At 57.5% G+C, this 115,343-nt stretch carries 104 protein-coding genes and 4 tRNA genes (2 of these 108 cut by a window edge); 36 read left to right on the forward strand and 72 right to left on the reverse strand.

Annotation, left to right across the window (positions count from 1 at the left end):
- The 8 genes from panC to ACM1ZW_RS04340 form a co-directional block, all read left to right on the forward strand.
- Positions 1-389 carry the final stretch of a pantoate--beta-alanine ligase gene (gene panC, locus ACM1ZW_RS04305; protein ID WP_416740211.1) on the forward strand. It extends 472 nt beyond the left edge of the window, so 389 of the gene's 861 nt are visible here — the last part of the coding sequence; its start codon lies off the left edge, out of view; it ends in the stop codon at positions 387-389.
- A 129-nt stretch (positions 390-518) separates the two neighbouring features.
- A complete protein-coding gene (panD, locus tag ACM1ZW_RS04310) occupies positions 519-899 on the forward strand; it encodes an aspartate 1-decarboxylase (protein WP_003228271.1) in 381 nt (126 codons plus the stop codon).
- Between the two features lie 218 nt (positions 900-1,117).
- A complete protein-coding gene (gene pgi, locus ACM1ZW_RS04315; RefSeq protein ID WP_017340809.1) occupies positions 1,118-2,782 on the forward strand; it encodes a glucose-6-phosphate isomerase in 1,665 nt (554 codons plus the stop codon).
- A 134-nt stretch (positions 2,783-2,916) separates the two neighbouring features.
- Positions 2,917-4,854, forward strand: a complete 1,938-nt coding sequence (gene acs / locus ACM1ZW_RS04320; RefSeq protein ID WP_416740212.1) for an acetate--CoA ligase — start codon at positions 2,917-2,919, stop codon at positions 4,852-4,854.
- A gap of 50 nt (positions 4,855-4,904) precedes the next feature.
- Complete coding sequence (locus ACM1ZW_RS04325) at positions 4,905-5,777, forward strand: oxygenase MpaB family protein (RefSeq protein ID WP_017340811.1); 873 nt, start codon at positions 4,905-4,907, stop codon at positions 5,775-5,777.
- Positions 5,778-5,967: 190 nt separating this feature from the next.
- Positions 5,968-6,984 (forward strand): class I SAM-dependent rRNA methyltransferase, encoded by a 1,017-nt coding sequence (locus ACM1ZW_RS04330; protein ID WP_017340812.1) that lies wholly within the window; start codon positions 5,968-5,970, stop codon positions 6,982-6,984.
- Between the two features lie 93 nt (positions 6,985-7,077).
- On the forward strand, positions 7,078-10,029 hold the full coding sequence (locus tag ACM1ZW_RS04335) for a DUF748 domain-containing protein (RefSeq protein ID WP_416740213.1): 2,952 nt from the start codon (positions 7,078-7,080) through the stop codon (positions 10,027-10,029).
- Positions 10,029-10,325 (forward strand): DUF2845 domain-containing protein, encoded by a 297-nt coding sequence (locus ACM1ZW_RS04340; RefSeq protein WP_416740214.1) that lies wholly within the window; start codon positions 10,029-10,031, stop codon positions 10,323-10,325. The genes ACM1ZW_RS04335 and ACM1ZW_RS04340 overlap by 1 nt, the downstream gene beginning before the upstream one ends.
- Before the next feature lie 236 nt (positions 10,326-10,561).
- Here the strand turns inward: ACM1ZW_RS04340 and ACM1ZW_RS04345 are convergent, their stop codons facing one another.
- Both ACM1ZW_RS04345 and ACM1ZW_RS04350 read right to left on the reverse strand, forming a co-directional pair.
- Positions 10,562-10,918, reverse strand: a complete 357-nt coding sequence (locus ACM1ZW_RS04345) for a BON domain-containing protein (protein WP_017340815.1) — start codon at positions 10,916-10,918, stop codon at positions 10,562-10,564.
- A gap of 305 nt (positions 10,919-11,223) precedes the next feature.
- Positions 11,224-11,634: a pilin gene (locus tag ACM1ZW_RS04350; protein WP_017340816.1), complete on the reverse strand. Its 411-nt coding sequence runs from the start codon at positions 11,632-11,634 to the stop codon at positions 11,224-11,226.
- Positions 11,635-11,859: 225 nt separating this feature from the next.
- On the opposite strand from ACM1ZW_RS04350, the gene pilB reads away from it, so the two are divergent.
- Genes pilB through yacG form a run of 5 tightly spaced genes read left to right on the forward strand, consistent with a single transcriptional unit; the run spans position 11,860 to position 16,471 of the window.
- On the forward strand, positions 11,860-13,560 hold the full coding sequence (pilB, locus tag ACM1ZW_RS04355) for a type IV-A pilus assembly ATPase PilB (RefSeq protein ID WP_017340817.1): 1,701 nt from the start codon (positions 11,860-11,862) through the stop codon (positions 13,558-13,560).
- A gap of 2 nt (positions 13,561-13,562) precedes the next feature.
- On the forward strand, positions 13,563-14,780 hold the full coding sequence (locus ACM1ZW_RS04360) for a type II secretion system F family protein (RefSeq protein WP_017340818.1): 1,218 nt from the start codon (positions 13,563-13,565) through the stop codon (positions 14,778-14,780).
- A gap of 1 nt (position 14,781) precedes the next feature.
- Positions 14,782-15,654: a prepilin peptidase gene (locus ACM1ZW_RS04365; RefSeq protein ID WP_416740215.1), complete on the forward strand. Its 873-nt coding sequence runs from the start codon at positions 14,782-14,784 to the stop codon at positions 15,652-15,654.
- The gene (gene coaE, locus ACM1ZW_RS04370) at positions 15,651-16,274 is read left to right on the forward strand and encodes a dephospho-CoA kinase (RefSeq protein WP_017340820.1); all 624 of its coding nucleotides are present in this window, start codon (positions 15,651-15,653) and stop codon (positions 16,272-16,274) included. The genes ACM1ZW_RS04365 and coaE overlap by 4 nt, the downstream gene beginning before the upstream one ends.
- Complete coding sequence (yacG, locus tag ACM1ZW_RS04375; protein ID WP_017340821.1) at positions 16,271-16,471, forward strand: DNA gyrase inhibitor YacG; 201 nt, start codon at positions 16,271-16,273, stop codon at positions 16,469-16,471. Before coaE ends, yacG begins: the two co-directional genes overlap by 4 nt.
- A gap of 9 nt (positions 16,472-16,480) precedes the next feature.
- Here the strand turns inward: yacG and ACM1ZW_RS04380 are convergent, their stop codons facing one another.
- Positions 16,481-16,696, reverse strand: a complete 216-nt coding sequence (locus ACM1ZW_RS04380; RefSeq protein WP_414878306.1) for a hypothetical protein — start codon at positions 16,694-16,696, stop codon at positions 16,481-16,483.
- A gap of 63 nt (positions 16,697-16,759) precedes the next feature.
- Complete coding sequence (locus ACM1ZW_RS04385; RefSeq protein WP_017340823.1) at positions 16,760-17,449, reverse strand: energy-coupling factor ABC transporter permease; 690 nt, start codon at positions 17,447-17,449, stop codon at positions 16,760-16,762.
- A gap of 187 nt (positions 17,450-17,636) precedes the next feature.
- Between ACM1ZW_RS04385 and ACM1ZW_RS04390 the strand changes: the two genes are divergently transcribed.
- A complete protein-coding gene (locus ACM1ZW_RS04390; RefSeq protein ID WP_414884100.1) occupies positions 17,637-17,879 on the forward strand; it encodes a DUF2790 domain-containing protein in 243 nt (80 codons plus the stop codon).
- A gap of 18 nt (positions 17,880-17,897) precedes the next feature.
- Here ACM1ZW_RS04390 and ACM1ZW_RS04395 read toward each other — a convergent pair whose 3' ends face one another.
- From ACM1ZW_RS04395 to ACM1ZW_RS04415, 5 genes are all read right to left on the reverse strand, one after another.
- Complete coding sequence (locus ACM1ZW_RS04395; protein WP_416740216.1) at positions 17,898-18,545, reverse strand: methyl-accepting chemotaxis protein; 648 nt, start codon at positions 18,543-18,545, stop codon at positions 17,898-17,900.
- On the reverse strand, positions 18,542-19,810 hold the full coding sequence (locus ACM1ZW_RS04400; protein WP_017340826.1) for an OprD family porin: 1,269 nt from the start codon (positions 19,808-19,810) through the stop codon (positions 18,542-18,544). Before ACM1ZW_RS04400 ends, ACM1ZW_RS04395 begins: the two co-directional genes overlap by 4 nt.
- A 17-nt stretch (positions 19,811-19,827) precedes the next feature.
- Positions 19,828-21,033, reverse strand: coding sequence for a benzoate/H(+) symporter BenE family transporter (locus ACM1ZW_RS04405; protein ID WP_416740217.1), 1,206 nt, complete (start codon positions 21,031-21,033; stop codon positions 19,828-19,830).
- Positions 21,030-22,397 carry an aromatic acid/H+ symport family MFS transporter gene (locus ACM1ZW_RS04410; RefSeq protein ID WP_416740218.1) on the reverse strand — a complete coding sequence of 456 codons (1,368 nt, stop codon included), beginning with the start codon at positions 22,395-22,397 and terminating at the stop codon, positions 21,030-21,032. The genes ACM1ZW_RS04405 and ACM1ZW_RS04410 overlap by 4 nt, the downstream gene beginning before the upstream one ends.
- A gap of 296 nt (positions 22,398-22,693) precedes the next feature.
- Positions 22,694-23,161, reverse strand: a complete 468-nt coding sequence (locus tag ACM1ZW_RS04415) for a hypothetical protein (protein ID WP_017340829.1) — start codon at positions 23,159-23,161, stop codon at positions 22,694-22,696.
- Between the two features lie 198 nt (positions 23,162-23,359).
- Between ACM1ZW_RS04415 and ACM1ZW_RS04420 the strand changes: the two genes are divergently transcribed.
- Genes ACM1ZW_RS04420 through ACM1ZW_RS04435 form a run of 4 tightly spaced genes read left to right on the forward strand, consistent with a single transcriptional unit; the run spans position 23,360 to position 26,098 of the window.
- Entirely contained in the window at positions 23,360-23,986 is a 627-nt protein-coding gene (locus tag ACM1ZW_RS04420; RefSeq protein ID WP_017340830.1) for a DUF1780 domain-containing protein, read from the forward strand.
- Complete coding sequence (locus ACM1ZW_RS04425; protein ID WP_017340831.1) at positions 23,983-24,510, forward strand: MOSC domain-containing protein; 528 nt, start codon at positions 23,983-23,985, stop codon at positions 24,508-24,510. The genes ACM1ZW_RS04420 and ACM1ZW_RS04425 overlap by 4 nt, the downstream gene beginning before the upstream one ends.
- A gap of 55 nt (positions 24,511-24,565) precedes the next feature.
- Complete coding sequence (locus ACM1ZW_RS04430) at positions 24,566-24,739, forward strand: DUF3094 domain-containing protein (protein ID WP_008028730.1); 174 nt, start codon at positions 24,566-24,568, stop codon at positions 24,737-24,739.
- A gap of 60 nt (positions 24,740-24,799) precedes the next feature.
- Complete coding sequence (locus ACM1ZW_RS04435; RefSeq protein ID WP_017340832.1) at positions 24,800-26,098, forward strand: NAD(P)/FAD-dependent oxidoreductase; 1,299 nt, start codon at positions 24,800-24,802, stop codon at positions 26,096-26,098.
- A gap of 315 nt (positions 26,099-26,413) precedes the next feature.
- Here the strand turns inward: ACM1ZW_RS04435 and ACM1ZW_RS04440 are convergent, their stop codons facing one another.
- The 4 genes from ACM1ZW_RS04440 to ACM1ZW_RS04455 are packed head-to-tail and all read right to left on the reverse strand — an operon-like array spanning position 26,414 to position 31,035.
- A complete protein-coding gene (locus ACM1ZW_RS04440) occupies positions 26,414-27,715 on the reverse strand; it encodes a TolC family outer membrane protein (RefSeq protein WP_416740219.1) in 1,302 nt (433 codons plus the stop codon).
- Between the two features lie 31 nt (positions 27,716-27,746).
- A complete protein-coding gene (locus ACM1ZW_RS04445; RefSeq protein WP_416740220.1) occupies positions 27,747-29,066 on the reverse strand; it encodes an HlyD family type I secretion periplasmic adaptor subunit in 1,320 nt (439 codons plus the stop codon).
- A gap of 19 nt (positions 29,067-29,085) precedes the next feature.
- Positions 29,086-30,807 carry a type I secretion system permease/ATPase gene (locus tag ACM1ZW_RS04450; protein WP_416740221.1) on the reverse strand — a complete coding sequence of 574 codons (1,722 nt, stop codon included), beginning with the start codon at positions 30,805-30,807 and terminating at the stop codon, positions 29,086-29,088.
- A gap of 42 nt (positions 30,808-30,849) precedes the next feature.
- Positions 30,850-31,035: a hypothetical protein gene (locus ACM1ZW_RS04455; RefSeq protein WP_416740222.1), complete on the reverse strand. Its 186-nt coding sequence runs from the start codon at positions 31,033-31,035 to the stop codon at positions 30,850-30,852.
- Between the two features lie 65 nt (positions 31,036-31,100).
- Here ACM1ZW_RS04455 and ACM1ZW_RS04460 point away from each other — a divergent pair, with 65 nt between their 5' ends.
- The 3 genes from ACM1ZW_RS04460 to ACM1ZW_RS04470 all read left to right on the forward strand — a co-directional run bounded on the left by ACM1ZW_RS04460 (position 31,101) and on the right by ACM1ZW_RS04470 (position 38,550).
- The gene (locus tag ACM1ZW_RS04460; protein ID WP_416740223.1) at positions 31,101-31,319 is read left to right on the forward strand and encodes a hypothetical protein; all 219 of its coding nucleotides are present in this window, start codon (positions 31,101-31,103) and stop codon (positions 31,317-31,319) included.
- Between the two features lie 186 nt (positions 31,320-31,505).
- On the forward strand, positions 31,506-37,652 hold the full coding sequence (locus ACM1ZW_RS04465) for a hypothetical protein (protein WP_416740224.1): 6,147 nt from the start codon (positions 31,506-31,508) through the stop codon (positions 37,650-37,652).
- A 499-nt stretch (positions 37,653-38,151) separates the two neighbouring features.
- The gene (locus ACM1ZW_RS04470) at positions 38,152-38,550 is read left to right on the forward strand and encodes an EF-hand domain-containing protein (protein WP_416740225.1); all 399 of its coding nucleotides are present in this window, start codon (positions 38,152-38,154) and stop codon (positions 38,548-38,550) included.
- A gap of 36 nt (positions 38,551-38,586) precedes the next feature.
- On the opposite strand, the gene ACM1ZW_RS04475 is transcribed toward ACM1ZW_RS04470, so the two are convergent.
- The 33 genes from ACM1ZW_RS04475 to rluD form a co-directional block, all read right to left on the reverse strand.
- Positions 38,587-39,809, reverse strand: a protein-coding gene (locus ACM1ZW_RS04475; protein ID WP_416739011.1) for an IS3 family transposase whose coding sequence is annotated in 2 segments (ribosomal slippage) — positions 38,587-39,458 and positions 39,458-39,809 — 1,224 coding nt in all. Because the reading frame shifts where the segments join, the coding sequence is not laid out codon by codon here.
- Between the two features lie 132 nt (positions 39,810-39,941).
- On the reverse strand, positions 39,942-41,939 hold the full coding sequence (locus ACM1ZW_RS04480; protein WP_416740226.1) for a polysaccharide biosynthesis protein: 1,998 nt from the start codon (positions 41,937-41,939) through the stop codon (positions 39,942-39,944).
- A gap of 51 nt (positions 41,940-41,990) precedes the next feature.
- Positions 41,991-42,953, reverse strand: a complete 963-nt coding sequence (locus ACM1ZW_RS04485; protein ID WP_416740227.1) for a UDP-glucose 4-epimerase family protein — start codon at positions 42,951-42,953, stop codon at positions 41,991-41,993.
- 7 nt (positions 42,954-42,960) lie between these two features.
- Positions 42,961-44,088 carry a non-hydrolyzing UDP-N-acetylglucosamine 2-epimerase gene (wecB, locus tag ACM1ZW_RS04490; protein WP_416740228.1) on the reverse strand — a complete coding sequence of 376 codons (1,128 nt, stop codon included), beginning with the start codon at positions 44,086-44,088 and terminating at the stop codon, positions 42,961-42,963.
- Positions 44,081-45,091 carry a polysaccharide biosynthesis protein gene (locus ACM1ZW_RS04495; protein WP_084319415.1) on the reverse strand — a complete coding sequence of 337 codons (1,011 nt, stop codon included), beginning with the start codon at positions 45,089-45,091 and terminating at the stop codon, positions 44,081-44,083. Before ACM1ZW_RS04495 ends, wecB begins: the two co-directional genes overlap by 8 nt.
- Positions 45,092-45,109: 18 nt before the next feature.
- Positions 45,110-45,967: a dTDP-4-dehydrorhamnose reductase family protein gene (locus tag ACM1ZW_RS04500; RefSeq protein ID WP_416740229.1), complete on the reverse strand. Its 858-nt coding sequence runs from the start codon at positions 45,965-45,967 to the stop codon at positions 45,110-45,112.
- An 86-nt stretch (positions 45,968-46,053) separates the two neighbouring features.
- Entirely contained in the window at positions 46,054-48,528 is a 2,475-nt protein-coding gene (locus ACM1ZW_RS04505; protein ID WP_416740230.1) for a hypothetical protein, read from the reverse strand.
- A gap of 51 nt (positions 48,529-48,579) precedes the next feature.
- Positions 48,580-49,791, reverse strand: a complete 1,212-nt coding sequence (locus ACM1ZW_RS04510; protein WP_416740231.1) for a glycosyltransferase family 4 protein — start codon at positions 49,789-49,791, stop codon at positions 48,580-48,582.
- 315 nt (positions 49,792-50,106) lie between these two features.
- On the reverse strand, positions 50,107-51,231 hold the full coding sequence (locus ACM1ZW_RS04515) for a glycosyltransferase family 4 protein (RefSeq protein ID WP_416740232.1): 1,125 nt from the start codon (positions 51,229-51,231) through the stop codon (positions 50,107-50,109).
- 24 nt (positions 51,232-51,255) lie between these two features.
- Positions 51,256-52,359 carry a glycosyltransferase gene (locus ACM1ZW_RS04520; RefSeq protein ID WP_416740233.1) on the reverse strand — a complete coding sequence of 368 codons (1,104 nt, stop codon included), beginning with the start codon at positions 52,357-52,359 and terminating at the stop codon, positions 51,256-51,258.
- Between the two features lie 45 nt (positions 52,360-52,404).
- Complete coding sequence (locus tag ACM1ZW_RS04525) at positions 52,405-53,484, reverse strand: N-acetyl sugar amidotransferase (protein ID WP_416740234.1); 1,080 nt, start codon at positions 53,482-53,484, stop codon at positions 52,405-52,407.
- A 39-nt stretch (positions 53,485-53,523) separates the two neighbouring features.
- Positions 53,524-54,282, reverse strand: a complete 759-nt coding sequence (locus ACM1ZW_RS04530) for an AglZ/HisF2 family acetamidino modification protein (protein WP_416740235.1) — start codon at positions 54,280-54,282, stop codon at positions 53,524-53,526.
- 1 nt (position 54,283) lies between these two features.
- The gene (hisH, locus tag ACM1ZW_RS04535) at positions 54,284-54,904 is read right to left on the reverse strand and encodes an imidazole glycerol phosphate synthase subunit HisH (protein WP_416740236.1); all 621 of its coding nucleotides are present in this window, start codon (positions 54,902-54,904) and stop codon (positions 54,284-54,286) included.
- A gap of 307 nt (positions 54,905-55,211) precedes the next feature.
- Complete coding sequence (locus tag ACM1ZW_RS04540) at positions 55,212-56,651, reverse strand: hypothetical protein (protein WP_416740237.1); 1,440 nt, start codon at positions 56,649-56,651, stop codon at positions 55,212-55,214.
- Entirely contained in the window at positions 56,636-57,688 is a 1,053-nt protein-coding gene (gene pseI, locus ACM1ZW_RS04545; RefSeq protein ID WP_416740238.1) for a pseudaminic acid synthase, read from the reverse strand. Before pseI ends, ACM1ZW_RS04540 begins: the two co-directional genes overlap by 16 nt.
- On the reverse strand, positions 57,685-59,202 hold the full coding sequence (gene pseG, locus ACM1ZW_RS04550) for a UDP-2,4-diacetamido-2,4,6-trideoxy-beta-L-altropyranose hydrolase (protein WP_416740239.1): 1,518 nt from the start codon (positions 59,200-59,202) through the stop codon (positions 57,685-57,687). The genes pseI and pseG overlap by 4 nt, the downstream gene beginning before the upstream one ends.
- 255 nt (positions 59,203-59,457) lie before the next feature.
- Complete coding sequence (locus ACM1ZW_RS04555) at positions 59,458-60,090, reverse strand: pseudaminic acid biosynthesis-associated methylase (protein ID WP_416740240.1); 633 nt, start codon at positions 60,088-60,090, stop codon at positions 59,458-59,460.
- Entirely contained in the window at positions 60,087-60,785 is a 699-nt protein-coding gene (pseF, locus tag ACM1ZW_RS04560) for a pseudaminic acid cytidylyltransferase (protein WP_416740241.1), read from the reverse strand. The genes ACM1ZW_RS04555 and pseF overlap by 4 nt, the downstream gene beginning before the upstream one ends.
- Entirely contained in the window at positions 60,782-61,921 is a 1,140-nt protein-coding gene (pseC, locus tag ACM1ZW_RS04565) for a UDP-4-amino-4,6-dideoxy-N-acetyl-beta-L-altrosamine transaminase (RefSeq protein ID WP_416740242.1), read from the reverse strand. The genes pseF and pseC overlap by 4 nt, the downstream gene beginning before the upstream one ends.
- Positions 61,922-61,972: 51 nt before the next feature.
- Positions 61,973-62,485, reverse strand: a complete 513-nt coding sequence (locus tag ACM1ZW_RS04570; protein WP_416740243.1) for an acyltransferase — start codon at positions 62,483-62,485, stop codon at positions 61,973-61,975.
- 3 nt (positions 62,486-62,488) lie between these two features.
- Positions 62,489-63,757, reverse strand: coding sequence for a lipopolysaccharide biosynthesis protein (locus ACM1ZW_RS04575; protein ID WP_416740244.1), 1,269 nt, complete (start codon positions 63,755-63,757; stop codon positions 62,489-62,491).
- The gene (locus ACM1ZW_RS04580) at positions 63,754-64,863 is read right to left on the reverse strand and encodes a DegT/DnrJ/EryC1/StrS family aminotransferase (RefSeq protein WP_416740245.1); all 1,110 of its coding nucleotides are present in this window, start codon (positions 64,861-64,863) and stop codon (positions 63,754-63,756) included. The genes ACM1ZW_RS04575 and ACM1ZW_RS04580 overlap by 4 nt, the downstream gene beginning before the upstream one ends.
- Before the next feature lie 375 nt (positions 64,864-65,238).
- Positions 65,239-65,823 carry a UDP-2-acetamido-3-amino-2,3-dideoxy-D-glucuronate N-acetyltransferase gene (gene wbpD / locus ACM1ZW_RS04585; protein ID WP_416740246.1) on the reverse strand — a complete coding sequence of 195 codons (585 nt, stop codon included), beginning with the start codon at positions 65,821-65,823 and terminating at the stop codon, positions 65,239-65,241.
- Between the two features lie 7 nt (positions 65,824-65,830).
- The gene (gene wbpB / locus ACM1ZW_RS04590) at positions 65,831-66,781 is read right to left on the reverse strand and encodes a UDP-N-acetyl-2-amino-2-deoxy-D-glucuronate oxidase (protein WP_416740247.1); all 951 of its coding nucleotides are present in this window, start codon (positions 66,779-66,781) and stop codon (positions 65,831-65,833) included.
- Positions 66,782-66,798: 17 nt separating this feature from the next.
- The gene (gene wbpA / locus ACM1ZW_RS04595) at positions 66,799-68,112 is read right to left on the reverse strand and encodes a UDP-N-acetyl-D-glucosamine 6-dehydrogenase (RefSeq protein WP_416740248.1); all 1,314 of its coding nucleotides are present in this window, start codon (positions 68,110-68,112) and stop codon (positions 66,799-66,801) included.
- Between the two features lie 521 nt (positions 68,113-68,633).
- Entirely contained in the window at positions 68,634-70,259 is a 1,626-nt protein-coding gene (locus ACM1ZW_RS04600; protein ID WP_017340834.1) for a methyl-accepting chemotaxis protein, read from the reverse strand.
- A 152-nt stretch (positions 70,260-70,411) separates the two neighbouring features.
- Positions 70,412-70,488, reverse strand: a tRNA-Pro gene (locus ACM1ZW_RS04605).
- 95 nt (positions 70,489-70,583) lie between these two features.
- A tRNA-Lys gene (locus ACM1ZW_RS04610) sits at positions 70,584-70,659 on the reverse strand.
- A gap of 5 nt (positions 70,660-70,664) precedes the next feature.
- Positions 70,665-70,741 (reverse strand) — tRNA-Pro (locus ACM1ZW_RS04615).
- Positions 70,742-70,750: 9 nt separating this feature from the next.
- Positions 70,751-70,826, reverse strand: a tRNA-Asn gene (locus tag ACM1ZW_RS04620).
- Positions 70,827-71,126: 300 nt separating this feature from the next.
- Positions 71,127-73,691, reverse strand: coding sequence for an ATP-dependent chaperone ClpB (gene clpB / locus ACM1ZW_RS04625; protein WP_414878311.1), 2,565 nt, complete (start codon positions 73,689-73,691; stop codon positions 71,127-71,129).
- 130 nt (positions 73,692-73,821) lie between these two features.
- Positions 73,822-74,547 carry a peptidoglycan editing factor PgeF gene (pgeF, locus tag ACM1ZW_RS04630; protein WP_416740249.1) on the reverse strand — a complete coding sequence of 242 codons (726 nt, stop codon included), beginning with the start codon at positions 74,545-74,547 and terminating at the stop codon, positions 73,822-73,824.
- The gene (rluD, locus tag ACM1ZW_RS04635; protein ID WP_017340837.1) at positions 74,544-75,506 is read right to left on the reverse strand and encodes a 23S rRNA pseudouridine(1911/1915/1917) synthase RluD; all 963 of its coding nucleotides are present in this window, start codon (positions 75,504-75,506) and stop codon (positions 74,544-74,546) included. Before rluD ends, pgeF begins: the two co-directional genes overlap by 4 nt.
- A gap of 151 nt (positions 75,507-75,657) precedes the next feature.
- On the opposite strand from rluD, the gene ACM1ZW_RS04640 reads away from it, so the two are divergent.
- Positions 75,658-76,680, forward strand: a complete 1,023-nt coding sequence (locus ACM1ZW_RS04640) for an outer membrane protein assembly factor BamD (RefSeq protein ID WP_017340838.1) — start codon at positions 75,658-75,660, stop codon at positions 76,678-76,680.
- A 173-nt stretch (positions 76,681-76,853) separates the two neighbouring features.
- Here ACM1ZW_RS04640 and ACM1ZW_RS04645 read toward each other — a convergent pair whose 3' ends face one another.
- A complete protein-coding gene (locus ACM1ZW_RS04645) occupies positions 76,854-77,672 on the reverse strand; it encodes a 2OG-Fe(II) oxygenase (RefSeq protein WP_416740250.1) in 819 nt (272 codons plus the stop codon).
- A gap of 303 nt (positions 77,673-77,975) precedes the next feature.
- On the opposite strand from ACM1ZW_RS04645, the gene ACM1ZW_RS04650 reads away from it, so the two are divergent.
- Genes ACM1ZW_RS04650 through ACM1ZW_RS04660 form a run of 3 tightly spaced genes read left to right on the forward strand, consistent with a single transcriptional unit; the run spans position 77,976 to position 81,122 of the window.
- Complete coding sequence (locus ACM1ZW_RS04650) at positions 77,976-78,209, forward strand: PP0621 family protein (protein WP_414882969.1); 234 nt, start codon at positions 77,976-77,978, stop codon at positions 78,207-78,209.
- A complete protein-coding gene (locus ACM1ZW_RS04655) occupies positions 78,199-79,788 on the forward strand; it encodes a sensor histidine kinase (RefSeq protein ID WP_414878314.1) in 1,590 nt (529 codons plus the stop codon). The genes ACM1ZW_RS04650 and ACM1ZW_RS04655 overlap by 11 nt, the downstream gene beginning before the upstream one ends.
- Positions 79,785-81,122: a sigma-54-dependent transcriptional regulator gene (locus ACM1ZW_RS04660; protein ID WP_416740251.1), complete on the forward strand. Its 1,338-nt coding sequence runs from the start codon at positions 79,785-79,787 to the stop codon at positions 81,120-81,122. Before ACM1ZW_RS04655 ends, ACM1ZW_RS04660 begins: the two co-directional genes overlap by 4 nt.
- Positions 81,123-81,141: 19 nt before the next feature.
- On the opposite strand, the gene thiO is transcribed toward ACM1ZW_RS04660, so the two are convergent.
- From thiO to ACM1ZW_RS04695, 7 genes are read right to left on the reverse strand one after another with little or no spacing between them, the layout of a single operon-like run.
- On the reverse strand, positions 81,142-82,242 hold the full coding sequence (gene thiO, locus ACM1ZW_RS04665) for a glycine oxidase ThiO (RefSeq protein WP_017340842.1): 1,101 nt from the start codon (positions 82,240-82,242) through the stop codon (positions 81,142-81,144).
- 56 nt (positions 82,243-82,298) lie between these two features.
- Complete coding sequence (locus tag ACM1ZW_RS04670) at positions 82,299-82,697, reverse strand: type IV pilin protein (RefSeq protein WP_017340843.1); 399 nt, start codon at positions 82,695-82,697, stop codon at positions 82,299-82,301.
- Positions 82,698-82,711: 14 nt separating this feature from the next.
- Positions 82,712-85,801, reverse strand: coding sequence for a pilus assembly protein (locus tag ACM1ZW_RS04675; protein WP_416740252.1), 3,090 nt, complete (start codon positions 85,799-85,801; stop codon positions 82,712-82,714).
- On the reverse strand, positions 85,788-86,267 hold the full coding sequence (locus ACM1ZW_RS04680; RefSeq protein ID WP_017340845.1) for a pilus assembly PilX family protein: 480 nt from the start codon (positions 86,265-86,267) through the stop codon (positions 85,788-85,790). The genes ACM1ZW_RS04675 and ACM1ZW_RS04680 overlap by 14 nt, the downstream gene beginning before the upstream one ends.
- 11 nt (positions 86,268-86,278) lie before the next feature.
- A complete protein-coding gene (locus tag ACM1ZW_RS04685; RefSeq protein ID WP_416740253.1) occupies positions 86,279-86,992 on the reverse strand; it encodes a PilW family protein in 714 nt (237 codons plus the stop codon).
- Positions 86,989-87,438 carry a type IV pilus modification protein PilV gene (gene pilV / locus ACM1ZW_RS04690; protein WP_017340847.1) on the reverse strand — a complete coding sequence of 150 codons (450 nt, stop codon included), beginning with the start codon at positions 87,436-87,438 and terminating at the stop codon, positions 86,989-86,991. Before pilV ends, ACM1ZW_RS04685 begins: the two co-directional genes overlap by 4 nt.
- Entirely contained in the window at positions 87,435-87,908 is a 474-nt protein-coding gene (locus ACM1ZW_RS04695; protein ID WP_017340848.1) for a GspH/FimT family pseudopilin, read from the reverse strand. The genes pilV and ACM1ZW_RS04695 overlap by 4 nt, the downstream gene beginning before the upstream one ends.
- Before the next feature lie 131 nt (positions 87,909-88,039).
- Here ACM1ZW_RS04695 and ACM1ZW_RS04700 point away from each other — a divergent pair, with 131 nt between their 5' ends.
- On the forward strand, positions 88,040-88,588 hold the full coding sequence (locus tag ACM1ZW_RS04700; RefSeq protein WP_017340849.1) for a GspH/FimT family pseudopilin: 549 nt from the start codon (positions 88,040-88,042) through the stop codon (positions 88,586-88,588).
- Here the strand turns inward: ACM1ZW_RS04700 and ispH are convergent.
- The 5 genes from ispH to ribF all read right to left on the reverse strand — a co-directional run bounded on the left by ispH (position 88,565) and on the right by ribF (position 94,321).
- On the reverse strand, positions 88,565-89,512 hold the full coding sequence (ispH, locus tag ACM1ZW_RS04705; RefSeq protein ID WP_214378885.1) for a 4-hydroxy-3-methylbut-2-enyl diphosphate reductase: 948 nt from the start codon (positions 89,510-89,512) through the stop codon (positions 88,565-88,567). The two genes, ACM1ZW_RS04700 and ispH, sit on opposite strands and share 24 nt — an antisense overlap.
- Positions 89,513-89,588: 76 nt before the next feature.
- Positions 89,589-90,026, reverse strand: a complete 438-nt coding sequence (gene fkpB / locus ACM1ZW_RS04710) for an FKBP-type peptidyl-prolyl cis-trans isomerase (protein WP_193393009.1) — start codon at positions 90,024-90,026, stop codon at positions 89,589-89,591.
- Between the two features lie 7 nt (positions 90,027-90,033).
- The gene (gene lspA / locus ACM1ZW_RS04715) at positions 90,034-90,546 is read right to left on the reverse strand and encodes a signal peptidase II (protein ID WP_017340852.1); all 513 of its coding nucleotides are present in this window, start codon (positions 90,544-90,546) and stop codon (positions 90,034-90,036) included.
- A complete protein-coding gene (gene ileS / locus ACM1ZW_RS04720; protein ID WP_017340853.1) occupies positions 90,539-93,370 on the reverse strand; it encodes an isoleucine--tRNA ligase in 2,832 nt (943 codons plus the stop codon). The genes lspA and ileS overlap by 8 nt, the downstream gene beginning before the upstream one ends.
- Positions 93,371-94,321: a bifunctional riboflavin kinase/FAD synthetase gene (ribF, locus tag ACM1ZW_RS04725; RefSeq protein ID WP_414878319.1), complete on the reverse strand. Its 951-nt coding sequence runs from the start codon at positions 94,319-94,321 to the stop codon at positions 93,371-93,373.
- On the opposite strand from ribF, the gene ACM1ZW_RS04730 reads away from it, so the two are divergent.
- Complete coding sequence (locus tag ACM1ZW_RS04730; RefSeq protein ID WP_414878338.1) at positions 94,238-94,501, forward strand: hypothetical protein; 264 nt, start codon at positions 94,238-94,240, stop codon at positions 94,499-94,501. The genes ribF and ACM1ZW_RS04730 overlap by 84 nt on opposite strands.
- On the opposite strand, the gene murJ is transcribed toward ACM1ZW_RS04730, so the two are convergent.
- On the reverse strand, positions 94,451-95,989 hold the full coding sequence (gene murJ / locus ACM1ZW_RS04735; RefSeq protein ID WP_017340855.1) for a murein biosynthesis integral membrane protein MurJ: 1,539 nt from the start codon (positions 95,987-95,989) through the stop codon (positions 94,451-94,453). The two genes, ACM1ZW_RS04730 and murJ, sit on opposite strands and share 51 nt — an antisense overlap.
- 252 nt (positions 95,990-96,241) lie before the next feature.
- Between murJ and rpsT the strand changes: the two genes are divergently transcribed.
- Complete coding sequence (gene rpsT / locus ACM1ZW_RS04740) at positions 96,242-96,520, forward strand: 30S ribosomal protein S20 (protein WP_008154937.1); 279 nt, start codon at positions 96,242-96,244, stop codon at positions 96,518-96,520.
- Between the two features lie 185 nt (positions 96,521-96,705).
- Here rpsT and ACM1ZW_RS04745 read toward each other — a convergent pair whose 3' ends face one another.
- The 5 genes from ACM1ZW_RS04745 to rplU all read right to left on the reverse strand — a co-directional run bounded on the left by ACM1ZW_RS04745 (position 96,706) and on the right by rplU (position 100,467).
- Positions 96,706-97,170, reverse strand: coding sequence for a CreA family protein (locus ACM1ZW_RS04745; RefSeq protein WP_017340856.1), 465 nt, complete (start codon positions 97,168-97,170; stop codon positions 96,706-96,708).
- A gap of 12 nt (positions 97,171-97,182) precedes the next feature.
- Positions 97,183-98,301, reverse strand: coding sequence for a glutamate 5-kinase (gene proB / locus ACM1ZW_RS04750; protein WP_017340857.1), 1,119 nt, complete (start codon positions 98,299-98,301; stop codon positions 97,183-97,185).
- A gap of 123 nt (positions 98,302-98,424) precedes the next feature.
- Positions 98,425-99,648 carry an Obg family GTPase CgtA gene (cgtA, locus tag ACM1ZW_RS04755; protein WP_416740254.1) on the reverse strand — a complete coding sequence of 408 codons (1,224 nt, stop codon included), beginning with the start codon at positions 99,646-99,648 and terminating at the stop codon, positions 98,425-98,427.
- Positions 99,649-99,841: 193 nt separating this feature from the next.
- Complete coding sequence (gene rpmA, locus ACM1ZW_RS04760; RefSeq protein ID WP_017340859.1) at positions 99,842-100,117, reverse strand: 50S ribosomal protein L27; 276 nt, start codon at positions 100,115-100,117, stop codon at positions 99,842-99,844.
- 35 nt (positions 100,118-100,152) lie between these two features.
- Positions 100,153-100,467: a 50S ribosomal protein L21 gene (rplU, locus tag ACM1ZW_RS04765; RefSeq protein WP_003176051.1), complete on the reverse strand. Its 315-nt coding sequence runs from the start codon at positions 100,465-100,467 to the stop codon at positions 100,153-100,155.
- Positions 100,468-100,707: 240 nt separating this feature from the next.
- On the opposite strand from rplU, the gene ACM1ZW_RS04770 reads away from it, so the two are divergent.
- The 3 genes from ACM1ZW_RS04770 to ACM1ZW_RS04780 all read left to right on the forward strand — a co-directional run bounded on the left by ACM1ZW_RS04770 (position 100,708) and on the right by ACM1ZW_RS04780 (position 102,642).
- Positions 100,708-101,676, forward strand: coding sequence for a polyprenyl synthetase family protein (locus ACM1ZW_RS04770; protein WP_017340860.1), 969 nt, complete (start codon positions 100,708-100,710; stop codon positions 101,674-101,676).
- A gap of 160 nt (positions 101,677-101,836) precedes the next feature.
- A complete protein-coding gene (locus tag ACM1ZW_RS04775; RefSeq protein ID WP_010467527.1) occupies positions 101,837-102,178 on the forward strand; it encodes a zinc ribbon domain-containing protein YjdM in 342 nt (113 codons plus the stop codon).
- 206 nt (positions 102,179-102,384) lie between these two features.
- Positions 102,385-102,642, forward strand: coding sequence for a hypothetical protein (locus tag ACM1ZW_RS04780; protein WP_017340862.1), 258 nt, complete (start codon positions 102,385-102,387; stop codon positions 102,640-102,642).
- Between the two features lie 128 nt (positions 102,643-102,770).
- Here ACM1ZW_RS04780 and ACM1ZW_RS04785 read toward each other — a convergent pair whose 3' ends face one another.
- The 3 genes from ACM1ZW_RS04785 to ACM1ZW_RS04795 all read right to left on the reverse strand — a co-directional run bounded on the left by ACM1ZW_RS04785 (position 102,771) and on the right by ACM1ZW_RS04795 (position 104,445).
- The gene (locus ACM1ZW_RS04785) at positions 102,771-103,388 is read right to left on the reverse strand and encodes an FKBP-type peptidyl-prolyl cis-trans isomerase (RefSeq protein WP_017340863.1); all 618 of its coding nucleotides are present in this window, start codon (positions 103,386-103,388) and stop codon (positions 102,771-102,773) included.
- A gap of 121 nt (positions 103,389-103,509) precedes the next feature.
- Positions 103,510-103,821 (reverse strand): DUF6482 family protein, encoded by a 312-nt coding sequence (locus ACM1ZW_RS04790; protein ID WP_017340864.1) that lies wholly within the window; start codon positions 103,819-103,821, stop codon positions 103,510-103,512.
- Between the two features lie 135 nt (positions 103,822-103,956).
- A complete protein-coding gene (locus ACM1ZW_RS04795) occupies positions 103,957-104,445 on the reverse strand; it encodes a TIGR00645 family protein (protein WP_007943976.1) in 489 nt (162 codons plus the stop codon).
- Positions 104,446-104,604: 159 nt separating this feature from the next.
- On the opposite strand from ACM1ZW_RS04795, the gene ACM1ZW_RS04800 reads away from it, so the two are divergent.
- Positions 104,605-106,434, forward strand: a complete 1,830-nt coding sequence (locus tag ACM1ZW_RS04800) for a hypothetical protein (protein ID WP_416740255.1) — start codon at positions 104,605-104,607, stop codon at positions 106,432-106,434.
- Between the two features lie 5 nt (positions 106,435-106,439).
- Here ACM1ZW_RS04800 and ACM1ZW_RS04805 read toward each other — a convergent pair whose 3' ends face one another.
- Both ACM1ZW_RS04805 and ACM1ZW_RS04810 read right to left on the reverse strand, forming a co-directional pair.
- Positions 106,440-106,781 (reverse strand): hypothetical protein, encoded by a 342-nt coding sequence (locus ACM1ZW_RS04805; protein WP_017340866.1) that lies wholly within the window; start codon positions 106,779-106,781, stop codon positions 106,440-106,442.
- A gap of 304 nt (positions 106,782-107,085) precedes the next feature.
- The gene (locus ACM1ZW_RS04810) at positions 107,086-109,524 is read right to left on the reverse strand and encodes a Lon protease family protein (RefSeq protein WP_017340867.1); all 2,439 of its coding nucleotides are present in this window, start codon (positions 109,522-109,524) and stop codon (positions 107,086-107,088) included.
- Between the two features lie 276 nt (positions 109,525-109,800).
- On the opposite strand from ACM1ZW_RS04810, the gene ACM1ZW_RS04815 reads away from it, so the two are divergent.
- The 4 genes from ACM1ZW_RS04815 to ACM1ZW_RS04830 all read left to right on the forward strand — a co-directional run bounded on the left by ACM1ZW_RS04815 (position 109,801) and on the right by ACM1ZW_RS04830 (position 113,278).
- Positions 109,801-110,289, forward strand: coding sequence for a DUF3015 domain-containing protein (locus tag ACM1ZW_RS04815; protein WP_017340868.1), 489 nt, complete (start codon positions 109,801-109,803; stop codon positions 110,287-110,289).
- Between the two features lie 95 nt (positions 110,290-110,384).
- The gene (locus tag ACM1ZW_RS04820) at positions 110,385-112,238 is read left to right on the forward strand and encodes a DUF4105 domain-containing protein (protein ID WP_416740256.1); all 1,854 of its coding nucleotides are present in this window, start codon (positions 110,385-110,387) and stop codon (positions 112,236-112,238) included.
- A gap of 118 nt (positions 112,239-112,356) precedes the next feature.
- Positions 112,357-112,713 (forward strand): hypothetical protein, encoded by a 357-nt coding sequence (locus ACM1ZW_RS04825; RefSeq protein ID WP_017340870.1) that lies wholly within the window; start codon positions 112,357-112,359, stop codon positions 112,711-112,713.
- A gap of 70 nt (positions 112,714-112,783) precedes the next feature.
- A complete protein-coding gene (locus ACM1ZW_RS04830) occupies positions 112,784-113,278 on the forward strand; it encodes a GreA/GreB family elongation factor (RefSeq protein WP_017340871.1) in 495 nt (164 codons plus the stop codon).
- Here the strand turns inward: ACM1ZW_RS04830 and gdhA are convergent.
- Together gdhA and ettA are read right to left on the reverse strand one after the other, a co-directional pair.
- Complete coding sequence (gene gdhA / locus ACM1ZW_RS04835; RefSeq protein ID WP_416740257.1) at positions 113,275-114,612, reverse strand: NADP-specific glutamate dehydrogenase; 1,338 nt, start codon at positions 114,610-114,612, stop codon at positions 113,275-113,277. The two genes, ACM1ZW_RS04830 and gdhA, sit on opposite strands and share 4 nt — an antisense overlap.
- Positions 114,613-114,903: 291 nt before the next feature.
- Positions 114,904-115,343, reverse strand: partial view of an energy-dependent translational throttle protein EttA gene (gene ettA, locus ACM1ZW_RS04840; protein WP_017340873.1) — the final stretch only. It continues 1,225 nt past the right edge of the window; only the last 440 of its 1,665 coding nucleotides appear in the window; its start codon lies beyond the right edge, outside the window; its stop codon occupies positions 114,904-114,906.

The following is a 115,343-nucleotide window of genomic DNA, read 5'->3' on the forward strand; positions in this document are numbered from 1 at the left end:
TGATTCGCGCGCTGGTGCATGACCTGAACATGCCGATCCAGATCATCGGCGAGCCGACGGTCCGTGCGGCCGACGGCCTGGCACTGTCATCACGCAATGGGTTCCTCAGCGAAGAACAGCGGGCGGTTGCGCCGGTGGTGTATCGCACGCTGGCCTCGATTACCGAAGCCATCAAACAAGGTGACCGCGATTATCCGGCGCTGATCGCGGCACAACAACAGCAACTCGAAGCCGCGGGCCTGCGTACCGATTACCTGGAAATCCGTCATGCGCTGACCTTGCGTCCGGCGACGACGGAAGATCGGGATCTGGTGATTCTGGTGGCGGCGTTCCTCGGCACCACACGGTTGATCGACAACCTGCACCTGAACCTCGACGCCACCGCATAAAACACCAAAAATCCTTAGGAGCCGGCTTGCTGGCTCCTGCAGAGGGCTGCTCCCTTGCGCCCTGTATTGCTGCCCACAATGCCTTCGGGCAAACTGCCCGCCGTTCGATTCCGACCTGGGGAAACACTCATGCACGCCATCATGCTCAAGGCCAAGCTGCATCGCGCCGAAGTCACCCACGCAGTTCTTGATTACGAAGGTTCCTGCGCCATCGACGGCGAATGGCTGGACTTATCCGGCATCCGTGAATACGAACAGATCCAGATCTACAACGTCGACAACGGCGAACGCTTCACCACTTATGCGATTCGTGGCGAAGAAGGCTCGCGCATGATTTCAGTTAACGGTGCCGCGGCGCACAAGGCCAAGGTCGGCGACCGTGTGATCATCTGCGCTTACGCTCACTACAGCGAAGCCGAACTGCTCAACTTCAAGCCGCGCATGCTTTACATGGCGCCGGGTAACGAGTTGAGCCACACCAGCAATGCCATTCCGGTTCAGGTTGCCTGACCGAACCTTCTCTTCCGTTTGTCGGACCGTTCCCCACTTTATGTATAAAAAAGTACCGGGAACGGGTCAGACAAAGTCAAGACAGATCGCAGCGCGAGGTTTACTGTATTCGCCCTGCGCCATGAAATCGTGTCGACGCAGTTGACCGGACGCCCCCACAGCGCTCCGGGATTTTTAGTGTTCAAAAGGCCGTTCAAGTAAAAAGGAAACCCGCAGCGATGGCGTACTACCGCACTCCTCACGACGTGACCGCTCTGCCCGCCTGGCAAGCGCTGAATGACCACCGCCAAGCCATGCAGGATTTCAGCATGCGCGAAGCCTTTAATGCCGACCCGCAGCGCTTTACTCAATTCACCCTCAGCAGCTGCGGCCTGTTTCTCGACTACTCGAAGAACCTGATCAACGCCGAAACCCGCGATCTGCTGGTGGGTCTGGCCAACGAAGTCGACCTCAAGGGCGCGATCAAAGCGCTGTTCGACGGCGAGATCGTCAACTCCTCCGAAGGCCGTCCGGCCCTGCACACCGCGCTGCGTCGTCCAGTGGGTGAAAAGCTGTCGGTCAATGGCGTCAACGTGATGCCCGAAGTACACAAGGTGTTGAACAAGATTACCGACCTCGTGGGCCGCATCCACGACGGTCTGTGGCGCGGTTACACCGAGAAGCCGATCACCGACGTGGTGAACATCGGCATCGGTGGCTCGTTCCTCGGCCCCGAGCTGGTCTCCGAAGCGCTGCTGTCCTACGCCCAGAAAGGCGTGCGCTGTCATTACCTGGCGAACATCGACGGCAGTGAACTCCATGAGCTGACCATGAAGCTGCGTGCCGAGACCACGCTGTTTATCGTTTCGTCGAAATCCTTCAACACCCTCGAAACCCTGAAGAATGCCCAGGCCGCTCGCGCCTGGTACCTGGCTCAGGGCGGTTCGGAAGCCGAGCTGTATCGTCACTTCATCGCCGTTTCCAGCAACAACGCGGCGGCTGTGGCGTTCGGTATCCGCGAAGAAAACATCTTCCCGATGTGGGACTGGGTCGGCGGTCGCTACTCGCTGTGGTCGGCCATCGGATTGCCGATTGCCCTGGCCATCGGCATGTCGAACTTCAAGGAACTGCTGTCCGGTGCCTACACCATGGACCAGCATTTCCAGAGCGCGCCGTTCGAACAGAACATGCCGGTGCTGCTGGCCTTGCTCGGCGTCTGGTACGGCAACTTCTGGGGCGCGCAAAGTCACGCGATCCTGCCGTACGACCACTACCTGCGTAACATCACCAAACACTTGCAACAGCTGGACATGGAATCCAACGGCAAGAGCGTGCGTCAGGACGGCACGCCGGTGTCCACCGACACTGGCCCCGTGATCTGGGGCGGCGTGGGTTGCAACGGCCAACACGCGTATCACCAGTTGCTGCACCAGGGCACCCAACTGATTCCGGCCGACTTCATCGTGCCGATCGTCAGCTTCAACCCGGTCTCCGATCATCACCAGTGGCTGTACGCCAACTGCCTGTCGCAAAGCCAGGCACTGATGCTCGGCAAGACCCGCGCCGAAGCAGAAGCCGAGTTGCGGGACAAGGGCATGGCCGAAGCGGACGTGCAGAAACTCGCGCCGCACAAGGTGATCCCGGGCAACCGTCCGAGCAACACGCTGGTGGTCGAACGCATCAGCCCGCGTCGTCTTGGCGCACTGGTGGCGATGTACGAACACAAGGTTTTCGTGCAAAGCGTGGTCTGGGGCATCAACGCCTTCGACCAGTGGGGCGTGGAATTGGGCAAAGAGCTGGGCAAAGGCGTCTACAACCGCCTGGTCGGCAGCGAAGAAACCCCGGCTGACGATGCGTCCACCCAAGGGCTGATCAACTACTTCCGCGGTCGTCACCGCGGGTGATTTGACAGTTCACTGCATTACCCTGTGGGAGCGAGCAGGCTCGCTCCCACAGTTGTTTAGCACACGGCTTGAACCCTTCGGTCACTCGGCGCATCTTTATTACTTGTTTACCAAAACAAGAATAAGGAACCGTCATGTTCGATATCAGCACGTTCCCCAAAGCCGATGCCGTCCGCCGGGCCGCACAACTCAGTCAAGACGACTACAAGCGCCTGTACCGCCAATCCATCGAACACCCCAGCGAATTCTGGGCCGAGCAGGCTTCACGCTTTCTCGACTGGAGCAAACCCTGGGATACCGTCCAGCGCTATAACCTGAAAACCGGTGAAGCCAGCTGGTTTGCCGGCGCAAAGTTGAATGTCAGTTACAACTGCATTGACCGGCACCTGGAAAAACGCGGCGATCAGGTCGCAATCATCTGGGAAGGCGACGACCCCGCCGAGTCCGCCCAGATCACCTACAAAAAACTGCACCACAACGTCTGCCGCCTGGCCAACGTGCTCAAAAGCCGTGGCGTGAAGAAAGGCGACCGCGTGTGCATCTACATGCCGATGATCCCCGAAGCCGCCTACGCCATGCTCGCCTGCACGCGGATCGGTGCGGTGCATTCGGTGGTGTTTGGCGGGTTCTCCCCCGATTCTGTGCGTGACCGGATTCTCGATGCCGACTGCCGCACCGTGATCACCGCCGATGAAGGCGTGCGCGGCGGCAAATTCGTACCGCTCAAAGACAAGGTCGACAAGGCGCTGCAGAGTTGTCCGAATGTCAGCACCGTGATCGTGGTCGAGCGTACTCAGGGTGAAGTGAACTGGGTCGAAGGCCGCGACCTCTGGTATCACCAGGCCCTGCGCGATGTCAGCGACGATTGCCCGCCAGAACCGATGGACGCCGAGGACCCGCTGTTCATTCTTTACACCTCCGGCAGCACGGGCAAACCCAAAGGTGTGCTGCACACTACCGGCGGCTATCTGCTGCAAGCGGCGATGACCTTCAAATACGTGCTCGACTACCGCGACGACGAAGTCTTCTGGTGCACCGCCGATGTCGGCTGGGTCACCGGCCACAGTTACATCGTCTACGGGCCGCTGGCCAACGGCGCGACCACGCTGATCTTCGAAGGCGTACCCAGTTATCCAAGCAGTTCGCGTTTCTGGCAGGTGATCGATAAACACCACGTGAACATCTTCTACACCGCTCCCACCGCCCTGCGCTCGCTGATGCGCGAAGGCCCCGAACCGTTGAAGGAAACGTCTCGCGCCAGCCTCAGATTACTCGGCAGCGTCGGTGAGCCGATCAACCCGGAAGCGTGGGACTGGTATTTCAATGTCGTCGGCGAACAGCGTTGCCCGATCGTCGATACCTGGTGGCAGACCGAGACCGGCGGCATCATGCTCAGCCCGCTGGTCAGCGCGCAGCGGATCAAACCCGGCTGCGCCACGCAACCGATGTTCGGCGTGCAACCGGTGCTGCTCGATGAAGTGGGCAAGGAAATCAAAGGCTCCGGCAGCGGTGTGCTGGCGATCAAATCCAGCTGGCCGGCGCAGATCCGCAGCGTCTACGGCGACCCGCAACGGATGGTCGATACCTACTTCAAACCCTATCCCGGTTACTACTTCACCGGCGACGGCGCTCGCCGCGACGAGGACGGCGATTACTGGATTACCGGGCGTATCGACGACGTGATCAACGTTTCCGGTCACCGCATCGGCACTGCCGAAGTCGAAAGTGCCCTGGTGCTGCACGACAGCATCGCCGAGGCTGCCGTGGTCGGTTACCCTCACGACATTAAAGGCCAGGGCATCTATGCGTTTGTCACGCCCATGAACGGCACCGACCCCACCGACGAACTGAAGAAAGAACTGCTGGCCCACGTCAGCAAGGAGATCGGCAGCTTCGCCAAACCGGACCTGATCCAGTGGGCACCGGCCTTGCCGAAAACCCGTTCGGGCAAGATCATGCGGCGGATTCTGCGCAAGATCGCCTGCAACGAGCTCGACAGTCTGGGAGACACGTCGACCCTGGCCGATCCAAGTGTGGTTCAGGACCTGGTCGATAAACGCCTGAACCAATAAGCCCAGCGCGGCCAGCAATGGCCGCGTTTCATTTTCGCCACTGAGTCGCCATGGAATTCATCCGCAGCCGCATCGAAACCCAGGTCATGAGCCTCACCGGTCTGTCCCTCGGCAAGCTCGACCTGGAAAATCCCAAGGGCGACCCCGGCCTGTTCGGTCCCGATTCGGTGAGTTGGCAGGTTCACGGCGACTTCAGCAGCATGCTCATCGGCGGTATCAGCGCGCTGATGCTGCAAGCCCTGCACCCATTGGCGCTGGCCGGGGTCTGGGACCATTCGAATTTTCGCGAGGACATGCTCGGTCGCTTGCGCCGTACAGGGCAGTTTATTTCCGGCACCACGTTCGGTTCCCGCCGGGATGCGGACTGGCTGATCGAGAAAGTGCGCACCATCCACCTTCAAGTGACCGGCACCGCGCCGGATGGTCGGCCATACGCCGCGAGTGATCCCGATCTGCTGACGTGGGTGCATGTGGCCGAGGTCAGCAACTTCCTCGCGGCGCATTTGCGTTACCGCAATCCGCACCTGTCTGCGGCCGATCAGGACCGCTACTACGACGAAATCGCTCTGGTCGCCGAACGGCTCGGTGCTCGTGACGTGCCCCGTTCGCGACAGGAAATAGCCGATTACCTTGAGCGCATTCGCCCGCAACTGCTGTGCGACGATCGCAGTCGCGAGGTGTTGCGACGGTTGTTGAACGCCCCGGCCCCCAGCCGTCTGGCCAAGCCGTTCGGCGGATTGATGATGCAGGCCGGTATCGACCTGCTGCCGGATTGGGCCAGTGACATGCTGGGCGTCCGCCAGAGTCCGCTGCAACGCACGCTGATCCGCGCCAGCGTCAACCGCAGCGCGCCGATGCTGCGCTGGGCAGTGCGTAATGGCTCGGTGCATCGGGCGAAGCGGCGGATGGGGTTGCCGACCTGAACTCCGGCCCTTGTGGCGAGGGGGCTTGCCCCCGTTCCAGTGCACAGCACTGGCAAGATTTCGGAAACGCTCGAGATTTTGGGGCCGCTTCGCAGCCCAGCGGGCGCAAGCTCCCGCGCCACAGGCAATCCCCCTTGCCACAGTGTTAAACTCCCGCGCCAAATTCCCTCCCTCCTGCAAGGCGCTCAGCATGTCTTCCTTGAATCAGGCGCTGCGCGCCGCCCTCGATCATCGCCAGGACCTGCTTGCCGAACTGCATCAGCAAGGCACCGATTGCTATCGCCTGTTCCATGGCAGCCAGGAAGGCGCCGGCGGCCTGACCATCGACCGCTACGGCCCGCAACTGTTGGTGCAGAGCTTTCACCAGGCCCTGGAGCGCGATGACCTGCTGCAACTGCACGAGGCGATCAATCAACACCTGGGCTTCGAAACCCTGCTGGTCTACAACGACCGTTCCCGGGGCAACTCGCGCATCGACCGCGAAGACACCGTTTACCGCGCCGACGAAGCCGCCCTGCAAGACCTGGTCGGCCACGAATGGGGCCTGAACTACCGGGTCCGCGGCCGTCACGCCGGTCAGGACCCGCTGCTGTTCCTCGACCTGCGCAACACCCGCGGCTGGGTCAAGGAACACAGCAAGCACAAAAGCGTGCTCAACCTGTTTGCCTACACCTGCGGCGTCGGCCTGAGCGCTGCGGCCGGTGGCGCGAGCGAAGTGTGCAACCTGGATTTCGCCGAAGGCAATCTGGCAGTTGGCCGCGAAAACGGTCTGCTCAATCCGCAGTTGCCGACCATGCAGTTCATCCAGTCCGATTACTTCCCGGCCATTCGCCAGCTCGCCGGCCTGCCCATCAGCCAGCGCCGCGGGCAAAAATTGCCGAGCTATCAACGCCTGGAACAACGTCAATACGACCTGGTGTTGCTGGACCCACCGGCCTGGGCCAAGAGCGCTTTCGGCACCGTCGACCTGCTGCGCGACTACCAGAGCCTGCTCAAACCGGCGCTGCTGACCACCGCCGACAATGGCGTGCTGATCTGCTGCAACAACCTGGCAAAAGTCAGCATGGACGACTGGCGCGAACAGGTTTTGCGTTGCGCCGAGAAAGCCGGGAGGCCGGTGCGCGAGTGGACGGTGATGAAACCGGGCGGCGATTTCCCGTCCATGGATCAACAGCCACCGCTGAAAACCCTGATCCTGCAACTCTGAATCCCAAAGAAAATTTCAGATAAATCCTATAACGCAGGGTGGCTTCGGAACCGGATTCGCGTGCCATACTCCAACGCACTCCGATTCAGACAGATGAAGCCACACATGCCCAAAGGATTGATCCGCGCTATCGGCGCCCTGTTGACTGCTCTGGCCCTCTACAGCCTGCTGGGGTTTCTGATTTTGCCGGGCATCGCATTGCGGGTTGCCAACCAGCAACTGGCCAACTACGCCACGACGCCCGCCACGATTCAGCGAATCGAACTCAACCCCTTCAGCCTTGAAGTCACCCTATGGGGCCTGATCATCGGCGAGCCGGGCAAGGAACAGGTCGGCTTCGAACGCCTGTACGCCAACCTGCAGATCGACAGCCTCTGGACCAAAGCACTGCATCTGTCGGATATCGAGCTGGACAAACCCAAGACCGAAATCCTCTTTGGCAAGGACGGCAAGCTCAATCTGCTCGGTCTGTTCAACATCCCCGCCAGCGAACCGACCCCGGCCGACCCGGACGCCAAACCTTTTCCGCTGCGCATAGAGCGGATCAAACTGGCGGACGGTGTCGTGCACTTCAAGGACGATCGCCCCAGCGAAGCCATCGAGTTCCTCTACGACAAACTCGATTTCGAGCTGAACAACCTCAGCACCCTGCCCGAAGACAGCGCCGACATGACCCTTGTGGCCATCGGCCCGAACGGTGGGCAACTCGACTGGACCGGCAATTTCAGCCTGATCCCGATCGCCTCCGAAGGTAAGCTGAAAATCACCGACGGCCAGATGAAAGCCTTTTGGCCTTATGTGCGCGACGCGCTGCCGCTGGTGCTGGAAAACGGCGTGCTGAACCTGAGCACCGACTACAAGCTCAACTTGTCCAAGGAAACCGAACTGCTGCTGAGCAACGTAGCGGTCAGCGTCGCGCCTTTCGCCATCAATGCCCCGGACGGTCGACCGCTGGCGAAACTCGCGCGACTGGACATCACCGACACCACCGTGGACCTGGCCAAACAGCAAGTCGTGGTCGGCAAGATTCGCAGCAATAAACTGGAAACCTGGGCGGCGCTCGAAGCGGACGGCCAACTCGACTGGCAGAAACTGTTCGCCAGCCAACCGTCCAAGGAAGCTACGAAAGCCAAAGCCGAGCCCGTCAGCACGCCGGCAGCCGCCGACTCGCCGAAAGCGCCTGCCGCGCCGAGCAAGCCTTGGCAGGTAGTGCTCAAGGACGTGCAACTGCGCGATTACCAGGTGCACCTGGCTGATCGAAAAGCGCAACCCGCCGTGACGCTGGACCTGACCCCGCTGAACCTGGACCTGCAGAATTTCGACAGCCTCAATGGCTCGCCCTTTACCCTCAAGCTCGACACCGGCGTGGGCAAGCAAGGCAAGATCACCGCCGATGGCGAGGTCAATCTGGCCCCGGTCAGCGCCAGGCTCAACGTGCAGACCAAGGACATCGACCTGCGGGTTGCCCAGTCCTACATCAACCCGTTCATTCGCCTCGAACTGCGCAGCGGCATGCTCGGCAGCGACCTCGCAGTCAACCTGAAAAGCACCGAGCCGTTGGCGCTGAGCGTGACAGGACGCGCGCAAATCGATCAGCTGCACACCCTCGACACCCTGAAAACCCGCGACTTTCTCAAGTGGCAGCAGGTGGTGGTCGAAGGCTTGAATTATCAGCACGGCGACAGCCTGTCGATCGACCGGATCAACCTGTTCCAGCCCTATGTGCGCTTCATGATCAACGATGACCGCACCACCAACGTCGATGACCTGCTGATCCCGCAGCCGCCCGACTCCGGGGCCAAAACGGCCGCCGCCAAACCCGCCGCCAGCAAGGACAAACCGCTGGGCATCCACATTGGCGGGGTTGCCATCAATGACGGCTCGGCCAACTTTGCCGACTTCAGTCTGACCCCGAACTTCGCCACCGCCGTGCAACAGCTCAACGGCCAGATCGGCACCATCGACAGCCGTCAGGCGAAACCGGCGACCGTGGACATCAAAGGCAAGGTCGATCGCTACGCACCGGTGACCATCAAGGGCTCGGTCAATCCGTTCGACCCAATGGCCAGCCTCGACATCGCCACCAGTTTCAAACGCGTCGAGCTGACCACGCTGACGCCCTACTCCGGCAAGTTCGCCGGCTACCGTATCCGCAAGGGTCGGCTCAATCTCGACCTGCATTACCTGATCACCAAAGGTCAGCTCAAGGCTGAAAACAAAGTGGTGGTCGAGCAGTTGCAGCTCGGTGAAAAGGTCGACAGCCCGGACGCCGTCAGCCTGCCGTTGAAACTGGCGATTGCCCTGCTCAAGGACGTCGACGGCAAGATTTCCATCGAACTGCCGGTCACCGGCGACCTCAACAATCCACAATTCAGCGTCATGCCGATTGTCTGGCAGACCCTGCGCAACCTGATCGTCAAGGCCGCCGCCGCGCCGTTCAAAATGATCGGCGGACTGGTCAGTGGCGGTGGCTCGGAAGACCTGGGCACGGTGTCGTTCGCACCAGGTTCCAGCGACCTGAGCAAGGAGGCCGAGGGCTCGTTGGTCAAACTGTCCCAGGCCCTCAAGGAACGTCCGGCGTTGCGCCTGGAAATCGAAGGCACCGCTGCCGCCAGCAGTGATGGTCCGCCGATCGCCGAGCAACGCCTGGAGCGGGAATACCAGTACAACTACTACAAAATGCTCCAGCGTCGCGGCGACAAGGTGCCGGCGCAGGCTTCGCTGCTGCAAGTACCGGACAGCGAGAAAGGCCCGCTGCTGGAAGGCATCTACCGCACTCGCCTGAAAACCCAGCCACCCGCCGAATGGAAGGATCTGGGCAAGGAAGAACGCACCGCGAAAATGCGCGCGGACGTGATCAAGTTCTGGAGTACCAGCGACGTGCTGTTGCGCCAACTGGGCCAGGACCGTGCCAGCAGCATCAAGGATTATCTGGTCGACAAGGGACAGTTGGCCGACGACCGCGTGTATTTCATCGACGCCAGCCTCGGCGAAGCGGAAAGTGACGGCAAGGTGGTGACACCACTGCATCTGGACGCCGAGTGATGATCAAACAATTGCTGGTCGGCCTGACCCTGGCACTCGCGGCCAGTCAGGCTTCGGCCGCCGATACCCTGCGTTGCGGCAGTCAGTTGGTCAGCGTCGGGGACAGGTCCAGCGAGGTGCTGCAGAAGTGCGGTGAGCCGGTCAGCCGCGACCTGTTGGGCTACAAGCGCAGTGCCAATCGCCGGGAAGAATTCCAGGTCGAGGAATGGACCTACGGACCCAGCGGCGGGATGTACCAGTATCTGCGGTTTGAAGGGAATCGGTTGAAGCAGATCACCAGCAAGCGCGGTAACTGAAGAGCAAAAGATCGCAGCCTTCGGCAGCGCCTACAGGGAATGTGGATATCTGTAGGCGCTGTCGAAGGCAGCGATCTTTTTTTGTGCGCCCACAATAGAACAGGCCCCGAACACGAATGTCCGGGGCCTGTAATGGCCACATCCTTGTGGCCGTCGCATGAACTCTCAAGTCGCGGCGGACGTATGACTCGGCCCGTCTACCGCGTCTTCTCCCGGTCCAGGCGAGAAGTCTTGCCTTACTCGGCTTTCAGGCCGTCAGCGGAGACCGCTTTGACGCCTTTGATTTTCTTGGTGATGGCCACAGCAGTGGCTTTCTGAGCGTCAGTCACCGCGACGGTAGACGACAGGGAAACAACACCTTTGTTGGTTTCAACCTTGATGTCGGTACCAGGAATGCCTTTTTCGGTCACCAGGTCAGCTTTGACTTTGGTGGTGATCCAGGTGTCAGAGGTTGCTTCTTTGGCTTCTGTCACTTCACCAGCAGCCAGCACCATTGGGGACTGGGTAGCCTGGGTGGTTTGAGCAAATGCAGCGTTGGCCATGGTCAGGGTCAGCGCGGTAGCAGTAGCGGCAGCGATAGCGAACTTCTTCATACGAGTAACTCCTGTTTTTTCATAAAGTCTGCTGCATGTCTTGTCAGCAGGGTTACTGGGTATATTGCGAACGCTGTGCCAAGTTTGAGACAGATAAAAAATCGTTATAAATCAATGATATATATAAAAGTGAAATTTTCGGAATCATGCAAATTGCATGACTTTGAAAATATGTACATGCAAGTTGCGGGTTTTGGCGTGGGCCTAAGGCCATGAATTCTCGGGGTTTTCTTTTTTTCCTTTGGGCTATCAAAAAAAATGCCCCGTTTTAACGGGGCATATTTCAAGCGAGGCAGAACAGGCTCTTAGTTAGCAACACATCCGCCTGGGGCATAGTCGGCATCGACCTTGGTCGTACACGCCCAGCCGGTTGTCGGGTCGCGGGTCAGCGTAATGGTCTTGCTAAGAACTGGCGCTGGCGCATTAAGAATCGTGCAACCGATAGTACCTTTGCCGTCAGAGGCTGTACCCGAAGCAGTGATCGTGCAATTGGTGGTAGGCGACGTGCCACCCACTTTGGCCAAATCCGGATTGACCCCCTGATTCAGCACATCTTCAAAATTCACTTTTAAAGCAGAAATCTCAGCAAGCCCGGCCGTAACTTTGGCCCGGGCCTGATATTTCGAATAAGCCGGCAACGCAAATGTCGCCAGAATCCCGATGATCGCCACCACGATCAGCAGTTCGATCAGCGTAAAACCTTTTTGAGTATTCATAGACAAGCTCCATGCATGAGTCGACATCTCATGATCTGAATTAGCCGCAGCACAGCCCGTGCCAATCCGTTAATCCCCTGTTAACGGGGCGCGAGAACAACGCGACGCTTTTGTCTGCACCCAAGGTCCGCACTAACTGACACTTTTTGTCACCAGAGCAGCGCTGGTTTGGCTCCTTGGGTTGACTAGGCTATAAGTCATGAACTGTCTGCGTCCGGTATCCCAATGAATGACATCGCCCTTAGCGGTCTGGCCAAGCAATTGGTCATGGCCGAACTGCTCACTGACAAAAGCGCGCAACAGGCGTATCAGCAAGCCCAACGCCAGAAACTCTCCCTGGTCAGTTATCTGGTGCAGAACAAACTGGTGAAAAGCCGTCAGATCGCCGAGATCGCCTCCGAGCATTTCGGCATGGCGCTGCTGGACCTCCACTGCCTGGACAAAGAGTCCCAACCCAAAGGGCTGGTCAGCGAAAAACTGCTTCGCCAGCACAACGCCCTGCCCCTCTGGCGGCGCGGCAACAAGTTGTTCGTCGGCGTTTCCGACCCGACCAATTACCAGGCCATCAACGATATCCAGTTCAGCACCGGGCTGAACACCGAAGCCATCCTGGTGGAGGACGACAAGCTCAGCGACGCCATCGAGAAATTTTTCGACAGCCACAATTCCGGCCTCGAAGACATGGCTGACGTCGACCTCGATGGCGTCGACATCGAGTCGATCGACGACCGCAACCAGGACGCCATCGCCGGGCAAGACGCCGACGACGCGCCGGTGGTGCGCTTTGTCCACAAGATGTTGCTCGACGCAATCAAGAGCGGCTCATCCGACCTGCACTTCGAACCCTACGAGAAAACCTACCGCGTGCGGATGCGCACCGACGGCATGTTGCGTGAAGTCGCCAAGCCACCGATTCAACTGGCCAACCGCATCGCCGCGCGCCTGAAAGTTATGGCCAGCCTCGACATCTCCGAGCGACGCAAACCCCAGGACGGGCGGATCAAGATGCGCCTGTCCAAGAGCAAGTCCATCGACTTCCGGGTCAATACCCTGCCGACCCTGTGGGGCGAGAAAGTGGTGATCCGGATCCTCGACCCGTCCAGCGCCCAAATGGGCATCGACGCCCTCGGGTACGAGCCGGACCAGAAAGACCTGTACATGGCCGCACTGAAGCAGCCACAAGGGATGATCCTGGTGACCGGGCCTACCGGTTCGGGCAAGACCGTGTCGCTCTATACCGGGCTGAATATCCTCAACACCGTGGACATCAATATCTCCACCGCCGAAGATCCGGTGGAGATCAACATGGAAGGCATCAACCAGGTCAACGTCAACCCCAAGCAGGGGCTGGGCTTTGCCCAGGCGCTGCGTTCGTTTTTGCGCCAGGACCCGGATGTGATCATGGTCGGCGAGATCCGTGACCTGGAAACCGCGGAGATCGCCATCAAGGCCGCCCAGACCGGTCACCTGGTGCTGTCGACCCTGCACACCAACAGCGCCGCGGAAACCCTGACCCGCCTGCACAACATGGGCATTCAGGGGTTCAACATCGCCACCTCGGTCAGTCTGATCATCGCCCAGCGCCTTGCGCGCAAACTGTGCAGCCATTGCAAGAGACCCATCGATATTCCCCGCGAGGCGTTGATCAAGGAAGGCTTCCCCGAGGAACGCATTGGCTCGTTCACGATCTATGAACCGGTCGGTTGCGACCAGTGCAACGTTGGCTACAAGGGGCGCGTGGGAATTTATGAAGTGGTGAAGAACACACCGGACCTGCAACGGCTGATCATGGCCGAAGGCAATTCGCTGGAAATCGATATCCAGATGCGCAAGGACGGCTTCAACGACCTGCGTACTTCCGGGCTGATCAAGGCCATGCAAGGCATCACCAGCCTTGAAGAAATCAACCGGGTCACCAAGGACTGAACATGGCAGTCAAAGCAGCGAAAATCAGCGTTTACGCCTGGGAAGGCACGGATAAAAAAGGCACGAAAATGACCGGCGAACTCAGCGGTCAGAACCCGGCGCTGATCAAGGCGCAATTGCGCAAGCAAGGCATCAATCCCGGCAAGGTGCGCAAGAAGTCCGCCGCGATTTTCAGCCTCGGCCAACGCATCAAGGCGCATGACATTGCCCTGTTCACCCGGCAGATGGCGACCATGATGAAAGCCGGGGTGCCGCTGTTGCAGTCGTTCGACATCATCGGCGAAGGCTTCGATAACCCGGCCATGCGCAAACTGGTGGACGACGTGAAACAGGAGGTCGCGGCGGGCAACAGTTTCGCCGCTGCCCTGCGTAAAAAACCGCAGTATTTCGATGAGCTCTACTGCAACCTGGTGGATGCCGGCGAACAGGCCGGCGCGCTGGACACCCTGTTGGAGCGCGTCGCGACCTACAAGGAAAAGAGCGAAAGCCTCAAGGCCAAGATCAAGAAAGCCATGACGTATCCCCTGGCCGTGGTGTTCGTCGCGATCATCGTCACCGGCATTCTGCTGGTCAAGGTGGTGCCGCAATTCGAGTCGGTGTTCAAAGGATTAGGTGCGCAATTGCCGGCGTTCACGGTGATGGTCATCGGTCTGTCGCAGTTCATGCAGGATTGGTGGTGGGTGATGCTGGGGGCTTTGATTGCTGCGATATTCGGTGCGCGCCACGCCTTCAGGACATCACAAGGCTTTCGCGACCGGACCGACACCTGGCTGTTGAAACTGCCGCTGATTGGCACGCTGATGTACAAGTCCGCCGTGGCCCGTTACGCCCGCACACTGTCGACCACCTTTGCCGCTGGCGTGCCGCTGGTCGAGGCGCTGGAATCGGTGGCGGGCGCGACCGGCAACATCGTGTTCAAGCGTGCGGTGCTGCGCATCAAGCAGGATGTGTCGACAGGGATGCAGCTGAATTTCTCCATGCGCACCTCCGGCATCTTTCCGAACATGGCGATCCAGATGACCGCCATTGGCGAAGAGTCCGGCGCACTGGACGACATGCTCGACAAGGTCGCGAGTTTCTATGAGGCCGAAGTCGACAACATGGTCGATAACCTCACCAGTCTGATGGAGCCGTTCATCATGGTGGTGCTGGGGGTTATCGTCGGCGGCCTGGTGATTGCAATGTACCTGCCCATTTTCCAACTCGGCAATGCGATCTGACATGCCCCTGAACGAAATCCTGACCCTGTACCCGCTGGCGTTTGTCGGCATTGCACTGATAGTCGGCTTGCTGGTCGGCAGCTTCCTCAACGTAGTGATCTGGCGCCTGCCGAAAATGCTCGCGCGCGAATGGCGACTGCAGGCCTATGAAATTCTCGGCTTGCCTGGCGAAACACCGCTCCCGACCTACAACCTGATGCTGCCCCATTCCCAATGCCCGCACTGTGGGCACCGGATCCGCGCCTGGGAAAACATTCCGCTGCTCAGTTATGTGTTTTTACGTGGGCGATGCGCCAGCTGCGCAACCCCCATCAGCAAACGCTATCCATTGACCGAACTGGCGTGCGGCCTGCTGTCAGCGTTCATCGCCTGGCATTTCGGTTTCGGTGGGCAGGCCGTGATGGTGCTGGTGTTGACCTGGGGTTTGTTGGCCATGAGCCTGATCGACGCCGAGCATCAGTTGTTGCCGGATGTACTGGTGCTGCCGCTGCTGTGGCTGGGATTGATCGTCAACAGCTTCGAGTTGTTCGTGCCATTGACCGAGGCACTGTGGGGCGCAATTGCTGGCTACATGGCGCTGTGGTCGGTGTTCTGGCTGTTCAAGCTGATCACCGGCAAGGATGGCATCGGCCACGGCGATTTCAAGCTCCTGGCCATGCTGGGCGCCTGGGGTGGCTGGCAGATTTTGCCGCTCACCATTCTGCTGTCGTCTCTGGTCGGTGCCGTTATCGGCGTTATTTTGCTGAGCCTGCGCAACGCTAAAGCCTCGACGCCGATCCCCTTCGGTCCCTATCTGGCGATTGCCGGCTGGATTGCGTTGCTCTGGGGTGGTCAAATAACCGACTTCTATTGGCAGTTTGTCGGTTTGAAATGAATACCCCTGTGGAAAAACCCTGGATTCTCGGCCTGACCGGTGGCATCGGCAGCGGCAAAAGCGCGGCTGCCCAGCACTTCATCGACCTGGGCGTGCATGTGGTCGATGCTGATCATGCGGCGCGCTGGGTGGTGGAGCCGGGTCGCCCGGCGCTGGCACAGATTGCCGAACATTTCGGCCCCGGCGTGTTGCAGGCCGACGGTCAACTGGATCGTGCGGCATTGCGCAAACTGATCTTCGAAGTGCCTGAGCAACGCCTCTGGCTCGAGGCGCTTTTGCATCCGCTGATCGCCAGGGAAATTGCCGATCACCTAGGCAAGGCACAATCGCCTTACGCGATTCTGGTTTCGCCGTTGCTGATCGAGTCCGGTCAATTCGCTATGACCCAGCGCGTGCTGGTGATCGATGCGCCCGAACAACTGCAGATCGAACGCACCCTGCAGCGCGACCAGACCAGCGAACAACAGGTCCAGGCGATTCTCAAGGCGCAATCCAGCCGCCAGGATCGCCTGAGCCATGCCGACGATGTGGTGGTCAATGACCGCGACCTCGCCTGGCTGCACAGCGAGGTCGAGCGCCTGCATCACTTTTACCTTACTTTGCGTGGAGGCCAGTCATGAGCCAGATCCCAACCGTCGATTGCCCAACCTGCGGCGCCCCTGTCGAATGGACCCCGGAAAGCAAATTCCGGCCGTTCTGTTCGGACCGCTGCAAACTGATCGACCTGGGCGCGTGGGCGTCGGAAGAACACAAGATCCCGGTGAGCCCGGATGCCGAAGACGAACTGTTCAGCGAAGACTTCGAACCACGTCACTGAGGCCGGGATTCAGGGCCGCATAAAGCCGTAGTCCTGACCGTCATCGAGGTTCTCGGCAAGAAACTGCAACTCATCCGCCAGATCCTCGATACTGCGTACCGCCTTGCTCTGCTGCACCACTGCACTGAGCAAGGCGCGCAAGCTCAACCCCGGATCAAACCCGACTTCCTGCGCTGCATCCAGACTGTGGCGCAACTCCAGCCTTGCCCATTCGTAGACACTCATTTCGATGCTCCTGAAGGTTTTGCGGAGCATGGATTCGTCGACGTTTTTTGGATTTGATGTGGATCAAGATTTCGGGTCGTCGTCCTTCCAGGGCGCCGAAAGGTAGCGTGTGCGGTTGAAGGTCTCCAGCCATTCCGGGCTGAACACCACCAGTGCGCTGACGACCATGCCGTTGATGAACGCTTCGGGAAAGATGATCAGCCACAGGTAACCGACAAAATCCTCCAGCCAATAGGGCATGACGAAAAGCTCGTTGAACCACAACAACCACAGGGCCAGCAACAGGCACAGCAAGGCCGATAGCGCCGCTGCGAAGAAGCCGGAAACGAAGATGTAAACGAAGGGGTTTCGCGGTTGCGCTCGCTCGACCAGGATGGCACAGCACTCGGTGACCAGCACGGGCAGCAGAATGAACAACGCGCCGTTGACCCCGACGGCGGCGAGGTCCTGGCGTCCGAGCAGGACCAGGCCTGTTTGTGCGACCAGTCCGCCGACGATTGCCATCGGCCAGTCCAGGAGCAGGGTCACTGCGGTCATGCCGATGAAGTGATAGGACACGCCGGTGTCGAAATCCCGTCGTACCAGCCAGAGCATGAACAGGGCGAATACGGTGCCGAACAGCAGGTGCTGGCGGCGGCTGTCGCTGAACAGTTCGACCCACGGGGCACGTGCGACGGCCCAGATCAGGGCTGGGACGTAGATCAGCCATCCGACGGCGAGGGTTTCCGGGGTCAGCAGTTCGGCGCCGATCATGGCTGGGCTTGCTCCTTTTTCTTTGCCGGGAGAGGACAGGTTTTCAGTCTACACCGCCGTTTGTGCCCCCAATCAACCCGAGCGATTATTACGCTTCCTGCAAAACTGAATCAGCCCCAGCCACCTTTATCACCCCCAGCGAAGGACTAGACTTCAAAGCATCAGAACCAACCCCGAGCCGACAAAAATGAAAACCCTGACCACCCTGCTTCTGAGCCTCATTGCCACGTCAGCCATGGCCGCCACCCACGAGCCAGCCGCCACCCCATACAACCCGGCGCAACCGCTGGACATCGCCAAGGTGGTTTCAGTGACCGACACCGCAACCGCGTGCGATGTCGTACCGGCAACCATGGTCTACATCGACCATCAAGGCCAGACCCACAGCGTGACCTACCCAGTCATGGGCAACTGCACCAGCAGCCTGTAAAGCCGGGTAACCCACGGCTCACACGATCAGCCGTTTCGCCTGCAACGCCAAATCATGCAGACCGGCCAGACGCGCCATGATCCGTTCGACCACCTCGACCCTGGCCACCGCACCGCTTTGCAGTTCACCCATCGAGTGCAACGCCACGCCGGCCTTCTCCAGACCCAGACGGGTTGAACCGGATAGCTGCTGAAGCCCTTGACGCGCCTGCTCCGCGGACTGCTCCAGCCCCGTGGCGATTTGCCGGATCTGCGCACTGGAGTCCGCCGCCTGACGGGAGAGATTGCGCACCTCATCGGCGACCACCGCAAACCCTCGGCCATGGCTGCCCGCCCTCGCCGCCTCGATCGCCGCGTTCAGCGCCAACAGGTTGGTCTGACGGGCGATGTCCTGAATGCTGCCGACAATCGCGCCGATGCGCATCGACTGACTGCCGAGCTCATCGAACACTTGATCCAGACGCTGCATGTAGAGGTTCAGATCCTCCAGCACACTGGCCGACGACTGCATGCTCTGCGCACTCGCCTTGACCCGATCACCGGCCGTGCGCGCCAGTTGATTGGCAAAGCGCATGTCCTCCTCGGTTTGCAGCACCGACTCGGTCAATTGCTCCAGCTTGACCTGCAAACCGATGTTGTACGACGGTTGTTCTTTTTCAATGTTCATAGCAGCGTCCAGGTGTAGCTGAGGATCAGGCGGTTTTCGTCGATATCACTGCGGTAGTTGGAGCGGGCCATCACGTTACGCACCCGAATTCCGAGGCCCTTGAGGCTGCCGCTTTGCAGCACGTAGCCGAGGTCGAGATCACGCTCGCGATCCTTGCCCTCGAAGCCTTGCCCGGTATCGACATTGTTGCCGGAGATGTAGCGCACAGTGCTGGTCAGCCCCGGCACGCCGAGGGCGGCGAAATCGTAGTCGTAGCGCGCTTGCCAGGAGCGTTCATCGGTGTAGGCGAACTCGTAGGTCGGCACCTCGTTGCCCAGCGGCGAGATGTTGGCAAAGACCCGTGGGAAAGCACTGTCACCGAACATTCCCTGATAACCGACATAAAACGTGTGGCCACCGCGCTTGGCGGACAACAGCGAGAAGAACGCCTGGTTATCGATGTTGCCCAGCAGCTTCTTGCCGTCTTCGCGCGAATCGTAGTAACCCAGGTTCGCGCCCAGAATCCAGTCCCCCATCGGTTCGCTGTGCTTGAGACCGAGAAAGCGCTGGTTGTAGATATCTTCCAGTTGCCCGAACCAGGCACTGACCGAACTGCGTTTATCGTTGAAGGCGTAATCGGCACCGGCGAAATTAAAGCCGTCACTGCTGACCTGACGTTGCGGCACGTGGCCGAGCATGGCCTGCATCTTTTCGTCGCCGGCCTCGTTGCGCAGGCTGGTCGTGTTCAAGTGGCCACCCTGCAAGGTCAGGCCATTGATCTCGTTGGAACTGATGCTTGCGCCCTGATAGCTGGGCGGCAGCAGACGGATATCGCTGAACGCCAGCACCGGCAGATTGGGCTGCAACTCGCCCACTTTCAGCTCGGTTTTGGAGAAACGCACCTTCAGCGCCGCTTCGAGACGGCTGTAATCATTCGCCGCGCGCCCGTCATCTTTAACGGGCAGTAAACCGGTATTGACCCGATCCGGACTGCTGTCGAGCTTGAGCCCGAGCAAGCCGATCACATCCACGCCGAACCCCACGGGGCCTTGGGTGTAACCGGATTTGACGTTGAGGATGAAACCCTGCGCCCACTCTTCAGCCTTCGACTGTTTGTTCGCCCCGACGATGTCGGAGAAGTCCCGACTGAAGTAGTAATTGCGTGCTTGCAAGGTGGCTGTGGTGTCTTCGATAAAGCCGCTCTCGGCCGCCATCGCCCCCGCGGAGAAACCCGAGACGAGCGCCATGGACAACACTGGACCGGTTGCTGGAAAAATCTGTTTCATCGTTTGTTCTCTTATTTTTATTGATCGACAGTTGGAAGTGCTTCAGCCGCCGCGCTTTCGCGACGGGCGTTTAACAACACATGGGTGACCATGCCGAAAATCAGGCCCCAGAAAGCTGCGGACAAACCCAACAGCGACATGCCCGACGCGGTGGTCAGGAAGGTCACCAGCGCGGCTTCCCGATCACTCGGCACCGCCATGGCGCCGGCCAACGCCCCGGCAATCGCGGCGAACAGCGCCAGCCCGGCGAGTGCCGCAATCAGTTCTTTGGGGAACGCCGAAAACAGTGAAACCAGAGTGGCGCCGAAGATCCCCAGCACCAGGTAACAGAGCCCGCCGACCACCCCGGCGACGTAGCGCTTGCCAGGGTTTTCATGGGCCTCGCGGCCGGTACAAATGGCCGCGGTGATCGCTGCCAGATTCAGTCCGTGACAGCCGAACGGGGCCAACAACCCCGTGCCCAAGGCACTGCTGGCGATGATCGGACCGGCCGGCGTGGCGTAACCGCTGGCGCGCAGCACCGCCATGCCGGGCACGAACTGTCCGGTCAGCGCCACCATGACCAGCGGTAACGCAATGTTCAGGGTGGCGCTCAGGCTGAACTCGGGCGTGATCCACACCGGCGTGGCCAAGCCGATCACCAACGCTTCGCTGTGCAAATCGCCGGCGAGAAAGGCCATCGAGCAGCCCACCAGCAGCACCATCAACACCGCATAACGCGGCATCAACCGTTTGCAGACCAGGTACGTGGCAAACATCGCCAGCACCAGCAACGGCTTGCCCTGCAACGAAACGAACAATCCGGTGCCGAAGCTGAACAGAATCCCCGCCAGCATCGCCGCCGCAATCGCCGCCGGCAGTTTGCCTATGATCCGGTCGAACGCGCCCGACACGCCGACCAGGAAAATGATCAGGCTGCTGACCAGATAAGCCCCCACCGCTTCCGGCATGGAGATCCCCGGCAACAGCGCCACCAACAGCGCCGAGCCCGGCGCCGACCACGCGATGATCACCGGCACGCGGTAACGCAGGCTCAACCCGATACCGAGCACCGCGCTGCCGATGGAGATCGCCCAGACCCACGACGACAGCACTTCCCGCGACAACTGTGCGGTCTCGGCCGCCTGGAAAATAATCACCAACGGGCCGGCGTAGGAAATCACCGTGGCGATAAATCCAGCGACCGCCGCCGACAGGGAAAAATCCCGGACGAACGCCCTCATGAAGCTTCGCCGACAGACCCGCCCGCCGTACCATGACGTAGATTCGCCAACGACTGTCGGGTGCTGCGCTGACTGCTGATGGCGAACACGGTCATGGCGATCGCGGCCACCGCACCGGGCAAGGCGAACGCCATGAAGTTGAGTTGCAGCGGCAGGCTGATCCCGAGCAAGGCCCCGCCCAGCAGCGGTCCGACAATCGCGCCGTTGCGCCCGATGCCCGAGGCCCAACCCAAACCGGTGGAGCGAATGGTCATGGAGTAGAACTGCGCGGCGCAGGCGTACAGCAGAATCTGCGAACCGATGGTGGTGGCACCGGCAATAGCGATCAGCAAGTACAACACTGGCATCGGGCTGTTGAAGCCCAGCAAAGTGATCGACACGGCTGCCACGGCGAAGAACACCGCCAACACCCGCGGCAGGTTCAGCTTGTCACCCAGAACGCCGCCGCCCACCGCGCCGAAAATCGCGCCGAAGTTGAGCACCAGCAGGAACGACAGGCTCGAGCCCAGGCTGTATCCGGCGTTGGCCATCAGTTTCGGCAGCCACGAACTCAAGGCGTAGACCATCAGCAGGCAGCAGAAAAATGCCAGCCACAGCATCAGCGTGCGCAGCGCCCGGCCCTCGCGAAACAGTTGCAGAACGGGGGTGCCGGTGCCCTTCACTTCGCTCATGTGCAGCTGATCGCTGGTCTGCGCGATGTACGCCGGATCCACCCGCTGAAGAATGGCGCGCGCCTCTTCATTGCGTCCCTGTCGCAGCATGAAACCCACCGACTCGGGCAGGAAGTACATGATCAGCGGCAACAACACCAACGGCAGCACCGCGACGTAAAACACCGACTGCCAGCCGAAGCTCGGGATCAGCACGATGCCCAGCCCCGCCGAGAGCATGCCGCCCACGGAGTAACCGCTGAACATGATCGCCACCAGCGTGCTGCGGATTTTCTTCGGCGCGTACTCGTTCATAAGTGCCACGACGTTGGGCATCACCCCGCCGATGCCCAGCCCGGCGATGAACCGGCAAATCCCGAACTCGGTGGGGTTACGCGCAAAACCGTTGAGCACGGTGAAACCGCTGAAGAGCATCACGCAGATCGTGATGGCTTTCTTGCGGCCGATCCGGTCCGAGAGCGGGCCGAAAAACAGCGCGCCAAACATCATGCCGAACAGCGCGTAACTGCCCAGAGCGCCAGCCTGCAAAGGACTGAGCCCCCATTCTTTCATCAGCATCGGCAGCACGACCCCGTAAATCACCAGGTCGTAACCGTCGAAGATGATGATCAGCGCACACCAGAACAGCACCATCCAGTGGAAGCGGTTGAATCGTGCGTTGTCGATAACCTCATGTACGTCAATCTTGCGCATGGCATTTATCTCTTGTTGTTGTTTTTTTCAGAGCGTCGGTAAAGCGGCTAACGTCCCGTAAAGCCGAGGGTAAAGTTGCCAGGCGCGGGGCAATATCCGCTTTGCGCAGATCGCTATCCGTTTTGTGCAGGGCCCTGAATCGGGCGCGAGAAGGAGGGATGTCGCGGCAGGCTTTGCTCCTGCGCGACAAACAGTTTTCCTGGCGATTACTTTGGAGAGTCGGGGTCTATGGATGACCCCGACGACTTACACCTGCTGACCCTTGCGGCCGAACAAGTCAACGCACTGAAGCCCGATCACGGCCGGGCCTTCTCCAGTGCCTCACGCAGTTGCGCTGCCGTGGCGTATTCGTGCTCACCGACCACTTGACCGTCCTTGAGCTCCAGCCACAACACTTTATCCACGGCCCCGGGGTAGCGCGGCGCCACGCGTCCGTCACGGTCGAGCATCACGCGATAGGAATAATCGCGCATGGCCGGCACGGCGAACATCTTCGCGATCAGTCGGGGCATGCGCTGGATATCCGCGACAAATACTGCGTGCCGGGCCTCCAGATAGCCCTTGGGCTGGCCCTGCAGTGCCGCGTCGACCAGCTTCGCGGCGTCCATGCTGCGCGCCACCAGCAGCGTCTGAGTCTGATTGTCGAGCGTGAAGGCCTGATCGAACTGATCAAGCAAGGTCCACGGCGCCAGCCGCTCCCCCACCTCCAGCGCCTGAGCCCAAAGAGGCACAAGACTGAGCAATAACACGGGCCATAATTTCACGACATTCCCCTTCGTTGAGGCGCTTGAGCGCAATGAATCCAGTCTACACCGCCTGTATTGCACACCCCATCGCCGCGACAACGATCAAAGAAGCACCGCAGCTACCACCCGATCAGCGATGACGCCTGCCGTGGCATTACGTCCTCGTTTCAACGCAAAGCTTTCAGCTTGTCGCATTTGAACGCTAAGCTTGGGCCTATGGATGACTCAGATTATCTACGCCTGCTGACCATTGCGGCCGAGCAAGCCAACGCGTTCCTTTCCAATGCCCGCAAATGGGAGCGTGAGCGTTGGGTGTGCCAGCGCCTGCTGCAAGGCCTGAACATTCCTTACCGCGTCGACGAATTCGCTCCCGCCGGCGAACCGCCGGACGTGCTGTTTCGCGATGCGAATTTCGAAGTGTTTTTCGTGCTTGACGAGGGCCGGCGTCTCAATGATGAGTGGCGCGATGAGCTGCAGCGGCGACGCAGTGCGTTTTCCTTGAGTTCGCTGGTGCGCCGAGAAGCCAAGCCCAGGCGCATTCCGGCCAATGAATTCCTGCTGAGACTGGCGCCGACCTTGCGCAAAAAAGCGCACAACTACAAGGAACGCGGCATGGACCTGGGCGAACTGGACATCATCGCCTTTGCCAGCCTCAAGCGCGAAGTGCTCGACCTCAACAGCCATTTCCCGCCACCCACCGAATACTTGCGTCAGGGCTGGCGCTCGTTGTCACTGGTCGGTCCGACATTCGCCCGGGTTTTGTTTGCGCATCCCGACGCACCGGATTTCCTGCGCAGCAACCTCGGTCGCAGCATCGTCTTCGATGTCGGGATCAGCCTGTGAGTCCGCTGCAGGAGCTGATCGCGGAAGTCCCGCAAACCGGCCGTGTACGCTGGATCGGCGTGCGCCCACAACCGCATGTGCCGATGATCGAGCTGGAGGCCGTGGAAGCGCGTCTCGAGGCCGGCCTGACCGGCGATCGGGCCCGTCCCGGCGTACGCAATGCGCGACAGGTGACACTGATTCAATGGGAGCATCTGCCTGTGATCAGTTCGCTGATGGGCCGACCGGACGACAATCCGGTCCTGCCTGGTGATTTGCGGCGCAACCTCGTTGTCAGCGGGATAAACCTGTTCAGCCTCAAGGGTCGCCGCTTCAAAATCGGCCAGGCGATTTTCGAAACCACCGGTTGGTGCCAGCCTTGCGCACGCCTGCAAAACAACCTCGGCCCCGGCACTTTCCAGGCCGTTCGCGGACATGGCGGAATCACCGCCCGAGTGTTACAAAGTGGAATCATTCGGCTGGACGATACAGTCAGTGTCGAGCCGATTCCCGCCAGCGGCTATGCTCCGTTCAATGTGGGGTAAAAACCCCTGTAGCTTCTATCAATTCAGCAACGTCTACCCGATGACGAGGCCCGATATGACCAGCCGCCTGAACCCCGACGACCAGAAACATGTCGAAGAGTACCTGCACCTGTCCCAGCACCGAGTCGAGCGCCGGCCATTCCGGCCGTGGATGCTCCTGGTGGTGGTGTTGGCAGTGACCATTGGCCTGGGCTTGTTGAGCCGATTTATCAGTTACCTGACGCTATGAGCTGCATCGCGCTCGCTCGGGTAATTGCACCGATTTCTTTTAGCCTTGCGAGATATCCCCATGACTCATCGTATTGTCATCGTTGGCGGCGGCGCCGGCGGTCTGGAGTTGGCTACCCGTCTGGGTAAGACTCTGGGCAAGCGCGGCACGGCCAGTGTGATGCTGGTCGACGCGAACCTGACCCACATCTGGAAACCGCTGTTGCACGAAGTCGCGGCCGGTTCCCTTAACTCTTCCGAAGACGAACTCAACTATGTCGCCCAGGCAAAATGGAACCACTTCGAGTTCCAGCTGGGGCGCATGAGCGGGCTTGATCGCGCACAGAAGAAAATCCAGCTGGCGGCCACTTACGATGAGGCCGGCCTGGAATTGGTGCCGGCGCGTGAAGTGCCTTACGACTCGCTGGTGATCGCCGTCGGCAGCACCACCAACGATTTCGGCACCCAGGGCGCGGCGCAGCATTGCCTGTTCCTCGACACCCGCAAACAGGCCGAGCGCTTCCACCAGCAACTGTTGAACCATTATTTGCGCGCCCACGCCGGGCAGACGGATGTGGTGCAGCAGATCAGCGTGGCAATCGTCGGCGCCGGCGCCACGGGCGTCGAACTGGCGGCCGAACTGCACAACGCCGCACATGAACTGGCGGCGTACGGCCTGGACCGGATCAAACCGGAGAACATGCACATCACCCTGATCGAGGCCGGTCCACGGGTACTGCCAGCATTGCCGGAACGGATCGGCGGCCCTGTGCATAAAACCCTGGAGAAACTCGGGGTCAACGTCATGACCAATGCGGCCGTCAGTGAAGTGACCGCCGATAGCCTGATCACCGCCGATGGCAAAGTGATCAACGCCAGCCTCAAGGTCTGGGCCGCGGGCATTCGTGCGCCAGGTTTCCTCAAGGACATCGACGGTCTGGAAACCAATCGGATCAACCAGCTGCAAGTGCTGCCGACCCTGCAAACCACCCGAGACGAAAACATCTTCGCCTTCGGCGACTGCGCCGCCTGCCCGCAGCCGGGCACCGATCGCAACGTGCCGCCGCGTGCCCAGGCAGCGCATCAACAGGCGTCGCTGCTGGCCAAATCGCTGAAGCTGCGGATCGAAGGCAAGCCGTTGCCTGTGTACAAGTACACCGACTACGGCTCGTTGATTTCGCTGTCGCGTTTTTCGGCTGTGGGTAACTTGATGGGCAACCTGACGGGTAGCGTGATGCTTGAGGGCTGGCTGGCGCGGATGTTTTATGTGTCGCTGTACCGCATGCACCAGATGGCGTTGTATGGCGCATTCCGCACGGCAATGTTGATGCTGGGCAGCAAAATCGGGCGCGGGACTGAGCCGCGGCTGAAGCTGCACTGACACACATCCCTTGTGGGAGCGAGCCTGCTCGCGAAAAGGTCATCACATTCAGCATCTATGTTGATTGTTACGCCGCCTTCGCGAGCAGGCTCACTCCCACATTGTTATGCATCAATCCGCAGATCTGTGTCTCACGGTATCCCCCTTGCGCGACACAGAAGCGATACCGGCTCCGTTTCCGCATCGCGCATAAGCAAGGCCAGCATGAGAAGGATAAATGCAGCGATTGCGGGGAATGAACCACGCCAGAATGTGATGCGTCGGCGGCGCCGGGTTGTCTGGCCATGATTACCAATCCCTTGAACCGCCGTGCGGTTATAACGGAGCCACCAGCCAGTCGTTCGCCTGGCGTATATCGATGTCACTCAGCCGGCCACTCCAGCGGTGCAGCACCAGCAGGCTGGTAACAAACTTGTATTGCGACTGGTAGAGATCACGTCGTGCGCTAAATTCGTTCTTGATGCTATCCAGCACATCGGTGGCGTTCTTAACGCCATACTGAAACGCGCTCTCGGTGGCGAGACGTGATCTCTCGGCAGATTCGAGCGCACGGCGGGTTGCCTTGATCCGGCTGAGGCCGGCCGTGATGCCGATGTAAGCGCTTCGCGTTTCCTTGACCACCTGTCGACGCAGGGCTTCCAGGTCTTGCTGGGCGGCTTCCTTGTCGCCTTCGGAGGCCACCACCTTGGCGCTGGCAGAACCACCGCTGTACAGCGGAACCTGCAGATCCAGGGACGCCACGAAGTTATCGGAACGCGGCGTCAGTGAGCCTTCGTAGCCGATGTCGCTGCGTTGCGCGGTCAGGTTCAAACCCAGACGGGGCAGATGCCCGGCCTTGGCCTCGCGGATGGTGGCCTCAGCGGCGTTGACGCTGTGTTCGCGGGCTTTCAGGGCAGGATTGCTCTCCAGCGCAGTCTGCACCCAGTACGCTTCAGCTTGCGCCGGCAAGCTGAAGGCCGGGTTCTCGCCGATGCGCTTGAGGGGTTCTTGGACATCGCGACCGACCAGCTCCGAGATGGCTTCGCGGCTGATCGCCACCTTGTTGGCAGCCTCGATTTCATCGGCCTCCAGGGTGTCCACCCGGGCCTGGATCTCCAGCGGGTCGGTGACCGTCACCATCTGTCTTTGAAACAGACTCTCGACCCGCTTCAGGTTGTGCCGGGTCGCGTCCAGCTCGCGACGCACCAGGGACAGTTCATCCTCTGCCGCGAGTACGGTGAAGTAGCGATCCGACAGGTCGATACTGCTCAGCACCTGGGCATCCGCCGATTCGAACTGGCTCTGTTGCGCCAGCTCGGAAAACTTCTGATAGCTGCGCCAGCTTTGCGGGTCGTAGATGACTTGATTGAGCGCCAGCGAAGCGCGCTTGCCGTTGTACTCGGTCCGGCTCAAGTCATCATCACGGCGGCTGCGGTTAACACTCCCGTTGGCATTGAGTTGCGGCAGCATCCGGCCCAGGGCTTCGCGCTGGCGGCCTTCGCCGCTGCGGACCTGCGCCTGTGCCTTGAGAATGCGCGGGTCGGCACCCCGTGCTTCCTGTTGCAGTTGCCAAAGATCAACATAATTCGAATAGGCCTCGGCGGCCATCAGGCCAGCGGGAAGAAGCCCAAGTGGCAAGGATAGCCACCATGCAATACAACGCCTCATATCAGTCCTCGATCAACGAACGGGCGAACGCATTGGTCGCCGGTTGCATCAGGTACTGCAAGAGCGTGCGTGCGCCGGTATTGATCAGCACCTCGGCCGGCATCCCCGGTACCAGAGCCAGATCGCCCAAGGCCTTGCGGCCTTCATCGGTGACGGCCACACGCGCCAGGTAATAAGCCGTGCCGGTGTCCTTGTTGGTCAAGCGGTCAGCCGAAATCTGGATCAGCCGCCCGCTGATCACGGGCGTGGTACTGCTTTTAAAGGCACTGAAGCGTATGTCCACCGGACGCCCCACGGAAATCCGGTCGATGTCGATCGGTGAGACCTGGGCCTCGACGATCAGCTCTTCGCTGGCGGGGACGATATCCAATAACGGTGTTCCGGGGCTGATCACACCGCCGAGGGTGTGTACGGTCATGCCCATGATCATCCCCGATTCCGGGGCGAGAATCTCGGTGCGCTGGTCGCGGTCCTGCACGGAGGAGAGTCGTTCGCGCAGGTCATAGACTTTGGTACGCGCCTCACCCAGTTGCCCGGCCACCTCGGAAGCGAAGGTCTTCTTCAGTTGCAGAATCTTCAGTTTGGCCTCGCCTATCTGCACTGACGCCCGGGCACTTTCCGACTGTTGCTCGGCCACTTCAGCCTGCAGGCGCGAGAGACTGCGTTCCTGTTCGCGCAGGCGTTGCTTGTCGACGTAGCCATCGGCCAACAGCGCGCGCAGATCGACTATTTCTTCCTCGTAGGAGCGCGCCAGTGTCTGCTTGCTGGCGATGATCGCCTTGAAGCCGCGGATCTGCTGCTCAATCTGTCCGATGGCCTGTTCCTGCAGACCTATTTCACCCTGCAGCGAAGTGCGTCGGGTCTGGAAAATCCGGGCCTCGCTGTCATGGGCTTCACGCACTCGCGGGTCATCAGCGTTGAGGCCCAGGACCGCTTTCGGTTCGGATAACCCATCTCGTTCTGCTACCAAGCGCGCTTCCAGTTCAAGTGCGGCGACCAGTTGGCTACGCATCATTTCCATCTCGGAGCGGGCCTGGGTGTTGTCCAGCACCAGAAGGATATCGCCGGTTTTCACCTGGTCGCCGTCATGGACGCGCAATTCACGAACGATACCACCCTCCAGATGTTGCACGGTCTTGCGGTAGCTCTTGACCGTGACTACCCCGGGCGCCAACGCAGCGCTACCGAGGGGCGCGAGTGTCGCCCAGCCACCGAACAGGCCAAAGGTCAGCAGCAGAATAAGGTAGCCGACGCGGCGGGTCGGCCGGTCATCGACAGGCAGGTCGGATGAATCAGTAGATAAGGGTGTGGGGTTTTGCATAGCGTGGTATTTCTACACTTTATTGTTGCGCGGAGGTGGGTTCCGCGTTTGCGGCGGCCTGTTGCGTATTTTGCAGCTTGGCCCAGACCTGTTTCAGCGGTCCGTACATGGCCAGATCGCCGTTGTTCAAGACCAGCAGCTTGTCGACATGGGCCAAGACATTGGGGCGGTGCGTAATCACAAACACCGTGGCACCACTTTGCTTGAGCTTGTGCAGCGCTTGGGCAAGCATTTTTTCGCCGATGTCGTCCAGGTTTGAGTTGGGCTCGTCTAGCACCACCAGCCGTGGCTGGCGGTAAAGCGCCCGGGCCAGCCCGATTCGCTGGCGTTGACCGCCGGACAGCCCGCCACCATTGGCGCCTATCACGGTGTCGTAGCCCTCGGGCAGTTGCAGTACCAGTTCATGCACGCCGGCCATGCGTGCCGCCGCCACTACGGCTTGCGCATCCAGCGAGGCAAAACGCGAGATGTTCTCGCTGATGGTGCCTTCGAATAGCTCGATGTCCTGAGGCAAGTAACCGATGTGCGGGCCCAGCTCGTCACGCCGCCATTGTGTGATATCCGCTCCGTCCAGGCGTACGCTGCCGGCTATGGGCGGCCAGATACCCAGCAGAGCCCTGGCCAGGGTGGACTTGCCCGAGCCACTTGGACCGATGATGCCCACCGATTCGCCCGCCGCCACATCAAAGGTCAGGCCACGGATGATCGCTTTGCGGCTTTCTGGTGGTGCCACCGACAGATTCTGCACGCTCACCGCCCCTTGTGGGGCCGGAAGAGACATGCGCTGAGGTTCGGCGGAAATTTTTTCCAGTAGCTCATGCAGGCGATCGTATTGCGAACGCGCGCCGATAAAACCCTTCCAGGCGCCGATCAACTGATCGATCGGCGCAAGGGCCCGGCCTAGCAGGATCGAGCCGGCGATCATCAAACCTGAGGAAATCTCGTGCTGGATGGCCAGATAGGCGCCAAGGCCCAGCACCAGTGACTGGACGATCTGACGGAAAGTCTTGGAAATCGCCGAGATCGCGCCCGCTCGATCACTGGCCGTACTTTGCAAGGACAGCACCTTGTGAACCCGGACACTCCAGCGCTGGCGCAACTGCCCAAGCATGCCCATGGATTCGACAATTTCAGCATTGCGCAGGCTTTTGTTGGTAAAGGTGGTGGCGGCCATATGCTCACGGTTGGCGGCATGCAGCGGACTATTGGTGAGCTTGTCGTTGATGTACGCAAGCCCCACAAGCAGCAGAGCGCTGATCACACCCAACCAGCCATACCAAGGGTGGAAAATGAACATTACCGCCAGGTAGATGGGAATCCATGGTGTATCGAAGAAGGCGAACAGGCCGTTGCCGGTGAGGAACTGACGCAGGTTGCTCAGATCGCTCAGCGGCTGTGCCGAAGCGTTCATGCCTCCGGTGTTGAGTGCCTGCTTGAAACTGGCATCAAACAGGCGCTGGCCCAGCAGTGTTTCAAGGCGTGTGCTGATGCGCACCATGATCCGTGAGCGCACCCATTCCAGCCCGCCGAGCGTGATCATCAACAACAGCATGATCAGGGTCAGCATCAGCAAGGTCGACAAGCTGCCGCTGCCTACCGCGCGGTCATAGACCTGAAGCATGTAGAAGGAGGGAACCAGCATCAGCAGATTGACGAAGAAGCTGAAGAAACCAACGGAAAGAAAGCTGCCTTTGCAAACCGCTAGGGCATTTTCCAGTTCGGTCCTGGGAGGGGCTGACATAGTCCATTACCTGAGACCCGCGTAGCGAGCCGGAAAAATTCGTTATCCGCGAAGGGCAGACGGGCCTTCGTGGTGGGAAAAATGTGCAATTTTCACTGCTTTCAGGGCATGCACCGAGTCGCTGTAAAGATCCAAAACCATGTTGTCTGCGTTCACGCTTGAATCGGTGGCGATGTAGATCATTTTGTTATCGGCATCGGTGATGCAATCTTCAGCTTCAGAGCTCAAAACATCACTGCCAGTTGTATGACCACTCTTTATGGTCCATTTTTCGCTTTTTTAATAGAGGACGCATGAACCGTGGTGAGTTAAAACAGCATTTCAATGCACAGTCAGGCATTAAGGAAATACTGAAAACAAGCTTTCTGGTGTTATACAACGCTATTTTTATCGAGTGGTTTTATTGTCAAAACAATAATTCCAACAAGAAAAAAATTTACCGATGCTGGCAGCCTGGCATCCCGCGCGGCGAGCATATCTGCTTGTCGAGAAAAAAAATACCTGCCCGGTGAAAAGCGCGCAGCCTAGTAAAATGGCTAATTGCCACTAGATTGCCGCCTTGCTATAACGTTGTAATTTTAGCAGTCGCCATAAACTGTCATTCGCGCTCGCGCGAACATGCGAACATGACAGTGGTCATCCCCCCCAACAACGCCACGGCCAAAAACGCCGCATCTCGCTATGAAAAGGAAAGGATTATGAGCACTCCGACCCAAGTCCCGGGAAATCAAACGGATTATAGCTTCAGTGATGACGGTGAAAACATAGTAGTAACGGACAACGAAGGAACTGTTATCCATAGTGTCGGCGGCGACAACGGTGAGCGGGTTCTGGAATTTACCGATGGCAGCACGCTGACGGCTACGCGTGAAATCGAAACGAAAACGGCTGGCAACGGTGCCGAAAGCCCAAATGTGATAGCGCTCAGCGACGGTGGATATGTCATTTCCTGGGCATTGAGCAACGTCGACTTTGAAGGCATCGTGGTCAAGCGTTACTCTGCCAATGGCGAGATGTTGCAACGCACTAATATTTCAACACCAGACGCGGATGATCCTTCTGTCACTGCGTTGGCCAATGGTCAGTTCATTGTGTCTTGGACTTCGGAAAACGACGCCACTCACGTCTCTACCGTGTACACCCAGTCGTTCGGCACTAATGGCGTCGCCAGTGGCAGCGCTGTGAAAGTTGCGAGCGCCGCTTTCGAACTGGAGGACGCACAAGTCACGGTACTGGCCGACAACAAGTACATCGTGACCTGGGGTGAAACCCATGAACATGCATCGGGTGACGAACGGCTCGACCTTTCCGATATCAAGGCCGTCGTTTACACCAACGGCAAGCCGGGCGCGGTGCAAACCCTGACCAAGGGCAACGAAGCCCTGGGCGAAGCCGACGATATCACCGTGCTGCCGACGGGCGATGGCGGGTACTGGCTGACCTATACCACCCAGCATTTTTCTGCGGATAACGGGACATTCGACTCCAAGTTCCAGATCAGCCGGATTGACGCCAACGGCAAGGTCGTCGCGAATTCGGCTCAGACTCTGGACAGTCTGGTCAGCAACTTCGGATACGCTTCCTACTTCGACATCACTCCCGTCACCGACGGTTATGTACTCAGCCGTGTCGACCAAGGCACGGGCGGTATGGATCGGGTGATCATCACCCAGCTCTACGACAAGAATTTCTCCCCTGTGGGAGACCCGGTTGAAGTCGGCAGCAACCTCTCGATCAACGGCGCGGCAATCACTTCGCTGCCGGACGGTGGTTATGTCCTGGCCTGGAACGAATTCGCCCAGGGTAGCGCCGGTGTTTACATTCAGCGCTTCGGTGCCGACGGCACCAAGACCGATCTCTCGCCGGTGCTGGTGGCCACCGCCGATGCTGACGAACAATTGATGGACACCCCGGTCGTCACAGTGCGTACCTCAGGTACCGTCGTGGTCAGTTGGGAAAGCGTCAAAAGCGGAAGCGGTTTTGAAGTCCACGTGCAAAAGGTCACGGCCGATAACCTGCTGGTGGGCTCCAGCACCACGGTGATCAGCGGAGACGCACACGACAACACCTTGAACTGGAGTGGCACCGACGACGTCACCCTCGACGGTGGCGACGGTGTAGATACCGCAGGTTTGTCGGGCCAGTCCGGCTACAGTTTTACTCAGGACAGCCAAGGCAATGTAGTGGTGCATGGCAACCAGGACACAACACTGGTTGGCATTGAAAAAGTAGTCTTCGGCGACGGCACGACCATCGGCGTCAACGATGGGAAGTTCGACAACGAAGCCGGGAGTGTGGTCTCCATGGAACCGGCTTCCACGCTGTTGAGCGATGGCAGCTATGCGGTGGTTTGGGAGGAAGCCGGGCAGCTTCATCTGCAGCAGTTTGGCCAGAACCATGAGCTGCTCAACGACCGTTTACTGGAAGGCATCAGTGGCCGTAATCCGGTGATCGCTGCGACCAACGACGGCGGTTACGTGATCGGTTGGACGACTGTCGGTAACAAGCTCGAGGTCCAGGCGTTCAACGCTGATGGTGCCGCCACCGGTTCCCTGATCAGCCTGTCGCCGCAAGACAGCGACGAACCCAATGTTCACTTCGAGGACATCGCGGTTACCGTTCTGACCAATGGCAACTATGTGGTGACCTGGGCAGAGGAGATGAATGGCTCCAGCGGCTCAAGCTCTTCGCCGTTTTACGCCTCCGAGCTGTACATGCAGATGTTCAACGGCGACACCCACGCGCCAATCGGCGGAATGGTCAAGGTCGATACCAAAGTCAAGGACGCCGCGATCTTCGCCGAAGAACCCAGCATCACCAGCCTGAAAGATGGCGGCTTCGTCATCGTCTGGGGACGCGAAACCAAATCCGCGGGTGACGTAGACATCTACATGCAGCGCTTCAACGCCAACGGTCAAAAGGTCGGCGATGGCAGTGCAGCACCCATCAATACCAGCAAGGCCGGCGATCAGGATGGGGTGGAAGTTACCACGCTTGAAGACGGTGGCCTGGTGGTGACCTGGGTTAGCGTCACATTGAAAAACGGCGAGCCGGTTACCGGTAACGTCTACATGCAGCGTTACAACGACAAAGGGGTAAAACTGGGCGGCGAAACGCTGGTCAATACGCCCACTTTGGAAATTCAGGGCGAGCCGGCGATCACGGCACTGAAAGGTGGCGGCTACGTCATCAGTTGGGCAACTTCCGACGAAGCCGCGCACTCGGCAGACGCCAACCTGTATGCGCAGGTCTATGACAAGAATGGCGTCAAAGTCGGCAATCAGCTGCTGATCACCAGCAATGAAAACGACATGTTCCCGGTGGTCAACGCCACCCAGGACGGCGGCTTCGTGATCACGTGGGAAGTGTTGTCGTCGGATAACCTGATAGGCGATATCCATAGCCAGCGCTTCGATGAGAACGGCAACTCCACGACGCTCACTGGCGATGCCAATGACAACACCTTGATCTGGAGCGGTTCGGGTTCGGCCATTCTCAAAGGTGAAGGCGGCAACGACACCCTGACTGGTGGTGCCGGTAACGACACCCTCGACGGTGGAAACGGCAACGACATCCTCAATGGCGGCGCCGGGGCCGACACCTTGAAGGGCGGGGCGGGTGATGACACCTACGTGGTCGATAACCTCAAGGACGTGATCACCGAGAATGCCGACCAAGGCATCGATACGGTGCAGTCCTCGATCACCTTGACCCTGGGTAACAACCTGGAAAACCTGACCCTGACCGGCACCTCCGCGATCAACGGCAACGGTAACGGGCTGGACAACGTCATCACAGGCAATAGCGGCAAGAACATCCTCAGTGGCGGTGCCGGCAATGACACCCTCGATGGTGGCGCGGGTGTGGATTCGCTGATTGGCGGTACTGGCGACGACACCTACGTCGTTGACCTGGTCACCAGCGGTGTCGGCGCCAAAGCCATCGCCATACTGCAAGACACCGTCACCGAGAAGGCCGGTGAAGGCGATCACGACATCCTGAAACTGCGCGGCGATGCGCTGATCAACTTCAGCGGTACTGCGGCCGTGACCCTGGGTCTCAACCTTGAAGACCTCGATGCTTCCGCAACCGGCTCGCTGGCAATCAACCTGACCGGTAACGCCGCCGCCAACATCATCACCGGCAACGACGGCAACAACGTTCTCAATGGCGGTGCAGGCATCGATACCCTGATCGGCGGCAAAGGCAACGACACCTACGTCCTCGACAAGGTGGAAGAGCTGGAGCTGGTGACGGAAGCGGCGGATGAAGGCAACGACACCCTGCAAATTGCTTACAACAATGCGTCCAAGACCCTTGCCCAGAGCATCGATCTGAACAGCAGCAACCTGCAGAACTTCGAAAACCTCACCGTCACCGGCACCGGGCTGTTCAATCTGGTCGGCAACGACCTGGGCAACAAGCTGACCGGCAACGCGGCGCGCAACGAAATCACCGGCGGTACCGGCAATGACCTGCTCGACGGCAAAAACGGCGGCGACCTGTTGACCGGTGGCGACGGCGATGACACCTACGTGATTTACAGCAACAAGGACGTGGTGGTCGAAGCAGCCGATGGTGGCAATGACACCGTGCGTGTCGCCGCCTATACCGGCAACAGCTACACCCTGGGCGACAACATCGAAAACGCCATTATCGATTCTCTCGCGGCGATCAACCTCGTTGGCAACGGGCTCGATAACACCCTGACCGGCAACGCCGCCAACAACGTCCTGAACGGCGGTGTCGGTGCGGATACCCTGATCGGTGGCAAGGGCAACGACACCTACTTCGTCGACAACATCGGCGACAGCGTCGTCGAGCTGCTCAATGAAGGTGTCGATGCCGTCAGCGCGTCGATCGACTACACCCTGGCGGCCAACGTCGAAAACCTGACCCTGACCGGGTCGGCTATCGAAGGTGTCGGCAACGAGCTGAAAAACACCATCACCGGCAACAACGAGGCCAACTGGCTCGACGGTGGCGCAGGTGCGGACACCCTGATCGGTGGCAAAGGCAACGACACCTACGTCGTTGACCTGGTCACCAGCGGTGTCGGCGCCAAAGCCATCGCCATACTGCAAGACACCGTCACCGAGAAGGCCGGTGAAGGCGATCACGACATCCTGAAACTGCGCGGCGATGCGCTGATCAACTTCAGCGGTACTGCGGCCGTGACCCTGGGTCTCAACCTTGAAGACCTCGATGCTTCCGCAACCGGCTCGCTGGCAATCAACCTGACCGGTAACGCCGCCGCCAACATCATCACCGGCAACGACGGCAACAACGTTCTCAATGGCGGTGCAGGCATCGATACCCTGATCGGCGGCAAAGGCAACGACACCTACGTCCTCGACAAGGTGGAAGAGCTGGAGCTGGTGACGGAAGCGGCGGATGAAGGCAACGACACCCTGCAAATTGCTTACAACAATGCGTCCAAGACCCTTGCCCAGAGCATCGATCTGAACAGCAGCAACCTGCAGAACTTCGAAAACCTCACCGTCACCGGCACCGGGCTGTTCAATCTGGTCGGCAACGACCTGGGCAACAAGCTGACCGGCAACGCGGCGCGCAACGAAATCACCGGCGGTACCGGCAATGACCTGCTCGACGGCAAAAACGGCGGCGACCTGTTGACCGGTGGCGACGGCGATGACACCTACGTGATTTACAGCAACAAGGACGTGGTGGTCGAAGCAGCCGATGGTGGCAATGACACCGTGCGTGTCGCCGCCTATACCGGCAACAGCTACACCCTGGGCGACAACATCGAAAACGCCATTATCGATTCTCTCGCGGCGATCAACCTCGTTGGCAACGGGCTCGATAACACCCTGACCGGCAACGCCGCCAACAACGTCCTGAACGGCGGTGTCGGTGCGGATACCCTGATCGGTGGCAAGGGCAACGACACCTACTTCGTCGACAACATCGGCGACAGCGTCGTCGAGCTGCTCAATGAAGGTGTCGATGCCGTCAGCGCGTCGATCGACTACACCCTGGCGGCCAACGTCGAAAACCTGACCCTGACCGGGTCGGCTATCGAAGGTGTCGGCAACGAGCTGAAAAACACCATCACCGGCAACAACGAGGCCAACTGGCTCGACGGTGGCGCAGGTGCGGACACCCTGATCGGTGGCAAAGGCAACGACACCTACGTCGTTGACCTGGTCACCAAAGGCGCCGGTACCAAGGCTACCGTGGCGCTGGAAGACACCATCACCGAGAAAACCGGTGAAGGCGATCGGGACACCCTGATACTGCGTATGGACAGTGATGACATCGCGGCCTTCCAGGGTACCGCTTCCATCACCCTGGGCGCCAATCTGGAATGGCTCGATGCGCGGCAAACCGGGACGCTGAACCTCACCCTGACCGGTAACGCCGCCAACAACCTGATCTTTGGTAACGAGGGCAACAACACCCTTATCGGCGGTGCGGGAGATGACAATCTCTATGCCGGCGTGGGTGGCACCAATATCCTGATCGGCGGGACCGGCACCGACCATATGATGGGCAACACCGGGGTCGACACCTTCAAGTTCAATGCCCTCAACGAAATGGGTTTGGGTGCCAAGCAGGATGAAGTCTGGAAATTCACCACAGACGCCGATCAACCGGGGAGCGGCGACAAGCTCGACTTCTCGGCACTCAAGGGCTACAAGTTTGTGGGCGAGGCGGACGATTTCACAGGTGCGGCCAAAGAACTTCGCTACGAAACCGGCTCGGACGATCAAGGCAGCTATGTGGTGATTTACGGCAACAGCAACACCGACCACGCGGCTGATTTCTCGATCAAGCTGGTGGGCGTCACAGCATTGACCGCGGCGGATCTGGTGCTTTAAGCCAGGGCAGTCGAGAAGTCGGCAGCGCCGATGCGCTGCCGACAATCCAATAATAGGTAACCTTCCAATCCGTCCATTACCGCAAGGTAGTGGCCGGGATTGGTACCAATCCTGTCTTATATTTCTCTTACTTCCTCAGTTTTTTCGCATGTCAGATCGCCTTGCCAAGCGCCCTGTTTCCAAGCGGTGTGTGCGCTCCTGTTATTCAGGATCTGCCGCAGGCGCGGCCCTACAGGGTCATCATCAACCTATAGGAGCAAGGCTTGCCCGCGATGCAGGCGCCTCGGTCTAACTCTCTGACACTTGTGTGTCTCACTGTGTCTCCTCCCGCGGTTTCGCCCCTTCGCTTACAAACTCCCCCTTGCGCGAGACAGTAGCGATACACCCCACCCGTTAAATGGCCACATCCGAGCAAGGCCCCCCGCCAGCTTCGGTTAACGCCGCACCCACGTGGCTACCTTTATCGAGCGGTTGTGTCGTGCAACCCAGGAGATTTGAAATGTCCCGTACCACCAAAAACACTATCGGTTTGCTCGGCGCGGTTTTGGCCGGTGGCATGATGTTGTCCGGTTCGGTTTTCGCTTCACAGCCTTTGACCCAGGGCTATCTGCTGGCCTCCGCCAAACAGGTGGTGAAAACCCCTGAAGGAAAATGTGGCGAAGGCAAGTGTGGCGATGCGTCGATGGCAAAAACCGACACCGACGGTGACGGCAAGGTGTCCCGCGCCGAATTCCAGAAAGTCGCACCGAAGTCCAACTTCGACAAGATCGATACCAACCACGATGGCTTCATCGACGAGCAAGAGGCTTACGACAACGTGAAAGCCAACTTTGAAGCTAACGGCAAGAAAATGCCAAAAGGCCTGTTCGAGCACCTGAAAGACCAGGACGGCGCTTAAGCCTCTGTCTAGTCCTGAAATAGGTTTACACCTGTTTCACCCTAACGCCCGATGCACCGCATCGGGCGTTTTGTATTTTAAAGAGAGGTGCGGCCGCTCCTGGTTGTAGATCGTGACGGCCTCTCGCACCATCTGTGTGGCCTGCGCAAAATCCGCAGGTCGGTGGATCAAGAACTCTGTTTTCAAGATGCCGTTGACCCGCTCTGCCAAGGCGTTTTGGTAGCAGTCGTAGCCGTCGGTCATCGAGCAAGTGATGCCATGCTTTGCGTGCATTTCTTGATAAAGGGCCGAGCAGTACTGGGCGCCTCGATCCGAGTGATGGACTAGTTTCTGAACGCTTCGACGTCGCTTCAAAGCCATTCGAAAGGCTTGCACCACGGAGTCGGTGTGCAGACTTTCATGCACGTGATAGCCGACTATTTTTCTCGAAAAGACATCCGTCACTAAACTCAAATAGGCAACGCCATCACGGGTAGGCAGGTACGTAATATCGGCCACCCAGACCTGTTCTGGGCCGGTAGCGACTATTTGTTCCGGGCTTGGTTTCAGCAGATTGGGGTGTCGGCGGAAGCGATGATGGCTGTCGGTCGTCTTGTGATACGCCCGTTTTCTGCGGACCAACTGGCGGCTTTCCCGCAAAACCGCGAACAAACGATCCCGGCCAACATGGAGCTCCTGTTGCTCACGCTGCTCATGCATCATCGAATGCAGCTTGCGAGTGCCGATGCACGGTTGGCGAACACGGACCTTCTCTACAAACGTTATGAGCTGCTGATCCTGGTCGGCCCGAGCCCTGTAGACCCGGTTGCGTTTGTAATAGGCCTGACGGCTTATTCCCATAAATTGGCAAGCCCTGCTGACACTCAGGGTTTGGGTTTGCGCAACGACTTGCCGGGTCGCTTTTTTACGACAGATACGCCGTAGTCATTTTTCAGAACATCGACCACGGCTTCAAAGAATTGGGCTTTCTGAGTTGCCAGCGCCAGTTGTTCTTCGAGTTCTTTGATTCTTTGCTCGGGAGTCAGTGGCAAGGTTGGCTCGTCCATAGGTCTGATCCTCTGGGAACGAATGGAGGCGCCTTGGCTCCAGTCCTGGCGACCATGTTTGCGTAACCAAACCAGCACCGTCGACCGACCCTGAATCCCATAGCGCCGCTGAGCCTCTTTATAACTCAACTCGCCTTTTTCGACCTGGTGGACAACCGATAATTTAAAAGCCAGTGTGTAATCACGCTGACTGCGCTTCGTGCCCGTATCCATTGCACCTTCCTGAAAAGAAGTCAGAAGGTGTAAACCTTATTCAGGACGGGACACTCCCAGAAAAAAAGCCGCGTTTCTCGATCGAGAAACGCGGCTTTTTTCGTCCGGATTAACACCCGGCCTCCGAATCCGTCAAACGTCGTCCGAACAACCCGACTTCTGACGGCGCTCATGAATCAGGTCGACAATCTGGCATTCGGGTTCGTAGCCGTTGACCGTATCGCGCAACAACGTACGAACCTGCACATAGTCATCCGCTGCGACAGCCTTCAACAGTGCTGAAATCGCCTGTTTGAAGTCTTCCCACGGCAAATGCTCTTCGTCGGCGCGCATGATCATCGCGTGTTCGGTCGGGGACACGTTGTCACCGATCAGCAACTCCTCATAGAGCTTTTCGCCACGGCGCAAGCCGGTGAACTCAATCGAAATATCCCCGTTCGGTCGTTCTTCGCTACGCACGGAAAGGCCGGACAGGTGGACCATCTTTTCCGCCAGGTCGGCAATCTTCACCGGTTGTCCCATGTCGAGCACAAACACGTCGCCACCCTGCCCCATCGAACCCGCCTGGATTACCAGTTGCGCGGCCTCGGGAATGGTCATGAAATAGCGGGTCATGTTCGGATGGGTCACCGTAATCGGCCCGCCATTCTTGATTTGCTCGCGAAACAGCGGGATCACCGAACCGGACGAACCCAGCACATTGCCGAAACGCACCATGGTGAACCGGGTCGAGTTGGTGCAAGGCGTCGTGAAGTGCTCGCCCAACAGCAACGGATTGGACTCACGACTCAAGGCCTGCAGCGTCATCTCGGCCAGCCGCTTGGTGCACCCCATGACATTGGTCGGTCGCACCGCCTTGTCGGTGGAGATCAGCACGAAGTGCTCAACCCCCGCCTGCACGGCCGCCTGCGCAGTCTGCAAGGTCCCGAGGACATTATTCAGCACGCCTTCGGCAACGTTATGCTCGACGATCGGTACATGCTTATAGGCGGCGGCGTGATAGACCGTGTTCACGTTCCAGGTACGCATCACGTCCAGCAGTCGCTCACTGTTGCGAATCGAACCGAGGATCGGCACCAGCTCCAGGCTCATTCCCTCGTTTTGGATCAACCTCTCCAACTCGCTATGAATGCTGTAGAGATTGAACTCACTGTGTTCGAACAGAATCAGCGCCGTCGGTTTGCTGGTGAGGATTTGCCGGCACAGTTCGGAACCGATGGAACCGCCCGCTCCTGTCACCATGACCACCTGGCCACGAATGCAGCGCTCGAAAAGAGCCTGCTGCGCCGCAACCGAGTCTCGTCCTAGCAGGTCGATAATGTCGACTTCCTGCAGATCGCTGACACTGACCCGGCCATTGGCCAGATCCATAAACCCTGGAATCGTCCGCACATGCACCGGATAAGGCTCAAGCGCTGCGAGGATCTCACGGCGCCTGGCACGCGACGCCGATGGAATAGCCAGCAAGACTTCGGTTGCGCCAGTGTCTTCGATCAGTCCTTCGATATCCGTAGACGGGTAGACCTTGAGCCCGGCGATCACTCGACCTGAAATGCTGGGGTCATCATCGATAAAAGCGACCGGACGCATAGCCTTTTCCATGCGCAGTGCCGCCACCAACTGATTGCCTGCCGCCCCGCCGCCATAAATGGCGACCTTGGTGGCGTCGTCGTCCTGGCGCAGGAAAGGAACATGCTGTCCGGCGAGAAACCAGTCGCCGAGAAAATATTGGCGCATGAACAAACGCAGGCCGCCGACCATCAACAAACTCAGCCACCAGTAATTGACGATCAGCGAGCGTGGTACCAGTACGTCAGGGCGGTACAAATAGACATAGACCGTCAACAGCAGCGCCGACAAGGTCACGGCCTTGAAGATACTGAGCAGGGCATCGTTGCCGAAATAACGCATCACCGCGCGATACAGGCCGAGGTTGATAAAGATGGGGATTGCAATGACCGGCGCAGCCGCGAACAGCCACGCATAATCCCCGAAAGGATTCACGGGTCGTTCAATACCCAGACGCACGACAAACGCCAGCCAGAGCGCCACCCAGATCAGCACAATATCAATCAGCAACTGCAAGACGCGCTTATAGCTACGCGGCAGATTCAATAAACGCTCACGCATTACACGATTTCCCTTCGCTCGACTTACTGCCTGCAATCCACCCGCGCCCTGTCACACTCGCTGCCCCAGAAAGTCTTTCGCGGTCTTGGCCAACGCCCCGTCCACACTGATCGCCGGGGTCCATTCGAGCAACGCTTTGGTTTTCCCGATATCAACCTGAAGCGACCCGCAAAGACGCTGGGACAAGGCCTTTTTCCCCAACAGTTGCGCAGTGCCGCTCAACAGCCACATCGGCAATGGCAGCAGGCGCGCCGGCCGGCCCAAAGCGCGGGCCATACGTCGCAGCAGATCGCTGGTGGACAAGTCCTCGTCATCACTCACCAGGAAAACCTGGTTGGCTGCGGCGCGATGATGGATGCAAGTCATAATCAGGTCGACCAGATTGTCCAGGGCCACCAGGCTGCGCTTGTTGGTAATGGCTCCCAGCGGCAATGGCACGCCCTTATTGAGCCAACCCATCATGCTGCGAAAGTTGGCCTTCACTCCTGGCCCATAGACCAATACCGGACGAATGATCACCACTTCCATCCCGGTTTTCGCCGCCAGGGCCTGCAATGCCTGCTCGGCTTCCAGCTTGGAGACGCCATAAGGATCAAGCGGAGCCGGCTGGTCATCGGCTGTATAAGGGTGGCCGGGCGGCGTCCCCTCACCATTGACCTTGATCGAACTCAGGTAGATGAAACGCCGGACACCGGACTGGGCTGCTTGCTCCGCGAGACGTAACGTCCCCTGCACATTGGCACGACGAAAGGCGGCCAACGGATCAGCTTCGCGCTCATTCATGACATGCACGCGGGCAGCACAGTGAATCACGACTTCGACGCCTTCGAGTGGAACCTGCCAGTCGGTGTCCGGCTCAAGTCCGGACACCTGACAGACTTCCAGGCGGGGCGAGGACTGCGGCGGTAACTGTCGATAGACAGCACGCACTGCAAATTGAGGATCAGTCAGCAGACGAGCCTGAACCGCAGCCCCGACAAAGCCGCTGGCCCCCGTCAAAAGGACTCGCATCATAGTGGGCTCAAGCCTTGCTCCACACCGTGCGATTGATGTAGTCGGTGTAACTCAGGACCACTCGAGCCACCTGCAGCGAAACCGGTCCGCCTTGATAATCCGGCACCACTGGCACCTTGCGTTGCTCACGAGAATGCTGACTGGTCACCACCCGCACCGCATCCATCACAGAACCGCGCTTCAGGCCGCTCATGATCAGCGTCCCTTCATCCATCCCCTCGGGACGCTCATGGGCGTTGCGCAGGGTGACGGCAGGCAGGTTCAGCAAGGACGCTTCTTCGGTAATGGTGCCGCTGTCGGAAAGCACACAGAACGCCGACATCTGCAGCTTGATGTAGTCCAGCAGACCGAAAGGTTTGACGAAGCGGATCAACGGGTGATCGAGGGATTCCCCCAAGGCTTCAAGACGCTTGCGCGTACGCGGGTGAGTCGAAACGATCAACGGGAACCCATATTGATCGGCCAGGGCCCGCAGGGTATCCAGCAAATCGCGCAGGTTATCCGGCGTATCGACGTTTTCCTCGCGGTGGATACTGACGATGAAGAACTTGTCCTGCTCGAGGCCACTGCGCGTCAGCACATCGGACTGCTCGATCTTGGGCATGTAGTGCTCGAGGACTTCCTGCATGTGCGAGCCGGTCTTGATGATCGTTTCAGGGCGAATACCCTCGGCGATCAGATAACGGCGAGCATGCTCGGTCAGCACCATGTTGATGTCGCTGAGGTGATCCAGCACCTTGCGGTTCAGCTCTTCAGGCACACGCTGATCGAAGCAGCGGTTACCTGCCTCCATATGGAACACCGGGATCTTGCGACGCTTGGCGGAAATCACTGCCAGGCAGGTATTGGTATCGCCATACAGCAGCAGCGCGTCAGGCTTTTCCAGTTCGAAGATTTCATCGGACTTGGCAATGACTTCAGCGATGGTCTTGGCGGCTGTATCGCCGGCAGCGCCGAGGAAATGATCCGGCTTGCGGATTTCCAAGTCGTCGAAGAACACCTGATTGAGTTCGTAATCGTAGTTCTGCCCGGAGTGCACCAGGACATGATCGACCTGGCGATCCAGTTCAGCGATAACCCGGCTCATCTTGATCAGCTCGGGACGTGTGCCGACCAGCGTCATGACCTTAAGCATCGAGTTGCTCCTTGATGTAATCGAGTTTCAGCAACAGCTCCTTGATACCCGGTACATCCAGGCGCTCGGTATTGTGCGAGGTGTAGTCGTCGAATTCGGATATGCGCTCCTCGCCCTCGACGAAGTACTTGTTGTAGTTCAGGTCACGGTTGTCCGCCGGAATCCGGTAGTAACGCCCCATGTCCTCGGCCTTGGCCATTTCCTCGCGGGAAACCAACGACTCGTACAGTTTCTCGCCGTGGCGAGTACCGATCACCTTGACCTCGTTTTTCTTGCCGAATAGTTGCTTGAGCGCTTCGGCCAGGTCGCCGACCGTCGAGGCCGGGGCTTTCTGGACGAACAAATCGCCTTGCTGGCCGTGCTCGAAAGCATGCAGAACCAGATCAACCGAATCTTCAAGCGACATGAGGAAGCGGGTCATTTCCGGGTCGGTCACGGTCAGCGCGCCACCCGTGCGAAGCTGGTCAACGAACAACGGAATCACCGAGCCGCGCGAGGCCATGACGTTGCCATAACGGGTCGCGCAAATGACCGGACCATTGGCCGGGATCATGCGCGACTTGGCGACCATCAACTTCTCGGACATTGCCTTGGAGATGCCCATGGCATTGATCGGATAAACCGCCTTGTCAGTACTCAACACCACAACCCGCTGCACACCGCTGGCGATGGCGGCATTCAGCACGTTCTCGGTGCCCAGCACGTTGGTGCGCACCGCTTCCATCGGATAGAACTCGCAGGACGGAACCTGCTTCAGGGCCGCTGCGTGGAAGATGTAATCCACACCGACCATCGCCTGATCCAGGCTGTCGCGATCACGAACATCACCGATGTAGAACTTGACCTTGTCATTGGCCAGGGCGATACGCATGTCTTCCTGCTTCTTCTCATCACGACTGAAGATGCGAATCTCGCGCACAGCGGTATTGAGAAAACGCTTGAGGACCGTATGACCGAAAGAACCGGTGCCACCGGTGATCATCAATACCTTGTCGTCGAACATGTAAACCTTCCGAATTTGTTAGCGAGTGGCGTGCATCAGCTCTATGAGCCGAGACCAATTAGGGGCTTTGTATCCAGTAGCCTGTTTGAAGCGTTCGCTGTTGAGCGAGCGATCGATCACCAATGCCGAGTCTGGGCGAATCTCGATGGACTTGCCGTATTGGCTGGCAATCAGGGCCAACAGGTCCAGCTTGGCAATCGGTTCTGCGGCGACATGATACAGGCCATTGAGCTCCGGGTGCGGCAGGACGAAGTCTTTCATGACACGAGCCAGCTCAGCGGTGGGCAAACCGGAGAAAATCGCCTTGGAAAAACCTCGCACGCTGCCTTCTTGTGAAAGAAACCAGTCCACCAGCGAGTGACTCGAGCTCAACTCGTGCCCGATGATCGAGGTGCGCAGGGTGATCGCGTTAGGCAGATCGTGCAGTTCGCCGATGTACTTGGACTTGCCGTACAGGTCTTCGGCGTCCGACAGATCGCTCTCTAAATAGCCGCCTTTACGTCCCGAGAAGACGCAATCAGTGCTGATATGGATCAAACGCGCGCCGCTCAGCGCACAGAGTCGACCGAGTCGATGCGGCAACATGGCGTTTATAGGTAACGCTGTCAGCGGGTCCTTGGCATCGGCCAGTTGCTTGATCAGCCCGACGCAGTTGATGACGACATCCGGACGCGCCTTGGCAATCGTAGCAATAAGCGAGTCCTGATCCAGCACATCGACACCCGATAGCAAGCGCACACGACTCACCTCCGGAAAGGTTCGCAACCCGGCGGAGCTACGCAACGTTCCCCAGACTTCATGCTCCGGATCGGAGTTGAATGTTTTGAAGACCGCTCTCCCTAGCATGCCGGTGATGCCAAGTACCAAAATTTTCATGCTGACTCTCGGAATATTTTACACAGTCAAACAAATATACATCGACTCAGGAAGTGAATCGAGATCGCAAGTAGCTGAAAGCACCATCAGTTTGATACCGAAGACTTACGATGACCTTTATTCTTCATCATCCTGTCAACCATCTCACGGCTTGCTCTTTCCTTTCTAAACCCGACAAGGATTGAAAGAACGATACCCCAGAGAAAAAAAGTAATAATACCCGGATAGGGCTGACGCATACCTACTTTCAGCATATTGTCTGCAAGCAGTAGAAACAGAACCACCCCCACCACACCCATCACTTCTGACGACGCCCAAATTCGGATTGTGTTACGCAGTGCAGAATACACAGTAAATGCGATCAACCCCAGAAGAGGCAAAACGGCCAAAAATCCAAAGTTATAGACAAAATCAAGATAATAATTGTGGGCGCTAGGAAATTTGTTCCTATCGGGCGCATTGATATGCCCCAGCCAAAAAGAACTGAAACTATCGAAGATCTGGGACAGGTAAAAATGCCAATACACCAGCCGTTCCTGACGATTATTTAGATGTCCCGTTCCTTCCGCCAGCTCACCGCCTAGTAAATCGATCCCAAATTTATCCCGTAAAAACTTGGAATTTACTAGAAAAACAAGACTTAAGGCGATCCCCAAATACACAAGCAGCACCGCTAAACCGCCATGCCAGAAACTTTTTCTCAATATCAGGTTACGAACAAAGAAAACCAGCGTCCCGACCACCATCAGAGCGTATGTCAGCATCGAAAACGAAAAGGATACGTAGACACCCACAATGATCGCCAACAACAGTAACCCCTTGCGGTAACCAGCGTGCTCGGAGAGAGAGAACAATACAATGATAAAGGCACCAGCAAAAATGACCGGCACATACTGTAAATGCTGATAGATGCTAAAAAAATACACGGATGGAGACAAAATACCCACACCTCTGACGAGGGTCGTAAAAAGCTCTAGCGGAACAATTAACAACAGCAAGAAAAACAACACTTTAGCCATCCGCAAAATGGAGCTTTCGCCTCTCCCATACTGCTGCCCAAGCACAAGTGCAAACACAGGTAAAATATACTGAACGAGCAAAATTAATTTTGATTTTGCTTCGGCATCGTAGCCTGTTGCAAGTAGCAAAGTTGTAAATAGCATCCCCATAAACAGAAAGAACACGACAATCAATGCCAGCCTAGCTTTTGTATACCCACCAAAAATCACGATACCGACATAACACGCCAGCACCGAGACAGGAATGGGTAATAACGCCAGCTTGCCATCACTGGTAAAATCAAAAGATTGCCCCTTATAAACCCCCTTAGACAACTGAAAAAACAACGGAAGGAATAATAACAACACTAAGCCTGGGAGTATCCACCGCCCTGCCACTTTCAAGGCACCGGCACTGAAGAGACCATCTCTCTCGCTTGCGTAAAACACTAATGACATCAGAGCCCCGAGCAAGTAAAGCCCCCCCAGCGACGAGGCGCCAAGGCCGTAATAAAGAAACGGGACACAACCAACAAGTAGAATATTGGCTAATATGTCGGAACCAAAAGCATCTTGTGTCTCGTTGTTTTGCAACAGTCGCAATCGCACTCGTTGAGCTTTAACCATGACGGCTCCACCGATGAGCGAGCAGCCTACCGCCAGCCAGAAGAGACTTCCTTTTCCGGTCCACAGCATTAATTCCGGCTGTAGCAAGGCAATTCCAGTGACCAGAACTCCTACGAACAGAGAGCCTCCTACAAGCAGGCTGACCCAATTCGACATATGACGCGAACGCTCTGCATCCCCCTCATTGCGGACCAAGGTAGGCCCTAATGCTTGGGTAAATACCGCTCCCAATATACCCCCGATTGCAAAGGCAGAGAACAAATCACCAGCCATCTCTCTTCCGGTTAGAAGAATAATAAATAGCCTGAATACATAAACGGAAACACCGATCACCGCCGTTGAACCAAAATGAGGTAACAGCAGTTTCAAGAACATCATTTCATTTGGTGTTTTTCTGAATGCTTGCGCGAACATCCCAGGGCGAACACACCAGAAGAGAGGCGAAATGGCCCATAAAGCCAATGACCAGAGGCCTATAGTGCTATCAAAAGAAAGTGTCGCCAAAACCAGAAAACTTATAAGCCCCTGAGTCAGAAAAGAGCGCAATGCCTGCGCAAACTGATGATCATGCTCTTGCTCGCAGAGAAAGACTTCCGCCAGCCACTCAAATGCACGACGTGCGATCAACAACGAAACAAACAGCCAGCCTGAGGCCACCAGCCCCATGCTTAGCAAAAAGGCAAGAACACAAAGAGGTAATAATAGAATACAGCGTAAGCGCAGGATATAAGCACTGTCAACTTGCCTATTTTTGGCGAGGATTATGCTCCGGGCGTTACCGGAAAAGGAGTAGAAAAGCGCCACCGTGGCACCGTGGACAATACCGAAGTCTGCAGCCAGCTCCGACCTGCCAAACAGGCTGAGACCGATCATTACAAACATCATAGCGAACGAATTGGCCATGAATGCGGCTGGAAAAATGAATAATTTTTTCACAATATCCTGATACCCGGAATATAAATCTAAAGTAAATCGACAACCGCCTACTCAGCGCTGAAGTAGATCAACAAGGTGTCGAACTTGCACATCCATATCAAAATGTTGATCAAAATAGGCTCGACCGGACGCCCCCATTGCTTCTCTCTCGGCGCTGCTGAAGCTATGCATCTTTCTAATTGCAGCGACCAAAGGCAGCACTTGCTCCGCCGGGGAAGAAATACCTGCGCCAGCTTCCTGGACAATACGGGCTCCCTCACCATCCAGACAGGCAATAATTGGCCTGCCAGCGGCCAGATAAGCCTGAATCTTGCTGGGAATCGTCTGCGCAAAAATTGCCTCTGCGTTCAGCGACACCAGAAGTGCAGCGGACCGCTCGAATATTTGCGTCATGGCCTGGGACGGATAACGTCCAGCCAGCACCATGTTATCCAGACTCAAAAGCGTCTTTTGCGCCTGTAGCCATGCCAGTCGGCTGCCACTGCCAATAACGACTAAACGGATATCTGCATCTTCTTTCAGATGCACTGCGGCTTGCAGCAAGGTATCCAGTGCCTGTGCAGTTCCTACATTGCCTGCGAAAACCACACAGAAGTGGCCTTCCAACAATTCGCTCAGTTCACTCGGAATAGGTACCGCCCCCACAAGGGGACGTGCATCTATGGAATTGGGGTAGTACACGATTTTATCGCGATCAGCGTAGCGCGACATTGATTCAGAAAAGGCGTGCGACTGCACTAACAAAATATCGCAGCAGCGGTATATACCTCTTACCAACCAACCCACCGACCGAAGCACAAATGGGCTTTTAATAAAGCCGGTAGCGGCAAGGCTTTCGGGCCACAGATCCTGTATCCACAAAGCGAGTTTTGCCTTTTTCAGCCACTTAAGCAGAATAGCTGGAATCGCCTGCAGGATAGGTGAGGGAGCGAAGACAAGTATTGCGTCGAACTCTCTCTTACGCAGCATCCAGGGCAGAAACACCAAGCCAGCAAGTACAAACGAAAAGTAATTGAGTATCAGGTTTTTCGCTCCACCCTGCCCTCGGGGCCAGAGCGGCACACGGAACACATCAATCTTCCCGAGGTAGCGCTCACGCAAAGTGCCCCCGGCGCGATAGCCATCAAATATCTTGCCGTCCGGGTAATTGGGCTTGCCAGTAGCCACTACCACTTCATGGCCCTGCTCATCAAGGATTCGCACGATGTCGCTGATTAAAAAGCTTTCAGGCCAAAAATATTGAGAGACAACAAGAATTTTCATAAGTAATCAGAGGACTCAATCGATAAACCGAGTAATACGCTAGGCGATGGCAAGGTGGATTCTATTGCATAAAGATTGAAAAATCCGGTTCCGCATATTTCCTGCGGCCAGAGCAGAAGCGCCGCATCTGGATCCCGCGCAGATAATGCTCGCGCTTCGAACACCTGCCACCCCGGGCGCTCAGGCTTGCAAGCGATGACAACGAACTCAAATTCCTGCCCATTAGGGTGCGCACAATATCGTTGATAATGGAACTCTCCAACCTGCAACACCCAGATAAACCAAAAGCCTCACATTATACCAAGCCGAGATATGTCAGCGTCCATTCAGCACATCCTCAATAATCTCAAGGTAGCGAAGCGCACGCCCTTGCGCAGAGGAATAATTCATCGCGTGCTGCTGAGCAGCCAGCAATCTCTCTTTGCGAACAGATTCTTCGCCAGAAAAATACGTAGCCATCACCCTGGCAATATCGTCCGTGTTGAGCGGTTCAAAGTAATCAGCCCATCCCTTGCAGACATCCCTGACAAAGCTACGGTCCGAAGCAAAGAGAGGTTTGCCCATAACCATTGCCTCCAGTGGCGTTGCCGAAAAACACTCAAGAAGGCTGGGAAATATGACCGCATCCATCTGCTGATAAAAGGAAGGGCACTGCGAAATTGCAAGCACTCCAACATTCTTCACTTCACGTCTGAAGACTGCGGACCTTTCCTGCCATTCATCGTCACTGAACGTGACATAAAACTCGACATCAAGCTGATAACTTTCTCGCAGCTTACGCCGTACATCTGGAAGGACACTGAGGTTTTTGTGTACATAGTCACGCCCAACATAACCAACTTTCAAAATGCCTGATGGCACCGGATCAACAACTAATGGTGCCCACTTACCAGGCTCAGAATAAAGTGAGGATATACAATTAGGTACAACGTCAACTTTTTCTTTTCCAGCAATATTATTAGAAACCAAGGCTACCTTCACGTGATCGGCCTCAACGATCAACCTATCGGCACGGCGAAAAAAAAGCGACTGCAGCCAGTACTTGAATCGCGCCTTGTACCGACTGAACTTCGAAAACTCTACGGCCGCATTGCTGTCTGGATAAATGATCCATGCCTGGGCGAACCCCACTACACTGAGAAAACGCTGCGTAAAAAAATAAGCAGGACCAAAGACTGTAAAGACTAGATCATACTCCTTGAATTTTCCAAGCAGGGAGGCCCACACACTGGACAGACCATAGTTATCAAACACCTCGTATCTAGCGAAACCAGACGTCTGGCAGCCGATGCGCATGAGATTGCTATTCACCTCCGTAGAAACCATGACCGAAAAGTCCCCGGCCCGACTTTCCATTCGAGACAATTCATCTATGAACGAAGCAGCAACTTGCACTCCGCCACCAAAATGTAAATTACTTGCATTCACCAAGAGTTTCAAAAAAGCCTCTCGATAACGAAAAAATTATGCAGCACGGCCAAGAAATCCTGAAAAATAAACTGAAAAACGCTCCACTGTATGCACCTCGCGAACCAGCTTCACTGCTCCTTGCCAATCAAATTGATTCATGTGCAAGCGTGTCAGGGCCACCTTTAACTGATCAGCCAACGCAGCTGCGTTGGCCGGAACACGGTACCCCACTTCGTCCGAAACAATACGATAAGTCTCGCCAACATCGGTTGCAATGACCAAAGCTCCGCAAGAAATCGCTTCCAACAAGGATTGGGAAGGGTAGTTTTCCTTGTCCTGCAGGGACAGAAAAATCTTGGTCCTCGACAATATTTCAAAAGGATCGGAAGCATAGCCGAACTCAATATCCAGGGAGGGCAGCTCCCGGACCCGCGCCTGTACATAATCATGTAACGGCCCTGCGCCAAAAACGCCGATCTTCCCAATTGGAAAGTCTCGGTGATGTTCCCGCATAAGAACCAAAGTATCAAAAAAAAGTGCAATGCCCTTACCATCGCAGAGACGGCTCATAAGGACAACGTCAAAGTCTTTGTGCTTAGCCACGGATGACCGAGTGTAGTCCGTAAAAGAACACGGCGAGACTTCAATCGGCGGAACCGCCTCAAAGAGCGACGAAACACTGCGGGATATATTTTCAGAAAGACAGTCCAACCTTGACGCAGAAGCGATGCTCTGCCGCCACATAAACCAGCTGTATCGGCTAAAATTTTTTCTATCTGGGCGCGCCGAATCAACAACAGACAATGAATAACTTACACCAGAAAAACGCCCTACCCAAGAGTGAAAGAGGGTCAAATAAGACGGATCGACGGGATAATGCAGGTGACGGCAACCACGACCGAGCACATACCACCACAACTGAAAAACAAACATTATCTTACTGATAGCGTTAAGCCGCCCCAGCAAACGAAAGTCATCGAGAATCACAACCCCCTCAACCTCTAGGGAAACGCCTACCGTTTCAAGTGCAGATTTGCCATGCGCATTGATGATGAGCCTATGCCCCCCTACTGACTCTTGCATTTTCCTGAAAGCCCTGGCAAAGCGCCGCTCAGCTCCGCCTGGAGCTCCATAGAAATTCATCACCAATACCGACATGCAAAACACCCTTCTTGGCAAAACTCCAAAACAATGACTGACTTTTCACTTTAAAACAGCGCGATAAACGCTCATGCAAAATTTCCAGAACCCGATTTCGGTACCAAACTCGACATGATCGCGTGGAGCGCGTGAGAGATAGCCCGTCAAATCAGACTCAGACCAACCCATTTTTTTCAAGAAATACTGCCGATCCTCAATCAACTCTTTTTCAGACGGGTAAGGAATGCTCTCAAGGTCTGATAACGCCGCGCTCCGTGTCATCTGTCCGGATATGATCAAGGTGGAAAAATGTACTCGACGTTTATCGACCGAGAATTTCTCTGGCAGGATATAACCCTGATAGAAACGGGTGAATATAGATTCATAGTGTTTATACGGATAAGGCTTATAGCCAAAGTTCTCTTTCAGACTTTGCATGGCAGAAACCTTGTTATAGGGCATCAAATCAAGAATCGAGTGCCACTTAACCTTCCTTACGTACGTCGAATAGACATACCCTAACGTCCCCAGCATCGGGAGCGTCTTTATCTTCACCGACGAGCGCCGAGCAAGACTGACGATATTCTTCCGATCATACTTGAACCAGTTCCAGCGCGCAGGAATAGCCATTCCCTCCGAGCTCTGATTACTTCCAGAAAGAATATGACGAACTCCGTATCTGGCAGCCATCTTATAATTTACCGCCAACATGGCGTTATCATATAATAACTCGACATCAATAACATCACTGTCAAAGAATGCCTGCATCAAGGACTTGTACTCACCCCACTCGATGACATGCGTATACAGATCTACGTTCAGTCTCTTGACCAAATTGGCGATGTTGTTCTGAGCCAACTCAGAATTCCAACCGTTATCCATATGAACAGCCAAAGGACGCAGACCAAGCTCGATCGCCTTGACCAGGACCCACGAGCTATCAACTCCACCAGAAACACCGACTATACAGTCATAGTCCTTGCCAGCACCGTCAGCCTTGACCTTGTCGACAAATGCTGACAAACGAGCCGCACGCTCTTCATCATCTTGGTCAAGTAGGTGCCCCGAACGAACCAGAAACTCGGAACAGTAGTTACACACACCATGCACATCAAACGTGATATCCAGCGCGCTCGTATCCATCACACAGCGAGTACAAATCTGGTAAGGCCTAGTCATTAATTACCTCAAAAATTTTTCAAGATCTGCATATTCTGGATAGGTAATTAAAACAGCCCGATGCGAACCCTGCAGAACAAAGAAACTGCCCGCAGCAACAGCAGACGCCCCTGCGTTAATTGCAAGAGCAAAATCCGAGATACCAGAGGCCCCACCTAAAGCAATGAGCGGAACATCGACTGCCTCGGCGGCGAGCTGAATTAAACGTAAATCGTAACCCATCCGCATCCCGTCGCGATCTACTGCATTTAGCAGCACTTCCCCCGCCCCGGCAGCAACCAGCTTCTGCATCACAGCAATCCAATTAAGCGATTTGGCATATCCTTTCGCAGACGACCGCATACGATATCGCCCAAACCAATCACGCTTGACGTCGATCGAAACCACGATGCTCTGGCTGCCAAAGCGCTCGGCAAGCTCTCGAATCAAACCAGAATTTTCAAGCGCAGATGTCTGCAGAATCACTTTTTCCACGCCGATGGAAAATATCCGACGGGCCTGCTCGACAGTCGATATACCACCGCCGTAGCCAAGGGGCATGAAACACTCGGCAGCGACGCTCTCTATCAGTTCATAGTCTGGCTCGCGCCCTTGACGACTGGCGTCGATATCCAGCAAAACAAGCTCATCCACCTCCTTTTCATTGAAAATACGGATGGCGTTGAGCGGATCACCAATATATTTATGCTTGCCGAACTTCCGGGTCTTGACCAGACCTCCTTCGCGCAGCAGCAACGCGGGTATCACACGATGCTTCAGCACGTCACACCTCTAGGAAATGTCGAAAGATTTCCATCCCGAACTTGTGGCTCTTCTCGGGATGGAACTGGAAGCCCCAGATATTTTCCCGGCGAAAAGCCGCGACAAAGGTCTCGCCGTAATCACACTCCAGCAGGACATCTTCAGAATTCCCGCACTCGACAAGATAGGAATGTACAAAATAGAATCTGCGTGCTGTCTCAACCAATGGCAACAAAACATCTTCACGCATCTGCCGCACTTCGTTCCAGCCCATATGTGGGACTTTGAGCTTGACATCAGCCGGCCTGAAGCGCCGTGCATGAGCATCAAGCCAGCCAAGGCCGGGCTCCTGCCCCTCCTCGCTGCCACGGGTTAACAACTGCATACCGAGGCAAATACCCATGATGGGTACTTTGCGCTCAAACACAGCCCGTTCCAGCGGAGCAATCCACCCCTTCTGGCGCAAGCTTGAGATGCCATGATCAAATGCTCCGACCCCTGGAAGGATCAACTTATCGGCTGCCGCAAGGTGATCGGGCTCAGTAATTATGTGAGCCTCGCCCCCCTCGTGACGGATCATGTTGACGACTGAAGCAAGGTTGCCGCTGCCGTAGTCGATCACGAATATTTTGTTGTCAGCCACTGCTCAGCACCGATCAGTTACTTCATTGATAGCAGGTAGAGACCGGCAGTCTTAACCATATTGTTGCCAACCTGGGAGCGCGCCGGCATTTGTACGCATGTAGTCAACTCACATGGCTGGCCGGTGATTATCGCTTCGTGGTATTCGGTGACCATCAGCGGTCTCGATGGATGGAGGCAAAAACCAGCATCATTATCCATGAGACCCAAGCACAAAGCGACACGCAATAAGTCTGCGCCGAGGGGCCGCCAAGACTATCCCTGACGCACCCGACCTATAAAACTTCCAACCTGGCAACAGCGCTTTCTCACGCCAGCGCTTGCTCAAGGTATCGCCGATAGTTGCCACGCCAGTCTGGTGCCCAGATATCGTCCTGCACGACACTCAGTTGTCCACCCTCCGGCGCGAGAATCGCCGCCGCAAACTGCTGCACATCAGAAAATCCAGAAAAAGGGTGCACTGGATAGCTAAATCTGGCCTTGGACGTCTCCCACAACAGCACCTTTGGAACTATACCTGCTGCCTCGAACAGGCCAGTCGAAACCTCACCAGCAACTACATACGCGCTACCGAATGACTCGTATATGTCTCTGTTACGATCGATGGCCACATTCCCGGCCATTCCATCGGGATATTTTTCATAAACTTTCACGCGCTCCAACGGATGAGGCCGCACAACGACTCTGTAACGCCCCTTGAGAAGAGAGTCCAACTCTTTGGCCAACGATAGATATAATGAAAATTCAATACCATCTCCAAGAAGTAGAATATCTCTCTTTTCTGCATTGACACATCCGTTTGATCGAAACTGCTCACTGTAATGAGGATGACCCACCACCCACTTTTCTACAGGGACACTGATTTGTTCATTCCACCACCGGCCATAGCCAAGAAAATCGTGGGGTAAATAACGTCGATACTTCTCACTTTCCCGCAACAACGGAGCATAGTTATAAGAATGATGCCCACCGGAAATCATCCCGTGCTGAGGCTCTGCCACGCGCACACCCATTTCTCGAGCCACATGATTGAGAACGCCATGATCGCTATAGCAACCTTCTTCAAGAAGTAGTAAGCGCGGCTTGAATTTTTTCAGTATATTTCTATATGCAAGCTGCATGACGGGCAAGCGCGCTATCTTGCGAGATACAACGCCCACCAGCATTTCCATATTCCGATCTGACACTGAGAGCCCGTACAAGGCGAAAGCCCTGCTCCTGGCATACTCCAAAATTTCCCGAGCCTGCCTAACATGTTCATCTCGCGAACAAATGCGGCCAATCAAAAGTATCGCAGATTGCCAAGGCGTCCAATAACTAACGTTTTTATTCCAGCGTGGCTCTGGAAGATGCCAATCTACCAAGCCCTCGATAGTAGCAACGTCTGCATACGAGGATTCGACCAAGTAATCAGTTATACGATTGAACCACTGGCCTTCACGCCGAAATTGACCCGCCCCCGTTGCAAATACCAATATTTCGCTTGGAACTCTCGGCTGTCGAATATTATGCAGCAAGACCTTTGGCAAAACGGTCAACGCTTTTCGATAAGGAACTGACGAAGCCGGAACCAGTAACGAAGCCTGCTTATAAAAAAGGTCAGAAATCAATTGTTTAAAAAATTGAATCCGCACCAATGGCCAAAGCAAATAACCTGTTCTGGGACAGCAAAACTCCAGAAACGCCGGATCATTCTCGATCTGTACCAGATTTTCAAAACTGGGCGGCGCCACTAAATCAGCCCCCAACTGATTGGGGTTCCTCGCTTGATCGCTTGCTTCGCACGCTTGCCGATGACTTGCTCAAAGTACTTCGGCGGCAAGCCAAGCCCCGGGCGAATGATCCGAACGTTGGCTTGCGACAGCAGTTCACCTTCAGCAATGTCTTCGCTGGCATAGATGGAGCGACGAAACACACGACTCTTTTCTTCGGAATCAGTAGCTCCATAGGTCACCCGCCCCAGTGCCTGCCAGGCACGCTCGGTTTCCATAACCAACTGAGCAATCTCTGCTGGCTCCATCGAAAAGGCGCTATCAACACCACCCTCGGCGCGGCTGAGCGTGAAATGCTTCTCGACGACAGTCGCCCCCAGCGCCACGCTGGCAACCGAAACACCAAGCCCCATCGTATGGTCTGACAACCCGACTTCACAGCCGAACAGTTCGCGCAGATGCGGGATGGTCAGGATGTTGGTGTTTTCGGGTGAAGCTGGATAGCTACTGGTGCACTTGAGCAGAACCAGATCCTTACAGCCCGCTTCGCGAGCCGCACGCACGGTTTCGTCCAATTCGGCAATGGACGCCATCCCAGTGGAAATGATCAACGGCTTGCCGGTTGCCGCCACACGACGAATCAACGGCAGGTCGGTATTTTCGAAGGAGGCAATCTTGTAGCAGGGCACATCCAACGCTTCGAGAAAATCAACAGCCTTGTCATCGAAGGGAGTACTGAACGCGATCATGCCCATTTCGTGAGCCTTGTCAAAAATCGGCTTATGCCACTCCCAAGGTGTGAAAGCTTCACCATACAGCTTATATAGAGACGTTCCCGCCCATAGGCTGTTGGGATCGCTGATGTGGAATTCACGCTCGTCCAGATCCAGCGTCATCGAATCGGCTGTATAGGTCTGGATCTTAAGTGCATGGGCACCGGATCGCGCCGCCGCCTCGACGATCTGCAGAGCCCTCTCAAGCGACTGGTTATGGTTACCGGACATCTCCGCGATAATGAAGGGCGCATGGCCTCGTCCGATCGATCGTTTTGCAATCTTGAATGATTCAGTCATAGCTTATACAGCTTCTTTGAAAACAGCGTGTTGTCGACGTCATAGCCAGCAGCCATGAACAACCCATTTGAACGTTTGTTGGCACCCATCACATGTGCACGAAGCACTCTCACTTCAGGACAGTTTACAACGAGCCATTTCTCCGCACTTTGCAGCAGTTCTGCGCCGCGACACGTCACACGCGCTTCAGGCACCAAGTATATTGAAACCTCTGCCTGGTCTGCTTCAATGTCAAACCGCACAACGCCAACCGACTCACCCTCCCGCAAACCGATGAGTAACTTTCTGCGCGGATCCTTTAACACAACGTTGAGCCAGCGACAATGATCGTCCCAGGCAATAAGTTCGGTATTGCGTGAAACGGCGCGAATGGAAGGATGATTTCGCCAGCGGTGCAGGTGTTCGGAATCTGTTGGCAACGCAACGCGCATCTCAACACCGGTAAATCCCATGCGCGCGACCAAACGCTGAACCCCCCTTCCGTCCACAGCATTTATGCCCAACGATGAAACAAGCTGCCTTAATGCATCATTTTCCAGCAATGCACCTAAGTGCTGCACAAACGCCCCACGGACGTCACCACTGAAGTTTGGAGAATAAACCAACCCATTCGTAGCCGCATCCGCCAGCTGTACTGACTGGTTATCGGCGGTGCTGACAGCAATTGTCGGAAGCCCCAGACAACATCTCTCCCACGTCGCCGTACCACCGGCACCCAAAGCAAGATCAGATACCGCCATTAGCTCGGCCATCCGTCCGGTCTGCACATGGCAGTAGTATCCTTGACGCAAGCAAAGCGCCTCGATGGCCTCCCTGAAGGCGTGTTGCGCGCCCAACACAACATCGACATGAAGGTCCTTCGTTGCCTCCATACCAACCAAAGCATCGAGAGCTTTGCCCGTGAAATTGTGCGCATCCACTCCACCGAAGAAGACCATGACACGCTTCACCGCCCCCTGACGCGGAGCGACACTCTCGCGCAACCGACGAAATTCGTCACGTAACAGCGCAAAGCGCGGGCCGAGCAACAACTGACAGCGCCCAGGAACCCTGCCAACATAGCGCGCAGACATATCAAGATATAGGTTTTGGTCAAGCAACAAGTCGCAGTCATGCTGGCGATCTGCGAGATCATCGATAACCAAGATCTTGTGGGCAATCTGCCGCAATGCCCCTTCCCAGCGTGCGTCCAACGCATAATGGTCAACAACAAGCCAGTTCCAGTGCTTTCCGTACAGTGCTCCGACGCACTCGCGGGCATCTGTTTCCTGGCTGACCTCCAGCCATGAGGAATGAAGCAGTTCGCTACAGGACGCCCCTTCATCTCTCGCGTTGAGACGCTGAAAGACGTGCCCTTGTTGAATAATCAAATGCAGAAGATTATCCGGCATGTGACGACTAAAAAAGCACGTTCGAACGCCCCGTTTTTGTAAGGCATTAGCCAAGGCGAGGCAGCGCATGAGATGCCCAGTTCCGATTTTTTCGGAAGCATCAACACGAAAGGCGACGTTCAATTTGCCCTCCCGGTCAACAAAACGGCATCGTACCCAGTTATCAGCTGCCTGCATGGACGCCTTGGCGAACTCAGCACCAGTTGATGCGATGCCGACGATACCTCTCGAGCAACATCAACAAATCGTTTTTGCGCCGGACTCACTCGACCTCCTTGCGTTACTCGTGGGAGCGACAAGCGCTAACGCCCTCATCATCGATATAGTAGATGCAAAAGGGTACAAGACATCACGCAACGAACACAGTCCTCCAGCATGTCAGGACTTCTTTTCCATCAGGAACCAACTGATATCGTCTTGTGGAAATGCAGGGTCGCGACGGTAGACAAAGCCATAATCAACAAGCTTCAAATCCGGGTACTTCTCCATCATTTCCCCAGCAAAATCACGCTTGAACAGACGATCGGCATGACCGCGATAGGCAATAGCGACGGGTGACGGATTGTAGTATTCGCAAACCAGCACGAAACGCCGCGAAGCGCTGTACAGCTTTTCGTACACAACGGGCAACATGTCCGGATTGATGTGGATGAGCACGCCTTTTATAAGGGCGAGTTCGACCTGATCACTTACGGGGTAATTGAAGATCGATCCCTCGTACACATTGTCCTGACCGATATGCGCCCGCAATTGCTCTGCTGCATCGGGATTGATCTCGATACCACGCAGCACTGCACCGGGATACACCAACTGCAAAGCCCGCAGGTTCATGCCGATATTGGCGCCAAACTCGATGGCCGAGGAAATTTGACCTGCCTGCTTAAGCGCCTTGGCGAAGAAATTAAGGTTGGATGCCAACAATTGCTGGCTGTCGTTTCGACCGATGTACTCGGAGCCGAACTCGCCAGCCCAAAAAGTTTCCTGCGGCGTCAAATAATCCAATTCACTCATTTTGCCTGCTCACCCATCAACTGTTTGAAAATCATTTCCGCCCGCATCCAGTCATCCATGCTGTCTATATCCTGAACTCTCCAGTGCGGGATGGGTACAGGCATCGAATGGCTCTCAAAAATCCTCAGCCCTTGTGTCCAGGCTAAGGGGCGCCCCCAATAGAACTGGCCGGCATCATGTAGCGCTACCGGCAAATCCTGGGAGCGCGTCAAGAAAAACTCAGGAAACAGCATCCCAAGCCCCCCTTCCGGCAGTTCCCGGAAAGCGCGATACACCGAAGGAGAAAACTCGGAGACCGAAAAAGCGTAGGCCCAATCACCCGATTGCAAAGCCATCCAGCCACGCACGAGATCGTCCGCCCTAATAAGCGGCGCAGTGGCGTAGATACAGCAAACTGCGGAAGGTTGCTCGCCCTGCTGTGTGAGCCAGCGAGTCGCGTGGGCAATTACCTCAGTGGTACCAGCATAGTCATCGGATAGCTCGGGCGGTCGGATAAAAGGAGTCTCCGCCCCCCAGGCCCTGGCCACCTCAGCAATTTCCTCATCATCGGTCGAGACGATAATACGCTCGAACAGACCAGTTTCCTGCGCCGCGCGAATCGACCAGGCAATCATGGGCCTGCCGCAGAACTCCTTGATGTTCTTGCGGGGAATGCGCTTGCTGCCGCCACGGGCCGGAATCACCGCTACATTCAAGACAGCGCCTCTCTGAGCAACCGAACGACGCTACGCTGCTCTTCATCGGTCAGGTCGTAAAAAAGCGGCAGACTGAAAGCCTCGGAGAAATAACGCTCTGCTTCCGGGAAGTCACCCCAATTGAAACCCAAATTGCGATAGTACGGTTGGGTATGCACCGGGATGTAATGAACCTGTACCCAAATATCTGCGGCACGTAATTTCGAAAACACCTCGAAACGACGCTCGGCGGGAACTCTGATCGGGTACAGATGCCAAGCAGACTCTTCGGAAGCCAACGGCAAAATAACGGGTAGATCGGCGAGCAGCACATGATATTGCCGCACAAGCTCCCGTCGCCGCGCAATAAACTGTGGTAATCGCTCAAGCTGGCTGACGCCCAATGCCGCCTGTAGATTAGTCATGCGGTAGTTGTAGCCCAGCTCTATCTGCTGATACTCCCATGGCCCTTGCGGCGTGCTTACCAATTCGCCTGCGCTTTGCGCGATGCCATGCGTACGAAGGCGAACCAGGCGCTTGGCTAGTGCCGTGTCGTTGGTCAACAACATCCCGCCTTCACCGGTAGTTATGATTTTTACCGGATGGAAACTGAACACCACGATATCACTATACTGGCAAGCTCCCACCGGCACGCCTTGATACTCGGCACCCACCGCATGTGACGCATCCTCGATGATACGGAAGCCATATTGCTTGCCCAACGCAGCGATCGCCTGCATGTCACAACTTCGCCCGGAAAAATGCACGGGAATGACAACCTTGGGCAAGCGACCTGCGTTTTGAGCAGTTGCCAACTTCTCGGCCAGGCGCGCTACGCTGATATTGAGCGTCTCCGGGTCTATATCAACAAAGTCTACATCGGCGCCGCAGTATCGCGCGCAATTGGCAGTTGCCACGAAGGTGTTAGGGCTGGTCCAGACAAGATCCCCCGGCCCGACTTCGAGAGACATGCAGGCGATGTGCAGCGCAGCTGTGGCATTGCTGACCGCCACGGCATGCTCTGCCTGACAGCAGGTCGCAATGGCGCGCTCGAAACTTGCAATACCAGGCCCCTGGGTTAGCCAGTCGGAGCGCAAGACCTCAACCACCGCAGTGATATCGTCTTCACTAATATTTTGTCGACCGTATGGAATCATAAGCCCTACATCATGCATTTTTACTATGGTTAGAGAAATACTATCACCAACTTACTCTTGCTGCCTTTTCTTTCGAATCAGCTTTGCCGGGACCCCGCCCCATATCTCTCCAGACGGAATATCCCGTGTAACGACACTATTCGCACCTACGACGCTATTCTGACCAATTGACACGCCTGGATTAATCAACACATTAGCCCCGACCCAGCACGCATCACCGATAGCAACATCACCAAGTTTAGAAGGAACTGGCTTGATACGAAAGTCGCTGTCCGGAATAGCAGATTCAGTAAAAATTCTCACGTTAGAAGAGACATGACAACCTGTACCCACACGAACAGAACGGCCCTGTGCTGCATGAACGGTAGAGTTATCACCAATATAACTATTATCACCCAGACTTATCTCGCCCTCGCCGTACAAAAGAATATGCTTACCATTAAAGCGAAAACCAGGCGACACCGAGTATTTGAGGCGAAACGAAGTGTATATAACCCCCCAATAGCGTGAACTTAGCGAGGTAAAAACCCTGACCAGAATTCTATTCAAGATACTCATCATCATCGATTAGGTCTTCCTCAACGATAAAACCAGAAGCCAAGGCAACGGCAATATTCTCTGCGCCATACACCATGCCCCCAGAAAAAAGACTAGCTGAACAAAAACATAACTCCAGGCAGCTCCTACAACCCCTAACCGATCAACCAGAAAATACGTCAGGACCACATTAACCAAACCAACGAACAGCGTTAACCTAGCCAGATACCCGGTCTTCTCAGAAAAAAATATGAACCCGGCGACAACATAATACATGCCCATAAAGGCATTACCGAAACCGATCAACTGAGCAACTCTCAAAGAATCCTTATATTCGTCTCCGACAATCCACGGATACACGTAAGGCAATACACTCACATAGCATATGGCTAGGACTAAAAACACCAGAAACATCACCGCACATTGGCGGACAATACGAACCCCAGCGAGCTCATCTTTCTTTCTTAACTCACCATACAGATGGGGGGCGAATGCTTTTACGAATGCATCTGCCAAGACACCCACAACCATCCCCATTTGTGCACCTACAGCATAACTCCCTGTCGCGGCGACGCCCAAAGCCGAAGTGACAATAAATCTGTCACTCATCGCAATCATCATAGCGCCAACGGTATGCGGAATAAGTGGCACCCCGAAACGCAGTGCAGCTCTAGCGTAATCAGGATTAAAACTCCAACTAACAAAACATCCACGCTGCAAACTGTACAGCGCCGCCCCCCCAAACAAAAAAATGGCGCCGACAATACCAAGCCCTCTCCCTTCCCACCCCATTCCAAGAAGCAGAATCAACCCTAACGATAAAGACAAATTGACCAACGTCTGTATTACCTGAAAAGAACCATATCTCACGACTTGGTTCTTTACCTGCCACACCACCAGCCTGATTTGTATAATGGTTTGAGCTGCAGCGGCCAACACAGCGATGAGCAGCCAGCCCTGAGGAAGGCTCGTCCACCGAGACAAAGGCTCCGCAATTGACCAAACGATCAGAAGAACGATGAATGTGCTCGCCGACAAAACAGCCAGGCACGTCCCGACAAAACGAGGATGATCCGTCTCGCGATCAAAGTAACGAACGCTAACCGCCCCATGAAGGCTAAGACCGGTAAACGCCGAAAGCACACTCATGACAGTGGTAAACATCGCGACGACACCGTACTCCGCCGGCGATAAAACCCGAGTTAAAACAGGCAAGAGAAAAAACGGGATAGCACTGTTCAGAATATTTGCCGAGGCGTATGTCGCCACAGAGCCAAACAGTTTTCCAAATGAACTCATGCAAATCCCTGCAGCGTTTTCTGCAAGGAATCGACGACAAAAATTTGTTGCTCCTCAGTGACATCCGGCCCCATGGGTAGACTCAAGACGCTTTGACTACATGCCTCGGCTACAGGGAAAGCGCCTTCTTTGAGGCCAAGATAACCAAAAGCCGGCTGTAAGTGCAGTGGTATTGGATAATGCACGGCGGTTGGCACCCCAAGAGCGTTTAACGCCTTGGACAATTCATCACGTACGTCCACCCGCAAAGTATATTGGGCATAGACACTGCTGGCATGAGGCAAGACGCAGGGGGTCACAACGCCAGGACATGCCGCCGAAATCAACTGGTCGTATCGAGCAGCAACATGCGCTCGCCGCCCCACCTCCCAATCGAAGCGCTCGAGCTTGGCGAGCACTACGGCAGCCTGCAGCGTATCCATGCGACCATTGATTCCGACTCGCGAATGATGATAGCGCCTGTCCTGGCCATGAACACGAATCTCACGCATGGTCTTGGCCAGATGATCATCATCGGTAAACAGGGCGCCGCCATCACCATATGCACCTAAGGGCTTGGACGGGAAAAAGCTGGTCGAGCCGATGCTGCTAAGAGCACACGAGCGACGCCCCTTATATGTCGCACCGAATGACTGGGCGGCATCCTCAATAACAGGAAGCCCATACTTTTCAGCGATTACATTGATGGCATCGAAGTCCGCACACTGGCCGTACAGGCAGACCGGCATAATGGCGCGGGTACGCGGCGTGATTGCCGCCTCAATCTTCGCCGGATCGATATTGCAGGTATCTGGATCGACATCGACGAAAACCGGCGTTGCGCCCAGCAAGGCAATCATTTCACCGGTGGAGATAAAAGTGAAAGGAGTCGTGATGACCTCGTCACCACTCCCGATCCCGAGAGCCATCATGGCGATCAACAGAGTGCAGGTGCCACTACTGGCACTAATACAGTGCTTGACGCCCACGTACTCGGCAAGTCGCTCCTCAAGCTCGAACACCTCAGGACCCATGATGTACTGGCCATGACCAAGGACACGCTCCATACGCTCATGGATTGAAGTTTTAAGCTCGCGGTATTGGGTCTTGAGATCTATAAATTCCATGACAGACTTCAATGACGGTGGCCGAGCACCGTGTATGTTCATGTTGGCAAATACAGGCTACGCCGTGCGACGCGACTCAGTACTCACTGGAGAAACCTCGCACGCAACTTACCGATCGAGGTCGAAAAAAACACTCGCTGAACCGCTGTTCGCTGGGGTGCAAACACTTATCCGATGAGCAAGAACATGTACCAAATCGGGCATAATGATAGCACCATCCCCACCTAGGATGTGCCCACATTCCGCCAGGGGAGAGAGGCAAGCCAGCGACAAACCAAGCGATCCAACCCAGGCCTGCAACAGTCAAACCTCAGATCCGCCCCCCCCCCCCCCCCCCCCGCCAACAAGACACCCACCACTACACGACACGCTATTTCACACGGGAATCACTCGAGTGAGCACAGTATCGTCCAGCCGATAGATAACACCCGTTTGCTCGCAAACCATCTGCGCATTTCCGGCCAGCGGTAAATCCAGGCGCTCGCCAAACTCGCTCATCCAGCCGATCTGCCGCGCTGGCACACCGACCATCAAGGCATAAGCCGGCACGCACTTGTTGATCACCGCCCCCGCACCGACAAAGGCGTATTCGCCGATGGTGACACCACAGACAATGGTGCAATTAGCACCGAGCGTAGCGCCCTTTTTGACCAAGGTGTCTCGGTATTCGCTCTTGCGTTCGACCAGAGAGCGCGGGTTGTAGACATTGGTAAACACCATGCTCGGTCCGCAGAACACCCCCTCTTGCAGGGTGACATTGTCATAGACCGACACGTTGTTCTGGATCTTGCAATTGTCGCCAATGACCACTTTGTTACCGACAAAGACGTTTTGCCCAAGTGACACGCCTTTGCCAATACGCGCACCACCGCAGACATGCACAAAATGCCACACCCGCGAGCCATCACCAATCTGCGCGCCGTCATCGACAATAGCGGAAGGATGGATCTGATAATTCATATCCGCCTCAGCAACTCAGGACTGAAAGGAAAGGATGACCCTCTTCGTTCTGCGGTGTAACGATGGCGGACGAACGAATGGTATTCACAGTATCCACGCAGTGACGCGCATCTTCGATGCCGTAGCCACGGCCGGCGAGAATTTCCCGATAACTGGTGGTATGCAGGTCGGTAAAACCTTCGGAGAACTCCATCTCGTCTCCGTCAACGGTGATTGAGCGGTAGGTCGGCTTTTTACCCTTGACCGAATCCGGCAGGTCCTGCGCATCAATAGACAGGAACCAACGCACCCGGGCCTTTTCGTACTCCAGGTAGCCAGCCGCTTTGTAATCATTGGCAAAGTGCACAACGTTGCGCTGCAACTTGCCGAAGATGAAATGCAGCATGTCGTAGAAGTGCACGCCAATATTGGTCGCGACTCCATAGGACTTGCGTGGGTCGCCCTTCCAGCTCTCCATGTACCACTTGCCACGGGAAGTGATGTAGGTGAGTTCTACATCGTATTTGCCGTCGCGAGACTCACGGGCAACTTTCTCTTTGAGATCGAGAATTGCCTGGTGATGACGCAGTTGCAGGATGTTGTAGACGCGCTTGCCCGTTTCGCGTTCGACCAGCGCAAGTTCGTCCAGGATTTCTGGTGTAGGAACCAGCGGCTTCTCGCAAATCACATCACAGCCAAGGCGCAGACCCGCCGCAATATGGGAATGGTGCAGGTAGTTGGGCGAGCATACCGCGACGTAGTCCAAGGCCGTCGCCGGATCGCGCTTGAGCTGCCAGGCGTGTTCATTGAAACGCTCGAACTGGGTAAAAAACTCGCTCTGCGGAGACAGGCTGTCAATGATCCCTACGGAATCGTTGATGTCATAAGCCGACACCAACTCGTTTCCGGTGTCTTTGATTGCGCGCATATGCCGCGGGGCGATGTAACCGGCAGCACCGATAAGGGCGAAACGTTTCAAGGGGAACACTCCAGCAATCAGGCTTTGATGATATGAGCTTCGGGGGTGCGGTACTTACCGCGACTATCCACCACCAACCGTGCGTGTTGGCGAATCAGCTCATAATCGAATTTATCGTGATCAGTGGCCAGAACAACGGCATCGAAGCTCGCGATATTTTCAGCGGTCAGCGCTTCACTGGACAGATTGAAGTGGTGTTCGCGCATCTTCGGGAAAACCGGAACGTGCGGGTCGCTGTAAGCCACCACACAGCCTTTGGCTTCGAGCAACTCCATGATTTCGACGGAAGGGGACTCGCGCATATCGTCGACGTTTTTCTTGTAGGCGATACCGAGCACCAACACCTTGCTGCCCTTCAAGGACTTGCTGTTGTTGTTTAGGCCATCCATCAGCTTGCTGACGACATACTCGGGCATGGCCTTGTTGACCTCGCCGGATAGTTCGATGAAACGCGTATGCAAACCGTACTCGCGAGCCTTCCAGGTCAGGTAAAACGGGTCGATCGGGATGCAATGCCCACCGAGCCCCGGCCCCGGGTAGAACGCAGTGAAGCCGAAAGGCTTGGTTGCAGCCGCATCGACCACTTCGAAGATATCGATCCCCATACGATCGGCGACCACTTTCATCTCGTTGACCAAGCCGATATTCACCGCGCGGTGAATATTTTCCAGCAACTTGGTCAACTCGGCGGCCTTGGTGGAACTGACCGGCACGACCTGGTCAATCGCCTGTTCGTACAGTGCGATGCCCACTTCCAGGCAAGCCGGGGTGTGCCCGCCGATCACCTTGGGGATAGTGCGAGTTTCAAAGTCTGGATTGCCCGGGTCTTCACGCTCTGGCGAATAAATCAGGAAGATGTTTTCACCCACCTTCAATCCGCCTTCCTCAACCCGCGGAAGCAGTTCTTCTTCGGTAGTCCCCGGATAGGTGGTGCTCTCCAGAGAGACAACCTGCCCTTCACGCAAATAGGGTTTTATCGCTTCAGTGGTGTTGATCACGAAGCTCATGTCCGGTTCACGGTACTTGTTAAGCGGGGTGGGCACACACAGGATCAAGGCATCGCATTCGCTCGCCCGCTGGAAATCGGTGGTGGCCTCGAAGCCGCTTTGACGAGCGTTCTGAATTTTTCCCGCAGGGATATGCTCGATATAGCTTTGTCCGTCATTCAACCGAGAGACTTTAGCCTCATCGATATCGATGCCCAGCACACGAAAGCCAATAGCGTTGTAACGCAACATCAGAGGCAGACCGACATAACCCAGCCCTACGATACCAATTAGAGCCTCTCTGCTTTTGAACTTGCCAACACTCGCCCGTTTGATGCCCGACATCAGGTAAAACTCCCATTAACTAATTCTTAAGCGGTTCACACTTCAACTAATCGGGAATCACCACCCGCTGTTGATGTTTATCTTCGCATGCATGTCTTGCCAGTTTCGGGTAAGCGTTCGCTGCCTGGTTGGCGTGATCCAAATAGCGTCCTGTACTGGCGATGCACACCCTACGGAGTGTTGCTTGCCTTCCAGTACGGCATAACCGCGTACGGGGCCTGGCCCCTGGGTGCCAGGAGGGTATTCCCTTACCCTCGCAACCAAAAAAGCGCATTATGCCACTTATCTCCCGGCATGACTTTAAAGCAATTGATGGGGAGTCTGCGCTCCGACCAACAAACACCTTGCACTAGCGTGCCCCCCTTATCGAGCAGTCAAATGCGACAAGCCTGCATGGCCGGGCCGACACATTTGACGACGGAAACGCATCCTGCATGGAGTTACTGAAGTAGCACCTGAGCTCCCAAGAAAAAACCGCCCCCCCCCCATCGAGAAGCGCAGCTTTTTTACGTCCGGCGGATTTACACCCGAAAGCGCTGCACCATGCCCTGCAGAGCATTGGCCAACTTCGACAACTCATGACTGGAAGCACTGGTCTGATCCGCACCGGAGGCGGAACGCACCGACAGATCACGGATATTCACCAGATTGCGATCCACTTCCCGAGCGACTTGAGCCTGTTCTTCCGCAGCACTGGCGATCACCAGATTGCGCTCGTGAATCTCGTGGACCGAGGCCGTGATGGTCTGCAATGCGTCACCGGCCCGTTCAGCCAACACCAGCGTACTCGTGGCACGGGAAGCACTGGCATTCATGGAGTCCAGCGCCAGGTTGGAACCGTTGCGCATGCCCTGAACCATTTGCTCGATTTCCTGAGTCGATTGCTGCGTACGATGCGCCAATGCACGCACTTCATCGGCTACCACCGCAAAACCGCGCCCACTTTCACCCGCGCGCGCCGCTTCAATGGCGGCGTTGAGCGCCAACAGATTGGTTTGCTCGGCGATGGCCCGAATGACATCCAGCACTTTGCCAATGTCCTGGGACTGATTGGCCAGCGACTGCACCAACTCACCGGTGTGCTGCACATCCTTGGCCAAGTCGCTGATCGCGCTGGCGGTTTCGCTGACCCGCTCCTGCCCCAATTGCGCTGACTCGCTGGATTGGCGGGTAGCATCAGAAGTCGACACGGCGTTGCGCGCCACTTCTTCCACGGCCGAGGTCATTTCGTTGACCGCCGTGGCGGCCTGCTCAATTTCGTTGTTCTGCTGTTGCAGGCCTTGGGTGCTGTCGAGAGTGACAGCATTCAATTCATCCGCCGCCGTGGCCAGCTGAGTCGCTGAACCGCTGATGGCTTGCAAGGTTTCTCGCAGGTTCTGCTGCATGGTCGCCAGTGCCTTGAGCAAACGAGTCACTTCGTCGTTGCCATGGGTTGCTATCGGCCGGGTCAGATCGCCCTGCGCCACGCTCTCCGCAGCCGTCAGGGCTTCGTTCAGGGGGCGGACGATGCTGCGGGTCAGCAACATGGCCAGGCCGACAGTGGCCAGCGCCGCGAGGGCGATGAACAGGCTGACGATGGTCCGCGACGTTTCGTAGTGCGCTGCGGATTTCTGGCTCTCAGCGGCGACCTGTTTGGCGAACAGGTCCGCCAGATCACTGAGTTGTTTGCCGGAGCCATCGACCACGGTTTTCATGTCGACCAGCAGCAGCCTGGTCAATTCGTCACGACGCCCCTGCTCTGCGAGAGTGAACGACTGGGCAATGCCGGTGCGATAGGCCGCAAAGGTGGTTTTGAACTGGTCATACAAGGCCTGGCCTTCGGCGGTGTTGACCAACTGGTCATAGACCGCGATCTTCTCGCTCAATTCCTTGTCGCGAGTGTCCATCTGACCGCGGTAGGTCGGAATGTTCTTTGGGTCCTGATCCAGCGCCATGCGCAAGGAAATGGTGCGGATACGCAACATCAGTTCGCGAATCTCGTCACCCCCGCGAATGCTGGGGAGCCACTGCTTCTCCACGGCCACCTCGCTCTCGCGAATGCTCGCCATTTGCCCCAGGGCAAACACCCCGAGCAACGCCACCAACACAGCGATCAAGGCAAAACCCAGCGCGGCACGGGGGGCAATATTCAGCTGACGAAGAAACATAACGAGCGCCTTTCTTGTTGTTGGCTTGAATGGGGGGCCGCGTTTGCGCCCCGACAGCTCGTTATCGGCTAGTTGTACGACGACTTGATAGGATTCGGCTTTTTCGAAGACAAAAAAAATCCCCGTATCTTTCGATACGAGGATTTTTAGTATGGTCGGGGTAAGGGGATTCGAACTCCTGACATCCTGCTCCCAAAGCAGGCGCGCTACCGGACTGCGCTATACCCCGGTAAAAAAAAGGCACCTTTGAAAGGCGCCTTCTGCGAACAGAGCTTTTGGCGTCTGATCTTAAGATTCGATTCCAGCGCTAACTGGTTTCAAAAATGGTGGGTCGTGTGGGATTCGAACCTACGACCAATTGGTTAAAAGCCAACTGCTCTACCAACTGAGCTAACGACCCAAAAATGGTCGGGGTAAGGGGATTCGAACTCCTGACATCCTGCTCCCAAAGCAGGCGCGCTACCGGACTGCGCTATACCCCGGTTTGAAATTGGCTCCGTGACCAGGACTCGAACCTGGGACCCAATGATTAACAGTCATTTGCTCTACCGACTGAGCTATCACGGAACTACATATTTCAATTTACAACGGTGAAGCTTTACTGCGCTCTCTTCGACCCGTTCGCATCGCTGCGTTCGTGTGTCTGAGGCGCGCTATTCTACAATCTTAAGCACCTCTGTCAACCCCCTAAATTGCTTTCAAGTTAATGATTTGCAACTTATTTCAGATTCCTGCTTGGGGAGCGGGAACCCTTCAGGGCGACTTACTGCGGGGCGCACTTTACAAGCCTTTTCCTTTCAGTTCAACAACCTGACGAAAAAAAGGCCTCGCAATGCGAGGCCTCTTCAATTTTGTTGCCGTCGTGGATCAGGCGAAGACGATCTCGTCGTTTTCCACAATGCCTTTGGCGGTATCGCCGGGCATGAAACGACCCGACAGAATGAGCTGCGCCAGCGGGTTTTCGATCCAGCGCTGAATCGCTCGCTTGAGCGGCCGTGCGCCATACACCGGGTCGTAGCCAACCGCGATCAGCTTGTCCATGGCCTCAGGGCTGAGCTCCAGCTTCAGTTCCCGCTCAGTCAGGCGACTGCGCAGACGACTCAACTGGATCTCGGTAATGCCCGCGATCTGATCCCGCGCCAATGGCTCGAAGATCACCACTTCGTCGACCCGGTTGATGAACTCCGGCCGGAAGTGCGTGGAAATCGCATCCATCACCGCTGCGCGCTGCGCCTCACGATCACCGACCAGTTCCTGGATCTGTACCGAGCCCAGGTTGGAGGTCATGACAATCACGGTGTTCTTGAAATCCACCGTGCGGCCATGGCTGTCCGTCAGGCGGCCATCTTCCAGCACTTGCAGCAGGATATTGAAGACGTCCGGGTGGGCCTTCTCGACCTCATCCAGCAGGATCACCGAATAAGGCTTGCGACGCACCGCCTCGGTCAGGTAACCGCCCTCTTCATAGCCCACATAGCCTGGTGGCGCACCAATCAGTCGAGCCACGGAATGTTTCTCCATGAACTCGGACATGTCGATCCGCACCATCGCCTCTTCGGTATCAAAGAGGAACTCGGCCAACGCCTTGCACAGCTCGGTTTTACCGACACCGGTCGGGCCGAGGAACATGAACGAACCGCTTGGACGATTCGGGTCGGACAACCCGGCCCGCGAACGCCGCACCGCGTTGGATACCGCGATCACCGCTTCGTCCTGGCCGATCACACGCTGGTGCAACAGGCTTTCCATCTTCATCAGCTTGTCGCGCTCGCCTTCGAGCATTTTCGACACGGGGATGCCGGTCCACTTCGACACGACTTCGGCGATTTCTTCCTCGGTCACCTTGCTGCGCAGCAACTGGTTTTCGCTTTTGCCATGCTGGTCGACCATTTGCAGGCTGCGCTCCAGGTCCGGGATCACCCCGTATTGCAGCTCGGCCATGCGGTTCAGGTCGCCTTTACGGCGCGCAGCTTCCAGTTCCTGACGGGACTGTTCGATTTTCTGCTGGATCTGCGCGGAACCCTGAACCTCGGCTTTTTCCGAGTTCCAGATTTCTTCGAGGTCCGAATACTCACGCTCGAGACGAACGATTTCTTCCTGGAGTTTTTCCAGACGCTTGATCGCCGCTTCGTCGCTCTCTTTCTTCAGCGCCTGGGACTCCACCTTCAACTGAATCAGACGACGCTCCAGACGGTCCAGCACCTCCGGCTTGGAGTCGATCTCCATGCGAATGCGGCTGGCGGCTTCGTCGATCAGGTCGATCGCCTTGTCCGGCAACTGACGGTCGGTAATGTAGCGATGACTGAGCTTGGCCGCGGCGATGATCGCGCCGTCGGTAATCGCCACTTTATGGTGAACTTCATAGCGTTCTTTGAGACCACGCAGAATGGCGATGGTGTCTTCTTCGCTCGGCTCATCCACCAACACTTTCTGGAAGCGCCGCTCGAGGGCCGCGTCCTTCTCTATATATTGGCGGTATTCATTGAGCGTGGTTGCGCCGACGCAGTGCAATTCACCACGGGCCAATGCAGGCTTGAGCATGTTGCCCGCATCCATTGAGCCTTCGCCTTTACCGGCGCCGACCATGGTGTGCAGTTCGTCGATGAACAGAATGATCTGCCCTTCCTGCTTCGACAGTTCGTTGAGCAGGGATTTCAGGCGTTCTTCGAACTCGCCACGGTACTTGGCACCGGCAATCAGTGCGCCCATATCGAGGGAAAGCAGGCGCTTGCCTTTCAGGCCGTCCGGCACTTCGCCGTTGATGATCCGCTGGGCCAGGCCTTCGGCGATGGCGGTTTTACCCACGCCAGGTTCACCGATCAATACCGGATTGTTTTTGGTGCGGCGTTGCAGCACCTGAATGGTCCGGCGAATTTCGTCGTCACGGCCGATCACCGGATCGAGCTTGCCTTCTTCGGCGCGTTTGGTCAGGTCGACGGTGTATTTATCCAGCGCCTGACGCGACTCCTCATGGTTGGCGTCGTTGACCGCCTCACCGCCGCGCAGGTTGTTGATCGCGTTCTCCAGGGCTTTCTTGCTCACACCCTGGCCGAGCAATAATTTGCCGAGCTTGCTGTTCTCGTCCATGGCGGCGAGCAACACCAACTCACTGGAAATAAATTGATCGCCCTTCTGCTGGGCCAGGCGATCGGCCTGGTTGAGCAGGCGCGCCAGATCCTGCGACATATTGACGTCGCCGGTGGGGTTCTGGATTTTTGGCAGCTGATCGAGCTGTTTGGTCAGCTCTTTGCGCAGGCTGTTGACGTCGAAACCGACCTGCATCAGCAGGGGCTTGATCGAGCCGCCCTGCTGCTCAAGCATGGCTTGCATCAAGTGCGCCGGTTCAATGCCGGGATGGTCAAGACCGACGGCCAGCGATTGGGCGTCGGATAGAGCTAACTGTAATTTGCTGGTTAAACGATCGATACGCATGGGTCACCTTCCTTTTGAGCAGGCCGGACCTATAAAACATCCTGAATGAAGAAACCTGCCAGATACCGTTATAGATGCGGTCGATTCTGGGAGTTTCAAGCGTCGTACAGTTGATGTAGATCAGAGAAGTCTAGCGTTCCAGCCAGACAAGGGAGGCAAACCGACCAGTGCGTGGACTGCGGCGGTAAGAAAAGAAGCGCGGATCGGTCACGGTGCAGAAACCGCCGCCATAAACAGCGGTAACGCCGCGAACAGCCAGACGCAAGCGCGCCAGTTCGTAGATATCGGCCATGAACTTGCCGGCATTTGCACTGGGCACAAAGGCTTTGGCGGCTTCAGGCAGTTGCTCGACGAAGGTTTCGCGCACTTCCGGGCCGATTTCAAAGGCTTGAGGACCAATGGCCGGACCGAGCCAGACGAGCACTTCTTCCGACGGCAAGGCCAGCGTGTCGAGCGTCGCTTCGAGCACACCCGCCGCCAGCCCGCGCCAACCGGCATGGGCGGCTGCGACACGAGTGCCGGCACGGTCGCAGAACAATGCTGGCAGGCAATCCGCCGTCATCGCCGCGCAGGCAATGCCGGGCGTCGCCGTCCAGCTGGCATCGGCAGTTGCCACAATGCCTGGGTCCGCGTGAGCCACGACAATGCCGTGAACCTGCTTCAACCAGGCCGGCTGAATAGAGAAATGATCGGTGAGGCGACGGCGATTCTCGGCAACAGCGTCGGGGCTGTCGTCGACGTGATCGCCGAGGTTGAGGCTGTCGAACGGCGCCAGACTGACGCCGCCCGCACGGGTGGTCACACAGGCTTTCACCCCGGCAGGCGCAGGCCAGTCGGGAATCAGCCAGTCACTCATCCGATGAACGCCTCGCGGTCTTGCTTGAGCAGGGTCAGCAACCAGACGAAGTCGTCCGGCAGTGGCGATTCCCAGCTCATGCGCACACCAGTGGTCGGGTGATCCAGCTCCAGGAACCGCGCATGCAGCGCCTGGCGCGGGAACGTCTTCAAGGAATCGACCATAGTCTGGCTGGCGGCTGGCGGGATTCGGAAACGACCGCCGTAGGCAGGATCTCCGACCAACGGGAAGTTGATGTAGGACATGTGCACCCGAATCTGGTGCGTACGACCGGTTTCCAGCTTCACCCGCACGTGAGTGTGGGAGCGGAAACGCTCGAGCACGCGGTAATGGCTGACGGCTTGCTTGCCACCTTCCATCACGGCCATGCGCTGGCGTTGCTGGCCGTGACGGCCAATCGGCGCATTGATCTTGCCGCCGGCAGTCACCACTCCGATCACGATGCACTCGTAGATCCGGCTGACGCTGCGGCTCTGCAACTGTGTAACCAGCTGCGTCTGCGCCTGAATGGTCTTGGCCACAACCATCAGACCGGTGGTGTCCTTGTCCAGGCGATGCACGATACCGGCGCGGGGCACATTGACGATGTCCGGCACGTGGTGCAGCAAGGCATTGAGCAAGGTGCCGTCAGCGTGGCCGGCGGCAGGATGCACCACCAGGCCCGCAGGCTTGTTGATCACGAGGATGTCGTCATCTTCATAGACGATGTCCAGCTCGATGTCCTGAGCGATCCATTCGCCCTGAGCTTCCTGCTCGGCAGTCAGCTCAAGAATGGCGCCACCGTGAACGATGTCTCGCGGGCGGATTACAGCCCCATCCACAGTCAGGCGGCCGTCTTTGATCCAGGCGGAAAGGCGCGAGCGCGAGTGCTCAGCGAATAATTGTGCGGCGACTTGATCGAGGCGTTGGCCGCCCAATTCGGACGGCACCTCTGCGCGAAGTTCAATTTTATCGGACATGCTCGGACTAGGCGTCGGCACAGCCTTTGGTTTCGGCTGCGCGCTTGTGGTTAAATACGGCGTCTTTTGCCCCGAGGCTATTCAACGGGGCGCTCATCATAACAGGACGGCCCCGCCCAAGACAGCGGCCGTCATAGGGACGCAAGCCGCCATGCAAGTGAAACACCTGCTGCTGATCGCCATCCTCGCATTGACCGCTGCTTGCTCATCGAAGGAAGTCGTAGACGAAAACCTGAGCGAAGTCGAGCTGTACCAGCAGGCACAGCGCGATCTGGACAACAATAGCTACACCGCCGCCACAGCCAAGCTGAAGGCGCTGGAGTCGCGTTATCCGTTCGGTCGCTACGCCGATCAGGCTCAACTCGAGCTCATCTACGCCAACTATAAGAACACCGAGCCTGAGGCTGCGAAGTCTGCCGCCGAGCGTTTCATTCGTTTGCACCCACAGCATCCGAACGTGGATTACGCCTATTACCTCAAGGGTCTGACCTCTTTCGACCAGGACGTCGGCCTGCTGTCGCGTTTCCTGCCGCTGGACATGACCAAGCGTGACCCGGGCGCTGCGCGTGACTCCTACAACGAGTTCGCCCAGCTGACCAGCCGCTTCCCGAACAGCCGCTACTCGCCTGACGCCAAGCAGCGCATGATTTACCTGCGCAACCTGCTGGCAGCCTACGAGATTCACGTCGCCGACTACTACCTGACCCGTCAGGCCTATGTCGCTGCCGCGAACCGTGGTCGTTACGTCGTGGAAAACTTCCAGGAAACCCCATCGGTCGGTGACGGCCTGGCGATCATGACCGAAGCCTACCAGCGTCTGCACCTGGACGACCTGGCGGCCACCAGCCTCGAAACACTCAAGCTCAACTACCCGAACCATCCAACCCTGGTGGACGGTCAGTTCGTGCCGACGGTAGATGAAGCCGACAACCGTTCGTGGCTGAGCAAGGCCACGCTGGGCCTGATCGAGTCCCGTCCACCGCTGCCGCCGGGCGAAACCCGCGCCAACCAGGACGTACAGAAGCAATTCCAGGACGCCAAGGACGCGATTCCGAACGATCTCAAGCCTAAAGATGAAAATGGCGACGTGATCGAAGAAGAGGAACACGAGTCCGAAGCCAACAACAGCGACCGCTCGTGGTTCAGCTACATGACCTTCGGCATGTTCGACTGATACACCGGATTGTGCAAAAAGGGAGACGCTTGAGTCTCCCTTTTTATTTCAGCGTATCCAGCCAGAGTAAAGCTGAAGCAGTCGCCAGGAAAGCCGGTGCTCTTTCGTATCACTACCGCTCGAGAAGCCTTGATCGGTAGGGACATGTACGGAATTCAGCACGACTTTAGCGTTCAGTCAGTCTCATTCCCTTCGAGGGCCTTGCCGCGCCGGACCTGCAGTACTTTCGATATGGTATTGCGAAAGTGATTGTCGACTACTCCGAGCAGCCGTTTACCAGGCTCCTCAGGCCTGCCACTGAATGACGTCACATGGAAGTAGTCGTCATTATCCGGCGAGATCTTCGAGAAATAGTAGTTGGATACGCAGCAGCGCGGGGACTCAACAACAACTTTGCTCACTGAGTGCCACGAATCACGATTGGTATCCATTACCACCAAGCGGTTGAACTTTGAGACGATTGTCTTCTGCTTTTTGACCTTGCTGTCCCACAGTTCGAAGTTGCCACCGTTCTCCAGTTTCCAGTCCGGCGTGACGTAATAAAGAAGATTCAGCCGCCGATACAGGCCACGGCCACCGTCGTGGCTGTTATCAATATGCGGATTCAGGAAATTCCCCTTGAACATCATCGATAGGCCGCCGGCATAGAGAGATGGATCCGGGACGATGCTTGGCACACCTAACAGTTCAGCCACCTTGCCAACAACCTCAGTGCTCTGCATGGCGTAAGTGACATCGCGTAGGATTTGCGGTCGGTCGGCCAGGTTCGCTAGAGTTTTCTTCTTCTCACGGAACGATTGCTGATCAAGGAAGCCATCGGCGTTGCGCGGGTAGGCGGTGTAGATAGTCTGGGCTATTTCCTCAGGCAGAAGGTCGTCAATAACGAAATGACGGGTATGGGTTCCTTGCGGGTTGTTCCATTGTCCCAGGATATCTTCTCGACAGCCTTCAAGGCGATCGACAATGAGGGCTGTTATTTCTTTGACGTCCATTCCAACTCCTGACTGACTACATGATTTAAACGCGGCTCCAATTTTCATGCCGGGCGCGCCAAGGATCAAACAATATTTGACTATGACGGAGGTCGGCTTGAATTGGCCAGTGCATGCTGCATCCGCAAACCTGGTGATGCGTGCAGTCGGTGGTAGGTATTCGGTCTGCGGAACGACGGAGGATAGGATGTTGGGGAGACATAGGTGACAACCAATTTCATGAGTGGACAGCGATTTATTAAGCTGTGCGCCCGTCATGTCCTTGGCTAAACTGCAGAATCACTCGTCATAAAGCAGCTCAACATGCTTCGTCTATTGTTCTGGATCGCCCTGATTGCCGTTGCGGTATGGTTCTGGCGCAAGTTCAAGGCTCAACCCTCTGTGCCCAAGTCCTCTGCCGAACTGGAAGCAGCGCCCATGGTCCGCTGCGCCCATTGTGGTGTCCACCTGCCCCGCGACCGCGCGCTGAGCCTTCAACAACAATGGTATTGCAGCCAGGCTCACCTTGAGCAAGGCCCCAGCACCCGTGATCGCTGAGACGTCCAGTCCCGGCAGCAAACAGGCCCAGCGACTGCTGCGCCTTTATCATCTCTACCGTTTAAGTGTCGGCATCACCCTGGTGCTGCTGATCTCCAGCAACCTCGACAACCAGTTGCTGACCTATTCCAATGACGACCTGTTGCGCAGTGGCAGCTGGTTGTATCTGGTCCTGAACATTCTGCTGGTGGTCTTCCTTGAGAACACCCGCCGTCCGGCACAACTGTTCAGCCTGGCGCTGATCGATGTCCTGCTGCTGTGCGGCCTGTTCTATGCCGCCGGTGGTGTCGCCAGCGCCATTGGCAACCTGCTGATCGTCTCGGTGGCCATCAGCAATGCCTTGTTGCGAAGTCGTATCGGCCTGCTGATTGCCGCCGTCGGCGCACTCGGCATCGTCGGGCTGAGTTTTCTGCTGAGCTTCAGCCATCCCGCCACCCCTAACGATTACCTGCAAGTCGGTACGCTCGGTGCGCTGTGTTTTGCCGCGGCATTGCTGGTGCAAGGGCTGATCCAGCGGGTGGAAGTCAGCGAAACCCTCGCCGAGCAACGGGCCAGTGAAGTCGTGGGCCTGGAAGCCCTCAATGCGTTGATCCTGCAGCGCATGCGCACCGGCATCCTGGTGCTCGACGAACAGCGGCGAGTGCAACTAGCCAATCACAGCGCCCAGGCCCTGCTGGGCCGGGACAACCTCGAAGGCCGAAGGATCGATGACTGCTCACCCGCTCTCGTCGAGCGCCTGCAACTGTGGCGGAATAACCCGACGCTGCGCCCCCAAAGCCTGAAAATCACCAGCAGCGGCCTGGAACTGCAACCGAGCTTCATTGCGCTGGACCAAAGCCCGCACCACCAGACCCTGGTGTTTCTCGAAGACCTCGCGCAAATCGCCCAACAGGCTCAACAACTGAAACTCGCCGCCCTTGGCCGCCTGACTGCCGGTATCGCCCACGAAATACGCAATCCGCTGGGCGCCATTAGTCATGCCGCCCAGCTATTGCGGGAATCCGAGGAACTGAACGGCGCGGACCGACGTCTGACCCAGATTATTCAAGATCACTCTCAGCGTATGAATCGGGTTATCGAAAACGTCCTGCAACTGTCCCGCCGCCAACAAACCGCGCCGCAACGGCTCGATCTGAAGCCGTGGCTGGAACAATTCGTTGCAGAAAGTCGCGAAGGCGCGCTCGACCGCCAAAAAATTCATCTGCATATCGGCTCGGGCGACTTCAAAACCCTGATGGACCCGAACCAGTTGACCCAGATTCTCGACAACCTGCTGCGCAATGCCTGGCGCCACAGCGCTCAAACCCATGATCAGGCGCAGGTCTGGCTTGATCTGTTCATCGACCCCGACACCCAGTTGCCCATCATCGAAGTGTTGGACGATGGCGCCGGTGTGGCGCCGGATCAGCAAGTGCATCTGTTCGAACCGTTTTTCACCACCAGCGCCCAAGGCACAGGTCTGGGGCTTTATCTGTCCCGTGAACTGTGCGAAAGCAACCAGGCCCGCCTAGACTTCAAGCCACGCCAAGGCGGCGGCTGCTTTCGCATCACCTTTGCTCACGGACGGAAACAGAGTTGAACACCAGCCCCCAGCAAAAAGTCCTGATCGTCGACGACGAACCGGATATCCGCGAACTCCTGGAAATCACCCTGGGACGAATGAAACTCGACACGTTCAGCGCCCGCAACCTTGGCGAAGCCCAGACCTTGTTGAAGCGTGAAACATTCGATCTGTGCCTGACCGACATGCGTCTTCCGGACGGCACCGGCCTTGAGCTGGTGCAACACATTCAGCAACGCTATCCCCAACTGCCGGTTGCCATGATCACCGCTTATGGCAACCTGGAAACGGCGATCAACGCGCTCAAGGCTGGTGCTTTCGACTTCCTGACCAAACCGGTGGACCTCGCCTGCCTGCGCGAACTGGTCACCAGTGCACTGCGCATGCCCGCGCCAGGCGCCACCGTCGATCGTCGTTTGCTGGGCGACTCGTTGCCCATGCGCAATTTGCGTAAACAGATCGACAAGCTGGCCCGCAGTCAGGCGCCGGTGTACATCAGCGGCGAGTCCGGCAGCGGCAAGGAGTTGGTCGCCCGCCTGATCCATGAACAAGGGTCACGCGCCAACCAGCCGTTTATCCCGGTGAACTGCGGGGCAATCCCGTCGGAGCTGATGGAGAGCGAATTTTTCGGGCATCGCAAAGGCAGCTTCAGCGGCGCCATCGAAGACAAACCCGGACTTTTCCAGGCAGCCCATGGCGGCACGCTGTTCCTCGACGAAGTGGCTGATTTGCCGCTGGCGATGCAAGTGAAACTGTTGCGGGCGATTCAGGAAAAAGCCGTTCGCAGCGTGGGCGGGCAACAGGAAACCGTGGTCGATGTGCGCATCCTCTGCGCCACTCACAAAGACCTCGCCGCCGAAGTCGCCGCCGAACGCTTTCGCCAGGATTTGTACTACCGGCTCAACGTCATCGAACTACGTGTTCCGCCCTTGCGCGAACGCCGCGACGACATTGAATCGTTGGCCAGCCATGTTCTCATGCGTCTGGCAGCCCGCGCCGGCGAGCCCGCCACGAAACTCCAACCGCAAGCCCTTGAAGCGCTGAAAAACTATCGTTTTCCGGGCAACGTGCGCGAGCTGGAGAACATGCTCGAACGGGCTCACACTTTGTGCGAAAACAAGCAGATCGAAGCCAGCGACCTGCGACTGGCCGAAGGCAACTGCACCGCAGACAGGGGGGTGCAGGACCTGACGCAGATCGACAATCTGGAGGTCTATCTGGATAACGTCGAACGCAAGCTCATCCTCCAGGCCCTGGAGGAAACCCGCTGGAACCGCACGGCGGCGGCTCAGCGGTTGAATTTGTCGTTTCGGTCGATGCGTTACAGGCTGAAGAAATTCGGGTTGGATTGAGCGATCTTTTGATCTGCTGTCAGATCCGCCCGGCTGGCGCATACGGCGCCGGATCAATGATCGGCGCCCTGCCCAGCATCACATCCACAAACAACTGGCACGACGCCGGCGCCAGCACCAGCCCGTTGCGGTAATGCCCGCAGTTGAGCCATAACCCATCGAACCCCGGCACCCGGCCGATGTAGGGAATCCCCTCCGGCGAACCCGGTCGCAGCCCGGCCCAGTGCCCGACCACCTCCGCCTCCGCCAGCGCTGGAATCAGCTCCACCGCAGAAGCCTTCAGGCTCTCCAGCGCAGACGCGGTCGGTGTCTTGTCGAAGCCTTCATGCTCCAGCGTACTGCCAATCAGAATGTGGCCATCCCGGCGAGGAATCGCGTAACGCCCCTTGGCCAACACCATGCTCGGCAGGAAGTCCGCCGCGCACTTGTACAGAATCATCTGCCCTTTCACAGGCTCGACCGGCAGCTCCAGCCCCAGGCTTTTGAGCAAATCACCACTCCAGGCGCCAGCCGTCAGCACCACTTGATCACCGTGGATGGCCCCCGTCGAAGTCTGCACGCCGACGACGTGATCGCCTTCACGAATAAACCCGCTGACCTCGCACTGCTCGTGAATCGTCACGTTCGGCAGCGCCAGCAAAGCAGCCTTGAGGGATTTCACCAGCCGCGGATTGCGCACATTGGCCACGTCGGCCATGTAGATCGCCCGAGAGAAACCGGCGCCCAGTACCGGCACGGCATCGTGCGCCGCCGAGATATCCACAGCTCGCAGCGGACGGTTTTCCCGCTCGGCCCAGGCCAGCGCCTCGGCCTCATCATCCAGATCCAGCCAGTACAGACCGGTGGTGTGAACCTCGGGATCAACCCCGGTCGCGGCAAACAGCCGCTCGCCCAGCTGTGGATAAAAATCCTGGGACCAATGGGCCAGCGCGGTGACCGCCGGACTGTAGCGCCATGGGTAAAGTGGGGAAACGATGCCTCCGCCCGCCCAGGACGATTCCTGACCGACATTCGAACGGTCCAGTAGCACAACGCTCTGCACTTCGGACGCGAGATTGAACGCCGTCATCAAGCCAATCACACCGCCGCCGACAATCACCACTTGCTGTTGCATGGTCATGTTCCGATCCAAACCTTAAGTAGACAGAGGGCGCAAAAGGCGCCCGAAAAAGAAACTCAGCGTCCCCAGCAATCCTTGGTGGTCAGCCCGGTCTTTGCTCCGACCATGCTTCTGACACCGGTGTTGGTGATAGTGAAGTCGCCACACTTGTCAGTGGCCATGCTGCCGGCCTTGCGTGTCGCGGTCAGCAGGAAGGTCTGGTCGGTCAGGGTCGGGGTGATCGTGTAATAGTCATTGCCGGTGCTCAGGCCGGTGGCACCGGTGTAGACATTACTCTTCGAGTAAAACCGTTCGAGAATTTGCGCCTGCTCGGAGAGCAGACCCGCCACTTCAGCCCGACGCCCCTTTTTCACGTATTCGGTGAGGCTCGGGTAGCCAATGGTGATGACGATCCCGATGATCGCAATCACGATCATGATTTCGATCAAGGTAAAACCTCGGTTGGATCTGCGCATGCCTCAACTCTCACTTACTGAATTTGTCGCCACATGATGCGACGGCTGCCGCCGCCGCCTTTTTCAACAAGCCTGACCACCGCACCACTGGTATCACCCAAGAACTTACCAGTTCCACCGTTGACGATGGCGTTCAACATCGGAATACCGCCCGTAGAGATCACACCACTGGACAACACATCGTTGCTGTCGACTAACCCGTCGCCGTTGGTGTCGAGTACCGCGTAGTTGAGCATCTTACCGCTGAACGCATCCAGTTCGACCAGTTTGCCGGTGCCGAAACTGGCGCAAGGGTCCGTGGTGTCGACGTTGGCGGTGGTAAATACGATTCGCCCCAGCACCAGAGACGCCTGATTGATCACCCGCTCACCGGTCAATACGCTGTTATAGACCAGAGGCAAGTACCAGCCCTTCTCCGACGGATAAGTCACTTCGCTCTGGCTGGTAGTGATGAACTGTCCCGAGCTTCCCGAGAACACGCCCGTCACCGACTGGATCTGCAAACTGGCCGTGGTGATCTGCCCGGAACCGCCCTCCGCATCCCACACCGCATAAAACGCCTGCAAATCCTTGTTCGTCTTGTCGATGGTCTCGTTGAATTTGCCGGTGCCGAAAAACACCACTTTGCCGCCCAGGGAGTTGTCCGCCAGCAATGGCTGCGCGGTGATCGGCTGCGTGGCACCACCTGCTGCGGTGAACAGCGGCTTGCCGGAAAACGCTACGCCCCAGGTGTCCGTGCTGGCGCCGCTTAAATCAAATTTCCACAGCCTTCCTTTCAGGTCGCCACCATAGGCGGCCTGCACCACATTCTGCGAGTTGACCTTGAGCTTCACCGACGACAAGCCGTTGGTCGTTTCCGTACTGTCGACCACGATTTTCTTGATCAGCGACCCATCGAGGACATCCACCACGTACAACGCTGCCACGCCCGAGTTGCTGCCATAGCCGTTGGAGATGAACGCTGCCCACCGCCCATTCGACAAGCGTGCCACTTCCGGACGGGCGTAGGCATAACCCAGATCATTGAAAACATTCGCCGGGTCTGCAGTCGCGGGAGCACTGATTTCCCACAACGCCTTGATCACGTTACTGGGCGAAGCGTCGAACAACTGCAGTGCGTAAAAAGTCTTGCCACCCGCCCCGGTCCCGCCGAGCGCCAGGGTTTTCCAGGCGCTGTTAAGTTGTGCATCGAATACGCCGACTTGACCGTCGACCAGAAACTTGTGGCTGACGCCGTTGATATAAGCGGTATCGGCGATATAGCGCAGCGATGGCAAGACACTGGAAGGCATGTAGGCATAGCGCCTCGCGCCGTTACCTGAGTTGATGACGCTGACAAACCCGTCGTTGGCATTGACCACCAGACTGGAGTTCATGCTGGTGGCTTTGGTCGCCAGATAGGTGCTGTAGCTGGTGTCGCTCACTAGATCCGATGCGGTTTTATCCGTCGGCGAGGCCAGCACCAGAGGCGAGTTGATGATATCGCCGAGCAGCACACTGCGCACTTTCAAGCCGGTTTTGTTGGTGCCTTTGCTCCACTCCACCAGATCGGCGCCGGTGATACCGGTGGGCAGGCTCTGGCCCAGCAGCGTCTGCTGCGCCGGGGCAAAATTGGTGAAGGCCAAAGTGATCGGCGCGTTGCTCGCAGAGTTCCAGGATTGGTAAACGGGCGCGGTGGCGCCGGGGACGATGGCCGTGTCGGTAGTCCAGAGCACCGCTGCGGTATTCACCGAGCCGGTGGCGGTAATCCCATAGGACTTGATCGCACCTCGCCAGTCCTTGGGGTCGTAGCTGGTCTGATAGTAGGAGGAACCGACACCGACGATGGAACTGCTGGTGGTGCCACTGCCGCCGGATCCAGCCTTGGACGTGATTTCGCTCAGAGCGGAGGACAGAGCGGTATTGAGTTCGTCGCTGTCGGTCGCCTGATAATACTTGCCCTGCCCATACGTGGCGGCATCTTCCAGCATCTTGTTAGCGGTCGTGAAACCAACGGTGTAGGTATTCATGTTTTGCTTCTGAAAGTCCGGAGAGTCCCAGCTTTTTTTCGACAAATCGACACCCGCACCGCGCATGTCGATGTCGAAGGCGAATTTGGCAATGTCGTCCAGAAAAAGGGAGTCCCCCTCTTTATCGCCAGTCAGGGGATTATCGCCATCGTTACTGATCCTGTCCCAATTGGGCAGTCGGGGGCCATTGGTGGCAATTGCCTGCGGGTCATTGCCGGGAAAAGTCCGATCAAACGTGGGTAAACCATCGGTGACGACCACCCCATAGTTTTTCTGGCAACGATACTGAATCGGGCTGCTGTAGGTGCTGGGCGTACCGTTGTAATACGGTGTAATCCCGCGCATGTAACGGGTGACTTCGTAATAGGCTTCGGCCAGCGGAGTATTCGCAATGGCCCTCAAAGCGCCAATCGAGTCAGTCAACGCTTTGGCTTTTGCATCCGTGGTCACGTCATCGATGGGAAGAGCGATGTAGCCGCCGTTGCCGCTGTTGTTACTGGTTACGCCATTGAAAGTCGCCAGCCCCATTCGAAGCGTGCGGTTGGTGTTGACCAGATCGATGGCAACACTGCGTGCAACACTGATACGAGATTCGGTGGGAATGCTTGAGGTGGCCGTCGAAAAATCGGTGTTCCGACCATTGGCCAAGCTGACGACGTAGGAAATATAGGCAGCGGAGTATCGCGTATCGCCGTTACCTGCCGGATCGGGCAATTTGATGCACAAGGGCGTGAAACTGTTGTTGTAGAACGCGTTGTAGCCACTGGAGCAGCCCGATCTCGGGAGGCTTGAAAGAAATACCAAGTCGTCGGTGATGGCGGGTGAATTCGAGCTGAAGCAAGACCCCAGGAAAAGATTGCACTCCCTCGCCGGTGTCCAATTGGTGGCTGTCGGATCAAATTTCGGGGCATAAATGATGCTGTTCATGCTCCCCGAATTATCAATCAACAACATCACGTTCGGCGGCACTGCGGCAGCGCTCAACAGCGGTGAGTCGGAGGGTGTGAATGCATACGCCGGCGCTGAAAGATAAAGCCCTGACAACATGCCACACAACAGTCGCCACCACCCGGCGCGTCTTTCAGTACTTCGCATAAATACTCTCCACCACACTGCGAACGTTATTGCCGACGATGGCCACTGCCGTGACCCGATAAAGCGTCGCAGAGGTGTTGCTCGGTACATTCACCGCGTTCAACGTGGTGCCGATGTTCTGCACCCCATAGAAACCGTTGGCGGCGGCGATCCAGGTGACCCCCGAAGTGGAATTGAGACCGGCAGCCGTGATGGTCGATGACTCGGCGGGCGGCAAACATTGATTGCCGCTGCAAACCGGCAACGTATAAGTACTCAGTTGCACCGCACTTTCACCGATGCGCAACGCAGCTTCGGCGATCTGGAACGACTGATTGCGCAGGGTCACGCTGGTGGCCATTTTTTCCTGGAGGGTGGCGTTCTGCATCGATGAAATGCCGATCAGGGTCAGCAACAGTAGGAACACCAGGCTGACCAGCAACGCCATGCCGCGCTGGGTGTGAGAGGTCACGGAAGAGAAATTCATCGGCCCTCCCCTCATGGCAGGCGGTTGCGCAATGCTGCAACCGCGTTGAAGGTTTGCTCGCGAACGCGACTGTCCGGATCTCTCAGCGTCAGTGTCAGGCGCACGCTACGGATTCGCGCAGAGTCGGATGGGTTGGGGCTGTAACTGGAAGCGGCGGTATCGGTGGCCGACGCAGCGAGACCGAAGCTCACGTCGAATTTGCTGACATTGTCGATAAGTACCGCCTGAGCCGGCGTCCCGATGCCAGTGCCCATCGTCAATTGCCCGTTCTTGAGGCTGTAGATCAGCCGCCGAATCGGAAACGCCAGCTGTCCCGTCGCAGGAGACTGCACATTGGAATAAGCCGTCGCCGTGTTTCGGCAATCGGAAACCACCGTCCAGGTCGGCGTACCGCCGCCTGCTCCCACATCGGCCGTCACCAGGGTCAGCTTGAGCGTGGCATTGTCCCAACTGATCGGCGCTACCTGGCTGAGATAAAAACTTCCCCCCGCGCTGGCATCGGTAATCGTCCCCAGGCAACCAAACATCCCCACCATGCGGATTTCCTGAATCATCTTGCTCAGCACGAAACGCGCATCTTCCTGTATGTTCGCCGCCGCGTTCTGACTGACGTAGGTGTTCTTGGCGGCGATAAAAACCTGCGCCACGCCGAGTACCACGACCAGGCTCAACGCCAGGGCGATCAGCATTTCGATCAGGCCGAAACCTCTGTTGAGCCGGCTCATGGCGTCGACACCGGATCGACCGCGGCACGACTGGTCAGCACAAAGCTGCGGCGGGAATTGGCGGTGTTGGCTGCCCGGGAGTCGTCCCAGGTGATGGTGATGGTGTACACGCGCTGATTGAGCGTGACGCTGCCCGTGGCGGTGCTGCCGAGGAAATTGACGATGTTGGAGGTGAAGTCGTACAGGTCCTGATCCCGCGCGACACTCAGGTTGCCCGACGTCGGCGGCGTGACGGTGTAATCGGCGCCGGAGTTGGCGCGGATGCGGTCCATCATGTCGTAGGCGATGAAACTGGCCTGGCTGGTCATCCGCGAGCTGTCGGTGTACTTCAGCGCATTGAGCTGAAACGCCGCCGCCCCCAACAGGCCCACGCTCAGAATCAACAACGCCACCAGCACCTCGATCAGCGTCATGCCCTCCTGTGCACGCTTGCTCCATCCCCTCATCCGCAACTTCCACCCAATAGAATTCGTCCGTTCAAACACACATTCAGCGTCCTGCTTTGCGCCCCCAGTACATAGCTGATCACCACCGTCGTGGACGGTGCCGACAGCCCCCCCAGATTGTTGAAATCGATGGCGGTCACTCCTGAGGTTAGTGTCAGAGTCGCGCCGCTGCTCATCGCTGGAACAACCCGCAATACATTGGCCGGCGTGCCAGTACTGTCGTAGACAGCCAGTTCCCCGGTCCAGACGCTACCGCCGGCCGTTGGCCGCACCCGGGTAGTAATGCCGCGGTCGATGGCTTCGAGTCGGGCGAAATTCAAAGCTCGCTGCAGATCGCCGATCTCGGTGTCTGCCTTGGTGCCTTGCACCGAACGGGTAAACGCCGGCACCGCCAGGGTAATCAGGATCAGAAAGACCGCGAGCGCGACCAGCAACTCGATCAGCGTGAAACCTTTTGTACGATGACCCATCGGTGCCCTCCGTTGCCGTCGGCTATACCTGCTGTTACACGCTAGAACATTCGACCGATAGATGTTCGGTTGTTTTGCCATTACTCGCGCAAGGATTGCGCGGGCCACCGCATTCCAGGGAGGGAGATTTCATGCGCCAGCAGGGTTTCAGTCTGGTTGAACTGCTCATGGGACTGATGATTGTCGGAATTGTTCTGCATTTGGTCAGTCCGGCGTTCGCAGCGCTTACGGAATCGAACCATCGAGAAGCAGCAGCGCAGTCGTTGATCAACGGTATACGCAATGCCAGAACCCTCGCTATCTCGCGCAATCAGAGCGTTGTGATTCACGGCATCAACGGCGATTGGGGTCAGGGCTGGCGAATCATTCTCGACATCAGTGGAAAAGGGTCGGAGGACCGCAGCAACCCGGTTGTGGTCGAGCACGCGAGCGGCACCGGGGTGCCGATTGTCGGCAATTGGTGGGTCAGGCGATACATACGTTTCAGCAGTCTGGGTGAGCCGCTGATGCCCAAAAAAGCTTTTCAAGCCGGAACGTTGCACCTTTGCGATGCTCGTGCGCCGGTGAGCCAGCTTCAGGTGGTGCTGGCCGCAACCGGTCGAGTCAGCCTGCGCAGCGATAAGACGGCACAGGCATTGTGCGAGAAAGGAGAAAAATCAAAGCAGCGAACGAACGCGTAACTCTTTAGGCATGGAGAACGTGATGTTCTCCTCACGACCGGCCAGCTCATCGGCACCGGTAGCGCCCCAGGCCTGCAGTTGCTGAATCACGCCACGCACCAGCACTTCCGGAGCGGAAGCGCCCGCGGTGATGCCGATACGCTCGACACCATCGAACCAGCTTTTTTGCAGGTCTTCGGCGCCGTCGATCAAGTAGGCCGGGGTGGCCATGCGCTCGGCCAGCTCACGCAGGCGATTGGAGTTGGAGCTGTTCGGGCTGCCGACCACCAACACCACATCGCATTCGTCAGCCAGTTGCTTGACTGCATCCTGGCGGTTTTGCGTCGCGTAGCAGATGTCGTCCTTGCGCGGACCACCGATCGCCGGAAAGCGCGTACGCAGGGCGTCGATGACGCGGCTGGTATCGTCCATGGACAGGGTAGTCTGGGTGACGAACGCCAGTTTTTCGGGGTTGTGAACCTGCAACGCGGCAACGTCTTTTTCGTCCTCGACCAGATAGATCGCGCCACCATTGCTGCCATCGTACTGGCCCATGGTGCCTTCGACTTCCGGGTGACCGGCGTGGCCGATCAGAATGCATTCACGGCCATCGCGGCTGTAACGCGCGACTTCGATGTGCACCTTGGTCACCAGCGGGCACGTCGCGTCGAACACTTTGAGGCCACGGCCGGCAGCTTCGGTGCGTACAGCCTGGGAAACGCCGTGGGCACTGAAGATCACGATGACGTCGTCAGGCACCTGATCCAGTTCCTCGACGAAGATCGCGCCGCGAGCACGCAGGTCTTCAACGACGAATTTGTTGTGTACCACTTCGTGGCGCACATAGATCGGCGGCCCGAAGACTTCCAGGGCGCGGTTGACGATTTCGATCGCCCGGTCCACACCGGCGCAGAAGCCACGGGGGTTGGCGAGTTTGATTTGCATGCTGTGCCTCGTGTCTTGCGCGCAAGAAAATTAAATCATTGCAGGAACCGGCTTGCCGGCTCCCACAGAAAAGCATCTACAGCGATTTGACGCTGATGATCTCGACGTCAAAGGTCAATGTCTTGCCAGCCAGCGGATGGTTGAAGTCGATGGTCACTTGCTCGTCATCGAACTCTTTCACAACGCCAGGCAGCTCAGTATTGGCCGCATCGTTGAAGATCACCAGCAAACCCGGTGACAGTTCCATGTCCTTGAACTGCGAGCGCGGGATGATCTGTACGTTTTGCGGGTTCGGCTGACCAAAAGCGTTTTCCGGCTGAATCGTCAGCGTACGCTTGTCGCCCGCCTTGAAGCCGAACAGGGCCGCTTCGAAACCTGGCAACAGGTTACCGTCGCCGACCTTGAAGGTCGCCGGGGCTTTGTCGAAGGTGCTGTCGACGGTGTCGCCGTTCTCCAGGCGCAGTGCAAAGTGCAAGGTGACTTCCGTGTTCTGGCGGATGCGTTGCTCAGCCAATACCTGTTCAGTCATGAACGGCTTCTCCGGTTTTCTTGGATTTGAACATGTCCAGCGCCAGCATCACCGCACCCACAGTAATCGCACTGTCGGCAAAGTTGAACGCCGGGAAGTACCAGCGATTCTGCCAATGCACCAGAATGAAATCGATCACATGGCCCAGGGCAATGCGGTCATACAGATTGCCCAGCGCGCCACCGAGTACCAGGGCCAGCGCAATGGCCAGCCAGGTTTCGTTGCGCCCCAGACGTTTGAGCCACACCACCAGCACCGCACTGACCACGACCGCGATCAGGGCAAACAGCCAGCGCTGCCAGCCCGAGCTGTCGGCCAGGAAGCTGAACGCCGCACCGGTGTTATAGGCCAGGGTCCAGCTGAAGTAATCGGGAATCACCACGATCTGCTGATACATCTTCAGCGAGCCTTCAAAGTAGAACTTGCTGGCCTGGTCGATGACCAGGACCAGCAAACTCAACCAGAGCCAGCCCAGCCGTCCGAAACGGCCAATGGCATTAGGCATAGTGACGAACCTCGCCTGCGCCGCTGATGTTGTCGACGCAACGACCGCAGATTTCCGGGTGCTCCGGATTCACGCCGACGTCTTCACGGCAGTGCCAGCAACGGGCGCACTTGGCGAAGGCCGACTTGACGATTTTCAGCTTCAGGCCGCTGACTTCGGTGACTACCGCGTCCGCTGGTGCCTGAACAAAAGGTGCAACGCTGGCGGTCGAGGTGATCAGCACGAAGCGCAGTTCGTTGCTCAGCTTGGCCAGGTCGGCGCTCAGCGCGTCTTCGGCAAACAGCGTCACTTCGGCTTGCAGGTTGCCACCGACGGCCTTGGCCGCGCGCTGGATTTCCATTTCCTTGTTCACAGCGACCTTCACCGCCATGATCCGCTCCCAGTAGGCGCGGCCCAGTTCAACGTTTTCCGGCAGTTCGGTCAGGCCTTCGTACCAGGTGTTGAGCATCACCGATTCGTTGCGCTCGCCCGGCAGGTATTCCCACAGTTCGTCGGCGGTGAACGCGAGGATCGGCGCGATCCAGCGCACCAGCGCTTCGGAGATGTGGTACAGCGCGGTTTGCGCCGAACGGCGGGCCTTGCTGTTGGCGCCAGTGGTGTACTGACGGTCCTTGATGATATCGAGGTAGAAACCGCCCAGCTCCTGCACGCAGAAGTTGTGGATCTTGGAGTAGACGTTCCAGAAGCGGTATTCGCCGTAGTGCTCTTGCAGCTCGCGTTGCAGCAGCAGCGTGCGGTCCACGGCCCAACGGTCCAGCGCGAGCATTTCTTCGGCCGGCAGGATGTCGGTGGCCGGGTTGAAACCGGTCAGGTTGGAGAGCAGGAACCGCGCGGTGTTACGGATCCGCCGGTAGGCGTCCGCACTGCGTTGCAGGATCTGCTCGGACACCGCCATTTCACCCGAGTAATCGGTAGAAGCGACCCACAGACGCATGATGTCGGCGCCCAGTGTGTCGTTGACCTTTTGCGGTGCGATCACGTTGCCCAGCGATTTGGACATTTTGCGACCGGACTCATCCACGGTGAAACCGTGGGTCAGCAGCTCGCGGTACGGCGCGTGGTTGTCGATGGCGCAACCGGTCAGCAGCGACGAGTGGAACCAGCCGCGGTGCTGGTCCGAACCTTCCAGGTACAGGTCGGCACGCGGGCCGGTCTCGTGGCCCATCGGGTGCGAACCGCGCAGGACGTGCCAATGCGTGGTGCCCGAATCGAACCAGACGTCCAGGGTGTCGCTGATCTTGTCGTACTGCGGCGCTTCGTCACCGAGCAACTCGGCCGCGTCCATCTTGAACCAGGCTTCGATGCCTTCGACTTCGACGCGCTTGGCGACTTCTTCCATCAGCTCGGCGGTACGCGGGTGCAGTTCGCCGCTTTCCTTGTTCAGGAAGAACGGGATCGGCACGCCCCAGTTGCGCTGACGGGAGATGCACCAGTCCGGACGGTTGGCGATCATCGAGTGCAGGCGCGCCTGGCCCCAGGCTGGAACGAACTTGGTGTCTTCGATGGCTTTGATCGCCCGCTTGCGCAGGGTTTCGCCGGTCGCAGGCTCTTTGTCCATGCCGATGAACCACTGCGCGGTGGCGCGATAGATCAACGGAGTCTTGTGACGCCAGCAGTGCATGTAGCTGTGTTCGATGATGGTGGTGTGCAGCAGCGCACCGACTTCGGTCAGTTTGTCGACGATGGCCGGGTTGGCTTTCCAGATGAACTGGCCGCCGAAGAACTCCAGCGACGGTACGTAAACGCCGTTGCTTTGAACCGGATTGATGATGTCATCGTTGACCATGCCATATTTCTTGCAGGTCACGAAGTCGTCTACACCGTAGGCCGGCGAGGAGTGAACCACGCCGGTGCCGGCGCCCAGTTCAACGTAGTCGGCCAGGTAAACCGGCGACAGGCGATCGTAGAACGGGTGACGGAAGTTGATCAGTTCCAGTTCTTTACCGGTGGTGGTCGCGATGACCGAGCCTTCCAGGCTGTAACGGGCCAGGCAGGATTCGACCAGCTCTTCAGCCAACACCAGCAGTTTGTCGCCGACATCGACCAGGGCGTAGTTGAATTCCGGGTGAACGTTCAGCGCCTGGTTGGCCGGGATGGTCCACGGGGTGGTGGTCCAGATCACGATCGAAGCCGGTTTGGCCAGGGACGACAGACCGAAAGCGGCAGCCAGTTTGGCTTCATCGGCAATCGGGAACGCCACGTCGATGGTCGAGGACTTCTTGTTCTCGTACTCGACTTCCGCTTCAGCCAGGGCCGAACCGCAGTCAAAGCACCAGTTCACAGGCTTGAGGCCCTTGAACACGAAACCGCCCTTGACGATTTCGGCGAGCGCGCGGATTTCACCGGCCTCGTTCTTGAAATCCATGGTCTTGTACGGGTTGGCGAAGTCGCCCAACACGCCCAGGCGGATGAACTCGGACTTCTGGCCTTCGATCTGCTCGGTGGCGTAGGCACGGCACAGTTCGCGGGTCTTGTCCGCGCCCAGGTTCTTGCCGTGGGTCACTTCGACTTTGTGCTCGATCGGCAGGCCGTGGCAATCCCAGCCCGGAACATAAGGCGCGTCGAAACCCGACAGGGTCTTCGAGCGAATGATCATGTCCTTGAGGATCTTGTTCAGCGCATGACCGATGTGAATCGTGCCGTTGGCGTACGGAGGACCGTCGTGAAGTACGAACTTCGGACGATCCTTGCCAATTTCGCGCAACTTACCGTACAGGCCAATGCTGTCCCAGCGCTGCAGAATCTGCGGTTCGCGCTGAGGCAGGCCGGCCTTCATTGGGAAGGCGGTGTCCGGAAGGTTTAGCGTGGCTTTATAGTCGGTCATTTATGGCTCTTCATTAGCGATTGGCGCTAGGTGCGACAGGGCACGGGCGGCGGCGACATCCGCATTGATCGCCGTCTTAAGCGCCTCCAGAGAGGCGAAACGCTGCTCTTCACGCAGCTTTTGGTGGAAAACCACCGTCAAACGCCGGTCATACAGATCGCCGGCAAAATCTAAAAGATGGACTTCGAGGTGGGCCTTGCCATCCCCTTGGACCGTTGGCCGCACGCCGATATTGGCGACGCCTGGCCAGGTCTTGCCGTCGATGTCGATGTCGACCAGGTAAACCCCGGACAACGGCACACGACGACGCTTGAGTTGAATGTTGGCGGTGGGCGTACCCAGTTGGCGCGCCAGCTTCTGGCCGTGCAACACGCGCCCGGTAATCTGGAACGGACGACCGAGCAGGCGTTCGGCCAAGGCAAAATCTGCAGCGGCCAAGGCATTTCGCACCTGCGTGCTGCTGACGCGAATACCCTCCAGCTCAACGGTTTGCGCCGCTTCGACAGTGAAGCCTTGCATGACGCCAGCCTGTTGCAGGAAATCGAAATCCCCTACCCGGTCACAGCCGAAGCGGAAGTCGTCACCGACCTCAAGGTGCTGGACGCCGAGGCCGTCCACCAGAATGGTATCGACGAACTCACTGGCACTGAGCTTGCTCAGGCGCTGGTTGAAGGCCAGGCACAGAACCCGGTCGACACCTTCGTCAGCCAGCAGCTGCAGTTTGTCTCGCAGACGAGCCAGACGGGCCGGTGCCGTATCCGGGGCGAAAAACTCCCGCGGCTGCGGCTCGAAAATCACCACGCAGCTGGGTACGCTCAACTCGAGCGCTCGCTCACGCAGCCTCGCCAGGATAGCCTGGTGGCCACGGTGAACACCGTCAAAGTTGCCAATAGTGGCGACACAGCCCCGATGCTGGGGGCGCAGGTTGTGGAGGCCTCGAACCAGCTGCATAACGCGCTTCTTGCTCATAAAGTGGTCGATTATAACCACACCCGGCGGCCGACGACAGGCAACACCGTAACCCAAAGTGATCGAGCCGACAAAACCGCCGCCCCGCCCGTGTTTATCGAGGCCGAAGCCTCAGCTCAACGCCTTGCGATTGAAGTCGCGCAAACGGAAGCCCATCAATAGCAACATGCCGAAATACGAGACCACGCCAGCCCCTACCAGAGCGCCCAGCCGCAGGAATCGCTCAAGCATGTGGCCCTGATCCCAGGCCGGCATAAAGTGCATTCCGGCCAGCAACACCGCAGACATCACCGCAACCGCGACCACCAGTTTGCCGCCAAACTTCGCCCAGCCTGGTTGCGGCTGATACATCTGCTGCTTGCGCAGTTGATAGAACAGCAGCCCGGCGTTGATGCAGGCACCAGCGCTGATCGCCAGCGCCAGACCGGCGTGGGCCAGCGGGCCGATCAGCACCAGGTTGAACAACTGCGTGACGATCAACGTGAAAATCGCGATTTTCACCGGGGTACGGATGTTTTGTTGCGCATAAAAGCCGGGCGCCAGCACTTTGATCACAATAATTCCGAGCAAACCGACCGAATAGGCGATCAGCGCCCGCTGGGTCATGGAGGCATCAAAGGCACTGAACTGGCCGTACTGGAACAGCGAAACCGTCAGCGGCTCGGCCAGAATCCCCAGCGCCAGCGAGCACGGCAACACCAGCATGAAGCACAGGCGCAGGCCCCAATCGAGAATCCGCGAATACTCGGCGCGGTCCTTGCTGGCATAGGTCTTGGCCAGGGTCGGCAGCAGAATCGTGCCCAACGCCACGCCCAGGACCCCGGATGGCAATTCCATCAAGCGGTCGGCGTAATACATCCACGACACGGAACCGGCAACCAGGAACGAGGCAAAAATGGTGTTGATGATCAGCGAAATCTGACTCACCGAAACGCCGAGAATCGCCGGCAGCATTTGTTTCATGACCCGCCAGACACCGCTGTCGCGCAGGTTCAGGCGCGGCAGCACCAGCATGCCGATTTTTTTCAGGTGCGGCAGCTGGTAAAGCAATTGTGCCAGGCCACCTGCCAGGACCGCCCAGCCCAGTGCCATGACCGGTGGATCGAAGTACGGCGTCAGGAACACCGAAAAGATGATCATGCTGACGTTGAGCAAGGTCGGCACGAAGGCCGGCACCGAGAAGCGGTTATAGGTGTTGAGAATCGCCCCGGCCAACGAAGACAGGGAGATCAGCAATATATAAGGAAAGGTCACCCGCAACAGGTTGGCGGTCAGCTCGAATTTTTCCGGGGTGTCGGTAAAACCTGGCGCGGTCGCCCAGATTACCCATGGCGCCGCGAGCATGCCCAATGCAGTGACCAGGGCGAGCACCAGCGTCAGCAGACCGGAGACGTAGGCAACAAAAGTGCGCGTCGCCTCCTCGCCCTTCTGGTTTTTATATTCGGCAAGAATCGGCACGAACGCCTGGGAAAAAGCCCCTTCGGCGAAGATCCGGCGCAGCAGATTGGGCAGTTTGAAGGCGATGAAGAAGGCGTCCGTCGCCATCCCCGCGCCAAATGTACGCGCAATGAGGGTGTCACGGACGAACCCCAGAATCCGGGAAAGCATCGTGATAGAGCTGACGGCGGCCAACGATTTGAGCAGATTCATTGAAAGAGTTTGTGCCTGTCGATAAACAGCAGGCGAACAACGCGCCCACTTATGCGATACTCCGCGCCGCAGCAGCACAGAGCCAAAGCTCGCGAGTTTACAGGTCAAGCGCCGGAAATAAATATCCCGCCTCTTTATACCTACCACTTAGCGGAACGTCTCAACCGCCCTTGACAAGACATCAACTCATCGGCATGATTCGCGGCCTATTTTGTTTGCTATTTCCTAAAAAGTCTTTCGAGGAGCTCGACGGTGGCCAACACACCTTCCGCCAAAAAACGTGCAAAACAGGCTGAGAAGCGTCGCAGCCACAACGCCAGCCTGCGTTCCATGGTTCGTACCTACATCAAGAATGTAGTTAAAGCCATCGACGCAAAAGACGCTGAAAAAGCTCAAGCTGCTTACGTTCTGGCCGTGCCAGTTATCGACCGTATGGCCGATAAAGGCATCATCCACAAGAACAAGGCTGCTCGTCATAAGAGCCGCCTGAACGGTCACGTCAAGGCTCTGAACCTTGCTGTTGCCGCATAAGCGATAAGCTTGTTGAAAAACCGACCCCAGGGTCGGTTTTTTATTGCCTGTGATTTGGCAAACACAGGACAAAAAAATGTGGGAGCGAGCCTGCTCGCGATGAGTGACTAACACTCAACATCTCTGCTGACTGAAAGTCCGCTATCGCGAGCAGGCTCGCTCCCACAATTTGGATCTTCGCTAGCTTATTGAGCGTGCGTCCACGGCAGAATCGGAATCGCCGTCACCGCATTCTGAGGGCTGCCCTCGATCAAGCGATCGCTGTAGACCAGGTACACCAGCGTATTGCGCTTCTTGTCGAGGAACCGCACCACCTGCATGGTCTTGAACACCAGCGAGGTGCGCTCCTTGAACACCTCTTCACCATCCTTCAACTCGCCCTTGAAGTTGATCGGACCCACCTGACGACAGGCGATAGACGCTTCAGCGCGATCCTCAGCCAGGCCCAGACCGCCCTTCACGCCACCCGTCTTGGCGCGCGACAGGTAGCACGTCACGCCCTCCACCTTCGGATCGTCAAATGCCTCGACCACGATGCGGTCATTCGGGCCGACGAACTTGAACACCGTCGACACCTGACCAATCTCCTCGGCCGAGGCCAGCAGCGGCATTACCAACAGCAGACCCAACAATCCTTTTGTCACGCGCATTCAGGTATTCCTTCAGACCAGGATCAGGTTATCGCGGTGAACCAGTTCCGGCTCCGCCATGTAACCCAACAGACCGACAATCGCCTCAGACGACTGACCGATGATTTTCTGCGCTTCCAGCGCGCTGTAGTTGGCCAGGCCACGGGCGATCTCACGACCGTCCGGCGCCACACACACCACCATTTCGCCGCGACGGAAACTGCCCTGGACCAGCTTGACGCCGACCGGCAGCAGGCTTTTGTTGCCTTGGGACAACGCCGTCACCGCGCCCGCATCCAGCACCAGCGTGCCGCGGGTTTGCAAATGGCCGGCCAGCCATTGTTTGCGCGCCGCCAGCATGCCGCGTTCAGGCGACAGCAAGGTGCCGATACGCTCGCCCGCCTTCAGGCGATCCAGGACACGCTCGAGGCGTCCGCCAACGATGATGGTGTGCGCACCGGAACGCGCCGCAAGACGCGCCGCGCGCAACTTGGTTTGCATGCCGCCGCGCCCCAACGCACCGCCGGTACCACCCGCCACGGCGTCCAGCGCCGGGTCATCGGCGCGCGCTTCGTAAATCAGCTTGGCATCGGGATTGTTGCGCGGATCGGCATCGAACATGCCGTCGCGATCCGTCAGGATCACCAGTAAATCAGCTTCGACCAGGTTGGCCACCAGCGCCGCCAGCGTGTCGTTGTCACCGAAACGGATTTCATCCGTCACCACCGTGTCGTTTTCGTTGATCACCGGGATCACTTTCAACTCGACCAAGGCACGCAAGGTGCTGCGAGCGTTCAGGTAGCGCTTGCGGTCGGACAGGTCGTCGTGCGTCAGGAGAATCTGCGCGGTATGCCGGCCATGCTCGGCAAAGCTCGATTCCCAGGCCTGAACCAGGCCCATCTGACCGATGGCGGCCGCCGCCTGCAACTCGTGCATCGCACTGGGTCGTACGGTCCAGCCCAGACGGCTCATGCCCGCTGCCACAGCCCCGGAGGACACCAGCACCAGCTCAACGCCCGCCTCATGCAAGGCCACCATCTGTTCGACCCAGACACCCATTGCCGCGCGATCCAGGCCCTTGCCGTCCGCCGTCAGCAAAGCGCTGCCGATTTTCACGACCCAACGCTGCGCACCTGTCACCTTGCTCCGCATCATCTTCAACCTTAGCTTGAGGACAGCGCGACCCAGCGCTGCCCGTAACGTTATTCGTGACTACCGATTTCCAGATACCAAAACGCCGCTCAATTGAGCGGCGCTTAAGTTTACTGCAACGAATCAGTCGCGCACGTAAATGATTTCCGGACCGTCCTCATCATCCACGTCTTCCTCGTCCCAATCATCGTCGCCGATGTCATGGACCGACTTCACGCCGCTGCGACGCAGTGCACGCTGGTCGTCCAGGGCTTGCAACTGAGCACGGGCTTCGTCTTCGATGCGCTGATCGAGATCGGCCAGCTCTTCCTTGTAAGCCGGGTCGTTCGCCAGGCGATCGGCACGATCTTCCATGTAACGCATGATGTCGTGGCACAGACGCTCGGTGCCCAACTTGGAAATGGCAGAGATCACGTAAACCGGACCGGTCCACTCCAGGCGATCGACGATTTCCTTGACGCGAGCATCGTGCTCTTCTTCAAGGATCTGGTCGCACTTGTTCAGCACCAGCCAACGATCACGCTCAGCCAGGGACGGGCTGAACTTGGTCAGTTCGCTGACGATCACTTCGGCAGCATCCGGGGCACTGGTGTCGTCAAGCGGCGCCATGTCCACGAGGTGCAGCAGCAAACGGGTACGCGACAAGTGCTTGAGGAAGCGAATCCCCAGGCCTGCACCATCGGAAGCGCCTTCGATCAGGCCCGGAATGTCCGCGACCACGAAGCTCTTCCAGCGATCGACGCTGACCACGCCCAGGTTCGGCACCAGCGTGGTGAACGGGTAGTCGGCGACTTTCGGCTTGGCGGCCGATACCGAGCGGATGAAGGTACTTTTGCCCGCATTCGGCAAGCCCAGCAGGCCCACGTCCGCCAACACTTTCATTTCCAGTTTCAGGTCACGCGCCTCACCCGGCTTGCCCGGAGTGGTCTGACGCGGAGCGCGGTTGGTACTGGATTTGAAACGGGTGTTGCCCAGGCCGTGCCAGCCGCCGTGAGCCACCAGCAGTTTCTGGCCAGCCTTGGTCAGGTCGCCGATCACTTCCTGGGTGGCCGCATCGATGACAGTCGTGCCGACCGGAACACGCAACACCAGCTCTTCACCTTTCTTGCCGGTGCAGTCGGTGCTGCCGCCGTTGGAGCCGCGCTCGGCATCGAAGTGCCGGGCGTAACGGTAGTCCACCAGGGTGTTGAGGTTTTCATCGGCGATCATGTACACCGAACCGCCATCACCACCGTCACCGCCGTTCGGGCCGCCGTTTTCGATGAATTTCTCGCGACGGAAGCTCATGCAACCGTTGCCGCCGTCGCCGGCCTTTACTCGAATCGATACTTCATCAACAAACTTCATAACAAAACGCCTCTCGCCATACGGACGAGCCGAAAAAATCTAGACATAAGACTCTTGCAAAAATGAGCGCAGCGACCTCAATCAACGACCGCAAATCCAGCGCTGGAGCCCATTACAAACAGCTTTGCAAGAGACTCACCCCACAAACGAAAAAGCCCCGTCGCAAGACAGGGCTTTTCCAGCAACCACGTAATTATGCCGCGACGACTTCAGTCTTCGGGACAATGCTTACGTAACGACGACCGAAGGCGCCCTTTACTTCGAACTTGATCACGCCGTCGATTTTAGCGAACAGAGTGTGATCTTTACCCATGCCAACACCGTAACCGGCGTGGAATTGGGTGCCGCGCTGACGCACGATGATGTTGCCCGGAATGATAACCTGGCCGCCATACATCTTCACGCCAAGGCGTTTGGCTTCTGAGTCGCGACCGTTACGGGTACTACCACCAGCTTTTTTGTGTGCCATGAGTTCAATTCTCCTAGTGAGGAATTAGGCTGAAATTAAGCCTGAATACCGGTGATTTTGATCTCGGTGTACCACTGGCGGTGGCCCATACGCTTCATGTGGTGCTTACGACGACGGAACTTGATGATGCGGACTTTATCGTGACGACCTTGGGAGATCACTTCAGCCACAACGGTAGCGCCAGCAACAACTGGAGCGCCGATATTCACGTCATCGCCATTGGCGACCAACAGAACGCGATCAAAAGTTACGGATTCGCCGGTAGCGATTTCCAGTTTTTCAATCTTCAGGTATTCACCTGGGGCGACTTTGTACTGCTTGCCACCAGTAACGATTACTGCGTACGACATGGTATTTCTCCGATAATCCTGCTCACCCAGCTCTTTATAAGAAGAGGTATTGGCTGGCATGGCTGCATAAGGCTGGAAGGCCTGTTTGCAATTGCGTAAGGCAGGTGCTGCCCAGGAAGTTCAGGGTGCGCGATTGTACGCAAGCTGCCGGGGCGATGCAAGAGGCCGTCCATCGTGCCTTGACACCCGCCGACGTGGGTCCTAGCATGCCGCGCAACCCTTCTGGAGCAACTGTCGCTGATGCAACCCCAAGCTTTCTACCGCGCGGTGGCGGACGATTTTAGCGCCGTCGACGGCATCATCAAGAAGCAGCTGACTTCCCGAGTGCCGCTGGTATCGAAAATCGGCGACTACATTACCTCGGCTGGCGGAAAACGCCTGCGTCCTTTATTAGTGCTGTTGTGTGGCAAGGCCCTTGGCCGCGAAGGCGACGACCTGCGTCTGCTGGCCGCGACCATCGAGTTCCTGCACACCGCCACCCTGCTGCATGACGACGTGGTCGACATGTCCGGCATGCGCCGTGGCCGCTCGACCGCCAATGCCATGTGGGGCAACGCTCCGAGTGTGCTGGTGGGCGACTTCCTGTATTCGCGCTCCTTTGAAATGATGGTCGAACTGGGCTCCATGCCGGTGATGAAAATCCTTTCGCAGGCCACGCGCATCATCGCCGAAGGCGAAGTGTTGCAGCTGTCGAAAGTCCGCGACGCCAGCACCACCGAAGAAACCTATATGGAAGTCATCCGCGGCAAGACCGCGATGCTCTTCGAAGCTTCGACCCACAGTGCTGCAGCCCTCTGCGAAGCCACTCCGGAACAGGCAGAAGCCCTGCGCACCTTTGGTGATCACCTGGGCGTGGCTTTCCAACTGGTGGACGACCTGCTGGACTACAAGGGCGATGCGGAAACCCTGGGCAAGAACGTCGGCGACGACCTGGCTGAAGGCAAGCCGACCCTGCCACTGATCTACACCATGCGCGAAGGTACGCCGGAACAGGCGGCACTGGTGCGAAAGGCGATTCAGAAAGGTGGCATCGAGGACCTCGAAAGCATCCGCGAGGCCGTTGAAGCGTCCGGTTCCCTTGAGTACACGGCGCAACTGGCCCGTGATTATGTGGCCCGTGCGATCAAATGCCTCGATGCGCTACCTGCCAGCGAATACCGCGATGCATTGGTGGAATTGAGCGAGTTCGCAGTAGCCCGCACACACTAAAAGCAAGATTAAAAGATCGCAGCCTTCGGCAGCTCCTACGGGCGGACACAAAACCCCGCAGGAGCTGCCGAGGGCTGCGATCTTTTGCTGTCAGCTCCCTCGCCCGAAAAAACCCTATATAATGTGCGCTTTTTAGCGATCCTGAATCCAAGGAGCTTTAGTGAGCACGTTGCCACCCTGCCCGAAATGCAATTCCGAATACACTTACGAAGACGGCGCTCAGCTGATCTGCCCCGAGTGCGCCCACGAGTGGTCCGCCAGCGGCGAAGCTGAAGCAGCGTCCGATGACACCGTGAAAAAAGATTCCGTAGGCAACGTCCTGCAGGACGGTGACACCATCACCGTGATCAAGGACCTCAAGGTCAAAGGCACGTCGCTGGTGGTCAAGGTTGGCACCAAGGTCAAGAACATCCGCCTGTGTGATGGCGACCACGACATCGACTGCAAGATCGACGGCATCGGGCCGATGAAGCTCAAATCCGAGTTCGTCAGAAAAGTCTGAGCCGTCTGCAATCCATCCCGCGCCCTGCGTGGGATGGTGCTTCGCCCTCCTCCGCTTCGCCCAGCAATCCCTGGCAATAGCCAAACGCCAGCCGTTTTGACCTTACGCAATCTTTACCCGGAAAAAACCGCAAACCGCCAATAGGCCCTTGCTATTTGATGAATAAGAATTATTCTCATTGGAACAACCCAATGGAGATGAGAACCATGACTTATTTGATCGATGCCTGGCTGGACCGCCCACACCCATACCTCAGGATCCTGCATCGGGAAACCGGGGAAGTCTGCGCGGTGCTTGAAGAAGAAGCCTTGAACGAGTTGCAGGATCAGGGTGATCTGGACGTCAACGGCCTGAGTTCCAGCGAGCCGGTGGTGCTCAAGGAACTGGTACGCAATCTGTTTCTGTTCTGCTATGCCCGGGCGTTGCGCCCGACCAGTGAGCTGCACAACAAGCTTGAAGTATGAATAGCGCCGTAAAAACTGTGGGGCCAGCCTGCTGGCGAGGGTATCAACGCGGTCTTGAAGAAACCCGGTCGCTCCCATCGCCAGCAGGCTGGCTCCCACATTAGACCGTCATGGTGACAGCCCAGACCTTACAGAACGTCGAGCAGCTCGACGTCGAAGACCAGTACGCTGTGCGGCGGAATGCTGCCAACGCCTTGAGCGCCGTAAGCCAGTTCGCTCGGCACGTACAGGCGCCATTTGCTGCCGGCGTTCATCAGTTGCAGGGCTTCGGTCCAGCCAGCGATCACGCCGCCAACCGGAAACTCTGCTGGCTGACCACGATCGTAGGAGCTGTCGAACACAGTGCCGTCGATCAGGGTGCCGTGGTAGTGAGTACGCACGGTGTCTTCACGGGATGGCTTGGCGCCTTCGCCGGCAGTCAGCACTTCGAATTGCAGACCGGAAGCCAGGGTAGTGATGCCATCGCGCTTGGCGTTTTCAGCCAGGAATGCCAGGCCTTCGCCAGCAGCCGCTTCAGCTTTGGCAGCCGCTTCGGCTTGCATGATTTCGCGAATAACCTTGAAGCTCGCGGACATTTCTTCCTGACCCACACGGCTTGGCTTGCCGGCGAACGCGTCGGTCAGGCCTGCGAGGATCGCGTCCAGGCTAACGCCCGGCGGCGGGTTGTCGCGCAGTTGGTCGCCCAGCTGACGGCCAATACCGTAGCTGACGCGGGTTTCGTCGGTGGACAGATTTACTTCGGACATGACACTGCTCCGCTGTGCGGACGGCCCTGGAACTTGCCGTGCGTGCACAGCGCGTCCCGGAGCGCCCGGAACCAAAAGGGCCAGCAGACTAGCACAGATGTCGCTGCGCTGATGAGGGCTGTCAGCGCAGCCCTGTTGTACGGAAAGAGATCGGCACCTTCAGACTTTCTCCAGCACTGCCGCCCAGACCGCACATTTCGTCATGAACCGAGGTATGCACCAGGTTGAACGGCAAGCTGGGGCAGGCATGGAGTATTTCGCGTGCATGCTCGACCGAGCGCAGGTGAAACATCTGGCCGCGAGCGTCGCTCAAGGGGTACGCCGCGCCATGCATGCGCGCTTCCAGCAGGTAGATTCCACCTTCCATGGAGATCAGGTTCAACTCATCGACCTTCCCGGCGATGGCATAAGCATTCAGCTCTTGCAGGTTCATGAACGCACCTCACACAGTGGCGAGCCAACATCCTTACAGGCATAGGCCTCACCGCATCAAAGCACAAGCCACAAACGACACCGCCCGTCTGTTTCGCAACGGACGGGCGGTGTAAAAAAGGCTAAAACGCAGCAATCAGTGCTTGGTCAGCTTATCCAGATACCCCATGGCAAAGGCCGACACCACGAAAGTCATGTGAATGATCACGTACCACTTCAAATGCTCGGGATCGACGTTTTTGGCGTCCATGAAGATCCGCAACAGATGGATCGATGAAATCGCCACGATGGACGCCGCGACCTTCATCTTCAACGAAGACGAATCCATGGTGCCCAGCCAGTTGAGTTTTTCCTTGCTGTCGTCGATATCCAGTTGAGAGACGAAGTTCTCGTAACCGGAAATCATCACCATCACCAGCAAACCGCCCACCAGTGCCATGTCGATCAACGACAGCAGCACCAGGATCAGGTCCGACTCAGCCATCGAGAACACGTTGGGAATGACGTGGAAGACTTCCTGGAAGAATTTCAGCGCCAGAGCCAGCAGACCGAGGGACAGGCCGAAGTAGATCGGCGCCAACAGCCAGCGGGAGGCGTACATTGCATTTTCGATAAAGCGTTCCATTGAATCTCACATGTGGACTGGAAATGGCCGCGAGTATACCAGCCACCTGTTACAGCCAGAAACCATCGGGAAATCCGCCACCTGCACGTGTGTCACAAGGTTTTTCTGCTAGTGTCCAAACCATTGACAGCTCAGCGACAGCGGACAGGAAGACGGGAAATGGGTGTGCGATTGCCTTTGATGAGCGCCGGGGTTTGCCTGGCCGTGCTGATGAGCGGCTGCTCGCCCAGCGATGACAAACGCCAGGTCAGCCTCGAGGAAAAAACCGCGCAGTTCGAGAAGGCCCTGGATGCCATTCAGGACCCGAAACTCAAGGATATCGTGGCCGAACTCGGTGGTTCGCTGCTGTTGCTCGAGCGCGCACAACTCAAACTCGACAGCAAACCCGTGGTCACCGAGTACGGTGAAGACGTCCTTGCGGTGCTCAAGCACTATCCCACGCCCCAGGCGCTGGTCGACACGTACATCAACGGCCTGATCGTGTTGCACAAGGACTCCAGCTCCGACTACCTGACCGACCTGCAGCCAGTGTTCCCCTTCAACTTCGACATTCCGGCCGCGTTTCTCTTTCCCCATGGCCTGGAATGGCAGTCGGTGACCCTGAGCAACAAACGCGTGATCGCGTTCCAGCCGGAATGGTCGGAAACCGACCCCGGCATTCAGCTAAGCCCGTCGAGCTCCAATCTGACCAACCCCGATGACCTGACAGTGACTTATCCGTTCATCGATGGCCTTGACGTCGACAACAAGCACCAACCGCAGCCGGTCAGCCTGCAAGGCAAAGTGGAAGTCATCGCACCCCGCAGGCTTTATAGCTTCGACCTGACAAAAAAAGACGTGGGCCAGACCCGCACCAACGACAACCTCAGCGTCACCTTGCTTAAACTGACAAACAACTACGCCGAGATCGAATTCAACAACAGCGCACCGTTGGCGCCCGAGGTGGGCGGAACGCCGCTCAACCCGCTGATCGTCCAGGCCAGAGACGCCACCGGGCAATTTCTTTCGCGCGCCGGCTCGATCAACGAAACCGCCGCGCAAATTGCCTTTTTTCAACAACAGCTCGCAAAAATGCAGCAACAAAAGGCCTGGAGCGAAACGTTCGAAAAACAACTCTATGAAGAGCAACGCGCTTTTGAAAAGCAGCAAAAAAACCATTACTCCAAGGTGTACTTCAACGGGCCGATCGAGACCCTTGAAGTCAGCCTGCTCGACTTCTCGGCGGTCACGGTCACACGCAAGGACCTGGACCTGCCAGTCCGTCGCTTCGACCAGCACACCACCGATAAAACCATCCAGCCACTGACCTTGCCGGTGGTGGTGTACGACGATCAGGCCCCGACCTGGCTCAAAGGTGCGACGCTGACTGAGGAACAACTGAAAAAGAGCGTCAGCATCCGTCAAGCGGTGGAAGATCCTAGCGCGGCGCGCATCGAATTCGACCACGCCCGAAGTTTCAACGATGAATTGCTGGGGACGTCCTTCAACCCCGGGGACAGCCCGGTCAGCTTCTTTACCGAGGACAGCAGCGGTCAACGCGATGAGCCGATCGAGTTACCGCCGGAGGCGTTTCAGATCGATCCTCTGCGCGGCATCATCACCTACGATCTGAACCTGTTTGCGCAAACGCCGGCCTACGCGGTGGGCTCCATGCCGCTGTTCCTGGCGACGGTCGACAAGCAGACACTCGATGCCCACCAACTGCCCAAAGGCCTGGAATTGAAAGGCAATGCGCTGGTGGTTGATCTGAAGCTGTTTCCCGCCCAGGACTGGCGCTTTTTCGCCAGGGACGATAGCGGTCACTATCTCAAGGAGATTCTTTCGGTCATTCACGACGCGAGCGCAGAAGGCCCGGCGTTATTCGGTGTGCATTACTTCTATGGCCAGCCCACTCATCTGGAAACCTATCAGCGAACCGACCTCACCACCGTGCAATACGGCTTCGAGGTCAAGCTCGACAAGGCTGACACGTCCAGCCTTGCCCAATAGCCTTCTCAATGGTCGGGGCGAAACTCGAAGCCGCCCAGGTTGCGGCAACGGCCACCATTGATTTCCCGCAGCTGGGCTTGCAGGTGCAGGCACCAGATTTGTGGATCGTCGGCCAGTTCGTAGCCGTGCAGGGTCAGGCTTTCAACAATGGTGTCGAGGATTGATTCAGCCACGAAAGGGCCATGAAACGGGCCCTGGGCCTTGATGGCTGACGGTTGTTCGCCGGCCATTCCGGCGGCAAACAGCAAGGTCCACATGCCCGTATCGCCAGCCAATGGCTTGATGGCGCATTCGATACGGGTCACAAGACCCAGGCATTGACGGGTGAGGCAGAGGTTGCGCGACATGGCGGCGACCCTCGTTAGATCCGGTATTCAGCCCCCACGGGAGAGCTGTCTCGATCCAGTGATTACTGTCGATATCCTTGAGCTCAGAATAGAAGAAAAGTCTGACCAGCACGTCAACTGAGACCAGAAGGCGCCGAATGGTCATTGTGTGAATATTGACGTCAGAGTGATGGCACTTTTTCAGGTCGACCCGAATACAAATGTGGGAGCGAGCCTGCTCGCGATTGCGGACTGACACTCAACATCTTCGTTGAATGTGAAGCCCTCATCGCGAGCAGGCTCGCTCCCACAGTTTTGTTGCGCGTCAGGCCGGCTTGGCTTCGACCAAGGCTTCCTGCGCAGCTTCTTTCTCGGCCTCTTTCAGGTCTTCTTCGCTGATCATTTCCGCGATCACCCGCAAGCGCTCCACCACCCGCGCATTCACACTGCCCTCAGGGAATTCGCCATTTTCATCCGGCGCACCGGCAGGCTCGCCCACCAACAGGCTCAGCGCTTCGTCAGCCTGGCGCACTGCGTAAACGTGGAATTGACCTGCGCGCACGGCTGCCAATACCTTCTCATCGAGCATCAGCGTCGCCACGTTGGCGTGGGGAATGATCGCCCCCTGCTCACCGGTCAACCCGCGGGCTTCGCAGAGACGGAAGAAGCCTTCGATCTTCTCGTTGACCCCACCTACCGCCTGCACTTCACCGAACTGGTTGATCGAACCGGTGATGGCAAAGCACTGCTTGAGCGGCGTTTTCGACAAGGCCGAGATCAACGTGCACGCCTCACCCAGCGACGCACTGTCGCCATCGACGTAACCATAGGACTGCTCCAGCGCGATACTCGCGGAAATCGCCAGCGGGAATTCCTGGGCGTAACGGCTGCCCAGATACCCGGTGAGGATCATCACGCCTTTGGAGTGAATCGGCTGGCCGAGGTTGACTTCGCGTTCGATGTCGACAATGCCGCTGCCGCCCGGATAGACCGTGGCGGAAATCCGTGCCGGCACACCGAACGCCGAGTCACCGACCTCCAGCACCGTCAGCCCGTTGCACTTGCCGACTGCCGCGCCATCGGTGTCGATCAGGATGATCCCGGCCAGCATGTCATCGAGAATCCGCGCCGAAACACGCCCGGTGCGGGTGGCCTTGGCTTTAAGCGCACGCTCGATATGCCCGGCGTCGGTCATTTCGTCGCCCGCCAGATGACGAATGAAATCCGCCTCGCTGACCAGTTGGAACAGATCGCCGATCCGCGCCGACAAACGCCCCTGATGCTCGGCCAGACGCGCGCTGTACGTCGCCAGACGCGCCACCGCGTCGGCGGTCAGCGGCGCCATGCCTTCTTCGGAGGTGCGGGTTTTCAGTAGCTGGGCGAACTGTTCCAGGCTCTCGTCGACCATCGGGATGTCTTCGTCGAAATCCACCAGGACGCGGAACATCTCCTGGAAGTCCGGATCGAGGTCTTGCAGCGTGTAGTACAGCTGTCGGGCACCGATGATGACGACTTTGACCTGCAACGGAATGTGCTGCGGTGTCAGGGTCACGGTGGCCAGGCGGCCCAACTCGCCCAGCGGCGATTCCATTTTCAGCTTGCGCGATTGCAGGGCGCGCTTGAGCGCATCCCACACAAACGGTTCGCTGAGCATTTTTTCCGCTTCGAGGATCAGGAAGCCGCCGTTGGCACGGTGCAGCGCGCCCGGGCGCAGTTGACGATACGTCGTGTAGAGCGCGCCCTGATCGGTGCTGTATTCGATGCGGCCAAACAGGTTTTCGTAAGTCGGGTGCGGTTCGAACACCACCGGCGCACCGCCGCTGGCCGAATGACCGACCATCAGGCTCGGCGCGTATTGCTCTTCCAGCATCTTGCGGGCAACGGCGTCGGCTTTGCTGTCGTCCACCAGTTGCTCGACCACGGTTTTCAGCAGATAGACCTGCATCGCCTGCAGGTAACCGCACACCGCCGCGTTCTCGGCGTATTTCTCCGACAGCGGCGACAACAACGGTTGCAAGGCCAGGGTGATGGTTTCTTCGTTGAGGTGGCGCAGTTGATTGCTCGACTCGCGCTTCCATTGCGGCAGGCTGGCGAGCTCTTCGTTCAGGCGCTCCTCCAGACCGGAAATGTCATCGTGAAAACGCTCGCGATCGGCTTCCGGCAACTGGGCGAATTCCGCTTCATCCAATGCCTTGCCTTCGCTCATCGGGGTAAACGCGATGTTGCTGGCATCGCGGTAAAGCGCGACTTCTTTCTCCAGCGCCAGGCGTTCGATGATGTCCAGCGCCTTGTCGTAGCGCTGGTTGAAAGCGCGGTCGATGGCGCTTTTCTTCTGCTGGTAGGACGGGTGTTCGAATACGGCCGGAAACGTCGCCAGCAGGTTGTCGATCAGCGCGTTGATATCACCGATGAACGCGCCAGCGGTGCCCGAGGGCAATTCCAGGGCGCGGGGTTCACGGGGCTCATCGAAGTTGTTGACGTAGACCCAGTCCGCCGGGGTCTGCAGGCGTTTGCCTTCGGCCTTCAGGTAGCGTTTGACGAACGAAAACCGGCCGGTGCCAGGCTCGCCCATGACGAAGACGTTGTAACCGGGGCGTGGCATGGCCACACCGAACTGCAAGGCTTCGACCGCACGTTCCTGGCCAAGCACACCGCGGAAAGGCTCCAGATCATTGGTGGTAGAGAAGCTGAACTGTTCAGCGGAAAACGGACGGGTCAGCGCTTCGGGCGCTAGACGCAAGCTGGCAGCAACAGGATCAGGCATCGGGCTTCCTTACATCAGGCGGGGCAGATAGCGGCATTCTGGCGCTGCCCGTACCCCACTGGCAAGGCGCGCCTTTAGCCAAAGCATAGCTAAACTGCTATCCCCAGGCGGACCGGGTCTAAATCAACGTTTCCAACGAATATTTCGCAAAATGTCACGGAACCCTTGGAACGTGCCTAAACTCCAAACTGCGCGGCTGGAACAATAACCGGCCCACTGGCGCCAGATCGGGCCAGACCCCTTGTCCATTGGTATGCACATAAAGAGAACAAAGCTATGAAACGGATTCTTCTCGGTACTCTCTTCACCGCTGTATCCCTCAATGCCATGGCTCAGGCGCCAGGCGGCCCGGATTGCGGTTGGGGCAACATGCTGTTCGAAGGTCAGCGTGGCACCCCGGCTCACTTCCTGGCATCCACCACCAACGGCACTTCCGGCAACGCAACCTTCGGTATGACCTCCGGTACCAACGGTTGCTCGACTAATGCGTCGCTGACCTATGGCGGCAAATCCTGGATTGCCATGAATGGCATGATGAACGAGCTGTCCGAAGACATGGCCAAGGGTCAGGGCGAAGCGCTGACCACTTACGCCGTGGTACTGGGCGTGGCGCCGGAAGACCGTGCGCACTTCGCCGCCGTCACTCATGAGCACTTCCAGCAGATCTTCAGCAAGGCTGACGTGACCGCTGACGACGTGCATACCAACACCCTGGCCGTTCTGAAGAGCGATCCACGTCTGGCCAAGTACGCCACTCAAGCTTAAGCTCGACCCGCCCGTTCCTTTCGGGGAGCGGGTTTTGTTTTTTGGACCTGCCCCTTTTTTTGGGTCTTTATTCTCGAATCTCTAAGTTGCCCACTATGCTCAAACGCCTTGCCTGGCTGGCGCTCTGTGTCTGCGCCCCGCTGTCCGCCGCGCCACACATCGACAATCAACGTTTGCAGCAACTGGCCAATGACCCCTTCTGGATTTCCCTCGGTCATTACGAAACCGCCAAACTGGGCGGCTGGCGCAGCTATGTCAGCGACAGGAAATTCTTCCTGGCGCCCGACGGCAACGAACATCCCGACCGTGAACTGGCCGCCACCGTGCAAGCGCTGTACGCCCCGGCCAGTGCCGGCGAGCAACACGCGCAGTGCGTCTATCCGGCCCGTACTCGCTGGCTGAAAGCACAACTCAATCTGACCGACCTGCCTTCCCTGGACTGCGCCGAGTTCAAGCAATGGTTCAAGGATGTCTCACCCCATAGCGCGGTGATGATTTTCCCGGCGGCCTATCTGAACAGCCCGTCATCGATGTTCGGCCATACGTTGCTGCGGATCGATCAGGCGGGTGTGCAGAGCGACAAGACGTCACTGCTCAGCTACGCGATCAATTTCGGCGCCTACATCGAAGGCTCGGACAACAGCATCCTCTACGCCTGGAAGGGCTTGATGGGCGGCTATCCGGGCCTGTTTGCGCTGGTGCCGTATCAGGAAAAACTCTCGGAATACCGCAGCCTCGAAAACCGCGACCTGTGGGAATACCGGCTGAACCTGACGCAGCAAGAAACCGAGCGCATGGTCGAGCATGTCTGGGAGCTCAAGCAGATCCAGTTCGATTATTTCTTCTTCGACGAAAACTGCTCCTATCGCCTGCTGGAATTACTGCAAGTGGCGCGTCCGAGTTTGCGCCTGACCGAACAATTTCCGCTGACCGCGATTCCAACCGACACCGTCAAAGCCGTCAAAGAAGCCGGTCTGGTGGAGTCGATTGAGTATCGTCCGTCCCGCGAGCGTGAGCTGCTGAGCCGCGCCGAACCGTTGAATCCTGAAGAGCAGCAGTGGGTGCTGAAAGTCAGCGCCGACCAGAAACAATTGCAGGAGCCAGCATTCAAGGCGCAATCGCGCGAGCGTCAGGCGCTGATCATCGACGCGGCTTACCGGCTGGAACGCTACCGCGCCAACGGCCAGGAGCGCGACCCGCAACGGGCCCAACGCAGTTTCGAATTGCTGCGCGCGATCAACCAGAACCCGCCCCCCGAGCTGAACATTCCCCAACCCGGCCTGCCTGAAGACGGCCATGAATCGCGCACCTGGCAAGCCGGCATCGGCACCCGGGGCGACAAGGCGTTTGGTGAATATGGCCTGCGCATGGCCTATCACGACCTCAACGACAACTCGGAAAGCTTCCCCCTCGGTGCGCAGATTGAAATCCTGCAAATGAAACTGCGCCAGTACGAAGGCAATCAATGGCAGTTGCAGCAACTGGACCTGGCGACCATTCGCTCCCTGACACCGCGTAATGAGTTGTTGCAGCCGCTGTCGTGGCAAGTCACGGGCGGCCTTGAGCGCGTACCGGGCAAACATGACGATGAAACCCTGGTCAGCCACGTCAACGGCGGTGGCGGCGGCACCTGGCAGTTGAGCGAGGACATGCTCGGTTTCGCCTTGGGCACGGTGCGCGTCGAGCACAACAATGACTTTGCCGGTTTCATCGCTCCGGCGGCGGGTTTCAACAGCGGCGTGCTGTGGAAGAACCCGCTGGGCAACTTCAGCCTTGAGGCCAAGGGAGATTTCTTCACCAATGGCGAAGTGCGTCGTAGCGTGAGCCTGAACCAGCAGTGGGAATTGTCGCGCAACCTCGGTTTGCGCCTGAGTGCACAGCGTGAATTCAGCCACCTCGCCTCCCCTGAAAACGAAGTGATGCTTGAGGTGAAGTGGTATCACTACTGACTCAGAAGCACCTGCTCCCCTGTGATGTTGAATGGATTTTTCACAGAGCGACTACAAACGCCTCACGAATCCACTCCTAGACTTCACGTATAGGCCGTCGCACGGCCGGGAGTCCGAGATGTGGCGTTGTGTAGGTATGGTGGTTGTGTTGATGTCGATCGCGGGCTGCCAGACCACCCATGAAGATTTGATTGCCAAGGGCTATCCACCGGCCTTCGCCGACGGCTTCGACGACGGCTGCAGCAGTGGCCGACAAGCTGCCGGGGCGATCACCGGTGAATTTCGCAAGAACGTGCCGCGTTATCTCAAGGACAAGCAATACGCCGAAGGCTGGAGCGATGGTTTCCGCCAATGCCAGGCCATGCGCGAAAGCGAAGATCGCGAGGACTATCGCAGCCACCATTGGGACGAGCGTGAAAGAGCCTGGCAGCACCAGAAAGACCAGGACGCTGCCCGTGCGTTTCGCTCGCAATGAGTCGCTTCCAGACATCCGCCGAAACTAAAAGACAGTGACCATGGCCCAAACCCTATAACGGGAGAAAACCATGAGTCGCGCCTTCGTCAATGAAGATAACGCTGCTGCGCAAGCCGATCAGCCAGTCGAACGGCAGGTCAGCGCGCAGCCCAATTACGTCACCCCCGCCGGACTTGCCCAGTTGCAGGCGAAAGTCGCCGAGCTGCAACAGTTGCACAGCGACCAGTCCGCCATGGGCGAGCAGGCCGACAAGCAGCGCCAGGCTGACCTTGAGCGGGATTTGAGGTATTTCAATCAGCGCCTGCAAAGCGCTCAGGTGGTGACGCCCGCCACCTCAACGCAAAAGGTGCAGATCGGCAGCCGGGTAACGTTCGCCGACGAACACAGCGCCGAGCAAACCGTGCAACTGGTCGGCGAGGACCAGGCCGATGCGGCGGCGGGCCTGATCAACTGGGGTTCGCCGCTGGGCCGGGCATTGCTCGGGGCGCAGCTCGGCGACGAGGTGTTGTGGCAACGCCCGGCGGGCAATCAGATGATCGAAATCATCCGCATCGAACCGGCTTAAACCACGCCTTGGGCGAGCATGGCGTCAGCGACTTTGACGAAGCCGGCGATGTTCGCGCCTTTGACATAGTTGATGCGACCGTTCTCTTCGCCGTAGTGCACACAGGCGTGGTGGATCGACTGCATGATCCCGTGGAGCTTGCTGTCCACTTCACCCCCGGTCCACAACAGGCGCATCGCGTTCTGTGACATCTCCAGCCCGCTCACCGCCACACCACCGGCATTGGACGCCTTGCCCGGCGCGAACAGGATTCCCGCCTCGATGAACAGGTCCACGGCCTCAAGGGTGGTTGGCATGTTCGCGCCTTCTGCCACACAGAGGCAGCCGTTGCGAAGCAATGTGCGAGCAGCCTCGGCATTCAGCTCGTTTTGCGTCGCGCATGGCAGCGCGATGTCGCACGCCAGGTTCCAGGGGTGCTGGCCGGCGCGAAACTCCAGGCCGAAGCGACTGGCCAACTCGCCGATCCGTCCACGCTTGACGTTTTTCAACTCCAGCAGCGCCAGCCATTGCTCTTCGGTCAAACCGCTTTCGCAGTGCAGCGTACCTTCGGAATCCGAGAGCGAAATCACCTTGCCTCCCAGGTCCATGACCTTGCGTGCCGCGTACTGTGCAACGTTGCCCGAACCCGAAATCGCGACGCGTTTGCCTTCGACGGTTTCACCGTTGCGCTTGAGCATTTCCTCAGCAAAGTACACGCAGCCGAAACCGGTCGCTTCTGGGCGAATCAGGCTGCCGCCATAGCTCGGGCCCTTGCCGGTCAATACGCTGGTGAACTGGTTGCTCAGGCGCTTGTACTGGCCGAACAGGAAACCGATCTCGCGGGCCCCCACGCCGATATCGCCGGCCGGCACGTCAACATCTGCACCGATGTGACGGTACAGTTCGCTCATGAATGCCTGGCAGAAGCGCATGACTTCAGCGTCGCTTTTGCCTTTCGGGTCGAAGTCCGAGCCACCCTTGCCGCCCCCCATGGGCAAGGAGGTCAGGGAGTTCTTGAAGGTTTGTTCGAAGGCGAGAAATTTCAGTACGCCGAGGTTGACCGAAGGATGGAAACGCAAGCCGCCCTTGTACGGACCGATTGCACTGTTCATCTGCACCCGGAAACCGCGATTGACCTGCACCTTGCCCTGATCGTCGACCCAGGAAACCCGGAAGACAATGGCCCGCTCCGGTTCGCACATCCGCTCCAGGATCCCGGAGGTCAGATAATGCGGATTGGCTTCAAGAAACGGCCACAGGCTGCGCAGGACTTCTTCCACAGCCTGATGGAATTCAGGTTGATCCGGGTCGCGTTTTTTCAGTCGGGCAAGGAAGGTTTCGACGGATTCGATCATGGAAAAGTCTCGGTAAAATTTATTATCGTTGGAGAAGATTGAGCCGGACTTTAGCAAACGGAATGCGCACCACGACAGCGCAAAATGTCGCAGTTATGAAATTAAATGGTGCGCTGGATATAAATAATGCGTGTTTAAGCCGTTCGTCGCACCTAAACAGGGATTCACAATTCAAGTATTGCACCGTCATGGAGATCGCTTTCACGAGCAAGGCGCGCCGCGGTCTTTCTGAGGCCCATAAAAAAACGGAGCCTTCGGGGCTCCGTTTTTTTTCATGCAGCCAACCCGATATCAGGCCAGTTTTTTGTGCCGTACACGATGCGGCTGGGCAGCCGCTTCGCCGAGGCGTTTTTTCCGATCGGCTTCGTACTCGGTGTAGTTGCCTTCGAAGAACACCGCTTGCGAGTCGTCTTCGTACGCCAGGATATGCGTCGCCACACGGTCAAGGAACCACCGATCGTGAGAGATCACAATGGCGGCGCCCGGGAAGTCCAATAGGGCTTCTTCCAGGGAACGCAGGGTTTCAACGTCGAGGTCGTTGGACGGTTCGTCGAGCAGCAGGACGTTGCCACCCTCCTTCAGGGTCAGGGCCAGGTGCAAGCGACCGCGCTCACCACCGGACAGATCCTTGACGAACTTCTGCTGATCGCCGCCCTTGAAGTTGAAGCGACCGACGTAGGTACGCGACGGAATCTCGTAGTTGCCGATGCGGATCTGGTCCGAACCGTCGG

The organism is Pseudomonas sp. NFX71, assembly GCF_048079215.1.
Classification (GTDB): domain Bacteria; phylum Pseudomonadota; class Gammaproteobacteria; order Pseudomonadales; family Pseudomonadaceae; genus Aquipseudomonas; species Aquipseudomonas fluorescens_B.

Bases quoted from the DNA above. Each gene is read 5' to 3' on its own strand.
- panD (WP_003228271.1), top strand. From the start codon at position 519: ATGCACGCCATCATGCTCAAGGCCAAGCTGCATCGCGCCGAAGTCACC.
- ACM1ZW_RS04570 (WP_416740243.1), bottom strand. From the start codon at position 62,485: ATGATGATGAGTATCTTGAATAGAATTCTGGTCAGGGTTTTTACCTCG.
- ACM1ZW_RS04465 (WP_416740224.1), top strand. From the start codon at position 31,506: ATGAGCACTCCGACCCAAGTCCCGGGAAATCAAACGGATTATAGCTTC.
- ACM1ZW_RS04390 (WP_414884100.1), top strand. From the start codon at position 17,637: ATGAAAACCCTGACCACCCTGCTTCTGAGCCTCATTGCCACGTCAGCC.
- ACM1ZW_RS04525 (WP_416740234.1), bottom strand. From the start codon at position 53,484: ATGGATACGAGCGCGCTGGATATCACGTTTGATGTGCATGGTGTGTGT.
- ACM1ZW_RS04770 (WP_017340860.1), top strand. From the start codon at position 100,708: ATGCAACCCCAAGCTTTCTACCGCGCGGTGGCGGACGATTTTAGCGCC.
- ACM1ZW_RS04430 (WP_008028730.1), top strand. From the start codon at position 24,566: ATGACCAGCCGCCTGAACCCCGACGACCAGAAACATGTCGAAGAGTAC.
- murJ (WP_017340855.1), bottom strand. From the start codon at position 95,989: ATGAATCTGCTCAAATCGTTGGCCGCCGTCAGCTCTATCACGATGCTT.
- ACM1ZW_RS04510 (WP_416740231.1), bottom strand. From the start codon at position 49,791: ATGAAAATTCTTGTTGTCTCTCAATATTTTTGGCCTGAAAGCTTTTTA.
- ACM1ZW_RS04810 (WP_017340867.1), bottom strand. From the start codon at position 109,524: ATGCCTGATCCTGTTGCTGCCAGCTTGCGTCTAGCGCCCGAAGCGCTG.
- ACM1ZW_RS04420 (WP_017340830.1), top strand. From the start codon at position 23,360: ATGGATGACTCAGATTATCTACGCCTGCTGACCATTGCGGCCGAGCAA.
- pilB (WP_017340817.1), top strand. From the start codon at position 11,860: ATGAATGACATCGCCCTTAGCGGTCTGGCCAAGCAATTGGTCATGGCC.
- ACM1ZW_RS04380 (WP_414878306.1), bottom strand. From the start codon at position 16,696: ATGAGTGTCTACGAATGGGCAAGGCTGGAGTTGCGCCACAGTCTGGAT.
- ACM1ZW_RS04495 (WP_084319415.1), bottom strand. From the start codon at position 45,091: ATGTTCGACGACAAGGTATTGATGATCACCGGTGGCACCGGTTCTTTC.
- ACM1ZW_RS04675 (WP_416740252.1), bottom strand. From the start codon at position 85,801: ATGCGAAGTACTGAAAGACGCGCCGGGTGGTGGCGACTGTTGTGTGGC.
- ACM1ZW_RS04345 (WP_017340815.1), bottom strand. From the start codon at position 10,918: ATGAAGAAGTTCGCTATCGCTGCCGCTACTGCTACCGCGCTGACCCTG.
- pilV (WP_017340847.1), bottom strand. From the start codon at position 87,438: ATGAGGGGATGGAGCAAGCGTGCACAGGAGGGCATGACGCTGATCGAG.
- ACM1ZW_RS04340 (WP_416740214.1), top strand. From the start codon at position 10,029: ATGATCAAACAATTGCTGGTCGGCCTGACCCTGGCACTCGCGGCCAGT.
- ACM1ZW_RS04500 (WP_416740229.1), bottom strand. From the start codon at position 45,967: ATGAAAATTTTGGTACTTGGCATCACCGGCATGCTAGGGAGAGCGGTC.
- ACM1ZW_RS04395 (WP_416740216.1), bottom strand. From the start codon at position 18,545: ATGAACATTGAAAAAGAACAACCGTCGTACAACATCGGTTTGCAGGTC.
- ACM1ZW_RS04815 (WP_017340868.1), top strand. From the start codon at position 109,801: ATGAAACGGATTCTTCTCGGTACTCTCTTCACCGCTGTATCCCTCAAT.
- ACM1ZW_RS04785 (WP_017340863.1), bottom strand. From the start codon at position 103,388: ATGTCCGAAGTAAATCTGTCCACCGACGAAACCCGCGTCAGCTACGGT.
- clpB (WP_414878311.1), bottom strand. From the start codon at position 73,691: ATGCGTATCGATCGTTTAACCAGCAAATTACAGTTAGCTCTATCCGAC.
- ACM1ZW_RS04685 (WP_416740253.1), bottom strand. From the start codon at position 86,992: ATGAGCCGGCTCAACAGAGGTTTCGGCCTGATCGAAATGCTGATCGCC.
- ACM1ZW_RS04790 (WP_017340864.1), bottom strand. From the start codon at position 103,821: ATGAACCTGCAAGAGCTGAATGCTTATGCCATCGCCGGGAAGGTCGAT.
- ACM1ZW_RS04700 (WP_017340849.1), top strand. From the start codon at position 88,040: ATGCGCCAGCAGGGTTTCAGTCTGGTTGAACTGCTCATGGGACTGATG.
- ACM1ZW_RS04680 (WP_017340845.1), bottom strand. From the start codon at position 86,267: ATGAATTTCTCTTCCGTGACCTCTCACACCCAGCGCGGCATGGCGTTG.
- rplU (WP_003176051.1), bottom strand. From the start codon at position 100,467: ATGTCGTACGCAGTAATCGTTACTGGTGGCAAGCAGTACAAAGTCGCC.
- coaE (WP_017340820.1), top strand. From the start codon at position 15,651: ATGAATACCCCTGTGGAAAAACCCTGGATTCTCGGCCTGACCGGTGGC.
- thiO (WP_017340842.1), bottom strand. From the start codon at position 82,242: ATGACCATGCAACAGCAAGTGGTGATTGTCGGCGGCGGTGTGATTGGC.
- lspA (WP_017340852.1), bottom strand. From the start codon at position 90,546: ATGCCTAATGCCATTGGCCGTTTCGGACGGCTGGGCTGGCTCTGGTTG.
- ACM1ZW_RS04640 (WP_017340838.1), top strand. From the start codon at position 75,658: ATGCAAGTGAAACACCTGCTGCTGATCGCCATCCTCGCATTGACCGCT.
- ACM1ZW_RS04825 (WP_017340870.1), top strand. From the start codon at position 112,357: ATGTGGCGTTGTGTAGGTATGGTGGTTGTGTTGATGTCGATCGCGGGC.
- ACM1ZW_RS04460 (WP_416740223.1), top strand. From the start codon at position 31,101: ATGAACCGTGGTGAGTTAAAACAGCATTTCAATGCACAGTCAGGCATT.
- ACM1ZW_RS04555 (WP_416740240.1), bottom strand. From the start codon at position 60,090: ATGAGTGAATTGGATTATTTGACGCCGCAGGAAACTTTTTGGGCTGGC.
- rpmA (WP_017340859.1), bottom strand. From the start codon at position 100,117: ATGGCACACAAAAAAGCTGGTGGTAGTACCCGTAACGGTCGCGACTCA.
- ACM1ZW_RS04485 (WP_416740227.1), bottom strand. From the start codon at position 42,953: ATGATGCGAGTCCTTTTGACGGGGGCCAGCGGCTTTGTCGGGGCTGCG.
- ACM1ZW_RS04600 (WP_017340834.1), bottom strand. From the start codon at position 70,259: ATGTTTCTTCGTCAGCTGAATATTGCCCCCCGTGCCGCGCTGGGTTTT.
- wecB (WP_416740228.1), bottom strand. From the start codon at position 44,088: ATGCTTAAGGTCATGACGCTGGTCGGCACACGTCCCGAGCTGATCAAG.
- ACM1ZW_RS04650 (WP_414882969.1), top strand. From the start codon at position 77,976: ATGCTTCGTCTATTGTTCTGGATCGCCCTGATTGCCGTTGCGGTATGG.
- wbpA (WP_416740248.1), bottom strand. From the start codon at position 68,112: ATGTCGGGCATCAAACGGGCGAGTGTTGGCAAGTTCAAAAGCAGAGAG.
- ACM1ZW_RS04780 (WP_017340862.1), top strand. From the start codon at position 102,385: ATGACTTATTTGATCGATGCCTGGCTGGACCGCCCACACCCATACCTC.
- pgeF (WP_416740249.1), bottom strand. From the start codon at position 74,547: ATGAGTGACTGGCTGATTCCCGACTGGCCTGCGCCTGCCGGGGTGAAA.
- gdhA (WP_416740257.1), bottom strand. From the start codon at position 114,612: ATGATCGAATCCGTCGAAACCTTCCTTGCCCGACTGAAAAAACGCGAC.
- ACM1ZW_RS04645 (WP_416740250.1), bottom strand. From the start codon at position 77,672: ATGGACGTCAAAGAAATAACAGCCCTCATTGTCGATCGCCTTGAAGGC.
- ACM1ZW_RS04360 (WP_017340818.1), top strand. From the start codon at position 13,563: ATGGCAGTCAAAGCAGCGAAAATCAGCGTTTACGCCTGGGAAGGCACG.
- ACM1ZW_RS04435 (WP_017340832.1), top strand. From the start codon at position 24,800: ATGACTCATCGTATTGTCATCGTTGGCGGCGGCGCCGGCGGTCTGGAG.
- ACM1ZW_RS04350 (WP_017340816.1), bottom strand. From the start codon at position 11,634: ATGAATACTCAAAAAGGTTTTACGCTGATCGAACTGCTGATCGTGGTG.
- ACM1ZW_RS04695 (WP_017340848.1), bottom strand. From the start codon at position 87,908: ATGGGTCATCGTACAAAAGGTTTCACGCTGATCGAGTTGCTGGTCGCG.
- ACM1ZW_RS04330 (WP_017340812.1), top strand. From the start codon at position 5,968: ATGTCTTCCTTGAATCAGGCGCTGCGCGCCGCCCTCGATCATCGCCAG.
- yacG (WP_017340821.1), top strand. From the start codon at position 16,271: ATGAGCCAGATCCCAACCGTCGATTGCCCAACCTGCGGCGCCCCTGTC.
- ACM1ZW_RS04805 (WP_017340866.1), bottom strand. From the start codon at position 106,781: ATGTCGCGCAACCTCTGCCTCACCCGTCAATGCCTGGGTCTTGTGACC.
- ACM1ZW_RS04480 (WP_416740226.1), bottom strand. From the start codon at position 41,939: ATGCGTGAGCGTTTATTGAATCTGCCGCGTAGCTATAAGCGCGTCTTG.
- ACM1ZW_RS04470 (WP_416740225.1), top strand. From the start codon at position 38,152: ATGTCCCGTACCACCAAAAACACTATCGGTTTGCTCGGCGCGGTTTTG.
- rluD (WP_017340837.1), bottom strand. From the start codon at position 75,506: ATGTCCGATAAAATTGAACTTCGCGCAGAGGTGCCGTCCGAATTGGGC.
- wbpD (WP_416740246.1), bottom strand. From the start codon at position 65,823: ATGAATTATCAGATCCATCCTTCCGCTATTGTCGATGACGGCGCGCAG.
- ACM1ZW_RS04580 (WP_416740245.1), bottom strand. From the start codon at position 64,863: ATGGAATTTATAGATCTCAAGACCCAATACCGCGAGCTTAAAACTTCA.
- ACM1ZW_RS04820 (WP_416740256.1), top strand. From the start codon at position 110,385: ATGCTCAAACGCCTTGCCTGGCTGGCGCTCTGTGTCTGCGCCCCGCTG.
- ACM1ZW_RS04365 (WP_416740215.1), top strand. From the start codon at position 14,782: ATGCCCCTGAACGAAATCCTGACCCTGTACCCGCTGGCGTTTGTCGGC.
- pgi (WP_017340809.1), top strand. From the start codon at position 1,118: ATGGCGTACTACCGCACTCCTCACGACGTGACCGCTCTGCCCGCCTGG.
- ACM1ZW_RS04800 (WP_416740255.1), top strand. From the start codon at position 104,605: ATGGGTGTGCGATTGCCTTTGATGAGCGCCGGGGTTTGCCTGGCCGTG.
- ACM1ZW_RS04325 (WP_017340811.1), top strand. From the start codon at position 4,905: ATGGAATTCATCCGCAGCCGCATCGAAACCCAGGTCATGAGCCTCACC.
- ileS (WP_017340853.1), bottom strand. From the start codon at position 93,370: ATGACCGACTATAAAGCCACGCTAAACCTTCCGGACACCGCCTTCCCA.
- ACM1ZW_RS04745 (WP_017340856.1), bottom strand. From the start codon at position 97,170: ATGCGCGTGACAAAAGGATTGTTGGGTCTGCTGTTGGTAATGCCGCTG.
- ACM1ZW_RS04795 (WP_007943976.1), bottom strand. From the start codon at position 104,445: ATGGAACGCTTTATCGAAAATGCAATGTACGCCTCCCGCTGGCTGTTG.
- ACM1ZW_RS04410 (WP_416740218.1), bottom strand. From the start codon at position 22,397: ATGCGCAAGATTGACGTACATGAGGTTATCGACAACGCACGATTCAAC.
- ACM1ZW_RS04575 (WP_416740244.1), bottom strand. From the start codon at position 63,757: ATGAGTTCATTTGGAAAACTGTTTGGCTCTGTGGCGACATACGCCTCG.
- ACM1ZW_RS04520 (WP_416740233.1), bottom strand. From the start codon at position 52,359: ATGTCGGTATTGGTGATGAATTTCTATGGAGCTCCAGGCGGAGCTGAG.
- proB (WP_017340857.1), bottom strand. From the start codon at position 98,301: ATGCGGAGCAAGGTGACAGGTGCGCAGCGTTGGGTCGTGAAAATCGGC.
- ACM1ZW_RS04830 (WP_017340871.1), top strand. From the start codon at position 112,784: ATGAGTCGCGCCTTCGTCAATGAAGATAACGCTGCTGCGCAAGCCGAT.
- ACM1ZW_RS04670 (WP_017340843.1), bottom strand. From the start codon at position 82,697: ATGCGCAGATCCAACCGAGGTTTTACCTTGATCGAAATCATGATCGTG.
- ispH (WP_214378885.1), bottom strand. From the start codon at position 89,512: ATGCAAATCAAACTCGCCAACCCCCGTGGCTTCTGCGCCGGTGTGGAC.
- acs (WP_416740212.1), top strand. From the start codon at position 2,917: ATGTTCGATATCAGCACGTTCCCCAAAGCCGATGCCGTCCGCCGGGCC.
- ACM1ZW_RS04445 (WP_416740220.1), bottom strand. From the start codon at position 29,066: ATGCAAAACCCCACACCCTTATCTACTGATTCATCCGACCTGCCTGTC.
- ACM1ZW_RS04385 (WP_017340823.1), bottom strand. From the start codon at position 17,449: ATGATCGGCGCCGAACTGCTGACCCCGGAAACCCTCGCCGTCGGATGG.
- pseI (WP_416740238.1), bottom strand. From the start codon at position 57,688: ATGACTGAATCATTCAAGATTGCAAAACGATCGATCGGACGAGGCCAT.
- pseC (WP_416740242.1), bottom strand. From the start codon at position 61,921: ATGATTCCATACGGTCGACAAAATATTAGTGAAGACGATATCACTGCG.
- cgtA (WP_416740254.1), bottom strand. From the start codon at position 99,648: ATGAAGTTTGTTGATGAAGTATCGATTCGAGTAAAGGCCGGCGACGGC.
- ribF (WP_414878319.1), bottom strand. From the start codon at position 94,321: ATGCAGCTGGTTCGAGGCCTCCACAACCTGCGCCCCCAGCATCGGGGC.
- ACM1ZW_RS04450 (WP_416740221.1), bottom strand. From the start codon at position 30,807: ATGTCAGCCCCTCCCAGGACCGAACTGGAAAATGCCCTAGCGGTTTGC.
- ACM1ZW_RS04405 (WP_416740217.1), bottom strand. From the start codon at position 21,033: ATGAGGGCGTTCGTCCGGGATTTTTCCCTGTCGGCGGCGGTCGCTGGA.
- ACM1ZW_RS04400 (WP_017340826.1), bottom strand. From the start codon at position 19,810: ATGAAACAGATTTTTCCAGCAACCGGTCCAGTGTTGTCCATGGCGCTC.
- ACM1ZW_RS04335 (WP_416740213.1), top strand. From the start codon at position 7,078: ATGAAGCCACACATGCCCAAAGGATTGATCCGCGCTATCGGCGCCCTG.